Annotated in this window: 105 protein-coding genes, 9 tRNA genes, 1 riboswitch and 1 other annotated feature (1 of these 116 only partly in view); of the genes, 22 read left to right on the top strand and 92 right to left on the bottom strand. The window is 48.2% G+C overall.

All coding sequences use genetic code 11. The features are described 5' to 3' along the window. On the bottom strand, positions 1-233 hold the beginning of the coding sequence (citX, locus tag SPSPH_RS06625; protein ID WP_083945438.1) for a citrate lyase holo-[acyl-carrier protein] synthase. Its footprint begins 1171 nt before the window's first position; the window shows 233 of its 1404 coding nt (coding positions 1-233); the start codon lies at positions 231-233; the stop codon falls past the left edge of the window. Positions 234-381: 148 nt separating this feature from the next. Here citX and SPSPH_RS06620 point away from each other — a divergent pair, with 148 nt between their 5' ends. Next, positions 382-1437, top strand: a complete 1056-nt coding sequence (locus tag SPSPH_RS06620; RefSeq protein WP_075756000.1) for an AbrB family transcriptional regulator — start codon at positions 382-384, stop codon at positions 1435-1437. Here SPSPH_RS06620 and SPSPH_RS06615 read toward each other — a convergent pair. Continuing rightward, positions 1434-1649, bottom strand: coding sequence for a hypothetical protein (locus SPSPH_RS06615; protein ID WP_075754366.1), 216 nt, complete (start codon positions 1647-1649; stop codon positions 1434-1436). The genes SPSPH_RS06620 and SPSPH_RS06615 overlap by 4 nt on opposite strands. A gap of 161 nt (positions 1650-1810) precedes the next feature. On the opposite strand from SPSPH_RS06615, the gene SPSPH_RS06610 reads away from it, so the two are divergent. The 3 genes from SPSPH_RS06610 (at position 1811) to SPSPH_RS06600 (ending at position 3392) form a co-directional block, all read left to right on the top strand. Continuing rightward, positions 1811-2089 (top strand): hypothetical protein, encoded by a 279-nt coding sequence (locus tag SPSPH_RS06610; RefSeq protein ID WP_075755999.1) that lies wholly within the window; start codon positions 1811-1813, stop codon positions 2087-2089. 8 nt (positions 2090-2097) lie between these two features. Next, the gene (locus tag SPSPH_RS06605; RefSeq protein ID WP_075754364.1) at positions 2098-2553 is read left to right on the top strand and encodes a hypothetical protein; all 456 of its coding nucleotides are present in this window, start codon (positions 2098-2100) and stop codon (positions 2551-2553) included. 215 nt (positions 2554-2768) lie between these two features. Further along, complete coding sequence (locus SPSPH_RS06600) at positions 2769-3392, top strand: TetR/AcrR family transcriptional regulator (protein WP_075754362.1); 624 nt, start codon at positions 2769-2771, stop codon at positions 3390-3392. 138 nt (positions 3393-3530) lie between these two features. On the opposite strand, the gene SPSPH_RS06595 is transcribed toward SPSPH_RS06600, so the two are convergent. Next, positions 3531-4706 (bottom strand): IS110 family transposase, encoded by a 1176-nt coding sequence (locus SPSPH_RS06595; RefSeq protein ID WP_075754228.1) that lies wholly within the window; start codon positions 4704-4706, stop codon positions 3531-3533. A gap of 251 nt (positions 4707-4957) precedes the next feature. Between SPSPH_RS06595 and SPSPH_RS06590 the strand changes: the two genes are divergently transcribed. Together SPSPH_RS06590 and SPSPH_RS06585 are read left to right on the top strand one after the other, a co-directional pair. Beyond that, positions 4958-6091, top strand: a complete 1134-nt coding sequence (locus tag SPSPH_RS06590) for an efflux RND transporter periplasmic adaptor subunit (protein WP_233138701.1) — start codon at positions 4958-4960, stop codon at positions 6089-6091. Between the two features lie 12 nt (positions 6092-6103). After that, positions 6104-9238 carry an efflux RND transporter permease subunit gene (locus SPSPH_RS06585; RefSeq protein ID WP_075754360.1) on the top strand — a complete coding sequence of 1045 codons (3135 nt, stop codon included), beginning with the start codon at positions 6104-6106 and terminating at the stop codon, positions 9236-9238. A 68-nt stretch (positions 9239-9306) separates the two neighbouring features. Here the strand turns inward: SPSPH_RS06585 and SPSPH_RS06580 are convergent, their stop codons facing one another. The 13 genes from SPSPH_RS06580 to SPSPH_RS06520 form a co-directional block, all read right to left on the bottom strand. Then, entirely contained in the window at positions 9307-10368 is a 1062-nt protein-coding gene (locus SPSPH_RS06580) for a glycosyltransferase family 9 protein (protein ID WP_233138699.1), read from the bottom strand. A 15-nt stretch (positions 10369-10383) separates the two neighbouring features. Further along, the gene (locus tag SPSPH_RS06575; protein WP_075754356.1) at positions 10384-12570 is read right to left on the bottom strand and encodes a DNA topoisomerase III; all 2187 of its coding nucleotides are present in this window, start codon (positions 12568-12570) and stop codon (positions 10384-10386) included. Between the two features lie 124 nt (positions 12571-12694). Next, entirely contained in the window at positions 12695-13657 is a 963-nt protein-coding gene (rarD, locus tag SPSPH_RS06570) for an EamA family transporter RarD (RefSeq protein ID WP_075754355.1), read from the bottom strand. A gap of 30 nt (positions 13658-13687) precedes the next feature. Continuing rightward, a complete protein-coding gene (locus tag SPSPH_RS06565; protein ID WP_233138697.1) occupies positions 13688-14356 on the bottom strand; it encodes a YczE/YyaS/YitT family protein in 669 nt (222 codons plus the stop codon). Positions 14357-14514: 158 nt separating this feature from the next. Continuing rightward, positions 14515-15045, bottom strand: coding sequence for a 2-oxoacid:acceptor oxidoreductase family protein (locus tag SPSPH_RS06560; RefSeq protein WP_075754351.1), 531 nt, complete (start codon positions 15043-15045; stop codon positions 14515-14517). After that, positions 15042-15794, bottom strand: coding sequence for a thiamine pyrophosphate-dependent enzyme (locus SPSPH_RS06555; RefSeq protein WP_075754349.1), 753 nt, complete (start codon positions 15792-15794; stop codon positions 15042-15044). Before SPSPH_RS06555 ends, SPSPH_RS06560 begins: the two co-directional genes overlap by 4 nt. 2 nt (positions 15795-15796) lie before the next feature. Next, on the bottom strand, positions 15797-16867 hold the full coding sequence (gene vorB, locus SPSPH_RS06550; RefSeq protein ID WP_075754347.1) for a 3-methyl-2-oxobutanoate dehydrogenase subunit VorB: 1071 nt from the start codon (positions 16865-16867) through the stop codon (positions 15797-15799). A 65-nt stretch (positions 16868-16932) separates the two neighbouring features. Then, positions 16933-17145: a 4Fe-4S dicluster domain-containing protein gene (locus tag SPSPH_RS06545; RefSeq protein ID WP_223226021.1), complete on the bottom strand. Its 213-nt coding sequence runs from the start codon at positions 17143-17145 to the stop codon at positions 16933-16935. A 266-nt stretch (positions 17146-17411) separates the two neighbouring features. Then, a complete protein-coding gene (locus SPSPH_RS06540; protein WP_075754343.1) occupies positions 17412-18038 on the bottom strand; it encodes a cyclodeaminase/cyclohydrolase family protein in 627 nt (208 codons plus the stop codon). A gap of 14 nt (positions 18039-18052) precedes the next feature. Further along, positions 18053-18946 (bottom strand): glutamate formimidoyltransferase, encoded by an 894-nt coding sequence (gene ftcD / locus SPSPH_RS06535; RefSeq protein WP_075754341.1) that lies wholly within the window; start codon positions 18944-18946, stop codon positions 18053-18055. A gap of 24 nt (positions 18947-18970) precedes the next feature. Next, positions 18971-20197 (bottom strand): sodium/glutamate symporter, encoded by a 1227-nt coding sequence (gltS, locus tag SPSPH_RS06530; protein WP_198930895.1) that lies wholly within the window; start codon positions 20195-20197, stop codon positions 18971-18973. A 311-nt stretch (positions 20198-20508) separates the two neighbouring features. Then, on the bottom strand, positions 20509-21876 hold the full coding sequence (locus SPSPH_RS06525; protein ID WP_075754339.1) for a sigma-54-dependent transcriptional regulator: 1368 nt from the start codon (positions 21874-21876) through the stop codon (positions 20509-20511). Further along, complete coding sequence (locus SPSPH_RS06520) at positions 21869-23479, bottom strand: transporter substrate-binding domain-containing protein (protein WP_075754337.1); 1611 nt, start codon at positions 23477-23479, stop codon at positions 21869-21871. Before SPSPH_RS06520 ends, SPSPH_RS06525 begins: the two co-directional genes overlap by 8 nt. 197 nt (positions 23480-23676) lie before the next feature. On the opposite strand from SPSPH_RS06520, the gene SPSPH_RS06515 reads away from it, so the two are divergent. Next, the gene (locus SPSPH_RS06515; RefSeq protein ID WP_075754335.1) at positions 23677-24300 is read left to right on the top strand and encodes a HutD family protein; all 624 of its coding nucleotides are present in this window, start codon (positions 23677-23679) and stop codon (positions 24298-24300) included. A gap of 202 nt (positions 24301-24502) precedes the next feature. Here SPSPH_RS06515 and nifJ read toward each other — a convergent pair whose 3' ends face one another. Further along, entirely contained in the window at positions 24503-28045 is a 3543-nt protein-coding gene (nifJ, locus tag SPSPH_RS06510) for a pyruvate:ferredoxin (flavodoxin) oxidoreductase (RefSeq protein ID WP_075754333.1), read from the bottom strand. Between the two features lie 756 nt (positions 28046-28801). Beyond that, positions 28802-29848: an A/G-specific adenine glycosylase gene (mutY, locus tag SPSPH_RS06505; RefSeq protein ID WP_075754331.1), complete on the bottom strand. Its 1047-nt coding sequence runs from the start codon at positions 29846-29848 to the stop codon at positions 28802-28804. Positions 29849-30038: 190 nt separating this feature from the next. Here mutY and SPSPH_RS06500 point away from each other — a divergent pair, with 190 nt between their 5' ends. From SPSPH_RS06500 to SPSPH_RS06490, 3 genes are all read left to right on the top strand, one after another. Continuing rightward, the gene (locus SPSPH_RS06500; RefSeq protein ID WP_075755996.1) at positions 30039-30938 is read left to right on the top strand and encodes an RluA family pseudouridine synthase; all 900 of its coding nucleotides are present in this window, start codon (positions 30039-30041) and stop codon (positions 30936-30938) included. A gap of 20 nt (positions 30939-30958) precedes the next feature. Then, positions 30959-31585 carry a YigZ family protein gene (locus SPSPH_RS06495; protein WP_075754329.1) on the top strand — a complete coding sequence of 209 codons (627 nt, stop codon included), beginning with the start codon at positions 30959-30961 and terminating at the stop codon, positions 31583-31585. Positions 31586-31773: 188 nt separating this feature from the next. Then, on the top strand, positions 31774-32199 hold the full coding sequence (locus SPSPH_RS06490) for a metal-dependent transcriptional regulator (protein WP_075754327.1): 426 nt from the start codon (positions 31774-31776) through the stop codon (positions 32197-32199). 22 nt (positions 32200-32221) lie between these two features. Here SPSPH_RS06490 and SPSPH_RS06485 read toward each other — a convergent pair whose 3' ends face one another. The 12 genes from SPSPH_RS06485 to SPSPH_RS06430 all read right to left on the bottom strand — a co-directional run bounded on the left by SPSPH_RS06485 (position 32222) and on the right by SPSPH_RS06430 (position 42330). Further along, positions 32222-33628, bottom strand: coding sequence for a nucleoside recognition domain-containing protein (locus SPSPH_RS06485; RefSeq protein ID WP_075754325.1), 1407 nt, complete (start codon positions 33626-33628; stop codon positions 32222-32224). Continuing rightward, positions 33625-34398, bottom strand: a complete 774-nt coding sequence (locus SPSPH_RS06480; protein WP_233138695.1) for a FeoB small GTPase domain-containing protein — start codon at positions 34396-34398, stop codon at positions 33625-33627. The genes SPSPH_RS06485 and SPSPH_RS06480 overlap by 4 nt, the downstream gene beginning before the upstream one ends. A gap of 4 nt (positions 34399-34402) precedes the next feature. Continuing rightward, a complete protein-coding gene (locus tag SPSPH_RS06475; protein WP_075754321.1) occupies positions 34403-34675 on the bottom strand; it encodes a FeoA family protein in 273 nt (90 codons plus the stop codon). Positions 34676-34911: 236 nt separating this feature from the next. Beyond that, positions 34912-36294 carry an adenosylmethionine--8-amino-7-oxononanoate transaminase gene (gene bioA / locus SPSPH_RS06470; protein ID WP_075754319.1) on the bottom strand — a complete coding sequence of 461 codons (1383 nt, stop codon included), beginning with the start codon at positions 36292-36294 and terminating at the stop codon, positions 34912-34914. After that, positions 36276-37034, bottom strand: coding sequence for a dethiobiotin synthase (gene bioD / locus SPSPH_RS06465; protein WP_075754317.1), 759 nt, complete (start codon positions 37032-37034; stop codon positions 36276-36278). The genes bioA and bioD overlap by 19 nt, the downstream gene beginning before the upstream one ends. 3 nt (positions 37035-37037) lie before the next feature. After that, entirely contained in the window at positions 37038-38210 is a 1173-nt protein-coding gene (bioF, locus tag SPSPH_RS06460; RefSeq protein WP_075754315.1) for an 8-amino-7-oxononanoate synthase, read from the bottom strand. Then, positions 38194-38985, bottom strand: coding sequence for a 6-carboxyhexanoate--CoA ligase (locus SPSPH_RS06455; protein WP_075754313.1), 792 nt, complete (start codon positions 38983-38985; stop codon positions 38194-38196). The genes bioF and SPSPH_RS06455 overlap by 17 nt, the downstream gene beginning before the upstream one ends. 6 nt (positions 38986-38991) lie before the next feature. Beyond that, a complete protein-coding gene (locus tag SPSPH_RS06450; protein ID WP_075754311.1) occupies positions 38992-39465 on the bottom strand; it encodes a hypothetical protein in 474 nt (157 codons plus the stop codon). 4 nt (positions 39466-39469) lie between these two features. Continuing rightward, positions 39470-40477, bottom strand: coding sequence for a biotin synthase BioB (bioB, locus tag SPSPH_RS06445; protein WP_075754309.1), 1008 nt, complete (start codon positions 40475-40477; stop codon positions 39470-39472). Positions 40478-40680: 203 nt separating this feature from the next. Next, a complete protein-coding gene (locus SPSPH_RS06440; RefSeq protein WP_075754307.1) occupies positions 40681-41193 on the bottom strand; it encodes a YmaF family protein in 513 nt (170 codons plus the stop codon). A gap of 137 nt (positions 41194-41330) precedes the next feature. Next, on the bottom strand, positions 41331-41654 hold the full coding sequence (locus SPSPH_RS06435; protein ID WP_075754304.1) for an AzlD domain-containing protein: 324 nt from the start codon (positions 41652-41654) through the stop codon (positions 41331-41333). Further along, positions 41644-42330 (bottom strand): AzlC family ABC transporter permease, encoded by a 687-nt coding sequence (locus SPSPH_RS06430; RefSeq protein WP_233138690.1) that lies wholly within the window; start codon positions 42328-42330, stop codon positions 41644-41646. The genes SPSPH_RS06435 and SPSPH_RS06430 overlap by 11 nt, the downstream gene beginning before the upstream one ends. A 114-nt stretch (positions 42331-42444) precedes the next feature. On the opposite strand from SPSPH_RS06430, the gene SPSPH_RS06425 reads away from it, so the two are divergent. The 3 genes from SPSPH_RS06425 to SPSPH_RS06415 all read left to right on the top strand — a co-directional run bounded on the left by SPSPH_RS06425 (position 42445) and on the right by SPSPH_RS06415 (position 46161). Then, positions 42445-43962: a PLP-dependent aminotransferase family protein gene (locus SPSPH_RS06425; protein ID WP_075754302.1), complete on the top strand. Its 1518-nt coding sequence runs from the start codon at positions 42445-42447 to the stop codon at positions 43960-43962. Positions 43963-44097: 135 nt separating this feature from the next. Further along, positions 44098-44391: a binding site (T-box leader), on the top strand. Positions 44392-44438: 47 nt separating this feature from the next. Next, on the top strand, positions 44439-44540 hold the full coding sequence (locus SPSPH_RS06420; RefSeq protein ID WP_331250330.1) for a symporter small accessory protein: 102 nt from the start codon (positions 44439-44441) through the stop codon (positions 44538-44540). A 37-nt stretch (positions 44541-44577) separates the two neighbouring features. Further along, a complete protein-coding gene (locus SPSPH_RS06415) occupies positions 44578-46161 on the top strand; it encodes a sodium:solute symporter family protein (RefSeq protein ID WP_109298218.1) in 1584 nt (527 codons plus the stop codon). Between the two features lie 57 nt (positions 46162-46218). On the opposite strand, the gene SPSPH_RS06410 is transcribed toward SPSPH_RS06415, so the two are convergent. Next, positions 46219-47892, bottom strand: a complete 1674-nt coding sequence (locus tag SPSPH_RS06410; protein ID WP_075754300.1) for a WG repeat-containing protein — start codon at positions 47890-47892, stop codon at positions 46219-46221. A 345-nt stretch (positions 47893-48237) separates the two neighbouring features. Here SPSPH_RS06410 and SPSPH_RS06405 point away from each other — a divergent pair, with 345 nt between their 5' ends. After that, complete coding sequence (locus SPSPH_RS06405) at positions 48238-49980, top strand: choline/carnitine O-acyltransferase (RefSeq protein ID WP_075754298.1); 1743 nt, start codon at positions 48238-48240, stop codon at positions 49978-49980. Positions 49981-50188: 208 nt separating this feature from the next. Here SPSPH_RS06405 and SPSPH_RS06400 read toward each other — a convergent pair whose 3' ends face one another. After that, positions 50189-50788 carry a hypothetical protein gene (locus SPSPH_RS06400; RefSeq protein WP_143558964.1) on the bottom strand — a complete coding sequence of 200 codons (600 nt, stop codon included), beginning with the start codon at positions 50786-50788 and terminating at the stop codon, positions 50189-50191. 131 nt (positions 50789-50919) lie between these two features. Between SPSPH_RS06400 and SPSPH_RS06395 the strand changes: the two genes are divergently transcribed. Further along, a complete protein-coding gene (locus tag SPSPH_RS06395; protein ID WP_075754294.1) occupies positions 50920-51639 on the top strand; it encodes an SIMPL domain-containing protein in 720 nt (239 codons plus the stop codon). A gap of 78 nt (positions 51640-51717) precedes the next feature. On the opposite strand, the gene purH is transcribed toward SPSPH_RS06395, so the two are convergent. The 11 genes from purH to SPSPH_RS06340 all read right to left on the bottom strand — a co-directional run bounded on the left by purH (position 51718) and on the right by SPSPH_RS06340 (position 63777). Continuing rightward, positions 51718-53259 (bottom strand): bifunctional phosphoribosylaminoimidazolecarboxamide formyltransferase/IMP cyclohydrolase, encoded by a 1542-nt coding sequence (gene purH, locus SPSPH_RS06390; RefSeq protein ID WP_075754292.1) that lies wholly within the window; start codon positions 53257-53259, stop codon positions 51718-51720. Positions 53260-53277: 18 nt separating this feature from the next. Continuing rightward, on the bottom strand, positions 53278-53892 hold the full coding sequence (purN, locus tag SPSPH_RS06385) for a phosphoribosylglycinamide formyltransferase (RefSeq protein WP_075754290.1): 615 nt from the start codon (positions 53890-53892) through the stop codon (positions 53278-53280). Positions 53893-53905: 13 nt separating this feature from the next. Beyond that, a complete protein-coding gene (purM, locus tag SPSPH_RS06380; protein WP_075754288.1) occupies positions 53906-54979 on the bottom strand; it encodes a phosphoribosylformylglycinamidine cyclo-ligase in 1074 nt (357 codons plus the stop codon). A gap of 55 nt (positions 54980-55034) precedes the next feature. After that, a complete protein-coding gene (purF, locus tag SPSPH_RS06375; protein ID WP_075754286.1) occupies positions 55035-56468 on the bottom strand; it encodes an amidophosphoribosyltransferase in 1434 nt (477 codons plus the stop codon). A 57-nt stretch (positions 56469-56525) separates the two neighbouring features. Beyond that, positions 56526-57227 carry a phosphoribosylaminoimidazolesuccinocarboxamide synthase gene (purC, locus tag SPSPH_RS06370; RefSeq protein ID WP_075754284.1) on the bottom strand — a complete coding sequence of 234 codons (702 nt, stop codon included), beginning with the start codon at positions 57225-57227 and terminating at the stop codon, positions 56526-56528. Positions 57228-57243: 16 nt separating this feature from the next. Beyond that, on the bottom strand, positions 57244-57741 hold the full coding sequence (gene purE / locus SPSPH_RS06365) for a 5-(carboxyamino)imidazole ribonucleotide mutase (RefSeq protein WP_075754282.1): 498 nt from the start codon (positions 57739-57741) through the stop codon (positions 57244-57246). Positions 57742-57849: 108 nt separating this feature from the next. After that, the gene (locus SPSPH_RS06360) at positions 57850-59220 is read right to left on the bottom strand and encodes an NCS2 family permease (protein ID WP_075754280.1); all 1371 of its coding nucleotides are present in this window, start codon (positions 59218-59220) and stop codon (positions 57850-57852) included. 457 nt (positions 59221-59677) lie between these two features. Beyond that, positions 59678-59779, bottom strand: a riboswitch (purine riboswitch). Positions 59780-59861: 82 nt separating this feature from the next. Beyond that, the gene (locus tag SPSPH_RS06355; protein ID WP_075754278.1) at positions 59862-60329 is read right to left on the bottom strand and encodes a C40 family peptidase; all 468 of its coding nucleotides are present in this window, start codon (positions 60327-60329) and stop codon (positions 59862-59864) included. Positions 60330-60527: 198 nt separating this feature from the next. Next, entirely contained in the window at positions 60528-61343 is an 816-nt protein-coding gene (locus tag SPSPH_RS06350) for a GNAT family N-acetyltransferase (protein WP_075754276.1), read from the bottom strand. 37 nt (positions 61344-61380) lie between these two features. Beyond that, the gene (locus tag SPSPH_RS06345) at positions 61381-62856 is read right to left on the bottom strand and encodes a class I adenylate-forming enzyme family protein (protein WP_075754274.1); all 1476 of its coding nucleotides are present in this window, start codon (positions 62854-62856) and stop codon (positions 61381-61383) included. Positions 62857-63207: 351 nt separating this feature from the next. Next, positions 63208-63777 carry a DJ-1/PfpI family protein gene (locus SPSPH_RS06340; RefSeq protein WP_075754272.1) on the bottom strand — a complete coding sequence of 190 codons (570 nt, stop codon included), beginning with the start codon at positions 63775-63777 and terminating at the stop codon, positions 63208-63210. Between the two features lie 236 nt (positions 63778-64013). Here SPSPH_RS06340 and metA point away from each other — a divergent pair, with 236 nt between their 5' ends. Then, on the top strand, positions 64014-64931 hold the full coding sequence (gene metA, locus SPSPH_RS06335) for a homoserine O-acetyltransferase MetA (RefSeq protein WP_075754270.1): 918 nt from the start codon (positions 64014-64016) through the stop codon (positions 64929-64931). A 144-nt stretch (positions 64932-65075) separates the two neighbouring features. Here metA and SPSPH_RS06330 read toward each other — a convergent pair whose 3' ends face one another. The 3 genes from SPSPH_RS06330 to SPSPH_RS06320 form a co-directional block, all read right to left on the bottom strand. Further along, a complete protein-coding gene (locus SPSPH_RS06330; protein WP_075754268.1) occupies positions 65076-67247 on the bottom strand; it encodes a filamentous hemagglutinin N-terminal domain-containing protein in 2172 nt (723 codons plus the stop codon). Positions 67248-67264: 17 nt separating this feature from the next. Continuing rightward, the gene (locus tag SPSPH_RS06325; protein ID WP_075754266.1) at positions 67265-68650 is read right to left on the bottom strand and encodes a ShlB/FhaC/HecB family hemolysin secretion/activation protein; all 1386 of its coding nucleotides are present in this window, start codon (positions 68648-68650) and stop codon (positions 67265-67267) included. A 173-nt stretch (positions 68651-68823) separates the two neighbouring features. Continuing rightward, the gene (locus SPSPH_RS06320; RefSeq protein ID WP_075754264.1) at positions 68824-69006 is read right to left on the bottom strand and encodes a hypothetical protein; all 183 of its coding nucleotides are present in this window, start codon (positions 69004-69006) and stop codon (positions 68824-68826) included. Positions 69007-69155: 149 nt separating this feature from the next. Between SPSPH_RS06320 and SPSPH_RS06315 the strand changes: the two genes are divergently transcribed. After that, a complete protein-coding gene (locus SPSPH_RS06315) occupies positions 69156-69362 on the top strand; it encodes a ribbon-helix-helix domain-containing protein (RefSeq protein ID WP_075754262.1) in 207 nt (68 codons plus the stop codon). A 55-nt stretch (positions 69363-69417) separates the two neighbouring features. On the opposite strand, the gene SPSPH_RS06310 is transcribed toward SPSPH_RS06315, so the two are convergent. Both SPSPH_RS06310 and SPSPH_RS06305 read right to left on the bottom strand, forming a co-directional pair. Beyond that, the gene (locus SPSPH_RS06310; protein ID WP_075754260.1) at positions 69418-69723 is read right to left on the bottom strand and encodes a hypothetical protein; all 306 of its coding nucleotides are present in this window, start codon (positions 69721-69723) and stop codon (positions 69418-69420) included. Positions 69724-69800: 77 nt separating this feature from the next. Further along, positions 69801-69935, bottom strand: coding sequence for a hypothetical protein (locus SPSPH_RS06305; protein ID WP_269147924.1), 135 nt, complete (start codon positions 69933-69935; stop codon positions 69801-69803). 102 nt (positions 69936-70037) lie between these two features. Between SPSPH_RS06305 and SPSPH_RS06300 the strand changes: the two genes are divergently transcribed. After that, positions 70038-71084 (top strand): hypothetical protein, encoded by a 1047-nt coding sequence (locus SPSPH_RS06300; RefSeq protein WP_075754258.1) that lies wholly within the window; start codon positions 70038-70040, stop codon positions 71082-71084. Between the two features lie 184 nt (positions 71085-71268). On the opposite strand, the gene cobC is transcribed toward SPSPH_RS06300, so the two are convergent. The 18 genes from cobC to SPSPH_RS06210 form a co-directional block, all read right to left on the bottom strand. Further along, positions 71269-71883: an alpha-ribazole phosphatase gene (cobC, locus tag SPSPH_RS06295; protein WP_075754256.1), complete on the bottom strand. Its 615-nt coding sequence runs from the start codon at positions 71881-71883 to the stop codon at positions 71269-71271. Continuing rightward, the gene (locus SPSPH_RS06290) at positions 71873-73231 is read right to left on the bottom strand and encodes a DVU_1553 family AMP-dependent CoA ligase (protein ID WP_083945436.1); all 1359 of its coding nucleotides are present in this window, start codon (positions 73229-73231) and stop codon (positions 71873-71875) included. The genes cobC and SPSPH_RS06290 overlap by 11 nt, the downstream gene beginning before the upstream one ends. Next, positions 73228-74625: a radical SAM (seleno)protein TrsS gene (trsS, locus tag SPSPH_RS06285; protein WP_075754254.1), complete on the bottom strand. Its 1398-nt coding sequence runs from the start codon at positions 74623-74625 to the stop codon at positions 73228-73230. The genes SPSPH_RS06290 and trsS overlap by 4 nt, the downstream gene beginning before the upstream one ends. Positions 74626-74632: 7 nt before the next feature. Beyond that, entirely contained in the window at positions 74633-74947 is a 315-nt protein-coding gene (locus SPSPH_RS06280; RefSeq protein ID WP_075754252.1) for a hypothetical protein, read from the bottom strand. Continuing rightward, positions 74934-76067, bottom strand: a complete 1134-nt coding sequence (locus tag SPSPH_RS06275; protein WP_083945435.1) for an aminotransferase class V-fold PLP-dependent enzyme — start codon at positions 76065-76067, stop codon at positions 74934-74936. Before SPSPH_RS06275 ends, SPSPH_RS06280 begins: the two co-directional genes overlap by 14 nt. A 15-nt stretch (positions 76068-76082) precedes the next feature. Then, entirely contained in the window at positions 76083-77204 is a 1122-nt protein-coding gene (locus tag SPSPH_RS06270) for a DVU_1551 family NTP transferase (RefSeq protein WP_075754250.1), read from the bottom strand. Continuing rightward, positions 77186-78244 carry an XdhC family aldehyde oxidoreductase maturation factor gene (locus tag SPSPH_RS06265; protein ID WP_075754248.1) on the bottom strand — a complete coding sequence of 353 codons (1059 nt, stop codon included), beginning with the start codon at positions 78242-78244 and terminating at the stop codon, positions 77186-77188. The genes SPSPH_RS06270 and SPSPH_RS06265 overlap by 19 nt, the downstream gene beginning before the upstream one ends. Before the next feature lie 82 nt (positions 78245-78326). Beyond that, a complete protein-coding gene (locus tag SPSPH_RS06260) occupies positions 78327-78776 on the bottom strand; it encodes a DVU_1555 family C-GCAxxG-C-C protein (RefSeq protein WP_075754246.1) in 450 nt (149 codons plus the stop codon). Positions 78777-78813: 37 nt separating this feature from the next. After that, complete coding sequence (locus tag SPSPH_RS06255) at positions 78814-79125, bottom strand: XdhC family protein (RefSeq protein WP_075754244.1); 312 nt, start codon at positions 79123-79125, stop codon at positions 78814-78816. After that, the gene (locus SPSPH_RS06250; RefSeq protein ID WP_075754242.1) at positions 79125-79892 is read right to left on the bottom strand and encodes an XdhC family protein; all 768 of its coding nucleotides are present in this window, start codon (positions 79890-79892) and stop codon (positions 79125-79127) included. Before SPSPH_RS06250 ends, SPSPH_RS06255 begins: the two co-directional genes overlap by 1 nt. A gap of 14 nt (positions 79893-79906) precedes the next feature. After that, positions 79907-80155, bottom strand: coding sequence for a hypothetical protein (locus tag SPSPH_RS06245; protein WP_083945434.1), 249 nt, complete (start codon positions 80153-80155; stop codon positions 79907-79909). Positions 80156-80356: 201 nt separating this feature from the next. Beyond that, positions 80357-80965 carry a DVU_1556 family methyltransferase gene (gene trsM / locus SPSPH_RS06240; RefSeq protein WP_083945433.1) on the bottom strand — a complete coding sequence of 203 codons (609 nt, stop codon included), beginning with the start codon at positions 80963-80965 and terminating at the stop codon, positions 80357-80359. Beyond that, complete coding sequence (locus SPSPH_RS06235) at positions 80962-81171, bottom strand: DVU_1557 family redox protein (RefSeq protein ID WP_075754238.1); 210 nt, start codon at positions 81169-81171, stop codon at positions 80962-80964. Before SPSPH_RS06235 ends, trsM begins: the two co-directional genes overlap by 4 nt. Positions 81172-81181: 10 nt before the next feature. After that, positions 81182-83488: a pyridine nucleotide-disulfide oxidoreductase/dicluster-binding protein gene (locus SPSPH_RS06230; RefSeq protein ID WP_075754236.1), complete on the bottom strand. Its 2307-nt coding sequence runs from the start codon at positions 83486-83488 to the stop codon at positions 81182-81184. 144 nt (positions 83489-83632) lie between these two features. Next, on the bottom strand, positions 83633-86389 hold the full coding sequence (locus tag SPSPH_RS06225; protein ID WP_075754234.1) for a molybdopterin-dependent aldehyde oxidoreductase: 2757 nt from the start codon (positions 86387-86389) through the stop codon (positions 83633-83635). A gap of 80 nt (positions 86390-86469) precedes the next feature. Beyond that, the gene (locus tag SPSPH_RS06220; protein WP_075754232.1) at positions 86470-87495 is read right to left on the bottom strand and encodes a molybdopterin-binding protein; all 1026 of its coding nucleotides are present in this window, start codon (positions 87493-87495) and stop codon (positions 86470-86472) included. Between the two features lie 227 nt (positions 87496-87722). Further along, positions 87723-89777 (bottom strand): sigma-54-dependent Fis family transcriptional regulator, encoded by a 2055-nt coding sequence (locus tag SPSPH_RS06215; RefSeq protein WP_083945432.1) that lies wholly within the window; start codon positions 89775-89777, stop codon positions 87723-87725. A 458-nt stretch (positions 89778-90235) separates the two neighbouring features. Further along, on the bottom strand, positions 90236-91714 hold the full coding sequence (locus SPSPH_RS06210) for a flotillin family protein (RefSeq protein ID WP_109298220.1): 1479 nt from the start codon (positions 91712-91714) through the stop codon (positions 90236-90238). Positions 91715-91964: 250 nt separating this feature from the next. Here SPSPH_RS06210 and SPSPH_RS06205 point away from each other — a divergent pair, with 250 nt between their 5' ends. Beyond that, entirely contained in the window at positions 91965-93140 is a 1176-nt protein-coding gene (locus SPSPH_RS06205; RefSeq protein WP_075754228.1) for an IS110 family transposase, read from the top strand. A 131-nt stretch (positions 93141-93271) separates the two neighbouring features. Here the strand turns inward: SPSPH_RS06205 and SPSPH_RS06200 are convergent, their stop codons facing one another. Together SPSPH_RS06200 and thiW are read right to left on the bottom strand one after the other, a co-directional pair. Next, the gene (locus SPSPH_RS06200; RefSeq protein WP_075754226.1) at positions 93272-93811 is read right to left on the bottom strand and encodes a protease; all 540 of its coding nucleotides are present in this window, start codon (positions 93809-93811) and stop codon (positions 93272-93274) included. A 253-nt stretch (positions 93812-94064) separates the two neighbouring features. Then, positions 94065-94556: an energy coupling factor transporter S component ThiW gene (gene thiW, locus SPSPH_RS06195; RefSeq protein WP_075754224.1), complete on the bottom strand. Its 492-nt coding sequence runs from the start codon at positions 94554-94556 to the stop codon at positions 94065-94067. Between the two features lie 255 nt (positions 94557-94811). Between thiW and SPSPH_RS06190 the strand changes: the two genes are divergently transcribed. Then, positions 94812-98261: a pyruvate carboxylase gene (locus tag SPSPH_RS06190; protein WP_075754222.1), complete on the top strand. Its 3450-nt coding sequence runs from the start codon at positions 94812-94814 to the stop codon at positions 98259-98261. Positions 98262-98345: 84 nt separating this feature from the next. Here SPSPH_RS06190 and SPSPH_RS06185 read toward each other — a convergent pair whose 3' ends face one another. The 13 genes from SPSPH_RS06185 to SPSPH_RS06125 all read right to left on the bottom strand — a co-directional run bounded on the left by SPSPH_RS06185 (position 98346) and on the right by SPSPH_RS06125 (position 111427). Then, a complete protein-coding gene (locus SPSPH_RS06185; RefSeq protein WP_075754220.1) occupies positions 98346-98552 on the bottom strand; it encodes a CooT family nickel-binding protein in 207 nt (68 codons plus the stop codon). Positions 98553-98556: 4 nt separating this feature from the next. After that, positions 98557-98982 (bottom strand): DUF3842 family protein, encoded by a 426-nt coding sequence (locus SPSPH_RS06180; RefSeq protein WP_075754218.1) that lies wholly within the window; start codon positions 98980-98982, stop codon positions 98557-98559. A 155-nt stretch (positions 98983-99137) separates the two neighbouring features. Further along, positions 99138-100475: a chloride channel protein gene (locus SPSPH_RS06175; RefSeq protein WP_075754216.1), complete on the bottom strand. Its 1338-nt coding sequence runs from the start codon at positions 100473-100475 to the stop codon at positions 99138-99140. A 2-nt stretch (positions 100476-100477) separates the two neighbouring features. Next, positions 100478-101062 (bottom strand): HPP family protein, encoded by a 585-nt coding sequence (locus SPSPH_RS06170; RefSeq protein ID WP_075754214.1) that lies wholly within the window; start codon positions 101060-101062, stop codon positions 100478-100480. A 64-nt stretch (positions 101063-101126) separates the two neighbouring features. Next, positions 101127-101354, bottom strand: coding sequence for a hypothetical protein (locus SPSPH_RS06165; RefSeq protein WP_075754212.1), 228 nt, complete (start codon positions 101352-101354; stop codon positions 101127-101129). A 36-nt stretch (positions 101355-101390) separates the two neighbouring features. Next, positions 101391-102971 (bottom strand): L-lactate permease, encoded by a 1581-nt coding sequence (locus tag SPSPH_RS06160; RefSeq protein WP_075754210.1) that lies wholly within the window; start codon positions 102969-102971, stop codon positions 101391-101393. Positions 102972-103116: 145 nt separating this feature from the next. Further along, on the bottom strand, positions 103117-104079 hold the full coding sequence (locus SPSPH_RS06155) for an oxalate oxidoreductase subunit beta (protein ID WP_075754208.1): 963 nt from the start codon (positions 104077-104079) through the stop codon (positions 103117-103119). Between the two features lie 16 nt (positions 104080-104095). Next, positions 104096-105340 carry an oxalate oxidoreductase subunit alpha gene (locus tag SPSPH_RS06150; RefSeq protein ID WP_075754206.1) on the bottom strand — a complete coding sequence of 415 codons (1245 nt, stop codon included), beginning with the start codon at positions 105338-105340 and terminating at the stop codon, positions 104096-104098. A 12-nt stretch (positions 105341-105352) separates the two neighbouring features. After that, complete coding sequence (locus SPSPH_RS06145) at positions 105353-105643, bottom strand: 4Fe-4S binding protein (RefSeq protein ID WP_075754204.1); 291 nt, start codon at positions 105641-105643, stop codon at positions 105353-105355. 29 nt (positions 105644-105672) lie between these two features. Further along, a complete protein-coding gene (locus tag SPSPH_RS06140; RefSeq protein ID WP_075754202.1) occupies positions 105673-106308 on the bottom strand; it encodes an oxalate oxidoreductase subunit delta in 636 nt (211 codons plus the stop codon). A gap of 94 nt (positions 106309-106402) precedes the next feature. Further along, positions 106403-108517 carry a CDC48 family AAA ATPase gene (locus SPSPH_RS06135; protein WP_075754200.1) on the bottom strand — a complete coding sequence of 705 codons (2115 nt, stop codon included), beginning with the start codon at positions 108515-108517 and terminating at the stop codon, positions 106403-106405. A 268-nt stretch (positions 108518-108785) separates the two neighbouring features. After that, a complete protein-coding gene (locus SPSPH_RS06130; RefSeq protein WP_075754198.1) occupies positions 108786-109505 on the bottom strand; it encodes a response regulator in 720 nt (239 codons plus the stop codon). Between the two features lie 23 nt (positions 109506-109528). Then, entirely contained in the window at positions 109529-111427 is a 1899-nt protein-coding gene (locus tag SPSPH_RS06125) for an ATP-binding protein (protein WP_075754196.1), read from the bottom strand. A gap of 148 nt (positions 111428-111575) precedes the next feature. Here SPSPH_RS06125 and SPSPH_RS06120 point away from each other — a divergent pair, with 148 nt between their 5' ends. Together SPSPH_RS06120 and SPSPH_RS06115 are read left to right on the top strand one after the other, a co-directional pair. After that, positions 111576-111752 carry a hypothetical protein gene (locus SPSPH_RS06120; protein WP_158027051.1) on the top strand — a complete coding sequence of 59 codons (177 nt, stop codon included), beginning with the start codon at positions 111576-111578 and terminating at the stop codon, positions 111750-111752. A gap of 218 nt (positions 111753-111970) precedes the next feature. Then, positions 111971-112573 (top strand): carbonic anhydrase, encoded by a 603-nt coding sequence (locus SPSPH_RS06115; RefSeq protein WP_075754194.1) that lies wholly within the window; start codon positions 111971-111973, stop codon positions 112571-112573. 52 nt (positions 112574-112625) lie between these two features. Here SPSPH_RS06115 and SPSPH_RS06110 read toward each other — a convergent pair whose 3' ends face one another. From SPSPH_RS06110 to SPSPH_RS06060, 11 genes are all read right to left on the bottom strand, one after another. Continuing rightward, positions 112626-112934, bottom strand: coding sequence for a hypothetical protein (locus tag SPSPH_RS06110; protein ID WP_075754192.1), 309 nt, complete (start codon positions 112932-112934; stop codon positions 112626-112628). 96 nt (positions 112935-113030) lie between these two features. Then, the gene (locus SPSPH_RS06105; protein ID WP_083945430.1) at positions 113031-113999 is read right to left on the bottom strand and encodes a sulfite exporter TauE/SafE family protein; all 969 of its coding nucleotides are present in this window, start codon (positions 113997-113999) and stop codon (positions 113031-113033) included. A 192-nt stretch (positions 114000-114191) separates the two neighbouring features. Next, a tRNA-Leu gene (locus SPSPH_RS06100) sits at positions 114192-114280 on the bottom strand. A gap of 90 nt (positions 114281-114370) precedes the next feature. Further along, positions 114371-114445 (bottom strand) — tRNA-Cys (locus SPSPH_RS06095). Between the two features lie 109 nt (positions 114446-114554). Beyond that, positions 114555-114629: transfer RNA gene (locus tag SPSPH_RS06090), tRNA-Gly, on the bottom strand. A 5-nt stretch (positions 114630-114634) separates the two neighbouring features. Next, positions 114635-114710 (bottom strand) — tRNA-Phe (locus SPSPH_RS06085). A 4-nt stretch (positions 114711-114714) separates the two neighbouring features. Then, a tRNA-Asp gene (locus SPSPH_RS06080) sits at positions 114715-114791 on the bottom strand. Between the two features lie 8 nt (positions 114792-114799). Further along, positions 114800-114875, bottom strand: a tRNA-Val gene (locus SPSPH_RS06075). Between the two features lie 110 nt (positions 114876-114985). Then, a tRNA-Glu gene (locus SPSPH_RS06070) sits at positions 114986-115060 on the bottom strand. Positions 115061-115065: 5 nt separating this feature from the next. Next, a tRNA-Lys gene (locus SPSPH_RS06065) sits at positions 115066-115141 on the bottom strand. Positions 115142-115144: 3 nt separating this feature from the next. Beyond that, positions 115145-115220 (bottom strand) — tRNA-Gln (locus tag SPSPH_RS06060). Positions 115221-115343: the final 123 nt, after the last annotated feature.

The raw sequence follows: 115343 nt of genomic DNA, 5'->3' as shown, positions 1-115343 counted from the left end.
GGCCAATACATAAACCGTTCTTCCACAATATCAATGCTGCTCCCGGCAATAGTCCTGAATCTATTGACCGCAGTCTGCAGCAATTGCCGTACCACAGGACTATCTTTGACAGACCCGGGAATATTAGCAGTAAAACTGACTACCGGTAATTGATAACAACAGCGCAGTTCAGCCTGAAGGGAAGCAAGCCGTTCTTTGGCTGCTAATACGTCTTCCAGCGTTATTTGTTTCAACTGCCCACCCCTTCCTATTTCTCCCCCAATTCTACCATATTTTTTGCGAAATATAAATTCTATCTATTTTTCACTTTGGGGTTAAAGTGCTACTATATACAGGAGAGCTTACAGATGGTATATTCATTCCATGAATCAAGGTGAATACATGTATAAACAATTATTATCCATTTTTCTCCTGGCTATAACCGGCGGCTTGTTATTTAACCTGCTGCATTTGCCTTTGCCCTGGACGTTAGGCCCGCTGGTTATAACCATTGTCTGGAAATCAGCTTTAAAAAAAACCGTTTATTGGCCGAAGAAATTACGCAACATGGGCATGGTTGTCCTGGGATATATGATGGGCAGCCCTTTTACCCCGGCAGTCGGCCACCATGTGCTGCAGCAATTGCCGCACATGCTGCTAATGTCAACAACACTGATTGTCCTTTGTTTAGCCACAGGCTATGTATCCGGACGATATACCGGTGTTGGCCTGGCCAACAGCCTGATTGGCAGCCTGCCTGGCGGCTTGTCCCAAATGTCGGTTATCTGCGAAGAAACCAAAGGGACTGATGTGTCCGTAGTTACCTTGATGCAGACAGTGCGGGTGATTACCGTTGTCTTTGTCGTCCCCGTGCTGGCACTGCACGGCATTACCGGTCAAATGACTACAGCCGGCGCCCGGTTGGTTACACCTATGGGCAGCGATGAACTGCCGGTACTGCTCTTTTTTCTGCTGGCCATTCTTGGCTTAATAAAATTAGCCAAATGGGTCAGACTAGCTAATGTATATGTCCTTGTACCTGTTTTGGGAACAGCGCTGCTGGTATTAGCAGGCATACATGCGCCTGTTTTGCCTTCCCCGGTGATTGCCCTGGCACAGATTTTCGTTGGTATTCGCATGGGCAGTGATGTCGACTTTAACAGTCTGACCAACTGGAAAACCATTGCCTTAGTCAATCTGCTTACAGTATTAACAGTAATCGGCCTGTTGTTAGGCACTGCCTACGCCTTCTCCCTGATATACCCGATGTCATTTGTGACGGCATTTATCAGCATGGCTCCGGGAGGTATGTCGGAGATGGGGTTGACAGCCCTGGCAGCTAACGCCGATTTAGCCACCGTTGTTGCCTACCAGTTGTTCCGGCTGCTCTTTATTTTATTAGCCGGCGTACCTATTACCAAATGGCTAATACTAAAGACCCTGCCAAACCGGGGTTAATCCAGTTTGCGCTCTATATCTTTCAACCGGACAAAAAACTTTTCCACTTTACCGATCTCGCCGGTTACCTCATATTCATAAAGCCAGCCGGCCGCCTCACTGCGGCTTTCCACAAACCGCACATCCACCAGGCATTCGTCACCAACAATAACTGCCCGCCGCGGCTCCAGAGGCGTAATAATACTTTCAGTCGTTTTTATAAATTTACGCAATATAGTAACCTCACTTATTTTTGCTTTTTATTATACAAGACAGGCTGTCATCAGTCACCCTTTACCTATCTTTTCCTTGACTTTTTCTTAGTTTCATATTACATTGTTGGTGTCGAAACCTCAAAATGAGGGTAAACTATGACAAAGTGGTGATTGCATTCATGTCGGAAAGAATGAACTTACAGGATGTTCTGAGGGAATATGGCATTCCATTGGCAACCCTCAATGTAACAGCATCGCATCAAGATTGTTTGGATCTCCGCGAACGCCTGATGGCCATCCGCGAGCTAAGTCATGGCAAAGAACAGGGTTATCTTGAAGTCGCCTGTACCTTTTATATTGATGTCCATGATATTGATCGTTACTTAGCAGGAGAATTGCCTAGTTTAGCAGAAATATACACTTTCCCGGAAGATGTAAAGACCCACAAGGAGGAGTAACCTTACTAATGAGAAAATTATTATTATTGACTTTTGTTTTCATGTTCGCTTTTAATGCTGTAAGTTTTGCCGCAATTGGTGGTTCAAGGAGGGCTCCGTCTTTCAAAGCGCCGCCAACCCAATCTTCCCCTGTCAAAAATAACAATTCCAGCGATTATAAGCCTTCAGCCCCGGCACAAAGCTATAATGAAAAAGCACCGGCAGCAGCAGCTAAACCCAATCCCCAGGCCGCTGCTGCACAGCAAGCCACTACCGGTGGCGGCTTCCTTCGTACTGCCGGTCTCCTCGGCGGCGGCATGCTGTTAGGCAGTATGCTGGGCGGTATGTTCGGCTTTGGCGAAGCAGGCATGTTTGCCAGTATAATGGGCATAGTATTCAATGTCATCTTGCTTGCCGCCGTATTTATGGCCGGACGGTATCTATGGGATAAATTCAAAAACAGGGATAAACAAGCACGACGCTAAGTAAAAATTACCGGGCTGCAATGAATTGCAGCCCGGTTTTTATTTGTTTAACAGAAAATTCCCTGTTTTTCTATGGTTAAAAAAATATTTTCACATACTTTTTCAGCAACATTTTTAGTGGGATATGGTAGACACTAGGTGAATAATATACTATAATTAAATTCATGTTTTAAATCTTTATTTAAAAATCCAAGCAGGCTATCAAATGAAAGAGGGTGAATACAGCGAAAGCACCAGTAAGCACCGAAAAGCCCACCGTTAATAAAATTATTGAAGCAGCAATTCCTTTGTTCGCGACCAAAGGACTGGCTGCCGTCTCGGTAAAAGAGCTGGCTGATGCCGCGGGAGTAAACATTGCACTGATTTCTTATTATTTCGGCGGAAAAGAAAACCTGTATGCTTTTGTCCTGGAAAAACAGTTAGCCATACTTGAAAACATAATTGACAACCTTAGTAAGGAAGATATTTCTCCGGTGATGAAAATAAGACAGTTTGCAGCCATGGCGATCGTGACTCATAAAGAAAATCCTTACATAGACCGTCTTTTTTTCGTTGAAATTTTTAATCCCACAAAATATTTCGACAGCACTGTGAAAATTGCCGCCCATCGCCTGCACGCCTTTTTGCAGGACTGTATCAAGGATGCGATCAGCAAAGGGGACTTCCGGTCTGATATCCAGCCGGAATTTGCTGCCATATCGCTGATGAAAATATTGCATATGACCTTTAGCCCGCAGCATGTTTGCAGCAAATTGCTGCCAGACCCGGACAAGGAAGATAATGCCGAGCAATATGCAGCCCAGGCACTTGAAATCTACTTGCATGGAGTAACCAAATAATTTTATATTGTCAAATGAGAGACTAACTATTAAAAGTCAAGCCCGAATTTGAGGATGGAGGACAAAAAACAGATGGTTCAAAAAAGGGTATAGCAAAACAGACGTCCACAGGACGCCATGCGGGCTATCGAGAGAGAATCAGGCTGCCAGACGATAAGGCTCGCCGGATTTCTCCAGAGCATAAATGAGCCGGACCAGCTTCTTGGCAGCATGAGAGATGGCCACATTGTAATGCTTTCCCTCGGCGCGTTTCCTGGCGAGGTAAGCGGCAAAGACAGGGTCCCAAAGGCAAACAAATTTTGTGGCATTGAAGATGGCATAGCGTAGGTATCTGGAGCCGCGCTTCTCCATATGGGCATAGCAATTTTTAAGCTGCCCGGATTGGTAGGTAGAGGGCGACAGGCCGGCATAGGCCAAAATCTTGTCAGGGGAATCAAAGCGTGAAAAGTCACCCACCTCAGACAGAATCATAGCCCCCATCCTGTAGCCAATGCCGGGAATCGTGGTAATAGGCGAAAGCATCTTGTCCATGATGCGTTGGATGACCTGTTCAATTTCCGCAATCTCGGCATCGAGTTCACGGATGAGCCGGATGGTATGCCGCAGTTCCAGTGATTTCGCGGTCGTCACAGAGCCAATCGATTGCCTGGCGGCTTCACGTATCTCTATGGCTTTGTCCCGTCCGTAACGGCCTTTGGAGGATTCGGCAAGCAAATGGGTGAGCCGCGTCAGATGTGCCGCTGCAATCTGCTTAGCCCCCGGGAACTCATCGAGCAAGGCGTAAACAGAGGCCATATGGAGTGACGATACCAGCTTTTCCAGCTCCGGGAACAGGATGCATACCAGCCTGGCAATTGAGGACTTCAGCTTAGCGCGTACCTTCACCTTGTCGAACCGGTATCTGGTGAGTGACTTTAGCTCCTCATTGTGGTAAGCTGTGTCTGTGTAGGGCTTGAGGCCCACATCAGACATGAGCATAGCCGCAATTGTTCGCGCATCGACACGGTCAGTCTTCGTCTTTCGCAGGGTGAGGCTTTTCCGGTAAAGATTGGTGTGCAAGGGGTTAATGACATAGGTGTCCAGACCATTGTCAAGGAGAAACCCGAGAATGTTGTAGCTGTAGTGTCCGGTAGCCTCAAGCCCTACCTTTATTTTGTCCAGGGGCAAAGAACAGGCACGGATTTTTTCCAACAGGTAGCCAAATCCTTCCATGCTGTTTTGGATGGTGAACACATTTGCAAGGACTTTACCCTCCGAACTGATGATGAAGCAGTCGTGTTTATCCTTAGCGACATCAATCCCGACACAAATCATAGCAAGACCTCCAACGGTATTATTTGATGCTGTACCCACAGAACACTTTGCTCTTGTAACCTTGTTCTACATCAACCGTCTGGCGGTATCTAACTGATTAACAAACCTGCAAAGGGCTGCGGTTGGAGCCTCTCTTGAACCATCTGGTGGTAGGAGATAAAACCAATCCACAGCATCCTTTACAGTGTAGCATATAGCCCTTGGAGAGGGGCTCTAATAACTACTACTCTATAATACAAGGAGAAATACTAGTGAACCGAAAAAGCATTATATGGCTGACTGTGCTGTTCTTGGTGGTAACAGCAGGCTGCAGTAAACAGCAGACTGCCCGTCCGGCTCAGGAAGTTGTCGTCAAAGCCATGCAGGTTATTCAGCAGGATACACCTGTTACATACGAGTTTGTTGGTGAAATTATCGCCAAAGACGAAGTCCAGGTCAAATCAGAAGTCTCTGGCAATATCTCCCGTAAATTTGTCAACGGCGGCGATACAATTCGTGCCGGACAACCGCTGTTTGAAATTGACCGTCGCAAATATGCGGCGGCGGTAGCCGATGCCCAGGCGCAGGTGGCCCAGGCGCAGGCTTCGTTTAGCAATATCCAACGCGATGTTACCCGCTATCAAAACCTGGCAAGTCAAGGAGGCATAGCCATTCAGATTCTGGACACGGCTGTGTCGCAGGCCGAGCAGGCAGAAGCTTTGGTAAAAGCTTATCAGGCCAAACTGGAGCAAGCCCAGAATGATTTGTCAGACACCTTAATCGTATCGCCGGTAGATGGCCGGATTGGTGTAAACGAGTTAAGTGTCGGCGGCTATGTTCAGGCCGGCAGTACTGTACTGGCAACTGTCTCAACAGTCAACCCCGTACAAGTGCGCTTCAGTATGAGTGAAAATGAATATCTAAAATTTGCCAAAATGGGCACTTCCCCTGATGCCTGGGGACAAAACCTTAAACTGATTCTCAGCGATGGCAGCGAGTATCCGCTTCCCGGCCATCTGGAACAGATTGACCGGGGAATGGCCAACCAAACCGGTACTCTGGCCATGAAAGCCGCTTTCGATAATCCCAACCAGTTGCTGGTACCCGGCATGTTTGCCAGAATAGTGGCTGTCGGTGAAACCCGGCAGGGAGCATTACTGATTCCCCAGCGGGCTGTTCAGGAAATGCTGGGTAAAACCTTTGTCACTGTTGCCGGCGCCAATAATGAAGCAACGACCAAGCCGGTAAAATTAGGACCCAAAATTGGCAATCTGCAAGTTATCGAAGAAGGGCTTACTCCCCAGGATATCGTTGTTGTCGAAGGATTTGCGAAAACCCAGCCAGGTTCGCCGCTTAACATCACCATGATCGGACTAAATGATCTGACTATTCCGGGCACGAAGTAAGGAGGCGGGTTCATGGCAAAGTTTTTTATTAATCGACCTATCTTTGCGATTGTTATCGCGATTCTCATTACCCTGACAGGCGGTGTTGCCGCCTTTTTCCTGCCAATTGCCCAATATCCGCAGATTACGCCGCCACAGGTCAGTGTCAGTACCGCTTATACCGGCGCTAACGCTGATGTCGTGGAGCAAACGGTAGCCCAGGTCATCGAACAGCAGGCCAACGGCGTAGAAGGTGCAGTGTCTATGACCTCCACCAGTGCCGATACTGGCCGCTACTCACTCAATCTCAAATTCGAATTAGGACAAAATCCTGATATGGTGACAATGTACACCCAAAACCGGGTAGCTCAGGCGAATTCCGGTTTACCTCAGGATGTGCAGCTTATGGGCGTAACAACCCGCAAGGTTTCGCCTGACACGGCTTTGTATTTTTCTCTTATTTCCCCACAGGGCAACTATGACAGCGTGTTTCTCAAGACTTACGGCAGTATCAACATCATTGATGACATCCGGCGGGTTAAAGGTGTCGGTGATGTTGCCGAATATGGCACCGACTATAGTATGCGGGTTTGGCTCAAACCGGATAAATTGGCGCAGTTGGGAATTACGGCTACCGACATCGCCAGTGCCATAAAAGAGCAGAATGTGCAGGCACCGGCCGGTACCATTGGCCAGCTCCCCTCAATACCGGAGCAGGAGTTCCAATATACGGCCAGTGTTCAGGGTCGTCTGACCACCGAAGAAGATTTTAAGAAAGTCATCATTCGCATGCACTCGGACGGGTCGGCGATCTATTTAGGCGATATCGCCACCATTGAATTAAGTGCTAAGGATAATTCGTTTAAAAGTAATTTTGACGGCAAAGATGCCGTTGTTTTTGCAGTCCAGCTCACGACCGATGCCAACGCTCTGGAAACAATCAGCGGTGTACGGCAGGTCATTGACAATGCGGCCAAACGTTTCCCGCCAGATCTGGAATATCGCATCCTTAACGATAGCACCGAATATATTAAAGAGTCTCTGGAAAAGGTATTCCATACTTTCCTGGAAGCCCTTGCGCTGGTATTGGTTATTGTTTACCTATTCCTGCAAAATTGGCGCGCCACCTTGATTCCAATGCTCGCAGTTCCCGTCTCCCTGATCGGCACCTTTGGCGCCTTTGTAATATTAGGATTTTCCATCAATACACTGACCCTGTTTGCCATGGTACTGGCCATTGGTCTGGTAGTTGATGATGCCATTGTCGTTGTGGAAGCGGTTGAGCACCACATGCGGCATTCCGGCCTAAATCCCAAGGAAGCGACAATCCGGGCGATGGAAGAGGTATCCGGTCCGGTTATCGCCATTGCTTTCGTGCTTGCGTCTGTTTTCATTCCTGTTGCCTTTTTCACAGGAACGACCGGCGTTCTGTATAAGCAATTTGCCTTAACCATTGCTGTTTCCATGGCCTTGTCGGCCATTGTAGCCCTGACACTGACACCAGCCTTATGCGCCATGTTTTTAAAGCCATATACTGGTGAAGCTCGCACCGGCATGTTGGGCAGATTTTTTGATCGTTTCAACAAATGGTTTGAGCGGATAACCGAAAAATATTCCGATGGTGTCCGTCATTCAATTCGCCGGGCCAGTCTCTGGGGTGTAGGCTTAGCAGTAATCGTCATATTGTGTGTCGGTATGCTGCGGGTTATTCCGTCCACTTTTGTTCCTAATGAAGACCAGGGCTTCATGTTATCTGTCGTCAGCCTGCCGGAAGGGGCCAATATGAACCGCACCCGGGCAATTGCCAAACAGGTCGGCGAAATCTACCGCTCACTTCCCGGCGTGAAAACCACTGGGGAAATAGCCGGTTTTGATATGCTGGCCGGTGGTCAAAAGCCGAACGGCGCGATGGTAATTGCCGGCCTGGAACCATGGGCAGACCGCACAACACCCAATACACAGTTAAACGCCATTCTGGGGCAGGCCATGGCTAAGGTAAGCACTATACCGGAAGCTACTGTTTTTGCCTTTAACCCGCCTGCCCTGCCGGGCATTGGCAGCGTTGGGGGCTTAACCTTAATGATTCAGGACAGGGGCGGCGCGCCGCTGGACGAAATGAGCAACGTATCCCAGCAGTTTATCGCAGCCGCCAGAAAGCGTCCGGAACTGGCTATGGCGCAATCCAGCTTCCGGGCAGACACTCCTTCCTACCGCTACGAAGTAAACAGGGAAAAAGCCAAAGCGCTGGGTGTACCTGTCCAGGATGTATTTACCGCCCTGCAAACCTTCCTTGGCGGTGTTCAGGTAAATGACTTCAACCGCTTTGGCCGTACCTACAAGGTTATGCTCCAGGCAGAGCCGGAATTCCGCTCCGATGTGGACGCGACCCGCTTCTTCTATGTACGGAGCTCGGCCGGTACCATGGTACCGCTTAATACCCTGATCACACCGGTTGCCACCAGTGGTCAGACGCTGATAAAACGTTATAACGGTTATCCGGCTATGCAAATTAATGCTACCACGGCTGCAGGCTACAGTTCCGGTCAGGCTATGCAGGCACTGGAAGAAGTGGCAGCCGAGGTATTGCCCCAAACCTTTACCTACGAATGGGCGGATTTAAGCCGCGAAGAAAAGCTTTCCAGCGGGCAGACCCCCATTATCTTCGGCTTTGCACTCCTGTTCGTCTTCCTGTGCCTGGCAGCTTTGTATGAAAGCTGGAGCGTGCCCTTTGCCGTACTGTTATCGGTCCCCACCGGCATTTTAGGCTCAGTCCTCTTCATCTATGCCCGGGGAATGGAAAATAGCGTTTACATGCAGATTGGTTTGGTTATGCTTATCGGTCTGGCGGCCAAAAACGCTATCCTGATTGTAGAATATGCCAAAGTCAGGACAGACAATGGCATGGAACCGGTACAGGCAGCCATTGAAGCATCAAAACTCAGACTGCGGCCAATTTTGATGACCTCGTTTGCCTTCATTTTAGGCTGCATCCCGCTGGCATTATCAACAGGTGCCGGAGCTGCCGCCCGTTCGGCACTGGGAACAACAGTTGTCGGCGGCATGGTGGTAGCTACCGGTCTGGGTATCTTCCTGATTCCCGTATTATTTGTTGCTATTGAATACGGAGTTGCTAAATACAAGGCCTTCAAATTGAAACATAGCAGTTGATGCAAAGTTAGTAAAAAGTTTAAAAGAGAGAGCCAATGGCTCTCTCTTCTTGCTATTCTTTAGCTGATTTATGATTTTTTCCCTACCCGGTAAACCTGCTCGACAACGGCTGCCGGCTGCACGCTGCTTATACAATCCATACTTTTTAGCCGGCATTTTGTTTTATGACAAAATGAACAGGCCTGTTGGTTATAGACAAACGCATTATTCTTGCCTGGAGGTACATAGGTTGCCGGATTGGTCGGCCCGAAAATGGCTACCGTTGGCGTGCCTAAGGCAGCCGCCATGTAGAGCGGCCCGGTATCGCCGGCAATAACGACAGCTGCGCACCCAAGAATAGCCGCCATCTCTAAAAGACTGGTCTGCCCGATCGCATTGATTACCGGCACACCGGCCTTAGCCACTATTTCCCGTCCCAGAGCCAACTCGCTCTTGCCACCGCACAACAGTATTTTGAAATCTTGGGCAAGCCGCGCCGCCGTTGCCGCGAACCGTTCTGCCGGCCAGTTCTTAGTCGGCCAGGTGGTACCGGGAACCAATACGGCCAACCGGTCTTCAGCGGCAACTTGCGCTTGCTGCAAAAAATGCTGCGCAAATTCCCTGGCTTCCCCCGGAACCATCAGCAGCATTTCCCGGCAGGCGGGACGAATACCCAGGGCGGTTAACACCCCCAAATACCGGTCGATAATATGGGTCCCGAGCGGAGCCGCCTTCTCGGTCATAAATAGGGGATTAAGCTCTCTGGCACACTTAAGGCCGATACGCCGGTCAGTCCTTACCAGCCTGGCGATCATCCCGGTAAGAAACAGGCCGTGAATATCAAGTACCGCATAAAAAGACTTTACCGCCAGCTGTTGCCGCAAATCCCGCCATAAGGCAAGCGCCTGGCTGAACTCATATTCTCTGAGATGTTTATCAAACCGTTCCCGCGGCCATACCATGATTTCATCAATGTGCGGATTATCTTTGATAAGGTCAGCGCAAGTCTCACCGACAAGCCAGGTGATTCTACAGTCAGGCCAGGCGGCTTTCAGCGACCCGGCTACCGGTGTACAATGGATAACATCACCAATGGAACTTAATCTAATTATCAATATCTCCCTGGTCATAAAACTACCGCCTTCAGTCACTTCGGATTCATCCTGTTACTTTAATGTAAGCTTGGCAAGCGCTTCGGCAAGCGCAGTATTAAAAGGCTGACTATCAGGCTGCTGGTTTAAATAGCGTGATACATCCTTTTTAGAAATCTTCGTATCATTTTCCTGCTTTCTACGCTCGGTAAAGGCTGCCAGTTTCTCGCGATAACCGCAGGCGCACACGAAAGTCCGTGCCTCGCCTTCCCCTTTGAGGTCAAGTTTTTTGTGGCATTTAGGGCAGCGGGCATTGGTTGTCTGGGCCACATTCTTGCGGTAACCGCATTCACGGTCCTGACAAACTAAAGCTTTCCCTCTTTTCCCATTAACCTCAAGCAAGTACTTGCCGCATTCCGGACAGCGGGTGCGGCTGAGATTATCGTGCTTAAACTGTTCCTTACTGTTTTTTATACCAATAATAATGGCTTTCGTATAGTCTTTGATCTCGGTAATAAAAGCCTGCTTGGGCAGCTGTCCTTTAGCAATGGCGCTTAATTTCTGCTCCCATGCAGCCGTTAAAGCCGGTGATTTCAGTTCTTCCGGGGCTAAATCCAACAGCTGTCTGCCTTTGGAGGTAACAAAAATATCTTTGCCCTTTTTCTCAATAACAAAACTGCTAAATAGCTTTTCAATAATATCCGCCCTGGTGGCAACTGTGCCAAGTCCCCCTGTTTCACCAATAATTTGTTTAAGTGCCTGGCTCTCACCTGACATGTATTTTGCCGGATTCTCCATGGCTGATAACAAACTGGCTTCATTAAAGGGAGCAGGCGGTTTTGTCGCGCCTTTAGTCAGCGAAACTGAGGCTATCGGCAAAAGGTCGCCTTTAGTAAGACCGGGCAGCAATTGCTCGGCAATGCCGTCAGCCGAATCTTCCTCATCCGGGGTGTTGGTGTAGAGTTCTTTCCAGCCGGGTGCAAGTACGGTTTTGCCTTTGGCAAGAAACAGCTCACCGCCGATTTGCGCTTTAACTGTTGTCTGTTCATATTCAAACGGCGGCAGCAGCACTGCCAGAAAACGTTTGACAACTAAATCATAAATCTTCTTCTCCTTATCGGTTAAAGCAGCCAGCACCACCGGCTGCTCGGTCGGGATAATGGCATGATGGTCAGATACTTTGCTGTTATCAACAAAATGACTGCCGGCCTTGATGGACCCTTTCAGTATTTTGAGGATTTGCCGGGAATAAAGGCCGGTATCACACGCTTTTACTCTGTCCTTCAGGGTCTCAACAATATCTGTTGAAAGATAACGCGAGTCGGTGCGCGGATAGGTCAGGGCTTTATGGGTTTCGTATAATTTCTGCATAATTGACAGGGTTTCCTTAGCGGAAAATCCAAAAATCTTATTGGCATCCCGCTGCAGTTCTGTTAAGTCATATAAGGCCGATGCAAAGCTCTTCTTGTTAGTTTTATGTACATCAAGGATTTCGGCCTTTTTCCCGGTGATGGCTTTACTAATCCTGTCACAAACCTCTCGGTCAAAGGTCTTGCTGTCTTTGCTTTTGCTATCCTGCCAGGTTAATTTCAGGCGTTCGGCAACTGCCGTAATGCCATAATACATCCGTGGCTGAAAATTCTTTATTTCCGCTTCTCTGGCGGCAATAATGGCCAGCGTTGGGGACTGAACCCGCCCGCAGGATAGCTGGGCATTGTACTTGGTGGTTAAGGCCCGGGTGGCGTTAATACCTACCAGCCAATCAGCTTCGGCGCGGGCTACTGCTGAAGCGTACAGATTTTCATAGTTTTTCCCTGGTTTCAGGTTGTTGAAACCCTCAAGAATAGCTTTGTCAGTAACAGACGAAATCCACAGTCTTTTTACCGGCTTATTGACATGCGCTTTCTCCAGGATCCAGCGGGCGACAAGTTCGCCTTCCCGGCCGGCATCGGTGGCAATAACAATCTCACTGACATCTTTGCGCGTAAGCTGCTCTTTAACAGTGTTGTATTGTTTGCCGGTCTGCTTGATGATCACCAGCTTAAGCTCTTTGGGCAGCATCGGCAAGTCTTCCAGGCGCCATGCCTTGTATTTTTCGTCATAGCCTTCCGGATCTGCCAATGTCACCAGATGCCCAAGCGCCCAGGTAACGATGTATTTTGCTCCCTCAAAATAGCCATTGCCTTTGGTATTGCACTTCAATACCCTGGCTAAGTCCCGGCCTACAGAAGGTTTCTCTGCTAATACTACAATTTTGCTCATAATAGACCTCACATAAATATAGTATGAATATTAGTATACCCCTTTTATCAGGCCACCTTCTGCCAATCAGAAAGCGGCCTTATCTAATGCCTGCCTTACCTGTCAGAAAAAAAGATCCAATCGTTCAAGAGGATAGTTTTTCCTGACGGCCTTTAAACAAGCCGATAATCCGTTCTTCGGCTTTAATAAACAGCTTCGTCCTGGCTAACGAGAATATGCCGAGAGCCAGCCATATTAAGCTAAAGGAAACCAGATGGGTGCTTGTAAACGGCTCATGATACAAAAGTACACCCACGGTTAAAGAAATAGTCGGCGACAGGTATTGGATAAACCCCAGCAAGCTTAGCGGCAAGCGGTTAGCACCGCCGGCAAATAACAGCAAAGGTATGGCAGTGACCGCACCGGCCCCCATCAGCAACGCAGCGGTAGTTGGCATAGCAAGACTAAAGGCGGCTCCCCCCTGCCCGTATACATACAGCAAATAGGCTACGGCAAAGGGCGATACAATAAGCGTCTCCAGCGTAGTAGCCGTTACCGCCCCAATAGCAAGGATTTTCTTGCACATGCCATAAAAGGCAAACGTAAAGGCTAACCACAAAGATACCCAGGGAATAGCGCCAAAATTAATCGTCATTGTCAGTACACCGACAGCCGCCAGCATAAATGACACAGTTTGCCACAGCGACAATTTTTCCTTCAAAACAATAATCCCCAGCAAGACACTGACAAGCGGATTAATATAATAGCCGAGGCTGGTTTCCACAATCCGGCTTGCATTAACCGCCCAGATATAAACCCACCAGTTGATACTGATTAATGTGGAAACGATGAATAAGCCCCCAAGTTTTTTGCGATTACGGCAAATCTGCTTAGTCTCATCTAAAAATTGGCGCAGACTGCGTGTTGTCAGGATAACAGCAAACATAAAGAAAAAGGACCAAACAACACGATGTGCCAAAATCTCATAAGCCGAAACATTAGGTAATTGTTTCCAGTAAATCGGCAATATTCCCCATAAGCAATAGGCGCCGACAGCTAATATTATTCCTCTCAGCCGTTCATTCTGCTGACTTGTTTTTATCTGCAAGTGTGTTCCCACCTTTATGTAATTATACGGTCATGTAGTTTCTGAATGCTGTTCCGGCTTATCATTAACGGCTGATTTTCTCTCACGGAAAATCAGCGGATCATGATTAATATCCTGGGCCCGTTTTCCCATAATACTAAAAGCCCATTGAATGGATGGCCCCAGAGTAAACGCGATGATAATCGTACCAACACCGACAGGCCCGCCAAGAAAATAGCCGATAGCTGTCACACTGGTCTCAAGAATGGTTCGTATCTTCCATACCGGCCAGCCGATTTTCCGGACAACGGCAACCATCAGGCTATCGCGCGGTCCGGCGCCAAAAGCAGCCGATAAATAGAAGAAAGTGGCCCAGCCGATTAGCCAGATACCCATAAACAGCAGAGCCAGTTGCAGCAGCCAGTGGTGCATCATTGGGATCCAGCCAACAGCCATAATAATATCAATAAATAAACCAATAAAATACATATTGGCAAAACTGCCCCAACCGGGCTTTACGCCCAAAAACCAGCTAACGCCAATGACCAGGATTCCTGTCAGTTGGGACACTTGCCCCAGTGTAAGCGGCAAATAATTGGTTAAGCCCAGATGCAAAACATCCCAGGGCGCTGTTCCCAGATTACTTTGGACAGTAAGGACAATTCCCAGGGCAAACAAAAATAACCCCCAAAGCAAAGAGAGTATTCGCTTAATCATCATACTGTTCTCATTTCATTTTCTGTTATAAGTATATCATTTAATTATATCATAAATGAGGAAATAAAGTAAGACTAAGCTTCAGGCAGAGTGTTAACTCCGGCTGAAGCTTAGCCGTTCTTATCATCCGGGGATTAACCCGCTCTTTTATTCAGTTCTTTTTATTTTTGCAAGCCTTTGCGAATGGCAGCAACATTTAGTTCATACAGCTCCGGCTTTTTCTTGCCGATAACTTCGTCCATAGCCGTTTTAACACTGTCCAGGTCAACCAAGGATAAAGCAGGCAGCAAAGCTCCCAGGCAAACCATATTAGCGAGGCTGGCATTGCCAATCTCATTCGCCAGCTCGGTGGCCGGAACGGCAACAATGTTGATATCATCCCGTTTTTGCGTGGTATCAATAATGGAGCTGTTTACTACCAGTGTGCCGCCTGGCTTAACGCGTGCCAGGAATTTATCATAGGAAGGCTGGTTAAGCACAATACCTGCATCTGCCTGGTTAATGACCGGAGAATGAATTTCTTCGTCAGAAACCAATACCGAGCAGTTGGCTGTCCCGCCGCGCATTTCAGGGCCATAGGAGGGAATCCAGCAGACCTCACGCCCACCCAGCATACCGGAATAAGCCAATACTTTGCCGATAAACATAACTCCCTGACCGCCGAAGCCGGCTAAAAGAATTTTGTCCATCATAGCGCTTTCACCTCCTCAGGTACTTTAAGCTCGCCCATTTCGTAGATAGGCAGCATATTTTCCTGCAGCCATTTGAGGCTGTCGACAGGCGACAATCCCCAGTTGGTCGGACAAGACGATAATATGCTGACAAAGGCAAAGCCTAATCCCAGTTGCTGTACCTGAAAAGCCCGCTTAAGCGCTTTTTTGGCCTGAATAATATTTTTAGGCGAATCTACTGAAACGGCAGCAACATAGACCGCACCGCTCAAACTGGCAATGGTCTTGGGCAAATCAATAGGCGCACCGACAAGGCTGTCATCACGGCCATAAGGACTTGTTGTCGTTACCTGCCCGGTGATAGTGGTAGGGGCCATCTGGCCGCCGGTCATGCCAAATACAGCATTATTAACCATGATGGAGGTAATCTTTTCCCCTCTGGCCGCCACATGAATCGCATGGGCCGTACCAATGGCGGCAATGTCGCCGTCGCCCTGATAGGTGAACACCAGTCTGTCAGGCAGCGCCCGTTTAATCCCGGTGCCTACCGCCTGCGCCCGACCATGCGCCGCGCCTACAAAATCACAACTGAAAAAATCCAGGGAAAAACCGGCACAGCCTACCGGCGCTACCCCGATGGTTTTATCAATAATATCAAGTTCTTCCATAACTTCACCAATTAAGCGGTGAATAATTCCATGAGTACAGCCTGGACAATAGTGAAAGGGGATATCTGTCAAGCCTGCAGTTTTGCTAAATACTTTTTCCATTATTACACCTCCCGCACTACGGGGATTTCCAATTGTTTAATAAGGTCTCCCAGTATTTCATCTTCGTGTGGCAGCATGCCGCCCAAACGCCGGTGAAGTTTGACCGGCACGCTGCATTCCAGCGCCAGCTTGACATCTTCAATCATTTGTCCGGTATTTAACTCCACAGTCAGTACACCTTTAACCTTCCCCCGGTAGGGAGCAAAGGCCTTTTCCGGGAACGGCCACAGCGTAATGGGCCGGATTAATCCCAGCTTAATTCCCTGCTTGCGTGCATTCAGCACCACGGTCTTAGCAATTCTGGCACAGGTGCCGTAAGCGGCAATCAGGTATTCGGCATCTTCAGTCTGAAATTCTTCCCAGCGCTGCTCCAGCCCTTGTATATTCTTATATTTGGCTTCCCAATACAGGTTATTGACTTCACCAATTTCATTGGTAAGCGAAAAACTGGCAAGCTTGCGTTTCGGCCTGCCGGCACAGCCGTCAATCACCCAGTCTTTTGCCGGCAATTCCACTGCCTGACGTTCTTTAAGCTCCACCGGTTCCATCATCTGGCCTAAGAAGCCGTCGGCAAGAATAAGTACAGGGTTGCGATACTTATCGGCAAGATCAAAAGCTTCCAGCGTGTAGTCATACATTTCCTGCGCTTTGGAAGGAGCCAGCACGATCAGACGGTAATCGCCATGACCTCCCCCTTTGGTACATTGGAAATAGTCGGACTGAGTGGGTCCAAGGCCGCCAAGACCAGGTCCGGTCCGGTTAATATTGACGACAACCACCGGCAATTCGGCAGCCGCAATATAAGATAAGCCCTCCTGTTTTAGACTGTAGCCAGGACTGGAGGAGGCAGTCATAACCCGCGCACCGGTACAGGCTGCACCGTAACACATATTTATCGAGGCAACTTCGTCCTCACCCTGCAGCAGCGTTCCTCCGGCTTTGGGCAAATGCTTTGACAGGTATTCCACGATTTCTGTGGACGGTGTAATGGGATAACCAAAAAACAGTTTACAGCCTGCCTTGATTGCTGCTTCGGCAATGGCTTCATTGCCTTTGATTAGTTTCTTGTCCATAATGTTCTCTCCTTTCTAGTACCATGCGCCGCTTAACATTTGAGATTAAGAGGTGGTGTAAAGTACTAGGACTCTTTGTACACTTCCAGTGCAATATCCGGACACATCAGAGCGCATAAGGCGCAGCTCACGCATTTATCTTCCTCGGCGGCAATTATCGTGTAATAGCCCTTAGAGTTAGCCTTATCGCCAACAGCCAGCACCTTCTTCGGACATACTTCAATACAAAGACCACAGCTTTTGCACTTTTCGCCAAATACATGGATTTTAGGCATCATACTCACCCCCACACATCTTTGTTCTATTCAAAAAGCCATACGTTTTGTCCAGGTAACACTTTATTTACATAAACTTTAGTATAACTACATTTCTATACACTTCGACGTACAAACGTATTGTCCTGCCGTTATCATAAAGAAAACACGGCTTGTGCCGAGCCTTTAGCGACAGCGCAAACCGATGTTGCCCTTATCCTGCTTTTAAGAAAGTTATACTTTCTGTTAGGACAAAAAAGCCTCCGGCAATAGCCGGAGGCAAACATTCATTAGCCGATAACCCTGCCTGCAACTGTCAGCAGTTCAGTATGCAGCTTACTGTCTTGTTCAACAAATTCTTTAATTTTTGTTTGAGTGACAGTGACAAAGGCGCCGTCTTTAATACTTCCTAAATTAATTTTCACATTAAACAGCGCGCCATGCAAGCCGGCATGAGCCATCAGACCTGCCACCGCTGCGTCGCTGGCAGCATTGGCATTGCCAATGGCGAGCACCCGCCCTGCCAGAGCAAGCACTTTCAAGCAACACTCGGCAACAGCCAGCGGCAGATTAGCCGCCTGTTGCATGGCGTGTTGAATAGCAGCAGTTCGCGCCGCCTTTTCCTCTTCCGTGGTTTTGGGGAGCTTATAAGCCGCCATGACTTCATTGAACGCCTCGGTATCGGCATCAACATAACGGGCAAGTACGCTCCTTAAGCTGTCGGCTTCGGCAAGAATGGCTGCTACCTCGCCCTGCACTTCTGCATATTTGCTGTTGCCCACCGTCAGCCGGCAAACCATGGCTGTCAGGGACCCGGCAAGAGACCCGGCCAAGGCTGCAATGCTGCCGCCGCCCGGCGCCGGTGAGTTTGAACCCAGTTCTTCGAGGAAATCAGTAAGTTTCATTTGCATCAACATCTGCATGACCCCTTTTATCTAAGGTTTTCTTCCAATACCTGCTTGCGGTCAAAGCCTTCCAACCGTAAATAAAAATCTGCCGTGTCAACAAGCGCCTGCAAAGGAACCATACCGACAATTTCACTGCCAATAATCGAAACACCATACCGTGCCGCCTCTGATTTGACGGTTTCAAATACCCGGTGCAGCGGTGTACCGGTATAGTCTACCATATTAATAGTAACCTGCGCCATATTCCGTTCTTCAATCATTACCCCCATAGCCCGGCAATATTTGTAGCCGCCTTTGACCTCACGAATGCTATTGGCAATTTTTTTGGCAATAGCAACATCAGAAGTGCTGAGGTTAATGTTATAAGCAATCAGGAATTGACGCGCCCCGACTACCGTTGCGCCGGCAGTCGGATGCATCCGGGCCGGACCAAAGTCCGGAGTGCGTTCCGGAGTGCTGATAGCAGTCTTTAGCCCTTCATACTCACCCTTGCGCACATCAGGCAGCTTAACCCTGGCCGGAGTTTTGGCAGCCGCTTCGTACAAATACACAGGAATGTCCAGCTTTTCGGCAATTTCCCGGCCCAGTTCATTGGCAAGCTCCACACACTCTTCCATAGTAATATTACTGACAGGAATAAACGGAATGACATCAGTAGCGCCGATGCGGGGATGCTCGCCCTGATGCTGCTCCATATCAATCAGCTCAGCCGCTTTGGCGCAGGCATTAAAAGCTGCCAGTTTGGCTGCCTGAGGTTCGCCGACAAAAGTGACTACCGTACGGTTGTGGCTGGCATCGGAGTTAACATTTAAGAGTGTCACCCCTGTCACTTTCGTTACCTCCCCGGTAATAGCCGCAATAACTTCCGGTCGCCGTCCCTCACTAAAATTAGGTACACATTCGACAAGTCTGCTCATATACTACTCTCCTTCAAATTACTGTTATTTGGCAAAATAATTGATAAACCATACAATGTTAGGTATCGCAACAATATCGATTAATACCGCACCGCAGAGCGGGACAATCAGGAAAGCCTTGCGTGAAACTACCCCATAGCGTTCTGACACGGCGCCCATGTTGGCAATCGCGTTCGGGGTAGCGCCAAGACCATGCCCCAGCATGCCTGCACACATGACGGCAGCGTCGTAATTGCGTCCCAGTAACGGGAACAGGAAGTAAATGCAGTAAACCAGAATAAAAATGGTTTGGACAGCCAGAATGATTAAAAGCGGCCCTGCCAGGTTGGATATTTCCCAAATTTTCAAAGACATCATGGCCATTGTGAGGAATACTCCCAGACTGACATCGGCAATTAAGTCTGTTGCTTTCTCACTCATATTGAACACCGGTTTGACATCATTAAAGTTTCTGATGATCACAGCAACAAACATTGCGCCAACATAGCCTGGCAGTACAAAGCCGGTAATATCCTTGAGCTTGGCTGAACCCATAGCGCCAAGCACCATAGCTACAAGTATAATGGCCAGCATGTACATAACCTTGTCACTGGTAATAGCTTCTTCCTCTTTGACTTCATTCAGCTCTTCCAGATTTTCCTGACTGGTTTCAATGGGTAAATTATAGCGCTCAATCAGCCATTTAGCCAGAGGTCCGCCCATCAAGCCGCCACTGATTAAGCCATAAGTCGCCGATGCCACAGCAACAACAAAGGCTCCCTGAACCCCCAGCTGCTCTGCTGTCGGACCGAACGCCGAAGCCGCTCCCATACCGCCTTCCAGCGAAACTGCGCCAGCCATTACACCAAGCACCGGATGAATTCCTGTCAAAAATGCCGTGCCTGCGCCAACAACGTTCTGCATGATGGCTAAAACCCAGCAGCCCACCAAATAGATAATGAGCGATTTACCGCCCTTTTTAATAAGTCCAAAACTGCCGCCCAAACCTACGGTAGTAAAGAAGGCGAGCATAAAAGGCATTTGCAGCGTGGTATCCATCTTGAATGCCATCAGATTGGTTTCCTTAAGAATCCAGGCCAATAGGGAAAAGGTAAACCCGCCGATAACTGCCGATGGAATGCAGAACCGGGCTAATACCGGGAATACGCGGCGTATCCAGGCACCAAACATTAATAGTAAAATGGCAATAGCTACTGTAGCGACAATATCAAGTTTCATCACCATGACCTGATTCACTACTTCAAAACTCACATTGTTCCCTCCCACTGTTTTTTTTTGCCTGACTCAGGCGGTGCTACTACGCTGTGGCTCCCTCCTTCTCTGATACTTGCTGTTTCGTTTATAATTATTGCAATTATCATGCCAACTAAGCTTCAGGAAAAATATGATTATACTGTAAAAAACAGGGTTGATCATAAAAAATCCGGCTTTCACCAAACCTTAGGCGCAAGCCGGAGCAGCAGGTGTCTTTATCCTGTTTTAAAAAGGCATACTCTGGGTTGGAATAAAAACTCCTGCAAATTTTGCATGAAAAATTTGCAGGAGTTGAAAAATTTGCATTATTATTTCAATTCATATTCTTTAATCTTATACCATAATTTGCGTTCACTGATTTTTAAAGTCTGTGCGGTTTTAGCCTTATCTCCCCGATAATGCTGCAAGGTCTGGATAATGACCTTTCTTTCGATTTCACCCAAATCCTCGCCCACATAAACCGGTATCACCCTGGGGCCTTCAGCCGGCTTCTCTTCGGCTAGGATATGGTATTGCTGCACTTCTGCCGGTAAACTGGCGGCGCGCAGGACACCGTCATCAGCGAACACCATGGTGCGTTCAATAATATTCTCCAATTCCCTGACATTACCCTTAAACTCATATTGCGTGAGCCGCTCCAAAAAATCCGGTTCAATATATTTAATTTGTTTGGCCATCTTTCTATTGTATTTATTAACAAAATACTGGGCCAATAACGGAATGTCTTCCCGCCGCTGCCGCAGCGGCGGCAACTGAAAGCTTACAACATTAAGACGAAAAAATAAATCTTCCCGGAACTTTCCTTCCGCAACCATCTGCTTCAAATTCCGGTTGGTAGCGCAAATAATACGCACATTGATCTTTCGACGCTGACAGGAGCCAATTGGCGCTATTTCCTTTTCCTGTACTACCCGCAGCAGTTTGGCTTGCAACTTTATGTCCATCTCGCCGATTTCGTCCAGAAATAACGTACCTTGGTCGGCCAGTTCAAAAATTCCTTTTTTCCGTTGTACCGCGCCGGTAAAGGCGCCCTTTTCATAACCGAACAGCTCGCTTTCCAAGAGTTCTGCCGGGATAGCGGCACAGTTAATGACCTCAAAGGGTTCTTTTTTGCGCACACTTAAGTAATGCAGGGCTTTGGCGACAAGTTCCTTGCCTGTACCGCTTTCCCCACAGATGAGGACATTGGAATCAACGTTTTTAACCCGCTCGATATCATGCTGAATCTGCCGCATAGCCGCCGAAGTACCGACCATGCCTGCTATTTCATTTTGTTCTGTCAGCTTTTCGTTTAAATATTCAACTTTAGAACGCATCCCGATATATTCGGAAGCATTGGTCAGCAGCATATGGAGCTCATCCATATTAATAGGCTTAGTCAGATAGTAAAACGCGCCGGCTTTAATCGCTGCCACCGACGATTGTATGCTGCCATAGGCAGTCATAATAATCACAATAATACTGCCGTCAATTTGCTTTATTGCTTTTAATACTTCCATGCCGTCAGCACTGCCTAGTTTCAAATCCAATAAGACAATATTAAACTCCTGTTTAGCAACAGCGGCCAGCGCCTCCTCGGCCGAATTCGCCATTGTCACCAGATATTTATCCTCCAGGGCAAAATACAGGGAAGTACAGATAGCTGGTTCATCGTCAACAATCAGTAATTTATGCATCTTCATTCTCCTCAGAGTTAAATAGTAATGTTACCCTTGTGCCGCTGCCGGCCTGGCTGTCAATCCTGATATCCACCCGGTTTTGTTTAGCCAGCTGATAACTAACAAACAGGCCTAAGCCTGTCCCTCTGTCTTTCGTCGAAAAAAAAGGTTCAAAGAGAAATTTCCGGTTTTCCTCAGCAATACCCGCACCATTGTCGAAGATAGCCAAATACGGCAGGCCGTCCATTATACCGCCGCTGACTGTCAGTTTGGCATGCTCTGTGCCTTCTACTGCCTGGATAGCATTTAAAAAAATATTGATCATTACCTGTTTCATTTGCTGTCTATCCACCTGGACAAGCACTTCTTCGTTAATATCTATCTGCAAATCGATCCCTTGCCTGGCGATGGCATCGGCGAAAAATACCATAACATTATCAATCAGGCGTTTCAGCGGGGTAGTTTCCCGCTCAATCTTGCGCGGATTTGCATAGGACAGCAAATCATTCACAATCGTATTAAGCCGCTCCACTTCCTGCGGCACAAATTGACTTATCTTTTCTCTAAACAAGGGATTATCGTACTTAGCTGGCAATAACTCAACAAAAGTCTTGATCGACGTCAAGGGTGTGCGGATTTCATGGGCGATACAGGCAACAAGCTTACCCAGTGCCTCCATCTTATCTTTTCGCTGTAATTCTTCGTTAATCTTTTGAATTTCGAGAGTGCGCTTTTTTACCTCCCGTTGTAAGTACAGATTAATTTGAATGAATACGGCGGCAACAACAACCAGTACCACCACACCCCCTAAGGCAATGCTAAAATTGCGCTTATAGTACTGCACAGGGTAGTCCACCGGCTCACCAAACCATTTGGCATAGATTTTGTCATATGTGCCATTTTGCTTAATATCGGCTAACCCTCTGTTAAAAACAACAAGCAGCGGGTCGCCTTCCTGTACTGCCACGCAATACCCTTCCGGATCAATAGCCCCACCAACAATTTTAATATTTTCATGCTTATTGGTCCGCTGCAAAATATATTTGCCTGTCAAGTGATTGCCCACAGCAGCATCCACTTCGCCGTTGACTAATAAGGCCAGCGTTTCTTCCTGACTGGAGGTAAGCCATAAATGTACCGGGAGGTCTTTCAACCGGTAGTAACTCACAGCATCTTTCTGCACAGCAACCTTATATCCGGTTAAATCATCAATTGAAGCAATGGCCTGCATGTCTTTGCGAACAAAAATAGCCAACGAATTCGTCATATAGGCTTCGGAAAAATCATACCGTTTATCACGCTCGGAATTATATTTCATTCCGCCTACGGCATGAACTTCCCCGCGGTCCAGCGCCCGCATCGCCTCTGCCCAGGGCAAAGGGCGGAATTGAATTTCATAACCGGTACTAAGCGCAACGGCTTTTAAGAGATCAACATTAAACCCCCGGTAAACCTGAGACCCATCAATACTATCAACAAATTCATACGGGGGAAAATTTTCATCGCCAGCTACAATTAAAACCCGGTGGTCCGGGTTTTCTCCGATAGCTAAAGCTGCCACCGGCCAGAAGCAGAATGTTACTATAAATGCTAAAACTACCAAGTACAATCGATAAACCATATATCCTCCTGCAGAGTTTTCTCCCCTTTAATCCTCTTTTCGACAAATAAGCCCCAACTCCTGTACTATATACAATTTGCTCAAAATCCATGCCGGTGTACTGCGGCATGATAGCCGCATTGTCAAAACATTGGTATAATAATTGCATATATATTGTTTCGTTACAACAGACTACAGCGTTGAAGGGGAGAAAAAATATGTCTTATGAAGTTGAATTAGTACGCCGTCAGGAACAGACCACCAGCAACTGGTCTGGCGGCACTACGACACAAATTGCCATTTATCCCAAGGATGCCGTTTATAGTGAGCGCAATTTTCAATGGCGCCTTAGCTCAGCCAGAGTTGAAACCGAAGAATCTGTTTTTACGTCCCTGCCGGGAGTATGGCGGCTGATTATGGTACTGGAAGGCACAATGAAGCTGGAACATGCAGGTCATCACAGTGTAACGCTGACACCTTTTGAGCAAGACAGCTTCAGCGGTGACTGGACAACCACAAGTTTTGGCAAAGTCCGTGATTTTAATGTAATGCTGGCAGGCGCCTGCGCCGGAGAGCTGGCTGCCATTCACACTAAGGATAACAGACCGATTGCCCTGGAGACAAAACCGGCCGACCCTGCCCGGTTTGCTAAAGTGAGTTCAGCCTTCTATTGTGTGGAAGGCAGCATCACTCTCACCATTGACAACAGTGAAAGGTACGAACTGCTGGCAGGAGATTTCCTGCTGCTTACCCTCCAGGCCGGTACGGAAAAAATTCCTTTAACGCTGGCGGGTTCGTCTTCGCCAGCTCATATTGTCAGAGTAGATATCAAGTATTGTTAGCGGCGTGACGCGTTCCTTACAGCCGTCAACATTACTGAGGCGAGGGCGGCCGTTATGCAAGAGCGTAGGTTAAGCGCCAGCGGCGCAGCGTTGCTTGGCGTCTGCCCTCACCGGGTCTGGTTTTGTGTCAGGATAAAAGAAAGCGCTATTTGCCTTGTACCGGCAAATAGCGCTTTTTTATTCTTATAAGACTAGCTGATGCTTATTCTTTAGCAGCTGTTTCAGCTACAATTTCACCATGAAGTTTGACTAACCGTTTGTACATATCCCGTCTTTCGACGGCATCTTTGGCTGTTTTGTCAAATAATTCATCGGCTTGTTCAGGGAACAGCTTCTTAAGTGAGGAGTAACGTACTTCACCCATGAGGAATTCTTTGAAGTCAGCAGTCGGCTCTTTGGAGTCAAGGCTGAACGGATTTTTGCCTTGCTCTTTAAGCGCAGGATTGTAACGATACATTGACCAGTATCCGGCTTCAACAGCACGTTTGCATTCAAGCTGGCTGTTGCCCATGCCTACTTTCAAGCCATGGTTGATGCATGGCGAGTAAGCGATGATGAGGGACGGTCCCGGATAAGCCTCTGCTTCGGCAATAGCTTTAAGAGTTTGGTTCTTGTCAGAGCCCATGCAGACTTGGGCTACATAAACATAGCCATAGCTCATAGCCATCATGCCAAGATCTTTTTTCTTGGTTTGCTTGCCGCTGGCAGCAAACTGAGCAATAGCGGCAGTCGGAGTGGCTTTCGAGGATTGACCGCCAGTATTGGAGTACACTTCAGTATCAAATACGAACACATTGACATCTTCACCGGAAGCCAGAACATGGTCAAGGCCGCCGTAACCGATATCATATGCCCAGCCGTCGCCACCAAAGATCCACTGGGAACGTTTAACAAAGAAATCTTTATAGCTGTTTATTTCGTCAAGCAGTGCGTTGGTGCCTTTTACAGCGTCCAGAGCAGCGCTCAGCTTGTCAGCCCGTTCACGTGAACCGGCACCGATATCTTTTTTGGCCAACCATTCTTCAAGAGCTACCTTCACATCACCGGTTGCGGTAGTCAGCGCTTCAGCTACTTTGTCTGCCAGGCGTGCGCGAATTTGTTTCACGGCAACTTGCATGCCATAACCGAATTCGGCATTATCTTCAAACAGGGAGTTGGCCCAAGCCGGACCATGGCCGCATTTATCAGTGCAGTACGGAGTAGCAGGTGCCGATGCGCCCCAGATGGAAGAACAACCGGTTGCATTGGCAATCATCATTCTGTCACCGAACAGTTGAGTTACAAGCTTGGCATAAGCAGTTTCAAGACAACCTGCGCAGGCGCCGGAGAATTCAAGGTACGGAGTTTCGAACTGGCTGCCGCGGACAGTCTCTTTGCTAACCGGGTTAGGCTTTTTGGACAGCGACAACGCATAATCCCACAAATCAGCCTGAGCCATTTGGCTTTCCAGCGGCTGCATGGTAATAGCTTTTTCTTTAGCCGGGCACACTTGAACGCAGTTGCCACAGCCTGTGCAATCCAGCGGCGATACAGCAATCCGGAACTGGAGATCAGCGGCACCATTAGCTTTCTTGGTAACAAAGCCGGCAGGAGCATTTTTGACTTCCTCTTCGTTGGCCAGCACCGGTCTGATACAAGCGTGCGGACAAACGAAGGAGCATTGGTTACATTGGATACATTTTTCAACATCCCATTCAGGAACGTCTACCGCAATACCGCGTTTCTCATAAGCAGCAGTTCCCATCGGGAAAGTGCCGTCAGTAATACCCATTTCCTTGAGTACACTCAGCGGCAGACTGTCACCTTCGTTGCGGTTCATCGGAATAACAACCTTCTTGATGAACTCAGGCACTTCTTTGGTTTCTACAACTGTGTCGGTTGCATTCTTCCAGCTTTCCGGAACAGTAATTTTCACCATAGCATTGATGCCTTTGTCGATGGCGGCAAAGTTCATGTTAACAATCTTTTCGCCTTTTAAGCCATACTCATCAACAACCGCATCTTTAAGATATTTTACTGCATCTTCAATAGGAATAATGTTGGCTAATTTAAAGAATGCCGATTGCATGATCATGTTGATACGGCCGCCGAGACCAATTTCTCTGGCAATGCCTACTGCGTTGATGGTGTAGAAATTAATATTTTTATTGGCAATATATTGTTTAATGCTAGCCGGTAAATGCTCGTCCAGCTCTTTTTCATCCCAAATGCAGTTGAGCAGGAAGGTACCACCCTGTTTTAATCCGGCCAGAACATCATATTTGGTAACATAGGATTGGTTGTGACAGGCGATAAAGTCAGCTTTATTAATCAGATACGGGGATTTAATCTGTTTTTTACCAAAACGCAGGTGAGAAACAGTTATACCGCCTGATTTTTTGGAGTCATAGGCAAAATAACCCTGAGCAAACATGTCGGTTTTGTCGCCAATGATTTTGATCGCCATTTTGTTGGCGCCGACTGTGCCGTCAGAACCCAGACCCCAGAACTTACAGGCGCGGGTGCCTTCAGGTGTGGTGTCGATATCTGCGCCAAGCGGCAGGGAAGTATGGGTAACATCATCAACAATACCGATGGTGAAGCCGTCTTTCGGCTCATCGGCTTTGAGGTTTTCATAAACGGAAAGGATTTGGGCAGGCACAACATCTTTTGAGCCCAAGCCATAGCGGCCGCCAACAATAACCGGCTGCCAATCTTTGCGGTAAAATGCATTTTTAACATCAAGATAAAGTGGTTCGCCAGCACAGCCTGGTTCTTTGGTACGGTCAAGAACAGCAATCTTGGTAACTGTTTTAGGAATGTATTTCATGAAATGCTTAATGGAGAAAGGACGATAGAGGTGAACAGTTAAAAGACCTACTTTTTCACCATTAGCATTCAGATAGTCAATGGTTTCTTCAATAGTTTCGCAAGCAGAGCCCATAGCTACAATCATGCGATCAGCGTCAGGCGCACCGTAGTAGTTAAACAGGTGATATTCCCTGCCGGTAACTTCTTTAACTTTTTCCATATATTTTTCAACAATTTCCGGCAAAGCTTCATAATACTCATTGGAAACCTCGCGACCCTGGAAGTAGATATCAGGATTTTGCGCAGTTCCTCTGGTAACCGGATGGTTAGGATTCAGAGCCCGTTTCCGGAAGTCTGCCAGAGCCTCCTGGTTAACCATTTTGGCTAAAACATCATAATCCCATGTTTCGATTTTTTGAATCTCATGGGAATTTCTAAAACCGTCAAAGAAGTTTAGGAACGGAACACGGCCTTCGATAGCTGACAGATGGGCAACGGCTGCCAAGTCCATTACCTGTTGCACACTGCTCTCAGCAAGCAGGGCAAAACCAGTTTGGCGGGCTGCCATGACATCCTGATGATCACCAAAGATATTTAGAGCGGAAGCAGCAACGGCACGGGCACTTACATGCAATACGCCTGGCAGCAATTCGCCGGCAATCTTGTACATATTAGGAATCATTAACAATAAGCCCTGGGATGCCGTAAACGTAGAGGTAAGAGCACCTGCTTGCAGAGAGCCATGCACAGCACCGGCAGCGCCAGCTTCGGACTGCATTTCAACAACTCTCACTGTTTGTCCGAAGATATTTTTGCGACCTTCTGCTGCCCAGATATCAACGTTTTCTGCCATATTAGACGACGGGGTGATGGGATAAATTGCCGCAACTTCCGTAAATGCATAGGCTACATGTGCTGCTGCGGCGTTGCCATCCATAGTTTTCATTTTTGCCATAGGTATCCCTTCCTTTTCATCAATTTGGTTTAGCCATTACTAGCTAGAAAAATTGTGTTAACAAGAAATAATTGTGAAATTATATTGTATACATTCTTGTAAAAACCCTAGACTCCTGCTTATAGATGAAAAAATTGTGTGGAAATAGCATTTTTTTTCGTTTTTTAGCGCAAAAATATTGCCAATATTTCTTGAATTCATAATTTGTATATGTTATAATTAATTTTTATTTTTTTGAATTTTCACTCCCTTGTAAAGTTTTTTAACGGTATGCTGGTACAGTGGTCTGACCAGTAATTTGTTTTGTAATATTAGTTCGGAATCAATTGCAAAAAACCTTTTATTTTTTTTACAAAACACAAAATTTACTGAAAAAATTTTAAACTGCGTTTTGCAACGGCCCGTTTCTGATATTATGCAGGTATATGCCGCTCTTTTCATGGGTATACTATTAGCTAAACACAGTTGGAGGTGACGGGTGTGGGGGATAAAAAACCTGGCCGCGGCCCTAAGCAAAGTGGAAAGACTAAAAAAGAGCCGGTAACCCGAGCTCAGGAAGCAACTAAAAAAGAGTAAAAAAAGCGTACTCGCAGCCATCGCAGCTAGGAGTACGCTTTTTTATCCTGATAGAAAGTATAACTTTCGCCTGGATAAGGGCAACATCGGCTTTCGCCTTCGCTGGAGCTCGGCATAAGCCGTGTTTTCTTTATGCCACAGCCTCTAGTGCTGCATCCGGCAATATCACCGGATGCAGCACTAGCTTTCAGCCAATGCCAGGGCAACCTTATGATGGGGACCGGCCCAGGGCATATTGCTAAATTCAGTAAGACTCCGCCATTGGCCTTCCTTCATCACCCCATTGCCTGACAGCCATTGACATGAAAAAAAGGAAATATCCCATTTCCGGTGACTAAATATATGGATATAATGAAACTGCTCTTCCCCTACATCGACTTCCTGACCAAACTCATGCCACAGTACTGCTGTTAGACACCGGTCTGCTGCCTGCCCACCAGTAAGTTCCACAGTGGGAAATTCCCACATCCCGGCCAACAGACCTTTGGCCGGGCGCTGCCGCACCAGATATTTTCCGTCCTGCAATACCAGACCGGCAGCTAACTGCACCAACACAGGCTCTTTCTTGGCAGGCCGCACTGGTAACGTATCCTGAACCTCCCGTGCATAGCCTTCACACAAATTGCTTAGCGGACAAACCTGGCAGCGGGGACGTCGGGGAATACAGATCATGGATCCCAAATCCATCAGCGCCTGGTTAAAATCTCCCGGACTGCTGTCAGGCATATGCCGATGCAGCAAGCCGGCAATCTCCCGTTTGGTCGCCTGCTTGCTGATATCACTCTCCAGGCAAAACAGCCGGCTGAAAATTCTCAAGACATTGCCGTCAACAGCCGGCACCCGCCGGTTATAGGCAATGCTCGCGATAGCACCGGCAGTATAGTCTCCCACCCCAGGAAGCTGCCTGATCAACTGCTCGTCTTCCGGTACTTCCCCCCCATAGGCTGCACATACCTCCCGTACCCCGGCCAGCAAATTGCGGGCCCGACTGTAATATCCCAGCCCCTGCCAATACTGCAATACTTCCTGTTCAGAGGCCTCTGCCAAAACCGCGGGTGTGGGAAACCGGTCAATCCATCGCTGATAATAACCCTTTACAGCTTCTACCCGTGTTTGCTGCAGCATAATCTCCGAAACCCAAATTTTATATGCATCTTTATCCTGACGCCAAGGCAAATCCCTGGCGTTTTCGTAATACCAGTCCAATAACTGGGTTGCTAATGTCATAATTGGCTTTCCTTCCTAATTAATTATTCCTATCATAACACAACAGCGCTAGTGCTGCACTCAGAATAACATGAAGTATATCACCAGATGCAGCACTAGTCCTGGAATCTGGGGAAGGCATTTGCCAACTGCAGGATTTTATTTTATAGTAGAATTGTACATACCTTTTTTGAAAGAAGGCTATTTATTAATGAAATCATTCCAAAACCATAAAATCTCACCAGAGCATACCAGCCTCACGGTAGAAGACTATCTTAAGCAGGTACTGCACTGCTCCGGACGGCAAATCCAGAAGCTGACACGCCAAAAAGGAATATTCTTAAACGGCAAGCCTGCTTTTCTTCAGCGTCAGCTTAAGGCAAACGACAATTTACGCGTTTTACTGCTTGAAGATACATCCTATGGGGTTGAGCCTGAACCGGGAGACATCGATATTCTTTATGAGGATGAGCAGGTACTGGTTTTGAATAAACCTCCTTACCAGCTGGTTCATCCCACCGGACAAACAACCGGTGGTACTCTGGCCAACCATCTGGCTTATCACCTCCGTGAGCGCGGCATCCTGAGTACCGTTCGCGCAGTTCACAGGTTAGACCGGGAAACATCGGGCTGCATAATTTTCGCGAAAGATTCCCGCAGCCAGTTTTTATTAGAAGAGCAATTAAAGGCAAGGACCCTCAAGCGTACCTATTGGGCTCTAGTCCAAGGTGTGCCTCAGCCGCCGTCGGGAACAATTGCCGCCCCTATCGGCCCGCATCCAAACTCACCAAACCGGCGGGCCATCAGCACCAAAGGCGAGGAGGCTGTTACCCATTACCAAACTGTCCGCACCTTTGCTGCCACTTCACTGCTCGAACTGGTACTGGATACCGGCCGAACCCACCAGATACGGGTTCATTTAGCTCATCTTGGCTACCCCATCATCGGCGACCGCATGTACGGCAGCCGTTCTCCGCTTATGTCCAGACAAGCCTTGCACGCCGTATCGGTAAGCTTTGAGCAGCTGTCAACAAAAGAACCGATTACCGTCACAGCACCCCTGCCGGACGATTTTGCCCGAATACTGGCAACCCATACCACCACCCTATAGATAAAACCGGAGGTCTCCTTATGCTGCCTGCCTACCGCACCATAAAACAAGTGGCTGAAATCCAGCTTGAAATCAATAAATCCCTGTTTATTGCCTCTGCCTGTCCTGCCGTGACAGAAGAGGCCGCTGTGACGTTCATTAACGACATTAAAAAGCGTCACAAAGAAGCCAACCATAATTGCTCCGCCTATGTAATCGGCCAGCATGGACAATATCAAAAAGCCGATGATGACGGCGAACCTAGCGGCACGGCCGGCAAACCAATATTGGACGTCATCAACAAATCGGCGGTAAAAAACACCGTCATTGTCGTAACCCGCTATTTTGGCGGCATCAAACTGGGAGCCGGCGGACTGATCCGTGCCTATGCCAAAGCAGCTTCCGCCAGCCTGGAGGCTGCCGTAATTGTTGAAAAGCAGCTGCATACCAAGCTAGCCATCCAGCTTGACTACCATCTGCTGGGCACAGTAGAAAATCAGTTGCGGCTTAACAAATTTCCTATCCAAAGCAAAGATTTCGCCGAGACGGTCAGTATTGTTACCCTGGTCCGCAAAGGGGAAGAAGATCAATTAATCCAGCTGATAGCCGACGCCACTGCCGCCCAGGCCATTGTTAAAATAATCGGGGAAGAATATCTGGATATGTAGATAAAGTGCCTAAAAAAACTCCCTCTCCATAAGAAAAGGGAGTTTTTTGTGCGTTTTTTTTATTTTTCAGTTCAAAATTTTATAATTCATCATAACATATACTAAGCTGCCAACACAATTTTATTGATAAGCATTATTATTTATTAATTTCATGCTATTAACCCGGCAAGGTTTCAGGAGGAATATCTATGCTTTCACCAAGCCTGGAAGATTATTTGGAAGAAATCTATCGGTTTCATGCCAATCTCGGCGTTGTCCGGGTTACTGATATCAGCCACAAACTTAATGTGTCTATGCCTTCTGTTTCCAAAGCCATGCGCAAACTCAATCTTCTTGGTTATATCACCTACCAAAAATACGGTCATATCTGCCTGACTGCCAAAGGCATCGAAACCGGCAAATTCCTTGTCCGCCGCAACCAGATTCTGCAGGAGTTTTTAGTAATGCTTCGCACTAACTGCAACATTGCCGCCGAAGCCGAAGCCATTGAGCATTACTTATCCAATTCAACTATTGAAGCCATTCAGTCCTTCGTAGTATTTATGCGAAAAAATCCCGATACGTATCAGCAGTTATACACCTTTCTCGAAGAGCGTCAGCCGACTGATTTGTAGACGGCAGTCTGACATCCTCCGGCTATACCAAGCCTAACGCCCGAGCCGACTGGGCAACAATAAAGCATACGGCAAAGCCAACTATGGTCGGCAGTAAAAATGTCAGGAACGTCCATTTGGCACTGCCTGATTCTTTATATGCCGAGAGCAAAGCCGTCGTACAGGGCCAATGCAGCAAACAGAACAACATGGTATTTAGAGCCGTCAGCCAGGTCCAGCCGTGGCTGATGAGGACTTGCCGCAATTGAGACAACTCATCAAGCTCAATCATATGGCCTATAGACAAATAACTCATCAGCAAAATTGGAACAACAATCTCGTTGGCAGGCAACCCTAAGATAAACGCCAGCAAAATATAGCCATCAAGTCCGATTGCATAGGCGACAGGCTGCAGTCCTCCGGCCAGGTGCTGCAGAATACTGAGCTCACCTATGTACAAATTGGCAAAGAGCCAGGTAATTGCACCGGCCGGAGCCGCCATCAAAACCGCCCGTCTGAGCACGAAGAAAGTACGATCAATCATGGACCGGTAAATGACTGCACCAATATTCGGTTTGCGGTAAGGCGGAAGTTCCAGTACCATTGAAGAGGCTTCCCCTTTTAGAATGGTATGAGACAAAAGCCAGGACGTGACAAAAGTAATGGCAATTCCCAGCATAACCAGACTGGCCATAAAGACAGTGACAACAGCTGTTTCATATTGTGGCGTTAACGCCCCGCCAACAAAAATGGTGGCAATGGCAATCAGGGTGGGAAACCGGCCGTTACAGGGCACAAAGTTGTTGGTCAGAATGGCGATAAGCCGTTCCCGGGGAGAATCAATAATCCTGCAGGAGACTATGCCGGCGGCGTTACAGCCAAAACCCATGCACATAGTAAGAATCTGCTTGCCGCAAGCCTTGCACTTTTTAAATAAATTATCAAGGTTAAAGGCCACCCGGGGAAGATAACCCAAATCCTCCAATAGAGTAAATAGCGGGAAAAATATAGCCATTGGCGGCAGCATTACCGCAATCACCCAGGCCAGTGCCCGGTAGAGGCCAAGCACCAGAATACCATGCAGCCAGTCAGGCGCACCAGCAGCTTGAAACCAGACTGTCAACTGGTCCTGGAAACTAAAAAGCGCAGTGGCAAGCATTGCCGAGGGAACGTTAGCCCCCTCAATGGTAATCCAAAACACTAAGCTTAGCAGTATCAACATAATGGGATAGCCAAATATACGTGATGTCAATATGTCGTCAAGCTTGTTATCCCAATAAGATTTATCGGTTGCCGGTGATGTAACAACTTTGCGGGCAATACTCTCAGCATTGGCATATACATCGGCAACTATTCTGTCACTTAACTGGTTGCCATAGCGGAGGCGAATAGCCTCCGCCTCCGCGCATAAACCGGCAAAGGTATTTAGCGGCTTAACATTATCCTTCATTGTACGGCCTCCCTGACAACAGGATTGCCGCTCAACTGCAAGTGCAAGGCAATACTTTCAATAAAAGCCCTGTCTCCGTCTAACAGTCTAAGCGCTACCCACCGGGCATTCAGCCGTTTATCTATATGACGCTCAATATTGGGTAAAAGCTGCGCGATTGCTGCTTCCACCTCTGGCGAATACTGCAATTGTTTGTGATGAGTCTTACACTCACCTGTAGCTATACGGTACAAAGCAGCTAACAGGTGATTAAGACCTTCATTTTGGCGTGCTGCTGTTGCTACCACCGGCACGCCAAGTTCTTTTTCCAGTAGGCTTATATTTACCTGGATTTGCTTTTTTCTGGCTTCATCCATAAGATTAACACAGACGACAACCTTAGAAGTTATCTCCATAATTTGCAGCGCCAGATTCAGGTTTCGTTCCAGACAGGTCGCGTCCACTACCACTAAAGTCACATCAGGACGCCCAAAGCAGATGAAGTCCCGCGCGATCTGTTCTTCTGCCGTATGTGCCATGATGGAATAAGTACCTGGCAAATCGACCAGTAAGAAGGACCGGTTATTATAGCTAAACGTCCCTTGCGCATTATCCACCGTTTTGCCCGGCCAATTGCCGGTGTGCTGCCGCAAGCCGGTCAGAGCGTTGAAAACCGTGCTTTTGCCAACATTGGGATTACCTGCAAGAGCAACAATAAACTGTCCGGGATTGGCATGAATCCCGAACTGCTCCCGCAATACTTTGCGAGCCGGTACTATTACCTGCGCCACTTTGTCAGCCCTCCATTCCCTGAGCATCATTGCAAAGATGCGCCCGAATAAGCTGCGCATCTTCAGTGCGCAAAGCAATAGTACTTCCCCTGACAGCAAACGCTATCGGATTGCCGGCAGGACTTTTCCGCACACACCGGACTGTTGTGCCTGGAACCATTCCTAAATCAAATATTCGCCTTCTTAATAATCCGCCAAGTTCAACACTGGCCACATAACCGGATGCCCCTACTGCCAAATCGGAAAGTGCAATTGTTGATGCCTGTTCACTGCTCATTTTACCAACCTCCTCAACTTAACCAAAGCTAACAGATGGGCCAAAAATATAAGTTAGCTACAGCTAACTGTCAGGCCATCTGTTATATGCTATGAAACAGCCTTGTGGTCGGATACAAAAAATGCATATTTTCCAAGCAGCGTTAATATACTTTTAGCTTGCAGGTGCAGCTAAGTTACTTATCCGATGACTAAGATTCAGATGGGGTTAAAACCCCACTTGAATCAAGTCTTCATTTATAAGTCAGTCGGTTGCATACTGCTGCATTCCCTGCTGCCTGTTTCAGCAGTCTCTCTAATGGCGTATTCGATAATGTCCAGCATAGCTTCAATTTCACTAACCGTACTGGCAAGCGGCGGCATAAAAATAACCACATCACCAATCGGCCGAATGATCAGTCCCAGCCGGCGCGCCTGTTCGCAGACATTGGCGCCAACAGCCTGATCCCACCGATACGGAACTTTCCGGCTCCTGTCCTGCATCAATTCAATCCCCACAATAAGACCACACTGGCGAACATCACCCACATGCTCAAGCCTGGCTATGGCTTTGAGCTTGACTGCGGCGGCGTCTATCCGGCAATGGAGTCCCTCAATTACCTTTTCCTCGCTGAAGATTCGCAAATTAGCCAATGCGGCCGCACAAGCCAACGGATTACCTGTATAGGAGTGTCCATGGTAAAAAGTCTTTTTAGCAGCATAATCGCCCAAAAAGGCATTATATATTTCATCTGTAGTCAGCGTTGCTGCCAGCGGCATATAGCCGCCGGTTATGCCTTTGGACAGGGTCATCATATCAGGGGCTACCGCTTCATGCTCACAGGCAAACATCTTTCCTGTGCGGCCAAAACCCGTCGCCACCTCGTCGGCAATAAAGAGTATGTCATATTTCCGGGAAATATCCCGCACTTTGGCCAGATAACCGGGAGGTGACATAATCATGCCTGCTGCCGCCTGCACCAGGGGTTCAATAACCAGGCCGGCAATCTCTTGATGGTGCTCAGCCAATACCTGTTCCAGCCTGACAGCACACTGCATACCACAGGTGGCCGGATCAGAGGACAGTTTGCAGTGATAGCAAGACGGAGCCGGAATATGCACCGGCGTAAACAACAACGGTTTGAACACCCGGTGAAACAAATCAATGCCACCAACGCTGACTGTCCCTACGGTATCTCCATGATAGGCCTGCTCCAGCGCAATAAACTTCTGTTTGCCGGGCTTGCCTTTATGCTGCCAATATTGAAAAGCCATTTTCAGGGCCACTTCCACTGCCGTCGAGCCGTCATCAGAATAAAATACCTTATTTAGCCCGTGAGGGGCTATGGCCACAAGTTGTTCAGCCAGTTCGGCGGCCGGTATGTTGGCTAACCCCAGCAGAGTTGAATGCGCCACTTTACCAAGCTGATCAATAATGGCTTGGTCGATCTCAGCCTTGCGGTGGCCATGAAGGTTGACCCATAAAGACGATACGCCATCATAATACTCAATGCCCTCAGTGTCAATAAGTTTAATGCCTGACGCAGCGGCAATAACCTTTTGCGGTCTTGACACCCAGTCCTGCATCTGAGTAAAGGGATGCCAAACATACTGCTTGTCTCTCAGCTCTGCCGGAAACATGGACAATCCTCTCCTTTCATCATACCGATTATATGATCTATCGCCAAATGCTGTTCCGCTGCCTGGCCTAATGCGACCATTGAAGCTTGACCTGCTGGAATCCCGGCAAGTGAAGGAAACTTGCCCAACACCGGCAAACCGGTCAACAGCTTTATATAAGCTAAGTTGCTGCGTTCTAACACAGTTGCCGCAGCTTCATCCCAGCAATTAACAATAATGCCGGCCAGCGGTATGCTTCGCTGCCGGGCATATTCTGCAGCCAGCACAGTATGGTTAATTGTACCCAGATTAGGCTTCACAACAAGTATGACAGGCAGCTTAAGTTCCAGCATCATATCGGCCACAAGATAGTCTTTCCAGACAGGTGCAGCCATGCCGCCTACCCCTTCCACCACCGTTAGCTCCGATTGATTTAGCATAGCCCGGCAAGCGGTAATTAATTTTGTCACATCGATAGTCATACCGCACTCAGCAGCAGCCACCGCTGGGGTCAAGGCAGCAGCCAGGCAGACAGGGTTGACCTCCTGCCGCCGTTCTTCAGCCATGCCGGCAGCCGCCATTAAGAAGGTAGCGTCCTCAGACACTGGTTGGCCACTGGTATTAACCCTGCCGCCTGAAGCTACCGGCTTAACCACACCGACATTTATCCCGCGCCGCTTCAAAGCAGCGGCAATGGCTCCGCTAATAACAGTCTTGCCCACGCCGGTATCGGTTGCCGTAATAAACAAACCTTTTTGCATTTTCTATCCCACCACCATTCCAAACTGTCTGGCCTTTGCCGTAATTGCTTCTACGGCCTGGCGCAATTCATCCCGTTCATGTGCTGTAATCACCGTCAACCGCAGCCTGCTTGTGCCGCAAGGCACAGTCGGCGGCCTGATAGCTGTAATAATAATTCCCTGTTTATATAATTCATCAGCCAGGCGGACGGCAGCGCCGGCCTCACCCACCATAATGGGTATGATCGGCGTCACACCGCCAGGCACCGGCATACCGGCAGCCTGCAGCAAACTTCTTACATAATTGGCGTTTTCACTCAGCTTGTTGACCATGTCCGGTCCGGCTGACAGCTGCCTGAGAGCGGCCAGCGCCGCCGCAATCGTTGCCGGTGCCAGTGCGGTGGAAAAAATAAAGCTGCGCGCTTTATTCTTTATATACTCAATCAGCTCTTTTGACCCGGCAACAAAACCACCTTCTGCCCCAAGTGCCTTGCTTAGCGTGCCGATTTGCACCTGCACCTTATGCTTTATGCCAAAATGAGCAGCCGTTCCCTGTCCGCCTGGTCCAAGCACACCGGTAGCATGCGCATCATCAACTATAAGGAGAGCATGATACTTTTCAGCCAGGCCGGCAATGACAGGCAGCGGCGCTATATCCCCATCCATGCTGAACACACCGTCTGTTACGATCAGCCGTTTTCCCCGGCAGGCAGTGCCTTGCAGCAGGCCATGCAAATCCGCCATGTCTGCATGCCGGTATATCACAGTCTGCGCCCGGGATAAACGGCAACCGTCAATGATGCTGGCATGATTCAACTCATCACTGAAAATAACGTCATCCGGGCCGGCCAAAGCACTAATGACACCAAGATTAGCCATATAGCCGGTATTAAATACCAAGGCTGCTTCCGTCTCTTTGAATCTGGCCAATGCCGGTTCCAGCTCATCAAACAGCGGGTGCGTCCCGGTAGTAAGTCTGGACCCGCCCGAACCGGTGCCATATGTCAGTGTTGCCTTGACAGCAGCCTGCTGCAATTCAGGGTGATGGGTCAGGCCCAGGTAATTATTAGAAGCCAGCAGTAAGTAAGTCTGTCCGTTTATCCGGACATGACCGGGAGCAACAGGGTCGCAGGTTACCGTCCGCCGATACAAATCACAGGCTATTGCCTGCTCCAGAAACTCACTCAGAAACTGCATCAGCAGCACCTCCTGCCGCTGGAACTTTAACCAGTATCGGCTGATACTGCAGGTAATCTACCAGTTGTTTCAAATCAGTGTTTTCCTGTATAAAGAAAATCCTGCCGCCAATAGGACTGCCATAAGGTTTTAACTGGGTAAACCGGGTGTATGCCGCCGGGGTTGCCACATAACCGGCCGTATATTCCGGGTCATCTGACCAGCATAATTCCGCAACCATACCCGGTGCCGACATAACTTTAGCGGCTAACACCACCGCCTCACGGAGATGAATCTGGTTATTGCCGTACCCCAGACGGTTCAGCCAATGCAAATATTCTTGTTCATCGGCAATATCCATCCGTGATACGCGAACTCCCCGCTCAGCCTGCGTGTCAAGCCTCAAGCCTGTTTGCGCATTGACTACCATAGCGCCCCGCAGACTGACTGGCAATCCGACCAGTGCGCTTATGCCTGCCGCCGCAGCCACAGGCGCAACTCCGGCCCTGATCAGCATGGCTTGCGCCGACTCCCGCCCGGCAATCATATCAGGAGTATTCACCGTTATAATTGGCAGGCAGGTCACTTCCCTCACGGCCTCAGCAGGAACGGTCTCGACAGTAAGGTTGATAAAATCGGCCGTTCCCCGGCTATGAGACAGCGCACGCCTAAGCATGGCCGCTGCTACGGAGGTGAGCAATTCTCCGCTTACCAGCCGTTCGGCACCGGAAATATGTTTGCCGCCTTGCTCGTGCGAACTGCCCTGGGCTGCCCTCATTCTAACGCTGTACAGCATGCTCTGTCACCTTCCCTTATGTTCCTTTATCCGTTTTAACAAAACCGTAAGCGGCCAAGCCAACAAAGCCGTGTACATCATCCCCGGCAGAGCTGCCAGCAAAAGCGGGATTGCCGCTTTGCCAATAAACCCGCCCAGCGCCAGCCGGGCAGCAGCCGAACCTGCCGGACCTGCCAGCACAATAATTGGCCAGGAGTTTCCGAACAGGACTATTATCATACCGACAACTCCCCGGAATACCATGGCAATAAACACATTTAACAGTGACTGGGTACCAAGTATTAGGCCAATAACACTTGACAGCACACCTGCCGTAATATATTTGCCGAAACCAAACACTGCACAAATAGCCACAGCCAGCGGCGCTGACAGTTGAAATTCTGTTCCCGGCAGCAGTCCCGGCAGCTTAAAGGTGCCGGTTATGGTGATAAAGGCGGTCAGCAGCCCAACCTCGCTGATCCACCCCACTCTGCTCAGCATATCGTTATTCCTTGTTGACAGCTTTTGCCGACAAAGGACGCAGCCCTGCATCTTTTACCATGGCCACATCCATCTCACAGTTGCGTCCGCCTGTTGTAAGATAACCGCCAATCAGCATGCCATTAATTCCTCCCATCAGGCTGATGGATTGTAAATCCCGCAAGTTTACCTCCCGCCCGCCGGCAGTACGAATTCCTCTGGCAGGCAGAATAAACCGGAACAGGGCAAAGGTTTTCAATATTTCACGCGGCGGAACCGGTGGCTGTCCGGCCAGTTCTGTGCCTTTAATAGGATTTAATATATTAAGCGGCACAGAATGAACGGCCAGTGTCTTAAGCTCAAATGCCATATCCAATCTGTCTTCCATGCTTTCGCCTAAACCGATAATGCCGCCTGAGCACACCTCCAGCCCGGCTGCATGAGCAATGCTGATGGTGGCTGCCCTGTCATCATAGCTATGGGTTGTGCAAACATTTATGTAGTAATTGCGGCTGCTCTCAACATTATGGTGATAGCGGCTTACCCCGGCTGCCTTCAGCGCTATGGCCCGTTCCAGTGTCAAGGTGCCGAGTGAGGCACATACCATCAGGCTGGTTTCCTGCTTAATTCGCTCCAGTGCACTGACAATCTGCGGGAAGTCCCGGTCTCGTTCCCCCCCCCTGCCACTGGTAACTATGCTGAAACGAAGCGCCCCGCCAGCTTCGGCCTGTTTGGCTGCCGCTACCAGTTCAGCTCCACTAAGTAATGGATATATGGAAATATTGGCTTGGTGATGAGCTGATTGTGCACAAAAACGGCAGTTTTCCGTACACAATCCGGAGCGGCCGTTTACGATAGCGCACAAGTCAACGTCATCACCCACAAACTGCTGCCTGATCCTGTCAGCCATCGCTAATAAGAACGGCACCTCTTTATCATCAATTGCCGCCAGGACTGACGCCTCTTCCCGGGATATTTCCCCACCCTCCAGCACTTTGGTGCCAAGCTTAATAATCAATTCCGTACTCAGCATGTCGCCCTCCTCTTGTTAACCGATTTTATTTATCATAGTTGACCAATAAAACAAACGTTAACCATTATTTTTTTCATGGTTAACGTTAAAATTATACTATATTCTCACACATCCTGCAAATAGAGAAAATACGGTTTTCCCCGCCCCCTGGCGAATACAAATAAAAGATCCGCCAACACGTGCCGGCGGATCTGTAAGCAGGTTCATTTCTTCTCGTCAAGACGCTTACCGAATTTATATTTAGGCATTGGTTTTATTGGTATGTCACACTCGTCTTCAACTTCTTCACAGTCATCGGTACTATGATAGTCGTCACAAAAGTCATCTTCATCCTCTTCATCGTCCGGGCAGAAGGTTGACGGTCCGAGACCGGTAGCACCGGAAAAGCTATGGCAATGTCCACAGTCTTTGCTTGTCACACCTTCAAAGTAATGAACATGAGTGCCTTCCGGCATTTCAATAGCCGGTCCGGTCATAATATCCTCGGTATGCCAGTGCCCTTCCCCGTTTTCTTCACTGATAAATGAAGTCCGCCCATGAATCCGGTGAATATGGGTTCTTCCCCTTTCCCTTGCCGGACCGCTAACTCCCACAATTATATGCTGATGCTCGTCGGCCACATCAGCTTCAAGCAGATAAGTATGCACATGTGGCATTGCACAGTTTTGTTGATGATAATGATGCTTGGATTTGCGATCGTCTTCGTTAACAGGCATAGTCTATAACACCTCCAAATTGGTTTCGCACCATATACTATGCCTGAAAACAGCAAATTGCTACCTTTTTAGTTACCAGCGACCTTAGGGCATGAATCGGTTTGGGACAGGCTAACGGCTCCGGTTCAATAACACGCCTATATTCCAAGCCACCGCAGCGACAGCATGGCTGTCAAACCCAGTCCCATGGTCAGCATGGCGTTCCGGCAGGTATAAGCCACAATGGCCGCCAATATCCCCGCCAACAAATAGTGGTTGCTGAGAGACAAGTCAACCCGGCCCTGCGGCAGCAGCAGTGCCGGCACAATAAGGGCCGTCAGCACGGCAGTGGGAACATGCCTGAGCCAGCGCTCAAACCAACAGGGCAACCCGGTTTTTTTCAATAAAGCCAGCGCACCAAACCTCGTAAAAAAAGTAACCGCCGCCATTCCGGCGATAATCAGTAACATCTCAAACCGCATGGTTTTCCTCCTTTTCCAATAAGCCGCCTACAATACTAGCCGACACACAGGCAGCGATAATATACCATTTTCCCGGCAAATAAGCGGCTCCCACTACAGCCGTCACAGCAGCCACCAGGCAAACAGCCACACTGACAGGATTATTCAGCCGGGGCACCAACATGGCGAGGAAGACAGCCGGCATGGCAAAATCCAGACCCCAGGCCAGCGGGTCCGGAATATAGCTTCCCACCAGCACACCGGCGATGGTTGACAATGCCCAGGTAAAATATAACGCCCAGCTGCTTCCCATCTGGTAATTGGCGCTATAGCCGGCTTGGACTGTACGATTAGTGGTAATCGCATACGACTCATCTGTCAGTGCAAATGCCAGCAGGATCTGCCGGGCAAGCGGCAGTTTTAAAAGCTGCGGTGCCAGCGATGCTCCCATTAACAGATGACGAAGGTTAATCAGTAAGGTAGTAAATACAATAAGACCCCAGCCGGTAATGCCGGCTCCCAGCATAGTAATGCAGATAAATTGCGCTGCCCCGGCAAATACCAGGAGCGACATAAGTATGGTTTCTGCCGGAGTCAGTCCGGCCGCCAGTCCCATAACACCGCAGGTAATGCCAAAAGGCATTACTCCCAGCATAATAGGTAGGCTGTCACGCGCCCCTTGCATATAGTCTCTCAAGAGCTCCACCGCCTTTTATAATTTATTTTATATTACCTGGCAGGAAAACCATTGTAAATATCCAATTATGACAATTATTATAATAATTGGATACACAAGGAGTTTTTTATTCAAATGGATATATCCAAAATTCTTGACAAAGTATTGCTTGCCCCTAAATCAGCGATTCCCCTGTACATGCAAATTGCCACCATATTGACCGAAAATATCAATAATGGCACCCTGCCTGCCGGCAGTAAGCTGCCGCCTGAACGTGAGCTGGCCGCTCTCTTAGGCGTAAGCCGCACGACAGCCATTAACGCGTACCGCCGCTTGGAGGAACAAGGACTGGTCAGCACCAGGGTCGGCAGCGGCACCTATGTAGCTGAGTTGACACCACCTGTCCAGAGTGTTCCTGCTGTACCCTGGTCACAGTTATTTACTCCCACCCCCAATACGCAATTATCCTCTATTTTACGTGAAATAATTGCTTCGGTCTCAGTCACTGACAGTATCCCGTTAGCAGCCGGTATGCCTGACCCGGCATTATATCCCGTAAATGACTTTAACCGTTTGTTTAGCCTGCAATCTGCCCATACTGGCGGCTGCGACTTAGGCCATATCCCTACAGAAGGCTATTTGCCGCTCCGCCATGCCTTGGCAGCCAGACTGACAACCAAAGGCTATGGCACCACCCCGGAAAACACAATGATTGTCAGCGGCTCACAGCAGGGACTGTATTTAATTACCAAGGTTTTTCTGGAGCCGGGTGATTATGTTATTGTTGAGTCTCCCACTTATCTGGGAGCCATCCAGGTGTTTAGTACTGCCAATGCCCGGTTACTCAGTCTGCCGTCCTCAGGCCGTTTACCGTTGGACCTGCTTGAGGATTATCTGATCCGCTACCGCCCTAAGCTGTTCTATATCATGCCGACATTTCAGAATCCCAACGGCCGGGTCATGCCGCTGGAAGAACGCCGCAGACTTTTGCAATTGGCGGCAAAACACCGGTTAATCATCGTCGAAGACGATCCATATGGCGAATTATATTATGGTGAACAGCCGCCGCTTTCCCTCAAAGCCCTTGACCCTTATGGCGGCGTTATTGCTCTGGGGACTTTCTCCAAAATGCTCTTTCCCGGCCTGCGCACAGGCTGGGTTGTAGCGCCGGAAACAGTCATTAACCGGTTTGCCCTGGAGAAACAATATATTGATTTGCATAGCAGCAACCTGTCGCAACGATTGCTCTATGATTATTTAACGGCAGATTTACTTGATGATCACCTGGCGTTTGTCCGCACCGAATACAAAAAGCGCCGCGACTTTGTCGCCAGCGCCCTTAGACGGTACTGCAGCCCATACCTCACCTTTACCTTGCCGGCAGGCGGCTTTTATTTTTGGTGCACACTTAGCCATGGCATTTTTACCCGCCAACTGCTGCATGAAGCAGCAAAAACAGGAGTTTCATTTGTTCCCGGTGAAGCTTTCTATGCAGATGCCGCCGGTTCTCAGGAGCTTCGAATCTGCTTTGTCACCTATCCGGAGGACCAGCTGCTCGAAGGTATTAAACGGTTGGGCAAAGCGCTGCATACCGTGGCCAACAGCACCAATACCGGCATCCGGGCACACCCGGGAGTTACCCCGATCATTTAAAGCAACCATCATCCCCTCATCCTGCAATTTCTCCTTGACAAAATACATATGTTTTACTATAGTATTCCTCATAGTACACATTCATTGGAAATATTCCCTTGCGTTGCTTGCTATGTATAATTGAATCAGGACTATCGAAAAACGATGAAGAGGAAAAGTAGCCATTCAATTACAGCCCAGAGAGCTAGGAAACGGTGAGAACCTAGCCTGAAGTTGATGTGTGAAGTTCTCCTTGGAGTTGCCAGCTGAAGAACGGGGCAATTGCTGTCCCGATTGGTAGGTGCGGACGGGACTTCCGCCGTTAGCGGGAAGGAGGTATCGGTAACATTTGATGTTGCCCGTACTTTACAGAGCGGAGTCTGCCGGCCAGAACAGCCGAATGACTCTACTAGGGTGGTATCGCGGGAAGTGAAAACTCCCGTCCCTTATCAATAGGGACGGGAGTTTATTATTTTTACATAAGGAGGTGATTACTAGTGTTGGGACTGACCGACCCCTGGATTGCATTTGCATACCTGGCCTGTTTTGCGGCTACTGCGTTATGTATCTTTTATTCTGTCCGCAAAGGTGGTGAATAAACTCTAAATTTATTATATAAATAAGGGAGCGATTGTATTGAATACTGACTTACTTTATATTATGTTAGCCGTCTATCTGGGGATAACAGTTTTCCTCGGCTATCTTGGCTACCGGCACACAAAATCCTCAAAAGATTATATGATTGCCGGAGGTAATGTCCATCCTGTTCTTATGTCCCTGGCATACGGTTCAACCTTTATATCCACCTCGGCCATCGTCGGTTTTGGCGGAGCTGCCGGAGTGTACGGGATGAGCTTATTATGGCTGACAGTATTCAACATATTTGTCGGTATATTTGTTGCTTTTGTTTTCTTCGGTGTGAAAACCCGGCAACTTGCGCAAGAACTACAAGTCAAAACCTTTCCCGAGTTTCTGGGAGCGCGTTTTGCCTCTCCTTTTATTCGAAAATTCTCTGCTGCCATGATCTGCCTGACAATGCCGCTCTATGCGGCAGCCGTAATGATCGGCGGAGCGAGATATATGGAAGAAGCTTTGCAAATGGATTATGTGACTGCCTTGACGATTTTTGCAGTCATCGTGCTGGCCTATGTTTTTTTTGGTGGCTTACGCGGAGTTATTTATACTGATGCAATGCAAGGAATTATTATGTTCATTGGGATGGCTGCACTGGTCATATTGACCTATTCGCTGCTGGGCGGAGTCACCACGGCGCATTTGAAACTGGAAGCACTGCGCAATATGGTGCCACAGGCTATGGTAGCTAAGGGACATATGGGTTTTACAGCTATGCCTGCATTTAGTTCGGAATTATGGTGGTTTGTCATTTCTACCCTGGTTCTGGGCGTAGGTATCGGCGTTTTGGCCCAACCGCAGCTTGCTGTACGATTCATGACAGTATCAAGTGCCAAAGGAATCTATAATGGCTTAGGAGTTGGCGCAGTCTTCATTCTTTTCATGACCGGTGTTGCTTTTACTGTTGGCGCTTTATCTAACGTATATTTTGTGGAGCATGGCGGTAAACTTGCGCTGGCAGCAACGGCTGCAGGCGGCGCAGCCCCAAATATCGATAAAATTATCCCGCTTTTTATCACCCTAGCCATGCCGGAATGGCTGCGCTATGTTTTCTTATTTACACTGCTGTCGGCAGCCATGTCGACCTTAAGCGGCCAATTTCATATCATTTCTACTTCTATTTCTTATGATTTGAATCCCCAAAAAGGCGCCAGCGATGCACAAACCCTGATGCTGGCACGTATCGGTACACTATTGGGCTTTTTACTGACGTTGGCTTTAGCACTTTATCTCCCGGCAGGAATTATTGCCATTGCTACGGCGCTGTTCTTCGGAATGTGTACAGCAGTCTTCCTGCCAATATATGCAGCCGCCTTATACTGGCCGCGCATTACTGCGTCAGGCGCCATGTACAGTATGATTACGGCAACAGTAGTATACGCCGGACTGGTATTTTTTGTACACGAGAAAGAAGCCGGTATTTTTGGCCTCTGCGCCAGATTGTTCGGAGTTAACACCTTGGGCGTTACACCGTGGACATATATCGACCCTCTGGTTATCGCCCTGCCGGTCAGCGCGATTGTGCTCATTGCCGCCAGTTTGCTGACACAGCCTGCCGTCAAAGCAACAGTTGCCGAAGAGCTATAAAAAACACAAAGAACCCGCGAAAATTGCGGGTTCTTCTGCATTCAGGCAAAATAATCCTTAATTAAGATAATAGCTCTTTTCCCGTTCCAGCATCTCTTGATTCCAAAACAGCCCGACTTCGCTATACTTTGGCTCAATGACCATCTGGCCTGTTGTGTCCATAAATCCCCAAGTTTTCTTTTTAACCGGCAGCATACCAAAGGAACCGCCCATAAGCTCGGAAGCACTGTCAAATACCGCCGGGACTACCATGCGTCCCGTGGTATCAATTACTCCCCACTTATCAGCAATCTTTACTTTAGCAAACCCGCAAAAGAAGCCCAGTTTTTCTTCCAAAACCGTTTTATCGGGAAAACCAACATCATCATACCGAAACGCGATAACCGTTTTACCGCTGGTATCGATAAAGCCCCATCTTTCCCCCACTCTCACCGCCGCCAAACCATCATACCCGAAGCTTGATACCTCATCAAACTTTAGCGGTGTCAACAACTTACCGGTTTTATCAACGAAACCCCATTTCTGGTCGTCTTTTACCTGAGCAAATCCGTTACGGAAAGCAGATATTTTATCATACTGTACCGGGATAACAACAGCGCCGGTCTTATCTACCGCACCCCACTTATCTTTTATCCGTACCGCAGCCAGCCCCTCCCGGAAAACATCGGTAAAATGATTTTTGGTCGATATGATCTCTTTTCCCGTCCTATCAATAAAACCACGTTTCGTATTTTCGGGCAAAAGTTCATTAGTCCGAATTTCCACATACCCGGCAGAAGCTCCCACAGCTACCAAAGCGGCTTCCAAAAAGGAAAATGACCGTTTTACTACCCGAACTTCCGCCACATCCTTATTAAAAGGAAATGCGGTGTCATAGCCTGAAGCTAAAACCGTACCTTTCCTGTCTATATAGCCCCACTTTTTTTCTACCTTGACTATAGCGATCCCATCTTGAAAGCCGCCAGCTACCTCACCAAAAGCCTCCTTGATGACAACAGCACCACTCCGGTCAATAAACCCATATTTGCTGTCCAACTTGACAGCAGCCAGCCCCTCGCTAAACTGGCGGGCATTTTTAAATTGAAAAGGGAGCATTACCTTGCCTGCATTGTCAATATAACCCCATTTCCCGTCGTTTCTAACCGGCGCCAGGCCTTCAGCAAACAACCCGGCCTCCTTGTACTGAACGGGGATCACCAGTCCTTCACCAATCCGGTAATATCCCCATTTGCCGCCACTCTTAACCAACGCTAAATCTTCACTTATTCCCGCCACGGCATCAAATTCCACCGGCACCACAGCTTGCCCCTGGGTATCATAATAGCCCCACTTGTTTTTATGTCTGGCCGTCACAAATCCATCTTTGAAGGTCCCCACCTCATCAAACTGGGCAGGAATCACCAACTGGCCCTTTTTATCATAAAACCCCCAACCGGTTTCCTTTTTTACAGCAATAAGACCTTCCTCAAAAGCTCTAATCTCTTTGCATTCAGCAGGTATGATATATTCTCCCTGCTGGTCAATAAACCCCCATTTTCCCCCTGTCTTTACTCCGGCCAAAATAACATCCTGGATTTTTTTGTCATCCACGTTAATCTCCGGATTTACCGCCGGCACACTAACAGCCTGCTCCGTGTCCAAACTCGCCTCAGGTGCAGCAAACGCCCGAGTTCCCGGCACCATTAATAGCGCCAATACTGCAATTAACCCGATAAACCCTTTAAAATTCACCAAAAAACCTCCTATTGATCAAGCTTTACTATTCCATTAAAACCCTTAATGGTTACCAAAATCAAACAATATATTCTATATAATTTACTTTTTATCCTCCATTTTTATCCAGGACTTTAGTCCCGAAATGCATGAGCATGCTTAAGGACATACGAAGCAAAAAGAACGTCCCCACGCTTCTTCATACCTAGTGTCATTATCACAAGTTAAACACACGATTTGATGCTAATTATTGTCATTGTTAACATTTTCATATTATAATGAAAGAATAAAAATATTTATACTATGGACAGCAGACAATAGCTATACTCTGCACACCATACCACAGAAGGAGCTGAGAGTAAGGTGGACCAACACGAATTGCCGGCGCTCCCCGTCCCCGATCTTTGCCAGTCTATCGACTGGTATTTAAAAGGCTTACGGCCCTTGCTCGGCGAACACGAATTCGCCGAGGCCAAAACCGTGGCCGAACATTTTTGCCATAACGACGGTGCGGCGCTGCACGGCAAACTACTGGAATACAGCCGGTCAATCGCCCCTCGCAGTTGGCTCATGCCTTATTCACGCGACATTTATTTAACGATGCGGGACCCGGTCACACTTGTCGGCAATTATTTGCTGGAGCTTGCATTGCCCAGTTTTTCAGAAAAATACGACTATCTTGAGTTTACCGCTATTCTGGCACATTCTGCTGGCCAATTATATCTGGAAATTGCGCACAACACACTGCCGGCGATGGTGCACAAAGAGACGCCGCTGTGCATGAGCCAGTTTCAGGGAGCATTCAGAGCAACAAAAATCCCGCACAAGAATAAAGACATCTTCACGTTCTTTCAAGACTTTACCGAAGTTCATTCCTTCGGCGTATTTTGCAAAAACAAATTTTATACAATAAAACTAATTGACGACGACGGCCGGATATACAGCGCTGACTGTATCCGGCGCGCTTTGCAGCAAATTTATCACGACAAAGGCAGCCACGCCGAAGCATCCTGGAACGTCCTGTCTTTGGCCGGCAGCGACCGGGCGGCAGAACTGATTGCTGAAATCTGCCAAGTCCCGGCCAATGCCTGCAGCATGGATATTGTCAACCAAACGATGTTCATCGTTACACTGACCTCGTTGACAAGCATGCAGCAGCCTCTTGCCGACAAGCTTTATAACAGTACCGACGATATATGGGCCTATAAGCCGTGGAGCATAACGGTATATCAGAATAAAGTATGCACATTCAACAATGAGCACACCTATATGGACGGCGTCAACAATGTCTATCTAATCAATCGCTTGTTAAAAAAAATGGCCGACTTTGCCGGCAGCTTTGCCGACGACGGCCAGACCGCGCCTCTCACGCCGATCAATTTTGTCCTCTCGCCGCCAATCCAGGAGCAGCTGGCCGCCATAAAAGCGCAGTATCAAAAAACAGCGTCCCAGATCGACATAGTGCGCTATGTCCGCGACAAGCTGTGTATCGGCAAAATAAAGGCACGCAAGCTTAACGTGGACGCCTGTCTCCAGTTCGCCTTTCAGTATGCCCAGTTAAAAGTCTTTAAAGCCCTTAGGACAACGCACGAATCGGTCAGTGTAACGCAATATTATGAGGGCCGCACCGCCTGTATCCGCAGTGTCAGCGAAGAAAGCGCCCAATTTGTGGCCGCCTTGCTTAACGGCGCGCCGCAAAAGCAGCTGTCCGCCATGCTCGCCCAAGCCAGTTGCGAGCATGTACAAAAAATCGCCAAGGCCAAAGATTTCTGCTGCTTTATCAGACATGCCGCCGGTTTGGAAATTATGTACGAGCGTTTTGGCCGGGAGCTCGGCATACCAGAAAAACCGCCGTTATTCAGCGATGCTGCATTTGCCACATATTGTACGCAGTATTTGTCGACATCAACACTCGGCAACACGCCGATCGTCGACACATTTGCCTTCGCCCCCGTCGCACCGGGTGGACTGGGAATCGGCTATGTCACCCATAATGACAGGCTGATCACAGCCATCAGCTTTTACCGGCAGGATAACGCCAATATCGTCCTGTTTCAGCATGCACTGGACGAATTTTTTGTTAAGCTTGAGTTATTGCTTACTTAATCGGGGTGGTGTAACACAACCAGGAGGTTTTCTATCACCGTTCACTTCTTATCCCAAATTAAATCGGGGCTGGGGAGCAAAAAGAACGTCCCCATGCTTCGGTGCAAATTAAATCGGGGCTGGGGAGCAAGAAGAACGTCTTTGCTCCCTCATGAGTCAAGGAACCATCCCTCGACTCACTCGACTCAAAAGATGGCGCAGCCATAGGTTATTTACTGGCCAATTGTTTGACAAGCGCCTGTAGATTTCGTTTAGCGATGTTTTCGTACCGATCCCGAAAGTAATCAGTCTGATAAATTCTGTCTTTACTGCGAAACCCTTCGATAACCTGCAATCGTCCTTGCCGGTAGTCTAAATCAGGCACATGTCCATACTCAGCTCTTATCTGACGCTCATAATCCAAAAAGCCGTTCCAGTCTCGCCCAAATACCGACAAATCAATATCTGCCAAATATGTTCCGTCCTCACTGTCAGCCAGTTCCTGGTGACTTGTCAATAAAATCAGTTTGGCTGCCTGTCCGGCAAATGCCGTCGGTAACCCCATTTGTTCGGCAGCATATGCCGCAACAGCTGCGCTCATATATTCGTTACTCTGCGAATTTGGCACACATACGATATCATGAAACCATAATGCATACTCCGCCACCGCAGGCTGAGCCAGCCTGTGCCTGATTTCATCAAAATGGTTAAAACAATCGGCAAGATGGTTCAATCCGTGGTAACAGCGAAAAAATTGCTGATAGCCATCCCAAATAAGAGTATGCATTTTATTGGCTGCCGAAGTCTTACAGGCCAATAAAGTAGCCAAACTATACCAGCGGCCCCCCAGTATCATACTGACGCTTTGCAAAAATACCATCCCCAGCTTCTAATTTTTTTTTTATTTTTTCCGTTACTTTTTATTTATCAGGGCGTTTATATGAATAAGGAGTTGATAGTATGAAAAAACCAGTCAAAATCTTAGTCCTGATGCTGCTAATTATAACAGCGGCGTTGCCGGCCGCTCTGGCTGCCGAAAAAAATCCTAATGGTACCGTAGTCCAGGTAAGCGGCAATTACCAGATGGAAATTGCCCCAGATACTGCCTACATCAATTTGGGGACGGTGACAGAAGCCGAAACCGTGGCAGCGGCGCAGGCCAAAAATGCCGATATCTCAACTAAAATCCGCTCACAGCTGGAAAACCTGGGAATCAAGTCAGACTACATAAAAACCGCCCACTATGTGGTAAACCCAATCTATAAATACGACGACAGCGGCCGACGCCTGCCAAGCATTAAAGGGTACCAGATTACCAACAGCATTACCGTAACAACATCGGTCGAAAAAGCCGGAGAAGTTGTGGATACGGCTTTAAACGCAGGAGCCAATCAGGTAAACAGCATCCGGTTCAGTAAAAACGACGAAACCGATGTGAAAAATGCCGCACTGGCGCAGGCCGTCCGGGATGCTCTTAGCAAAGCCGACGCCATTGCTGCAGCCTTAGACAAACGAGTGGTCAGAGTTACGACGGTAAACGAAAATGGTGTTCATCTGCAATCACCGGAAACCGGCAGCCGGTTGTATGCCAAAGCCATGGCTGATAGCGCGTCAACCCCGATTTCCGCCGGATTAATACAAATATCTGCCAATGTGCAAATTGCCGTGGAATTGGAGTAACAGCAAAATTAGAAAAGTTACAAGTGTTAAGATAGTTAAAGGGTCAGGCTGCAGCCTGGCCCTTTAACTATCTTATGTTTAATGTTTAAAATGCCTCATACCGGTGAATACCATAGCAATTCCATGGGCATCTGCCGCTTTAATCGAGTCCTCATCATGAACCGAACCGCCTGGTTGAATGATGGCGGTAACACCTGCCGCAATGGCAGCTCCGACAGTATCGGCAAACGGAAAGAAGGCATCTGATGCCAAAACTGCGCCTTTAGCCTGTTCACCAGCCTGTGCCAAAGCAATCCCGGCTGCACCGACACGGTTCATCTGGCCTGCCCCCACTCCCAGGGTTTTGTTGTCCTTGGCAATGACAATGGCATTAGACTTGACATGTTTAACTACCTTCCAGGCAAACAGCAGTTGCTCCCATTCTTCAGTTGTCGGCTGACGCTTGGTGACAATTTTCATGTCATTTTGGGCGGCAGTGGTCATGTCGGTCTGCTGCAGCAGCACACCGCCAGCCACTGATTTCACGTCAAGCCGGCTGCCATCAGGCTGCGGTACAGCGGCTGCCAACAGCCTGATATTTTTCTTTTGCGCCAGAAGCTCCAGGGCGGCCTGGCTGAAGGACGGCGCAATGACGGCTTCAACAAATATCTCGCTGATAAGCTGCGCGGTGGCCTCATCAACTTCCCGGTTTACGGCAACAATACCGCCAAAAGCCGAAACCGGATCAGCCTGATGCGCTTTTTGATAAGCTTCGGCCAAAGTGGCGCCAATGCCTGTGCCGCAGGGATTAGTATGCTTGATGATGGCGGCTGCCGGCTGATGAAACTCAGCTGCCAGCGCATAGGCGGCTTCTACATCCACAATATTATTAAACGACAGTTCCTTGCCATGAAACTGCCTGGCATTAGCCACACCCGGACCTGAATAGTATTGCTCACGGTAGAAAGCAGCCGCCTGATGCGGATTTTCTCCATACCGCAGGTCCTGGATTTTTTCATAAACCTGATGCAGCGTGTCCGGGAAAATTCCTTGCCCCAGCTGGGCGCTCAGGTATTGAGAAATATATGCATCATAGCCGGCGGTGTGGCTGAAAGCTTCCTGCGCCAATGCCATCCGCTTGATTAACGCCACTTCGCCCCCGGCCTGCAACTCTGCAATAATGTCCTGGTACCGCAGGGGATTGACAACAACCGTCACATAGTGAAAATTCTTGGCCGACGCCCGGATCATTGCCGGTCCGCCAATATCAATATTTTCCACAGCCTCATTCAGCGTCACGTCCGGTTTGGCCACCGTCTGGCGGAAAGGGTACAGGTTGACTGCCACCAAGTCGATACCCTGAATGTTATGTTCAACCATGGCCGCCTGATGAGCCGGATTATCACGAATGGCCAGTATGCCGCCATGAATATAGGGGTTGAGCGTTTTAACGCGCCCATCCATAATTTCCGGAAATCCGGTGATTTCGCTCACATAGGTAACAGGTATCCCTGCCTCTTTAATGGCTTTCATGGTGCCGCCGGTTGAGATAATTTGCACCCCTAAATTATGCAGTTGCTGAGCAAACTCAATAATTCCGGTTTTGTCCGACACGCTTAACAGCGCGCGTTTAATTTTCATCAGTCTCCTCGCCTCACTCTATTCTTTTTTTATGTATACACGCCGCCCATCCATACATAGCCGCCCCTCACAATATAAAGCCAAGGCGCGCGGATACAAAATATGCTCGGCATGCAAAATTCGTTCTGATAAGGTTTCTTCAGTATCATCTTCCATAACAGGCACTGCTTCCTGCAGGATAATCGGCCCGGTGTCCATGCCTTCATCAACAAAATGAACGGTGCAGCCTGACACCTTGACACCATATTGCAAAGCCTGAAGCTGCGCGTTTTCCCCCGGAAAAGCAGGCAGCAGGGATGGATGGATGTTCATGATTTTTCCGGCAAACCGGTCAATAAAATACCGGCCTAAAATCCGCATAAAACCAGCCAGTACTACCAGTTCGACATGGCGGACATTAAGTTCTTCGGCAACAGCAGCCTCAAAATCCTGACGGCAGGCAAACTGCCGCCTGTCAATACACACAGCCGGGATGTCTGAGCCGGCCAGGCGCTTTAAGACATTGGCTTCCGGGTTATCGCTGATAACTACGCCAACCGTGACAGCCAGCCGTCCGGCCTCTATGGCATCGATAATAGCCTGCAGATTACTGCCGCGGCCTGAGGCCAGAACACCGATGACGGTTTTGTTCATCAGGCACCCCTCCTTACTTCAGTTCTACCCGTTGTTCACCTGCCGTAATTGTACCGATTATGTAAGATTTTTCGTTGCGGGCCGCTAATTCAGCCTGTACGGCTGACGCGTCTTCGGCCGACACAATGAGAATCATGCCAATACCCATATTAAAGGTCCGGTACATTTCGGCCTTGGCTACGCCGCCCCATTGCTGCAGCAAACCGAAAATAGGCGGCTCCGTCCAGGCTGAAGTATCTACCTCGGCGCCACAGCCTTCAGGCAGCACCCGCGGAATATTATCATAAAAACCGCCGCCGGTGATATGAACCATGCCATGAATATCAAATTTTTCAATAAGCGGCAGGCAGGTTTTCGGGTACAGCCGGGTAGGTTCTAACAGTTCTTCCCCAAGCGTACGGCCTAATTCGGGAATATGGGCATCCACCTGCAGTTGTTTTACCTCAAAGCAGATTTTACGGACAAGGGAGAAGCCGTTGGAATGGAGGCCGCTGGATGGCAAGCCAATTAATACATCACCTGGCTTAATTTTTTCGCCTGTGATAATTTTATCCCGGTCAACAACTCCCACGGCAAAACCGGCAATATCATACTCGCCGTCAGGGTAGAAGCCAGCCATCTCGGCTGTCTCACCGCCCAGCAGAGCACAGCCTGATTCCCGGCAAGCCATGGCCACCCCGCTGACTATAGCGGCAACCTTTTCCGGCTCCAGCTTGCCTACCGCCAGATAATCCAGGAAAAACAGCGGTTCGGCCCCTTGCACCAGAATATCGTTAACACACATGGCAACACCGTCTTGCCCAATGGTGTCATGCTTGTCAGTCAAAAAGGCAATTTTGAGTTTAGTACCGACACCGTCAGTACCGCTCACCAATACCGGTTGCCGGTATTTACCGGAGTTTAATGCAAATAATCCGCCAAAGCCGCCAATATCACCAAGCACTTCCGGACGATAGGTGGAACGCACATGGCGTTTCATCAGTTCAACAGCTTTATTGCCGGCGTCAATATCAACACCGGCGTCGCGATATGTCAGTTCGATGCCCGGAGTTTGCGTCCCGGGGTTTGATTTTTGGTTGTCGGCCATTTTTGCCCTCCTAATATATTCTTTTGATATATTCTTTTGCAGTTGAATCAGGGATCTACTTCCTGCCCGCAGGCTCAAATAAAAATTTATTATTGGCACAGCTGCCTTCGCCCGGCGTGTGGGCCGGGTAGTCACAGTTAAAGCAAGCATTGCACAGCGTTTTCGCAGAAATGTGACCGATAGATGCATGCAGTCCTTCGAGTGAAAGATAATGGAGCGAATCAGCACCAATAAACTGCCGGATTTCCTCTACTTGTTTGGACGCAGCAATCAGCTCCTTGCGTGCCGAGGTATCAATGCCGTAATAACAGGGAAAACCGATGGGCGGCGAGCTTACACACATGTGAACAGCAGTTGCACCGGCCTCTTTTAACATGCGGACAATTTTACCGCTGGTAGTGCCTCTCACAATGGAATCATCCACCATGACAATGGATTTGCCTTTCACTACCGAAGCAACGGCATTAAGTTTAATTCGCACACCCATATCCCGTTTTTTCTGTTCCGGTTGGATAAAGGTCCGGCCAATGTAACGATTTTTCATTAATCCTTCGGCAAAAGGTATGCCTGATTCATGACTGTATCCGAGCGCCGCCGTGGTACCTGAGTCAGGTACTGAAATAACAATATCGGCTTTAAACCGGCTTTCCCGCGCCAGCGTCCGGCCCATGTTAAACCTGGCCTGATACACGCTCTGTCCGTCAATGACACTATCAGGCCGGGCAAAGTAGATGTATTCAAACACACAGCCTGCCCTGCGGTCGGTTTCACCAAACCGGCGGGATACCACGCCGCTATCATCAATACTGATCATTTCCCCGGGTTCAATATCACGCACAAATTCCGCGCCCACAGTATCCAGGGCACAGGACTCGGAAGACAATACCCAGCCATCGCCCAGCTTGCCCAGGCACAAGGGTCGGAAACCATGCGGGTCACGCACACCGATAAGCTTGTTCTCGGTCATGATAACAAGACAATAAGCACCGTGAATATTAATCAGACTGTCAACAATCTTCTCCTCAACCGTTTGCTTCGTAGACCGGGCAATGAGGTTAACAATGACTTCACTGTCGATAGAGGTCTGAAACACACTGCCCTTTTCTTCAAGTTCTTTGCGGACTTCGCGAGCGTTAGTCAGATTGCCGTTGTGAGCCATACTAATTTGCCCGCCGGAATAGTTGACCATTAAGGGCTGCGTATTTTGCAGCAGGCTAGAGCCGGTTGTCGAATACCGGACATGACCGATGGCAATATGGCCCGGCCTTTCAGGCAAACCATGACGAAATACTTCGTTGACCAGTCCCATACCCCGTTGCACATCCATAACCGTCCCGTCGGTTACCGCTATTCCGGCACTCTCCTGACCCCGGTGCTGCAGCGCATACAAACCCCAGTAAGTAGACAGCACTACATTCTCTTGCCTGCCAAAAATGCCAAATATACCGCATTCTTCCCGCAATTTATCACTTTGTATATCGTAAAGCACTTGGTTTCTCCTTTGCCTCTTACATTCTTTATTCTGATAACACTCTTCGCAGCCAATTTACTGTCCGGTAATTCGGCGCAGTACCTCCTGGTACGCTTCCTCTACATCGCCCAAATCGCGGCGGAAACGGTCTTTGTCAAGCTTTTGGCCTGTTTCGCTGTCCCAGAAGCGACAGGTATCTGGCGAAATTTCATCCCCAAGCAGCACTTCGCCTTTATGCACACCAAATTCAAGTTTGAAATCAATTAACTCCAGTTTTTTGTCTTTGAGGAAGGCTGATAGAATTTCATTGATTTTCAGCGCATAGGCCTCCAGGGTTTCCACTTGTTCGGGAGTAGCCAGCCCCAGCGCTTTGATGTGATAATTATTAATCAGCGGATCGCCCAGCTTATCGTCTTTGTAATAGAGTTCAATAACGGTGGACGGCAGCTTGCGGCCTTCCTCCCAGCCGATGCGTTTGGCTAAGCTGCCGGCGGCAATATTGCGGACAACAACCTCGACCGGCAGAATGTCCAATTTTTTGACCAGCATTTCGCGTTCACTAAGCATTTTGATAAAATGATGCGGTATACCCTTTTCACTTAACAGATTAAAGAAAAACGTGGATATCTTATTATTGAGCACACCTTTGTTGCCGATAGTGCCGCGTTTTTCACCATTAAAAGCGGTAGCGTCATCTTTGAAATACACCAGTAATTCATCGGGATTTTCAGTAGCAAATACTTGTTTTGCTTTACCTTCGTACATTGGCTTTGTCATAATGCATCCTCCCCTACTAGATCTGTCCTGTTAGTTTTTTAGCCAGACGCTCATCTTTTTTCTCAACCTCTTCCGCCATAGTCCGGCGGTGGGCTGCCAGCTTATCAGCCAGCCCGGCATCATGAACAGCAAGTATCTGAGCTGCAAACAATGCCGCATTTTTTGCACCGTTAATCGCCATAGTCGCTACCGGAATGCCTGCAGGCATCTGCACAATACTAAGCAGCGCATCCATACCACCCAGCGGTGTGGCATTAACCGGAATGCCAATGACCGGCAGTGTGGTAAAGCTGGCAATTACTCCAGGCAGATGGGCGGCCGCCCCGGCGGCAGCAATAAATACCTGAACACCGCGTTCCTTGGCCCCGGCCACAAAATGATGCACCTTATCCGGTGTGCGGTGTGCTGATGCTACCAGAACTTCTGTTTCAATACCAAACTCATTCAGCTGGCTGACTGCCGGTTCAAGCACCGGCCAGTCGGAATCACTACCCATAATAATTGCTACTTTCATATCATCACCCTTTCATTTGCAGCTATATTCCGCATTAAAAATCCGCAAAGTTAGATTTGCAATAAAACCCAGATATTTTACCAAAATATCTGGGTTTATTTTTTTCCGTTATTCAGCCAGGAATAGGAACCGGGATACAACAAGCACTGCCAGAATGTATACAATCCAGTGTACTTCGCGGCCACGGCCGGTAACCAGTTTCAGCAAAGGATACATGACCAGACCGGCCGAGATGCCATTAGCAATACTGTAGGTAAAGGGCATCATAACAATGGTCAAAAAGGCGGGTATGCCTTCGGTAAGATCGCCAAAGTCAATATGACGGACAGATTCAATCATCAATGCGCCTACAATGATCAGCGCCGGCGCAGTAGCGGCATCCGGAATCAAACCGGCAAGCGGCGTGAAAAAGAGAGCCAGGAAAAAGAGTATGCCACAGACAACAGCAGTCAGACCGGTGCGTCCGCCTGCACCAACCCCGGCAGCACTTTCCACATAGGCAGTAATTGTGCTTGTACCCAGCATAGCGCCTAAGCTTACACCGGTGGCATCCACCAGCATGGCTTTGCCTATGCCCGGGAACTTGCCGTTTTTGTCCATCAAACCGGCTTTAGAGGCAGTGCCGACAAGTGTGCCCATGGTATCAAACAGTTCCACAAAGGTAAATGTGAAAACAATAGCCACCAGTCCCATATTCAACGCGCCCATAATATCAAGCTGCAGGAAAGCATTGTTGCTAAAGTCAGGAATAGCCATCGGGCTAAAACCGGCAGGAATCTTAACAATTCCCATCATGATGCCCAAAACAGTGGTGACGAAAATGCCTATCAAGATAGACCCTTTTATTTGGCGGGCCATCAATACACCAATGAATATCAGGCCAAATACGGCCAGCAATACTTCGGGATGGGTAAATTTACCCATTTCAATAATGGTTTCAAAACTAAGCGGCGTACCGTTGCCTTTGGCGGCAACAATCTTTTCTAAAGTAGGCGGAATCAAAGACAAGCGGATACTCATAATGCCGGACAGTTTCAAACCAATAATAGTAATAAACAAACCAATACCTACGGTAATAGCATGTTTTAAAGAATTCGGCATGCCCTCAACCAGCAGCTGCCGCACATGAGTTACAGTAAGCAAAATAAAAATAAGACCGGAAATAAACACTGCTCCCAGGGCAACCTGCCAGGGAACGCCCATCCCAATAACAACTGTAAAAGCGTAAAAAGCATTTAGCCCCATGCCTGGCGCCAAGGCAATCGGATAATTGACAAAAACCCCCATCATAATCGACACGATGCCGGCACCCAGTGCAGTAGCCAAGAGCACTGCATTCTTGTCCATACCGGCAGCGCCCAGAATACTTGGGTTGACAAACAAAATGTACGCCATGGTCATGAAGGTGGTTAAACCGGCAATTACCTCTGTTTTCACATCGGTTTTACGAGAGCTGAGTTCAAAAAATTTCTCCAACATTTCCTTTTCTCCCCTTTTTCTACTACTAGTTAAGGTGTCTCCTCAACACTAGTACCCTGCGTCACCCAAAGGCATGGATTCGTTTACAGACTTTGGCCGCATTGCGAGTTGCCGTCGCCTCACGGGTCCGCTATGAGCGGCTTCTCCGTCCTATATGGCGCAAAAAACCCTGCAAGCTAACCTCTGTAGGCGATGCCTAGTGCTAGCTTACCCCGAAAAAGCTAAAGAAAACACGGCTTGTGCCAATCCTTGGCGAAAGCACAAGCCGCTGTTCTCCCTATACTGCTTTTAAGAAAGTTATGCTCTCTGTTAGAATAAAAAACTGGCGGGGAAATTTCGCATGAATCTAATAGAGCGAAACTTTCCCGCCAGGGTTTTTATCCCATCGGTGTAGTGTTAGAGTCAACACCTGCGCCACTTGGTCACAGTCTGCAACATCATCGGTGCTGCACGGAACCCTAGGCGCACTTTCACTCGTAGTCGGGCGATTTACGGTCGCCTGGTAGAAACGTTTGAGCCGTATTCTCAAATATATACGAGCATTATGGATTTGTTTTTATTGTACCAGCAGTGGACAAAATCTGTCAATGAAAAAATCGAACTTTAATCACAGTTTTAGAATCATCGTTCGGAAACTCAATTTAATTCATTATTCTTCTGGCTCCAAGATACCGTGGCTTCCAGTACGACTCCTCAAGTTTCGTGATTATTACGCCCCGGCTGGAAGAGGCATGAATGAAATTACCGCCGCCATAATAAATACCGACATGAGAAACACCCTTTCCATAGGTGTTAAAGAAGACCAGGTCTCCCGGCTTTAGTTTGCTGCGTGCCACCTTTTTGCCTGTCTTATACTGAACATCGGCTGTCCGAGGCAGCTTTTTTCCATGCTTGTCATATACAAATTTAACAAAACCGGAGCAATCGAACCCCCGGGGAGATTCGCCGCCAAACCGGTAAGGTGTTTTTAAATATTTTTCCGCAGTTTTGATAACAGATTCCGGCTGTGGGTTAACTTTTTTCTTTGTTGCAGCCAGTACCGGACTATTTACCAGAACAAGCATAAGAATTACCAGGCATATGGCAGGTAACTTTACAGGCAACCGCATGGAGGATCCCCCCCTGAATATTTGTGCTTACCTGCAAATACCTTCGGCAAACTTCCGACAAATCCTTCTGTTTTTCTGCAATATTTTTCCGATTTTTGTAGCTATATACAACACGTTAAAGCTTTGCCAATACACTACCCGCCTGCGCCTGCCATATTCTTTAATGCGGAATATATAAGTGCAATCCGGCGGCAGACACTAGAATTTTGCAATTAAGTAATCGGTAACATAAGTAAAGCCAATGGACTCATAGGCCCGAACGGCCGGAATGTTATCCCGTTGCACCATCAATACCGGAATTTTGCCATAGGACTTGCTCCTTTGGCACAGCGTGGAAACCAACGCCTGACAATAGCCCCTCCCACGGCTGCCTTCCCTGGTATATACACCGCCGATCTGATGAACCTGGCCGGTAACTGCCTGAACCATTGCCAGCGCTTGCGGCACACCGCCTGCTAAAAGAAAGACAATCGCTTCCTCAGGACTGCGGTCATGAATAAGCTTGACTGCCAATTCCTGATTAAAGCGGCGTTGAAAACCCAGCCGGTAGGCTTCGACAATAAACCTAAGAGCCAGCATGCGGTCTACTGTTTCCACTTCGGCAATAGCAAGCGATTCTGGCAGCGTCCTGGACTTTATGGCATAATTAGCCAGATAGTGGCTGTCTTCATAAGCTAGCACCGGTTTAGCCTGGGCTTGACATAAAGGTTCTGCCACCCTTTTCACGCCAGCCATCACCTTCCACCGGCGCAGGCGCATTAGGGAGGCAAACTCACCGACCGCCTCCGGCACTTCAAAATGAGGAATAACACTGCCTAAGTTAAAAAAGGCCAGTATTCCCCGTAACTGACCGGCGGCAAAATATCCATAATAGTCGCCCGAACGCCGGCTCATATGATCATTCTCAATACCACAACGTTCTAGATTGCCGCCCAGCGAAACCGTTTCCAGGTAATTCCGTTCCAAATATATGCTGACTTCGTGCATGTCGCCGGCGGTTAACAGCCTAATCACAACTGCCGGCCTGCCAGTACATGAAATTGATACACTCTCACCCTGCCTGCTCGCGGAGTACGCGTTTTAATATCTTGCCTGTCTGATTCTTCGGCAAAGCACTCACAACAATGAAATCCCGCGGGATTTTATAGGCGGCAATATTGCTTTGCAAATACTCTCTGACCGCTTTTTTATCAAAATGCTGGCCTTCTGCCAGCACAATATAAGCGCGCGCCACCTGACCGCGCAGTTGATCAGGCACACCAATTACGCTGGCCTCAATAATACCCGGATAGGCATACAGCAATTCCTCAATCTCACGCGGATAAATATTTTCTCCATTGGCTATAATTAAGTCCTTCAAGCGGTCGACAACAAAGAAATAGCCTTCAGCATCCTGGTAAGCCAAATCTCCGGTATGAAGCCAACCGTCTTTCATTGCCTTGGCCGTCTCGTCCGGCAAATTGAAATAGCCTAACATCACCGTGGGCCCGCGGACAACAATTTCGCCTACCACCCCTGGCGGCAAAGACTGGCCTTGCTCATCAACCACTGTAACTTCCAGGCCGGGGAGAGCTTTGCCGATAGAACAGTATTTAGGCTTTTCTACCGGATTTAGGGCCACAACCGGCGAGGCTTCGGAAAGGCCGTAACCTTCGAGAATTTTTATACCATACTTATCGGCAAATTGTATCGCCACCTTTTCCGGCAGCGACGCCCCGCCGGATATGAGGAGTTTTACTCCTGCCAGGTCATCCCTCTGCCCGACACGGGTAAGGAGGTTATACATGGGCGGTACCCCATAAATGACAGTTACGCCATGCTCTTTAATGGCGGCAATGGTTTCTTTGGGCGCAAAAGCCTCCAAAACGGTAATCGACGCTCCGCAAAGCAGGGCGTTCAGTATGGCGCAGGTCCAGGCAAAGCAATGATACATCGGGAGCACACATAGTACATTATCGCCGGCAGTAACAGGCAGCACTTCACCAAAAGCTTTCGCATTACTTACCAGATTTTTATGGGATAACACCGCACCTTTCGGGCTGCCGGTAGTACCGGAAGTATAAATGATGACACAGGGGCGGTTCTCGTCAAACTCATCAGATATAGCCGGAGCGGCAAACAGCCGCTGGTGTTCTACATCCTGCCTGACATCCGGCAGGACAAGCTGTTTGACCTCCTGGGCGTATCCCAGCTGCGCAAGTTCGTCATCAAGGTCCAGACGCTCCATCGTAACCAGCTGCTTCATTTTGGCATCTTTAATGATGAAAGCCGTCTCCCGTGCTGTCAGTTGGAAGTTAATAGGCACTACTACGGCCCCGAGACTGACAATGGCCATATACGAGTAAACAAAGTCAACCGAATTCCGCGAAAACAATCCTACATTTTCACCGGTCCGGATACCTGACATATAAAAATAATTGCGGTATTTTTCTACCTGTTGGCTAAACTCAGCATATGTTACATAATCTTTTCCATGAAAAGCTATGCTGCTTGGCGTACCCTGCTGAATAAGCTCATGAACAAACAATAGCTGCACCCCTTTTTTTCGTAGTACTGGCAAATAGTTCTAAGCGTCATTTTATCGCGAATACCAGGATTTGTCCATATATAGTATTACCACCCAAAGGCTTGCTGATTATAAAGCTTGCTGCAAGCCAATTTCAACATCACTGAGGCGCGGGGTGTTGTTGTGCGTTAACAGAGGTTAAGTACCAGCGGCGCAGCGTTGTATGACGGTCGTCCCGCCAGGCCTTGTTTTGGTGGTTGTGCAGACTAACAAAAACTGAGTACTGAAAGCATAGCTTTCGGTACTCAGTTCTATTGCTGCCACCCTGTTTCAGCCTGAAGGCCTGCAAACAGGATGTTATGTAATTACTGTCTAAATACTGATTTTAGCCCCTAACAAGTCAACAAAAGCCCGTAACCACGCCGGATGATCCGGCCAGGCTTGCGCCGTCACCAGATTACCGCTGACAACGACCTGCTCATTTTTCCACTCCGCGCCGGCCAACTGGCATTCTGCCGCACACGCCGGATAGGAAGTTACGGTTTTGCCTGTCAATACGTCAGCCGGGGCCAAAAGCTGCGTTCCGTGGCAGATGGCGGCCACAGGCTTGCCGGCAGCAAAGAAAGCTTTTACCAACGTAATAACTTCGGGATACATGCGAATATATTCAGGAGCACGACCGCCGGGGACTACCAGCCCGACATATTCTTCCGGCTTAACATCCTTAGCAGCAATATCGACCTGAATTCGATGTCCGGTAAGTTCCACATAGGTATCCAGCCCGGTAAAATCGTGCACAACCAGCTGCGCCGTGTCACCGGCCTTCTTATTAGGTACGGCTACGTCAACTTGGTAACCAAGCATCATCAGTGCCTGCTGGGGTACTTTAACCTCATAATCTTCAGCACAATCACCAGTCAGTATAAGAATTTTTTTCGCCATTACTTGTAACCCTCCTTACGTTTGATATAATATTTATTCTATAGTAGTAATATTTTTCCTGCTGTCCATCCTGGCAGCTATTTACAGTTTTTCTACAAAATAAAGAACACATTTTTCTCCCATTATTGACTATTTTTCACAGATAGGTTATATTAAATTAACTTAGCAAATTTTTTTGCAATGTAAAAGCATCTGTTTTACTGGCAGATGCTTTTTCTGTATTGGAGGATGAAAATATGCCGATAGCAATTCCCAACAACTTACCTGCCGCCAATATTCTTGAAAGCGAAAATGTATTTATCATGTATGAAGACCGGGCCTATAGTCAAGATATCCGCCCGCTTAAGGTTCTGCTGCTCAACCTGATGCCAACCAAGATTGTCACCGAAACACAATTGCTGCGCTTATTAGGCAACTCACCCCTTCAGGTAGAAGTTGATTTTATGTATACGGCAACCCATACACCCAAACACACCCCGCAAGAACATCTCATCAAATTTTATGAGACTTTTGATACCATCAAATCGCGCAATTATGACGGTATGATCATCACCGGCGCGCCTGTGGAACAAATGCCTTTTGAGCAAGTGGCTTACTGGGATGAGCTTTGCGAAATAATGGAATGGAGCAAGAAGCACGTCTATTCCACGCTGCACATTTGCTGGGGAGCCCAAGCCGGTTTATATTATCACTATGGCATTCCGAAGTACAGCCTGCCGGAAAAAATGTTCGGAGTTTTTCCGCATAACATTATTTCTCCTAACCAGGACAAGCTGTTCCGGGGGTTTGACGATATATTCTATGTTCCCCATTCCCGGCATACCGAAGTCAGGCGGGAAGATATTGAAAAAAACTCTGCCCTCCGCATCCTCTCAGAATCCGCAGCCGCCGGTGTTCACACGGTAGCTGACAGCGACGGCCGGCAAATCTTTATAACCGGACACTCCGAATATGACCCGCTGACGCTCAAGTCAGAATATGACCGTGATATTTCGCAAAAATTACCCATTAATATCCCCTGTAACTATTATCCCGGCAACGACCCGAGTAAACCGCCGGTCGTGCTTTGGCGGAGTGCAGCCAATCTCTTATTCTCTAACTGGTTGAATTACTATGTTTATCAGGAAACCCCGTTCGATTTGTCGCGTTTGTAAGGTGAATATGTGAAACAAAAAATAGCAACCGGCATATCACATACTGCCGGTTGCTATTTTTTGTGCTTCACAGACCTTGTAGAGCGATAGTCTCATAGGTACTGACAATACTCACTCTTTATAGATGTTACTTATTCTGTTGGATTATTGAAATACTACATTGCTGCCTTCACTCTCACCATCAGTGAAAGCAGGCGCAGGGTTATTCGTATCCCCGGCAGTGCTGGCTTGGTTGATAGTGGTTTGGTTATTGGCTTCTGTCCTGCCGGCGGCTGTGCCTTCATAGCTATTAACAACACTGCTGAGAAGGGATTCCTTTTCACTCTGTGACAAAGAGCCTTGGCCTAAGATGGAGTGGAGGGCACCTACTACAGCGGCAGGTTGCTCGTCGGCCGGTAAGCCGTTAATGGTATGTACCACGGCAATAATCTGCTGTTGCTTATCTGCCAAGCTGCCGCTGCCGTTTAGGATGTCATCAATGGCTGGGTTGGTTGCACCGCCATTTAATGACAGCGTTTCCACGATGCCAGGTGCTTCCATATCCCCTTCCCCTTGCCAAACAAGCTTATACCTGTAATTATCCAAATCACGGTTCAGCTCAGCCACTTTTATTGATTCGTCAGTACGGTCAACACCTGTGACTGTGCCTACCGCCAAAAGTTCGGCAGCTCCTGTGGTCTTATCAGTCCAAGGCGCATCCTGATGCCTGCGAGCCTCAATCGTGCCGGTATTATCAATGATGCTCGCAGCAATCCCGATTATGCCATACTCCGGGTCCGCACCGGAATCAAAATTGGCCTGATCGGCAAAGATTGTTCCGGTATTAATGACCTTATTGTTTTTGGAAGAGATTTGATAACCTATGTTACCTTCCTCATTAAAATTTCGTTCATCAACCGCTCGGATATTAATTCCATAATGACCATGAGCGTTAATCGTTCCGGCATTGGTAACAGCATTGGCGTAAATGGCTGCTTCGCCATTAGCGACCAGTGTCGTACCTTGCCCTAAGTTCACCGTATTTCCCAGACCGCTTTTGAAATAATCGGTGAAGTAATATTCGTCCCAATACTGCCCGGTGTCATCATCACTATCCGCTTCCACACCCAGCTTGCTGCCGGCACCGATTAATACTTCACCGCCTTTGATAGCAGAAGTACCTGTTGTATCGACCTTGCCGCCCAGAATGAATACCGGCCCATCCTGAACACTAGTAATCGATACCTCATTCAAGGTAATGGTATTGGTCGAATCGGCTGTAATATCGGCCCCCCTGAAGTAAGGTGGTGGCTCACCCATACTCTCACTTGCATAATTTGACTGTATCTGGTTCGCCGCAATAATACCCACATGATGACCTTCATCAATACTGATATCACTACCAGTCATAACAATCTGACCGCCAATCAGCATAGCCAATTCATTCTCATCTCCATCGATGGTTATCTGACTATTTATAACACTAAGCTTATTGTCTGAAGTGGCGGATATACGGTCAGTAGTATCACCTACCGTATATTGCTTGGCGGCAATTAGATCGGTCCATTCTCCCGCTATTTCCGCATTGTCCAAGCTGACAGTTCCACCCTGTACCCAAACGCCTTCACCTTTTAAGTTACCCTGAACAGTCACCCGATTGTCAATCTGACTAGTTACTGAAAGAACCTGATCGGAAGCTCTGTCAACCTTGTCACCGGCCAGCAAGTAGACTTCACCATCTATTGCTATAGAAACTCCCGGCGCAATGCTGACACTGCCGCCAATTAAGTCGAGATTTTTCTCGATACTGAAAGCACCGCCTTCAACTGTAACCGATTTGGCTATGGCATCCTGTTCTCTTTTGGCAAAGCTTACTGTATCAACTTCTCCGTTAGCCCATTTCATAAACTTATCATTGCTGACATCCAGTGTCGACAGCACTAAGTTGCTGGCATTGATGGTCGCCCCTGCTCCCACCAGCACTCCGTTAGGGTTGACCAGGAAAACACTGCCGCCGGTACCGTTAAGAGTGCCAAGGAGTTGGGACATTTCAGTACCGGTTACCCGATTTAAAACCGTCAGTTGGTTAGCAAAGTTAAAGTTCACCGTTTCCCCACTGGCAATGCTGAAACTGTTCCAGTCAATCACGCTGTTGGCATTGACGCCGATATTGAGAATGCCGCCCGCGCCATCGCCAATGGTAATCTGACCGTTGCCTACTATGACATTAGGGGTTTGCGGCAATGCAAAGGCCGGAGCTGTTATCAGCATGGCCGCCAACGCTGCTCCCGTCAGAGCACGTTTGATGTTACGCTTAATTTTTCGTTGTAGCTTCATGGATATTCACTCCTTCACTAGAATTTTTTACTGAGACTGACATGCCATTTGCCGCTGTCCTGGTCGTTTCTGTTTTCAATGTCATCGACGACATGCGCATAATCGAGCGAACCGCTCCAGCCGTTTACACTGTCGGTATAGCGATAACCTACGCCTACGGAAGCGATAGTGTCGTTTTTAAGTTCCCCGATATTGGCTTGATTGTTATACAGATGGCCCATGTCACTGAAAATGACAAACCGCTGGCCTTTGGCAACTTCCGGGCTGTAGAATTCGATACTGGCAATATAGCCGTTATCGGCGCTGATGGCCCGTTCATCAAAGCCGCGGATACTATACATGCCGCCGGCTCCCAATTGCTCGGTAGTGACAAGGTTGTCGCGGGTATATTGCCCATTCAGACGGAAACTACCCAGCCAGTCGCGGCCCATTTTGTATTGGTGGCTGATGCCGGCTTTGACAATACCAAAGCTTTTGTCGCTGCCTGTCCGGTAGTTATTGTATTTGTCCTCGTCGCCGTTGACATTAGTAACATAGCCCAGGCTATAGCTGGTCACTTTGGCTGTATCGCGGACACTGCCACCATAGGTCAGTCCCAGCGTAGTGACGGTGAAGTCTGTCCCTTGCTTAAAAATAGGGGTTCCATTGATGGCAAAGTTTTGGGCATTGTTGTAATCTTTATAGTCAACGCCAAAATCCAGCCAGTTTCTTTTGTTAACGCCATAATTTAAATTATGTTGATAATGCAGGCCGTAGGCATGGCCTTTACCGGTCGCGTTCATACTCAGAGCACCGAAGCTGGCGATTTGTCCCATGTCCACATCAGAATAGCTATAGGAAAAATACAGGCTATCGCCCGCCTTAGGCAGGATTTGCCGGTAAAATAAAGCCGCCTGGGTAACATCGCTCATATGATTGGGTGAAGTAACATAGGCGATGCCAAGCATATCGGCACGATTGCTGGTATTGGTATTGACATAGGTCAACGATGTCCGGTAATCACCGGTATAATCATTGCCGGTATTGTCAGTACGAAATAAGAAGTGCTCGGTCTTTACTTCCTTGACCGTAATCACTGCGGTTGTTTGACCGGATTTGTCGGCAACAAACTTTACTGCCAGATTGGCTGCCCCGCTGTCATTGACCAGTTGAATCTGCCGTGACAAAGCGGCAACATTGACACTGCCTGTTTTGAGTTCCGGCAGCAGCCAGTCGATTTGCGTCTTCGACAGCTTGCCATTGCCTGAATAGGTAATGGCATTGACCATGACGGTTTGGATGGCCGGTGTTTCACTCGCCTCAGCCGGTGTCATACCGGCTAAGGAAGCAGCCCATAGACTACAGACCAGCCCTACGGACACAACGAGTTTTTTGAGTAACCTTTTGCGAATCTTTTTTTGCAAGTTACAGCATCCTTTCTTTATGAAAAATAAATTCCTGCGTAAGTATGTATTGTATACTTCCTATACAATGCACGTCCCCTATATATTTAGGGTATCTGTATCACCGGATTGAAAAATATTTTTGGAGACTGCCTGTACTCTTTTTAAAAATCAGTTTATAGAAGGGAAACTATCTATACGCTTTTGTTACGATTGCTATCTTTCGCTTCTTTCAAAGAAGCGAGGCCGCGATTGATTAAGTCCCTGAGCATTTCACTCTGGGTTTCTTTGTAATACGTCTCTTTTTTGGCTTTATTTAAATCCACTTCCATATCCTGATTAATGGAAACTGTAAAACGTTTCAAATTCGCAACCATGTTCTCACTCCTTATCGGTGCAGTGATTCACTGAACCTTATTGTTTTATTTTATTGGTTCACTGATTCATTGTCAACGTTTTTTTAAAAAAAGAACTAATCTTTACACCGTTGGTTCACTGGTGTATAATCACAAGTGAGGTGATAAATATGGCTACTGACAAGCCACGTTATACCGTATCTGTAGATACTGATATGTTCAAACAAATAGAAGACTTTCGCTTTGAACGCCGCTTTCAAACACGCTCAGAAGCAACAGCAGAGCTTATCCGTTTAGGACTTGAAGCGTTAAAAAAAGAGCAGGAAGAGCAGAAAAAGGCACAAAAAAATAAGTCCTCGCAAAAGGATATTGAATGAGCTTTGCAAATTAGGCCTGGCAATTCGTAAAAAGCCTAAGCGGAAAAGAGCGGGATTATAATACCCCGCCTTCCTTTAATTCTTTTTTTACATATTTTTGAATTTCGGTGAGTTCTTTCTTTCCCTTTTTTTGCGCTTTTTTAATCAATTTTTTTAGTTCTCCGTATTTTAATAATATGTTGAATTTGCACTCTAGCTCCTTCAACATTTGTTTAGCGCGCTTGTATTTTTTTTGTGAGACCTTGTAGTGTTCATTGGCTTTATCGCCATCCGGCTGTTCGGCCTGGTATCGTGCGTAAGCTTTATCGGCCTGGCACGTAAAAAATATAGAGTAACTGACGAAGTATGATGCGTTCTGCATAGAAACCCACTTCCTTTCGGTTAATGACTAATTAATTGGCATTTTAACGCTTCCGGTTCCGTTGCACCACGGGCACTTTATCTCCCCTTCTCCTCCGCATTGGGGGCATTCACCATCACACAGTGTGAGGCCATCCGGTGCCAGAGGACATCGGACAACGCGATCGCCGTTGCATTTCGGGCAATCCAATTTTTTGAATTTTTTTTTGCCACCAGTTTCCCTCCCTTACGAATCAATTTATTGATATTATACGACAATGGAATATGACTTGCAGTTGCTTTCAAATTGCTTTATTTCTGAAGAGGAGAAAGATAATGAGATTGTGTTTTGGCACGTTTGGGACAGTTCTTAAATGTTGTTCCGCGTTGACCGAGAAGGAATTGGTCGGAAAGCTGGTGCGGATAGTCGATCCCCTAAGTAGATATATAGATAATGGACCGGCTATACATAGGCTTATGAATTGTGACATAGATTTTGTTGTTTCAAGCTACTACGAGCAGGATAAAGCAACTAAAGCTAATGTGATTAAAGGTTTTGAAAACGAAGTGCTACCTTATCTTCATGCAGATAAATTGGAGAGGATAGTTCTTGCTTTGTGTGATATTATCCACAAAGACAAAGCCATTGATATTAATCACAAGACCCCTTTTAGGAATTTTTTTAGTGTTGACAAACAAGCTCTATTAAAACAGTACGAATACATCTTGTCTGATTTCTTAGCGAGCGCGTTACTATTTACCGTTAGAGAAGTAAAGAATAAGGTAGGCAAATCCTGTGTTAAAATAATAACACAGGATTATATTGACAAGGTGAACGAACGCTACCAAGATGAAGTCGGAAAGAATCCGATTGCGAGGATAATTGTTTTCCCGTCAAGTCAAATACTCAATGTATTTAAGCAAGCTATTCGGGAGTGCCATATCGATGAATTTATAGAAAATGACCCGACAGTCTCCCTTAAAGAAAGCTTTTTGGAAGAATCCGAACGTTTTGTAAAGATCCTCACTAATGTAGTAACTCAACTGGACGGCAAAAGTGAGCTACATCAAAAAATCTGTAATTTCACCCAAATACTAAACGAGTATCTTAGTTACTTAGGGCTTAATATGCGTCCGTTGCAAGGGGTTAAGGATACATCGATCCCAATAAATGAAGATGATATAGACATTACTCTTCCGGTGAATAAGATTCTTTCGGATGTAATTCGACCGATACAACCGACATACTATGTTAAGGATATCTTTGTCCCATTGCATCGAGATGAAAATGTAAAATGGGCGATGGCGTTTCACAATTCAACTATTGAATACCGCCGAAAAATTATTTGCTCATACCAAGAAATCTGTGGGGTGAATAATTAACCTAACCGCTAACTTCAGCATTTTCGATTATATATTATATTATTAAGAACAATAAGTTTGACCGCAGACGGGTTTCCCTAAACAGCAAGGTGTCAACAACCCCGTCCCTATGGACACTAATGTGTATAAAACAGGAACGGTTCCAGCGTATCCAAAGATACGCTGGAACCGTTCCTGTTTTATCTTAGCTTAGGCCGTTCAGCAGCTTGACACGATATTGGCCGGAGTTGCCTGCCAGAATATTGACACAGCCATAGTCCTGCGAGATACGGAAAAGATTTTCCAGCGGCATACCAAGGATATGGCATAATAGCAGCCGGTTGGTGCCGGCATGGCCGACAATCAGCAGGTTTCCGGCAGTGGCCTTCACAATGTCCGTGAAGGCGGCAAGAATTCTGGACTTGCATTCAGCGAAGCTTTCGGCGCCGGGGATGCGGTAGTTAATGATGTTATTTCCCCGCCTGGCATATTCTTCCGGATAGGCTTGGGCAATTTCCCGGAAGGATTTCCCCTCCCATTCCCCCATGCTAATCTCCCGCAGTTCACGTCTGCTTTGCACCTGCAGCTCCAGCTTCGCCGCAATAATTCGGGCAGTATGGACAGAACGCGTCAGATCACTGCAAAAAACGGCCGCAATGTCTTTGCCGGCAAGTTTTTCTTGCAGCCGGTAAGCCTGACACACGCCTTCGTCTGACAGGGGAATGTCGATTTGTCCTATGTATCGCCGTTCATTTTGTTCTATGGCGATTTTTCCGTGGCGCAGCAAATAAATAAGCCTTTCCCGCTTGTCACCCGGCACTTTGAGCCTCCTTTCCCGTCTGGTCAACTATACGGATACTTCTTTTACCCGGAGCCAGCGATAGCCGGCAGTGAGCCTCTGCTGTCAGGGCCAGCCTGCCCTCCTGCTCTGCCAGGCGAATGGCCGGCAGTTGCCGGACAGCAAATAAAATTGCCGACTTGTCCAAGGGTAATGCCTCCGGCAGTACCTCGACAACAAGCGTTAACTCAGCAGCCTGACCGGCGTCAACGATGCTTACCGTAAAATCTACAAGTCCGGGCAAGGGGAACAGCACTTCATCAAGCTCAGCCATGGTAACCGGCGGCCAGCCTGGCCCGAAATATACCTGCCCCTCCTGCCGGCTGTAAACCCGTTCCAAACGCCGCAGCCTGCTGCCGCAGGGACAGGGTTCAACGATAAACCGGGAAATATCCCCTGTCCGGTAACGGATAAGCGGCATTCCCTGCCGTGTCAGGGTGGTAAAAACCACTTCGCCATATTCACCGTCAGGGCAGGGGCGGGCTGAAGCCGGATTAATAATTTCAAAATACAGATCGGCTTCCCGCAAATGATATCCCTGATGGGCGGCGCATTCCAGCCCACCGCCCAGCCCCATTTCTGTCATGCCGTAGTGTTCATATACTTCACAATCCCAGATTCGCCTGAGCTCGCTCACAATGGCGGCAGAAACATAGTCGGTACTGAGCAGCGCGCACTTTGGCGCCCAACGGTTTTCTTTCCAGTTTTCCCAATAGCGGGCCATAGCCAAAATTTGTACCGGAACACCAACAAGGCAGACTGCCTCTTCCCGGCACATTGTCCGGACAGCATCGTCCAGATTTTGCACAAGACCATAGGCAACAGGCCGGGCGCCAATACCAAGCAATCCCTGGAACAACAGCTCGCCTACACTGCCCGGGCGTTCGCCTGGCAGCAAAATCATTGTCTTGTCCCCCGGCCCCACTAAGGTGGACATGCCGCATCCAAAAAAATCAATGGTGAGCTTTTGGTCAGAGCTCGTAAAATAAAGCCTTTTGGGCTTCCCGGTAGTACCTGAGGTCGTCAGCGTCACCACCCGGCTGATATCGCCCTGGGAACCGCAGATCATCGCACCGGCGTGTTCCATAACGTCAGCAGGCGTAGTCAAAGGATAGTCTGCAAGCTCTTCCAGGCAGGTAAGGCCATTAGCCCCCATTGCCGCAAAATGCCGGCGGTAAAAAGAGCTCATATGCCGCACCTGTGCGATTGTTGCATTTAACCGTGCCAGTTGGTAAACCTCCAGTTCCGCCCTGGTCATGCGTCCGCCTGCGGCTCCTGTCCTGCCCGCTATCCAGCCGTCTAACGGCGTTACCATCAAGCCGGCAGTCATAAATTTCTCCGGTACAGAGCCTGGCCCTGCCGGTTAGTGAGATTATAGGCGCAAAAAGGAATCAGCCGGTTATCAGGGCCAACCACATGAATAAAGCATTGTTTTAACCGGTCTAAATCCAAGGTCCAGGCATCCTGAAACGCCATACCTGACACAGCCAGCGTATAAGTATTCACCTGTTCCAAAAACTCGTCAAGGCTGGCCACATCGCCAACAGCGGACTGAGCTTCTACCTGTTGTTTATGATGAATTCCCGTTTTTCGGGGAGCAGACCATTGTCTGGCAACAAACTGCCTGGCACGTTTCGCCCCTTCGGTTACAGGCTTGGCCTGACAACAACAGCCGCCCGGCGCTGCTTGCACCAACGGCTTTACATACCCGTCAGGCATTAAAACAAAGTTTCCATGAAAAGAGCAATGGGCATGCTCACCACCCGGCGGACGAAAATGGGCTATTTTCATTTGTCCGTCTGTCTGGTTCTCAATCTCGCGAATCACCCGGGGAAGAGTTATCCGGTCAACATCCTGCGGTTCTTGTGGGTATCTGCCAAAGTAGCTTACCGGCTGAAAATGAACGCCCCGGACAACCGGCATTTTGCTGATGGCAAACCGCAGGATATCGCCGATCTGACCATCATTTACCCCCGGTACCAGAGTGGGAACAAGCACAACCCCAATATCATGAGCAGCACAAACCTCAATGGCTTTTTTCTTGACCTCCAATAGCGGTTTCCCCCGCAGCTTGCGGTAAACACTGTCATCCATTCCGTCAAATTGCAGAAAAACACAGTTAAGACCTGCCGCTTTCAGTCTGCCGACATATTGTTCATCAGCTGCCAGCCGCAGGCCATTGGTATTGACCTGAAAAAAAACCAAGCCTAATTTTTTCCCCAGGGAAATAATCTCTGGCAAATCGTCCCGTACGGTGGGCTCACCGCCTGACAACTGAATATTATACGGGCCGCCGCTGTCCATGAGCATCCGGTACCACTCCTCAATAATCGCCAGCTCAGGCTCTGCTTTATCTGCCGGCGAAGCTGCAGCAAAACAAACCGGACAGTGCAGATTGCATTGATTGGTGACTTCCAGCAGCACGCAGCAAGTCTGCTGACGATGCTCCGGACATAAACCGCAGTCAAAGGGACACCCGTTGACTGCCTCGGTTGCACATACGGCTGGTGCAGAGGGGATTTGGGCCTGCACCCAGTCCTGATAGCCCGGTTCCCCCTCCCACACACAGACCTGGTATTCGCCATGTTCCGGACAGTGTTTTTGCAAAAATACCTGCTTCCCTTTTGCTACCCGCTTGGCCGGAATCCGCTTAAGGCATTCGGGACACACACTTTGGGTTGTCGAAAGCAGGATTTCTTCTTCCTTGCTATTGCTATGCTCCATAACTGCGCTATCTCTCCCTACCATCCGCCTGCTGCTTAAGCAGATTCTCCAACAAGGTCTCAAAATTGTCTTTGCTGCTGTGCGGCTGATTGTCAGGAAAACTCACTCTGATCACCGAATCAGCAATTACGCCTTTGAGCGTTGTACCATCCGACAGGGTGGCTTGAAAACAGGGCCGCGGAAAATTCTTGTAATATTTGAGGGAAGCAACACTGGTAAAGCTTTCAAGAAACCCTTCATCTGCTTTAATCCTCAGGCAATATTCATAAATATTGGCACCACTGAAACAATTTTCTACCTTCCTGCATTCATACTGTTTCATGCATCAATTCACCTATAGCCGTAAGGCAGTATTCAATTTCCCGGTCTGTAGTAAAACGGGATAAGCTGAATCGCACCGTTCCCGCCGGGGCAGTACCCAAATAGGCATGAATTTTGGGCGCACAGTGAAGTCCGGTGCGGCAGACGATTCTAAATCCCTGATATAACAATTCGCCGACATCCTCTACCGGCCAATCCTTCAAAGTAAAAGAAATAACAGGAGTTCTCGGCGGCTCCACCAAAATAACATCGGCTCCCAGTTCAGCAAGTCCGGCAGCCAACCGTTCTGTCTTGTGTAAAATATTATTGTCCTCAAGCACATGCTCAAGGCCCCAGGTCAGAGCTGTGGACAGTCCGGCAAATGCCGGGTCATTCGGGGTGCCGGCTTCGAAACGGATAGGCATGCTTACCGGCATTTCCTCAAGATCGCTCTGAATTCCCGTTCCGCCCACCCACACAGGCTCAAGTTCTACATCCGGAGCTATATATAATCCTCCCGTACCGGTCGGGCCTAATAAATACTTATGTCCGGTAAAAGCTACCAGATCAATACCCCAGGCTTCGGGCAGGACAGGTACAATCCCCAGACTTTGCGAGGCGTCCATAAGTGTAACCGCCCCCGCCTGTTTGGCCATCCGAGTAAGCAGAGCCGCATCATTTACCGCACCGGTAACATTGGAAGCATGGGTAAAGACAACTGCCTGCGGTTTGTACTTATGTAAGGCGGCTTCCCACTCCTCCGGGTTCACCCGCCCCATCTTATCTACCGGCACCAGTTTGACGGTTATTCCCCTGGACTTAGACAGATAATACAGCGGACGCAATACCGAATTATGTTCCGCCACCGTGGTCACCACCACGGCACCTGTCCGCCAGCGTATGCCATGCAGAGCAATATTTAAAGCATGAGTGGCATTAGGGCTGAATACAATCCGGTTTGAATCTTTCACTTGGAGCAAACCGGCCAGCAAATTGCGGCATGCTCCGGGAACATCTGGCCCGGCAAAGCCGGAACGTCCTGCATGGTGGGGCAAACCGCTGATATAGGCTGCCACCGTTCCCCCTACTTGTGGTGCCTTAGGCCAGGAAGTCGCAGCATTATTTAAGTATACTGGCATCATAAACTTCGCCCCCCATTATAATACCATTAGCTCCTCCAGGCTGCCTGTTCCCACCAGACTGGCAGCCCGGTCCCAGATAGCTTCCGCCGTTCGCCTTCTGCGCAACACGGAATCGACTATTTCCGGACTGGCGGCAAACTTGTCTAGTGCCAGCCTAAACCGCTCGGTCAGAGATACCAGTTTGTCGCCCTGGACTAACTTGTCAGCAAGAAACACTACTGCCGCCTCATCAATGACATAATCTGCCGCCAGTTCCAAATCCATGTGAGATGCGATAATGCCGCCAACACGGGAAAAACCCATACTCCTGACAACCCGCTCTCCCCGTTTGGAGTGATTGGGTTTACTTTTAGCCAGATCATGCAGCAAGCCTCCGGCAACCACCAGTTCAATATTAAGGTTCAGTCCGGCCCCGTTCAGCAGTTCGGCCAGCCGGCGGGCAACAGCAGCAACGGCACGCCCATGACACGCCACTTTATCACTAACCTGATATTTATATAATATGCTGAGACATTCACTATATGTCGGTATATGCCGGCGAACATAAAACCGAGTCAGCTCTTTATAGTCCTCCAGGGTATCAATATCAAGCAATATACCCTGATCCGCCAGTTCAACTTCCACGCTGTCAGCATCAAACTGTGCTAAAATATGGCGAAGCCCGCCAGTCCCTTCCCCACTAAGGATACTGGCAAAACATCTGGAACTGATAAGCGGCGGATGACCTCTCTCGCCGTTAAAAACCGGATATACCACGGCTGCCCCTGTCTTATGGTACAGCCGCACCATGTCTTTAATGCTGCGTCTTCGTATCAGCGGCGTATCGCCAGGCAGCAGAAAGCAGGCCTCCGCTTCCCCGGCAATAGCGCCGATTCCTGTGACAACGGAAGAAAACATGCCTTCCGCATAACGTGAATTTTCGATAATACCAACCTGCAAACCTGCCAATACGGGATACAATTCCTCCGCCCGGTGCCCGACAATCACCCGGATATCGGCAACTCCACCCTGCCGCAGGCTGTCTACGGCCGCTGCAATTACCGTTTTGTCCCCTAAAGGCAGCAATGGCTTGAAGGTCCCCATCCGCGAGGAATAACCGGCTGCTACGATTAAGCCCACTAACCCTGGGCGGCACATTTTTCCCGCTCCGCTCTGACCTTAATTAATTCGGCCACAATGCTTACAGCTATCTCTGCCGGCGTTTCGGCATAAATATCAATGCCAATCGGCGAATGGACCTGCGCCAGCTTTGCCGGGCTGAAACCTTTCGTTTGCAGCAAAGCGAACAAATCCGCCCGCTTCTTTTTGCTGCCAATCATGCCAATGTATGCAGCCTCAGTCTGCAGCGCCTGTTCCAGCACAACACTGTCATGCAGATGGCCTCTGGTTACAATAACCAGATAGCTGTCCTGGTTTATGGGAAAGTCTGACACACAGGCAAAGTTATCAACAACAACAATCTCACACAGGGGGAACCGTTCCCGGTTGGCAAAATCCGGCCGGTCATCAATGACTACGGTAGCAAAGCCCACCATATCGGTTAACCTGGCAATCTGCTGTGAAACATGACCTGCCCCGAAAAGGTACACTACTCCGGTAGTCCGGATAGGCTCGACGATAAAACTCCGCCCATCTCTGGCATCGGCATGAATGGAAATTTTGGCCGGTCCGCCAGAAAGCTTTTCCATAAATTCCGGCTCGCATTGGAAATTGCCGACAACACTGCCATCCTGTCTCACAAGACATTGCTGCCGCTCAGGTCCGTTTGCCGGCTGACCGGTTAATTCGGTTATCAGCCACGCTTTTTGCGCTTTGTCCATGGTGGAAAGGACAGCTTCATAAATCTGCTGATTGTCGCTATTCGCCGCCGCAATATACTCAAGCAGAATTTCCCCTGACCCACCGCAGATCATCCCCGCTCCGGCAGCATCTGAGCCTGTTAAATCAAAGGGCTGGATCAGCGAGCGCCGGTTGTCCCGAACTTGTTTTGCCAGCTCAATGGTCTCGGCTTCCAGCCGTCCGCCGCCAACCGTACCGATAATGGAACCATCTGCGCGGATAATCATCTTAGCTCCTGCCGAACGCGGAGCCGACCCGGCGCTATGGAAAATCGTAGCCAAAACAACATTTTCACCGGACGAAAGCAATTGAATTAAATTCTTGTAGAGTTTTTTCATGCCACCCTCCTCCTAACGCTGCACCTGGTTACATAGTAGTCCACCAAGCCCTAAATCCTACGGCTTTAAACTTGGCAGACTACTAATACTCCAAACGGCCTGAAAGGCTATAGCCATTGGCGGCCAGAATCTCTTCGACTTTGGCGAGAGCATCTAAAACAAGCTGCGGACATCGCGTCATCCGGTTCATGGGATCATTCTCCAGGATGGTATGGCAGTCGATTCCGCCATACTGGGAGTATACCTTTTCTTCAAACCACCCGGCAAACTCTCTGATCATATCATTGAGACGGCTGTCTTCCATTTCTTCGGCTACTCCCTTGCCGGCATAAAGACCGATCAGACAGGCCCCGCCAGTCAAAACGCCGCAGGTTTTCCCACAAAAGCCAATGCCGCCGTTTAATCCTGACATAGCCCGCACAATATCAGGATTTTCCTTGCCCTGCGCTTCCAGCCCGATAATCAGCAAGATCTGGCTGCAGTAAAAACCCGCCTGTGACAACTCAACCAACTTTATGAAAGCATCTGTCATATTCTCCACCTTCCTCCCGTCCGTGCTTGCCGCACAGCTATAAAACCTGAATAAACACCTCCATAATTCCCCCGCAAACCATCCCCTCATCGGCTGCTGCATCATTTAACATCCGCACCGTATGCAATTGAGACCGGCTGTCGTCAAGTGCGGTTAGCGCCTGACGCCTAACCTCCGCTTCCCCGCAGCCACCGCCAATTGTGCCCAAAGACCTGCCATCAGGAAACACCAGCATGCTACTGCCTGCTTTACGCGGAGTCGAGCCACGCGTTTCCACAATGGTTACCAGGGCGGCTTTCTCCCCCCGCTGCCGGCATTCACAAATATACTTGAGCAATGACCGATCCATTAGAACGCCTCCTTATACTCACTCAGCGGGCGACCAGACCCATTGCGAAAAACGGACACCACTTCGGCCGCAATACTCAGTGCTATTTCCGCAGGAGTTTCGGCTTTAAGGTCAAGACCAATGGGCGCGCGCAGCCGTGTTTCCAGATCTGCCGGCGCTCCTTCCTCCTTTATGAGCGTAATAATTTCCCTTATGCGTTTCCGACTGCCAATCATGCCCAAATACCGGGCATCGCTGCCCATAACAGCGCGCAGGCAGTCCATATCATAGCGGTGGCCGCGAGTTACAATGATAACAGCCGTTTCATTGTCCACTGTCAATTCTTTCACGACAAGTTGAAACTGCTGACAAATTACCCGGTACGCTCCGGGAAATCTGGCGGTATTGGCAAATTCCGGACGGTCATCAATAACTGTTACTTCAAAACCCATTAGTGAAAGAATTTGAACCAATGGTTGGCTGATATGCCCGCCGCCAAATACGATGGCGCTAAACTTCTTTACCATTCTATCCCAAAACAGCCGGTAAGTATTGCCAAGCCCATCCTCAACTGAAATGGTTACCGGCTTAGTCCACACCGTTGTTTGCACTATATGTAATATATTTTCCATAACCAATGTCTCTAGCTGCCCTGACACCGTTCCGTCGGCCTGAATAATGATCATTTGCCCAATTGGGCTGGGGGAGCCTGAGGTACTGTCAATAACTGTAAGGATATCTGCTGCATTCCCGTTATCCATCGCCGCCTGCAGCTCATGAAAGCTCATCCCAACTCCTCCTTTTAGTCACATCGGGCACAGTCAGGTCCTTTACCGGTCAAATCATTAATTTTGGCAAGGGCGGCCTCCGACAAAAAATGTATTTGCGCCGGCTTGCCTTCCAGTGTTTCGCCAAATAAAGCAACGCCATTATCGGTTTCCAGATATTTCACCGGCAAATTGCGTCGAAATGTTTTCCCTGTGGTTTTATCAATCACTTCGATAGTAATCCAGTCGGCTTCAATTTTATCCAGCAAAATCTCTCTTTCCATTCCCGAGCCTCCAAAAGCTTCTTATTTTACTGCTGAAAGTATCAAACGGGATCCCATTCTGCATTGCGGACAGCTCCGCCCCTCATTGGTATCCTCACAGTTCTTGCAATAAACGCTAAAACACCGGCAGCACTGGTACAGGGGATCATTGTCAGTTATTTCTTTACTACAGCGTGGACAGATTTTGTTCTCCAAAGCAATTCATCCTTTCGCTTTCCATTTTTCAGCCACCAGTAAAAAATATCCTACTTTCGTTTTTGGGGCTATCGTGCACGGCCAAAGCTCTGCCGCCGAGCCATGTTCCATAATGTAGCCGGCAACAAACTCCCGCAAAAAGGCAGAACAGTCCTCCCAGATAATAATACGGAATCCGTTTTCCGCCAGCATCTTTTTTAATTGTTTATCATTCATATACCCGGCTGCCAAAGTGGAAGCCGGTAAGTACACATCGGTTATCGCCAGTTTTCCTCCAGGCACCAAAATCCGGCTAATTTCAACCAGCACTGCAGCGGCGTCCTGCATAACTGACAAACTGCACTCGGCGATCACTCCCGCAAAGGAAGCGTCGGCAAAAGGCAAACTTTCACCTGCGGCCTGGATGAGCGGCAAATCCGGCGCCCGCTTTCTCCCCTGCCTCAGCCGGACTGGTGATACATCCACCCCGACGGCTGCCAACCGGCAGGCAGTATGTAAATATTCCACAGTCATACCGGTGCCGCAGCCAACATCAAGCACCTTGGCGCCGGGAGCAAAGGCACAATAGCCAACAACCTGTTTTGTTAACGTAATCCCGCCCGGATGCAGCATCATTTATCCTCCAGTGCCGCTTCCACCTGCTGCATCTTGCCATTGGCCAGATCCTCCGGAATGTACACCAGGCCACATTGAGAACATTTGTATAATTCAACCGGAAAACTGCTGCCAAGATATGACAGGGTTACTTTCCCCAGAGTCAGGCTGATGCCGCAGGTAACACAAATAATATTGACCGGCTGCTGTTCTGTCGGTTTACTCATAGTTCCTCCACTATCCAGTAATTTCCAATCGATGGCAATAAGCATTATGGACAACAAAGCCGTCCCCTTGTGGCGAGTATTCTACCCAATAGGTCACACTGGCCGGTTGAAAATACGCTATATAATGGCCGTTTTCACCATGCCGGAGTTTACTGCCGGTACCTTCCGCATGCTCAATCACCTTAGCCACATCCTCGACAAGAATCTGCCGCTCTTCCATAACTGCAAGCACAGCTTGCGGAACAGTAACCTTAACCGTTGCCGGCATGGCCTCCACCTCTTCCCCCCAAACCTCCCGCAGCAGGGTTTGTTTTAATTTGGCCCGGTTGTCCTGACGCTCTGAATAGCCTGGACCCGTTTGTGCGGCCAGTTCTTCCTGCCCATTTCCCCAAATAAGGTCCAGAAGATGGTAGGTACGTTTTCCCTGACCGGCAAAATTATCCCGGCACATGGCACAGTAGGCGAGATAATCCAATTCGCTTTCCTTAATCCGCCTGTCTATCACCTTATGCGCAACCTCCTTATTGGCATAAAGCATCAGACCCCCATAGCCGCAGCAGTTAGTCTGTTCACGGTTAAAAGGCAATTCTTCCCATGAATATCCTAACTGGCCCAAAAGTGTTCGCACACTGCCCTGAAGTGCTGTATCATATCTGGTGGTACAGCTGTCATGGATGGCCAAGGTTTGCGGAGTATCCTGCAGCCGGGCTGGCTCAGGCAAACCAATGCGCTCTAATAAAGTCCACAGACTTTCTGCCGGCCTATCCGGCAAATGCTGGTTAAATAAGCTATAACAGGTCGGACAACCGGCTATGATCCTGGGACTTCCCAAGACACGCCAGTTATTTTCCAGGCTTTGCATAGTTTCCTCAAATAGCCCTTCTTGCCCGGCCCAACTGGCCGGTGCCCCGCAACAACCCAACATTAACCCGACGCCGCCGTCCAGCCTTTCACATAAAAACTTATACATCTGCTGTACATACTGCGGTGATGAGGCCGCTAACTGGCAGCCGGGATAAAACACCAGTTCACTTGCCGCATACCCTGGCTGATGCCTGGTAAGCGCAAATTTTTCACTACTACTAAACCGCATATCCCGTAAGGCAAAATCATGAGCTGACGGGGGCATCTTCCCTTTCTCCACCATCATTTGCCGCGCTTGCTGGCAAACTTCACCCATGTTCAAATTACCTGGGCAAATTTCTTCACAAAGACCGCACAGACTGCAGGAGTTAATCATTTTATTGGCATGATGGATTCCCATAACAATGGATAAATTATTGTATACTTCACGCACATACCGTTTGGGATACCCCCGGTAGTGAGCCAGATACTCGCACGCCTTTACACATTCCAGACATTCGCATAACAAACAGCGATTGGCTTCCCGACCGGCTTCCTCCCGGGTATAACCGCCAGAGTGGGCTGGCAGCACCATCGGTTCAGGCTCTATTCCTTTAATATTGGTATAAAGCAAAGTATCAAAGGGTCCCTCATTCTCCCGGTTAGCCGTAAGGGATGCCTTTTGGAACAGTCTGTCAATTGAAATGGCGGCAATTTTACCATCGGCAACCGAGGCAATGGGTGATGAATCTCCGTATGCACGGCGCAGACTGCCACCGGCAAAAACCTTGCTGTCACTTGTTGCCAAAGAGACCGCATCCACTTCAATTCTGCCGTCTTCGTCCAAAGCAAGACCGAAGTCTGCAGCAGGTATTTGCCCTGCCCCTGTCCCCAAATAGATGGCATCAAAATCGTCATAGATACTATGTAAGGCTACAATACGCGTAGTATAGTGAAGCGTAAAGGGAAATTTCCCGAGGATGAAAAAATCAGCATGAATCACTTCCCGGGGCAACTGTTCGGCGGGGATCCCCCAGATACTTCCTCCCAGGCGATCTGTCGCTTCAAAAATGACCAGCTGGTAACCCTTGCGTCCAAGCTCAACAGCCACCGTCAAACCGCTCAGACCGGCACCCACAATGGCCACTTTCTGTTTTTTGGCCGGTGGCAATAAAACATTGGGTATTGTGCTGTTATTGTCCACACAAGCCTGCTCTAACGCTCTGATAAAAATTGGCTCATCAATTTCGTTACGTTTGCACCCCTGTCGACAGGGCTGGTCGCAAATCCTGCTGATAATTCCCGGAAAAGGAATCATTCTGTGAAACAAAGCAAAGCCTGCCGTGTAATCTTCCTTGCGTACAGCCTTAGCCATACCCCGGACATCGACATGAACAGGACATCTGGCAGTACAGCCGGGCGGACTTTCCTGTACACACTTCGCTTCCCGTTGACGCAATACTTTTTGATCCATGTGAACCATCCTCTCCCAGGTATGGAGAAATTCTAAAACGAACGGAAAGCCTAGTACCTTGTGTCACCTAATCTCAAATTTTAAGTGACACAAGATACTCGCGGCTTTCCAGTCCGTTTTAGAAAAGCACTATTGCTTAGTTGTTTATTTGCTGCCGGCCGCTTGTTCTTTGGCAGCCAGTGCTTCCAGACCTGCTTTAATTTTTTCGGGCAGTGCCGGTACTGCATAAACCCGTACGCCACAAGCATTATAAATGGCGTTAAGAACAGCAGGATGCGGAGCAGTAAGCGGGCCTTCGCCTACACCGGCGGCACCATACGGGCCATGCTCACGCGGTGAGATATTATAAATGATGTCTATGTCATCCGGAATATCCTGGATGAATGGGAAGCCACAAGCCACTAAATTAGTATGCTTTTGCAGATCTTCGAAGTCCTCGGTCAAAGCCAGGCCGATGCCTTGTGCCAAACCGCCATAAATTTGGCCATCAGTAGTCGCCTTATTGGTAAGTGTGCCAATATCGGCAACCGTTGTAAATTTGACCACTCTGGCTTTACCTGTCTTCATGTCCACTTCAACTTCTGGCATAAATACTTCATACATGTACACTGCAAACGGATCACCTTTGGCAGTATCAGGATTGCAGTCAGTACACATTGAGGCCGCCCATTTGCCGTCATAGCGAAGCGGAATATTTTCGGCAACCATTTCGTCATAAGTGCGATAGGTGCCGTCAGGCTTACGCATGGCATTGACCAGCATTTCGCAGCCAACACGAATGGCATTGCCTGTCATTACATTTTGCCGGCTGCCGCCAGACGGGCCGCTGGCCGGAGTAAAGGCCATATCATTCATCACAAGTTTGATTTGTTCCGGGGTGATACCCATTTGCCGCAGGGTTTCATGAGCATGGGTTAAAGCGGCAAGGTCTGCGCCCTGGCCATGGTCTTGCCAGGAGGAACCGACACTAATGGTGCCATCTTTGTTCAGTTCTATCCAGGCCACCGAACCGTCAGGACCGTCAAGCCCGCAGCCGTAGATACCCAGTGACAGGCCTACACCGCGTTTTTTCTCAGGTGTGGAGAGCTCCTGGCAACGCTTTTTGGCTTCTTCCCAAAGCGGCCGGAGGGTGTTGAACATACTCTCAAAGCAGAACACTTCCGGTACTTGCTGCGTCGGTGTAGTGGCACCCGGACGATAAATATTTTTAAAGCGCAATTCCAGCGGATCCATGCCGAGTTTCTCTGCCAATTCGTCCATGGCAATTTCCGAAGCCAGGAAGGCTTGCGGCGAACCGTAAGCGCGGAAAGCAGAACCCCATGCATGATTGGTGCATACGGTGCGTCCTTTGCCGCGAATATTGGGAATCTCGTAGCCGGCACCGGTAAACTGGGCTTGACGCAGAGTTGCCAAATCACCGAACTCGCTGTAGGGACCATGATCCATTGCCCAGTCTGTTTCCATAGCCAGCAGTTTGCCTGTTTTGTCGGCAGCCAGCTTGCATTTCATAAAGACAGGTGAGCGTTTACCGGTATAAGTAATCATTTGGTACATATTGAAGTTCAGGGATACCGGTTTGCCTGTAGCCATACAAGCAACAGCCAGCAGCGCTTCATTTGTCGGGCTGAACTTATAGCCGAAAGTCGCGCCTGTGGGGTTGGCGACAAGACGAAGTTTTTCCGGCTCAATACCAATACCGGGGCAAATCATAGCATGGTGCAAATGCAACGCGATACTCTTGGAATGAACGGTCAGACGTCCTTCTTCATCATAATAGGCGCAACCGCAGTCAGGTTCCAGCACCAGATGAGGCTGACGGCTGCAGTAGGTATTAACTTCTACTGTCACAACATTAGGGTCCTGCATGATGGGTTTGGTGTCCTCACCCTTGACGACCCCTTGCTCAAAGTAAGTATTAGGCACGCCGGGATGAATATCGATAGCATCAGGTGCCATGGCTGCCGGCGCGCTCATATAGGCAGGCAATACTTCCAGATCAACCTTGACTTTTTGGGCGGCTTCTCTGGCATGTTCTTCAGTATCGGCACAAACTATGGCAATTGCATCACCATATTGGAATACTTTCTCGTCGCACAAAATGGGGCGATCCCAGCCGTCACCTTTATTGGTCGGGAAGGTAATCAGGCCGGTGATACGGTTTTTGCCTTTGACATCCTTGTGGGTAACAACTTTGTAAACACCAGGCATTTTTTCGGCTTCCGTGGTGTCAATGCCTTTAATATTTGCATGAGATACTTCTGCCTGAACAAGCGCTAAGCGCAGCGTTCCGGCAGGCATCTGCAGGGCAACATCGGCGCCGAAATCCCAGGTGCCGGTGACTTTCTGCAAGGCGGACGGACGATGATAGGTAGTGCCGTAAATCTTATTGCCTACAGGCTGGTACAACAGGTCTTCTTTCCTCATTTCACCGCGAATAACCTTAGCGGCTGCCATAACGGCATCGACCAGCGGCTTATAACCGGTGCAGCGGCAAGCGTTGCGGTGCTTCTGGAACCAGTCGCGAATCTCTTCTCTTGATGGATTCGGGTTTTCGTCAAGTAAGACCTTGGCCGACAAAATAAAGCCAGGGCTGCAGAACCCGCATTGGGCGCACCCGTAAGCCATCCAGGCAACCTGCAGCGGATGAAGATTGGTAGGTGTAGCCAAACCTTCAATTGTGGTGATATTGGCTTCGTCAGGAACTCTCTTCATTTTCATAACACAGGACCGTACCACTCTGCCATCCATGATGATCGAGCAAGTTCCGCATTGACCTTGATTACAGCCGACTTTACAACCTGTCAGCAGTAGTTGTTCCCTGAGCACACTGGCCAGACTGGCTTCAAGGTCAACAATCAGGGTTCTTGGCAAACCATTGATATTCAGCACTTTTTTTTGCATCTGCTTTTCTCGTCTCCTTCTTATTGAATAATCTATATTTCAGGGGATTTGCTCCTCCCCGAAATACGCCCAAAATGAAATCAGCTTCCCTTGCCAAAGCCGCATTCAGGATAACGGCATTCTTCACACACCAGGCACAACCCGCCATGCCCGAGCCTTATGATATCCTTCCTGGACAGTACTTCACCCGCTAACAGGCGGGGAACCACCAAGTCAAATATTGTGCTTTTGTGATACATCACACAGCCAGGCAAGCCTAAAACCGGAACGGTTCCGAAATAAGCCAGCATAAACATGGCACCAGGTAAAGTAGGTGCACCGTAGGCAACAATCTGGCCTCCTGCCGCCCGGATACCGGATGGGGTTACATCATCAGGGTCAACAGACATGCCGCCTGTAGTGACAATCATCTCCGCCCCCTCTGCCAGCAAACGGTGAATGGCCTTGGATATCATCGAAATATCATCAGGTACAAACACTTGACGCAAAACAGAACTTCCCAACCGTTCAAACTTATCTGTCAGCACCGGACCAAAACAATCTGTAATCCGGCCATGATAAACTTCACTGCCGGTAGTCACCACCCCCACCTTGCAAGCCTGTAAGGGTTTGACTTCCACTACCGGATAACAGTCAATACCGATCTGCTCAATTTGCTTAAGCTTCTCATTGCCAATCACCAAAGGAATAATTTTGCAGCCTGCCACCTTTTTCCCGGCATCTACTATTTGATTTGAATGCAAGGTAGCTGCTGCCACTTGCTCAATATCATTAATCCGTTCCAGTGCTTCGCCATTTATTTTTAGCAAGCCGCGAATACTGGCTGTTATTTCAACTTTCCCCTCAGAAGCCTCGGCCAGCGACAAACCCGGACCGGCTATTGCCTGCGCAAATCTGAGCGCGGCATCATTTTCGTGCAGGGTTTGCTCATTTACTTCCCAGACATAAATATTTTCTTTGCCAATAGTCAGCAATCTGGGTATATCGTCCCGTCGAATTACATGTCCTTTCCTGAAGGCCTTTCCCTTGCGTTTTCCCGGAATAATTTCAGTAACATCATGGCAAAGGACCATGCCTTCTGCCTGGTATACGGGAACTACTTTCATCGTCCATCCTCCTTAGCTAATACAATCTGAGTAAGTAGCCGCCTTTGCTGCCTGACTATGTATGTACTATTATTCATTGCAAGATTTATACCAATGGTAAAATGTCCCATAAAAGTAAAGAACCAGCTGCTTTTCGGGCAGTTGGTTCTTTACGATTTTGTTACATGTACCTAAATATGTTCACAAGTGTCACATAAAAGTGTCACGCACAAGTGACACTTTTCTATTTAATTGTATATCGCATATTGTTTCATTTTCCTGTACAGGGTATTGCGCGAAACTCCCATCGTACGCGCTGTCAAACTCACATTCCCTCTATGGGCGGACAGCAGGGAAAGAATTTCCTGCCTTTCATTCTCCTCCAGCAGGAAACGCCGCCCCTCCCGGCCGCGGCATACTTCCACCACATGCCGGGCAGGATAAAACCCATTGCCATTATCCGGATTTGGGCTAGTCGGGTTTGTCGGCTGCCAGGTACAGATTTCTTTAGGCAAATTTATTAAATTTACCATTTCTCCTTCTGTCAGACTGACGATCCGCTCCACCACATTCTGAAGCTCGCGCACATTTCCCGGCCAATCGTATTGCACAATCCGCTCAATTACCGCCGGACTCACCCGGAAGTTCCGCCCATGCTTATCCAGCCTGTCGAGGAAATAATTAAAGAGCGGCACAATATCCTCCGAGCGTTCTCTGAGCGGCGGTATTGTGATGGCGATTACATTCAATCGATAATACAGGTCTTTGCGGAAAGTGCCTTTCTCCACTTCTTTTAATAGGCTTTTGTTGGTGGCACAAATCACCCTGACATCAACAGGTATTACCTTATCCGAACCAATCCGGTTTACTTTGCGTTCCTGCAATACCCGCAAGAGCGCTACCTGCTGCTCTAACGGCATGTCACCAATTTCATCCAAAAACAGCGTTCCGCCGCAGGCCAGTTCAAATTTGCCCGGTTTCCCCCCGCGTTTAGCCCCGGTAAAGGCTCCGTCTTCATAGCCGAATAGTTCACTGCCAATCAGTTCCCGTGGGATTGCCCCGCAATTTACCGCAATGAAGGGTCCGGCAGAACGGTCACTGCGATTATGGATAGCCTGTGCAAATATTTCTTTACCGGTGCCGCTTTCACCCTGGAGCAACACACTGGATATACAGGTCGCGGCAAGAGAAGCTATCCGGACAGCTTCCAGAATGGCTTTGCTCTCACCGATAATATCACTAAATTTTAAGGTTCCATAGTGTCCGCTAAACCGGTTTACTAAATTCTGAATTTGTTTCATCGGCCGCAAAATAATAACCCCGCCTGTCACCACTCCCTGCTCATCAGCAACAGGTTCACCGGTCGCCAGATAATGACTCAGCCCACAGTTGGTATCCAACATGATTTCAATGTCTGCACAGGATTCCTTGCAGGTTATTATTCTTCTGATAATTGTGCTTTGGGCGCCAAAGATACTTTCTACTTGCAGCGGCTGCTTGGTCTCAAACTTGGTTGGCCCAAAACCGAGTATTTTTTTGGCAACAGGATTCAGTTCGCTGATAACGCCATTATTATCAATCATAATTACGCCGTCAGACATTGTATTAAAAATATTTGTCAGGCGACTGTTCATTACACGTAATTCGTTATTTTTTCTCCTGATGGCAAGCTGGGCCATAATAGCCTCAGTTGCCGCCACCACCATCCCCAAGGTATGGAGATGAGCCGCTGTTGATTTCCCGGAAACGTCCAGGATTCCTAATACTTTCCCCTTTTCGTCAAGAATAGGGGCTGCCGAGCAGGTCAGACAATGATGCTTCCGGCAGTAATGCTCCGAACCGGATACCTGAATCGGCTTTCTGGTAACCAGGGCCGTACCGATGGCATTCGTGCCTGCTTCCTTTTCACTCCAGTTTGCCCCTTGAAAAAAACTCACCGTCATGGGGTTCTTTAATGTATCTTTATCGCCAAGTATTTCCATAATGTAGCCGCGTATGTCTGTCAGAACAACTACAAAGCCGGAACCGGCAACAATCTGGTATAAGTTATCCATAAACGGTTTAGCAATGGTAATAAGTTCCTGGTTTTCCCGCAATACGGCCCTAAGGCTGTATTGATCCAGCTGGTGATGAACGCCATCATCGTTAGGATTAACCCTGGCTTGGCGACACCGCACCCACGAGTCGAGAATCTCCGGTCTGATAGAGTGCTTGTAGCTTTTGTCGATACTCTTTAACGTTGCGGTAAAGCTTAGCCACCCGGCCAAAGTACCATCACAAGTGTTTTCGGCATACACAACCATAAGTCACCTACCTATTCTCGATTTTGGCTCAACACAAGAAAGTTGATCATCAGTTGCATTAAACCGTCAGATTTGGAGGTACTAATTTTTCTCTTTATTTCCACTATTCGGTAACTAACGAAAAATTCCTGCTTGTTAAATTACATTTCCAAAAACTAGAAACAAGATGCAGTGCCGCAAACTTCCCGCTACCATAGAGATGACCATGACTCTGCTCCTGATAGAACAAAGCAGTTCCGGCGGTGTTTCTGCAAGAACTGCTTTAACAATGGTCGCAACCAGTTCTCTCAGGGCACCGGCAAAACTGCCAACATGCCTGCACCGCTTTGATGCATTACGTCGGAACCCATATGTATGGAATAATCGCCCAAACTACCTTTAATAATGACATGGGCAGTTTGACATGAATGATTTTACAGCCACAAAACGGCCGGTTTCTCTGCGTGCTAATAATTTGTTCATTTTTCCGGCGTTGTTTCTTCAGCAGCTTGCTCCTTCTGCTCTACCAGGCCCTTAACCATGCGCTCAAGATCCACGCCCGAAACATTCTTCAGCATTTCTGGAGCTGTTGCCATTAAGGATGTCACATATTTGCTGACCTTTACGGCTCCATCCCCGTTTCCGGCATCCACAACCGTCAATTTATCAATGGTTTTGAGAGGTTCAGCGATTTTTCCGGCCAATTCAGGCAGCATCCTGATAACAATATCTAAGACGGCGGCCTCGCCGAATTTTTCGAAGGCTTCTGCCAGCTTTTCTTTGGCTTCTGCTTCTGCCAGGCCTTTTAACCGCACAACATCGGCTTCGGCAGTGCCTTGGGCCCGTTCGGCGTCGGCGATAGCAAAGCCTTCCAGGCGCTTTTGCTCGGCGTTAGCCTTGGCTTCAGCCTCAATGCGATATTGGACGGCATCGGCCTCGCGCATTTGTCTGGCCTTGGCAGCTTCAGCGGCCTGCTCCACCGCGTAGCGGTCGGCATCAGCTTTCTTTTTCACCTCGGCATCAAATTGCTTTTCCCGGCGCAGAATTTCCTTGTCCTGCACATCAATCTCCCGCTCTTTGCGCACAATTTCAATCTTCATCTGTTCCTGGGTGACCATTTGCTCGGAACGGGCTTTTTGGATGCTATAGGCTTGGTCGGCTTCGGCCTTGGCTGTATCCTGCTCACGCTTGAAGGCGGCAACCTTTAGCTCCTTTTCCTTAGTAGCCTCGGCAACATTGGTATCTCGCAAGAGCTCGGCCTTTTGCCCTTCTTCATCGGCCAAGGCTTTTTTGATGCGGGCATCGCGCATGGCCTCAGCCTCGGCGATTTCTGCATCCCGTTTGACAGCGGCAATGCGGGGTTTGCCAAGAGCATCCAGATAGCCCTGCTTATCGCGCACATCCTTGATGGTGAAGGATACGATGGAGAGTCCCATCTTTTTCAAATCGCGGGCAGCCACACTCTGCACTTCCTGAGCAAAGCGATCCCGGTTTCGATATACTTCCTCTACTGTCATGGTTCCCAAAATGGCCCTTAAATGGCCTTCCAGCACTTCCTGTGCCTCGATCTTCAAAGCTTCTGTGGGTTTTCCCATGAACTGCTCGGCAGCTGTCGCCACATCCTCAACAGCGCTGCCGACCTTGATAATGGCTACGCCGTCGGCCATTACCGGCACCCCCTGTTCGGTATAAACCTCAGGGGTGGTAACATCCAGCTTGTGTGACAGCAGGGACAACTTGTCCGCCTGCTGGAAAATCGGGAGAATGAATGCGCCGCCGCCTCTGACAATTTTAATCTTCCTCCCAGTTTCATCGGTCAGCACATCCGCCCCTGCCAAAAAGGAACCAGTTACCAGCATTGCCTCATCTGGTCCGACTGTCTTGTACCGTGCCCAAAAAGCTAACCCCAGCACAACAAGCACAATCACTACCACTGCAATAATTATAAAAACGCTCATATCCATACTCCTTGTATTATAGAGTAGTAGTTATTAGAGCCCCTCTCCAAGGGCTATATGCTACACTGTAAAGGATGCTGTGGATTGGTTTTATCTCCTACCACCAGATGGTTCAAGAGAGGCTCCAACCGCAGCCCTTTGCAGGTTTGTTAATCAGTTAGATACCGCCAGACGGTTGATGTAGAACAAGGTTACAAGAGCAAAGTGTTCTGTGGGTACAGCATCAAATAATACCGTTGGAGGTCTTGCTATGATTTGTGTCGGGATTGATGTCGCTAAGGATAAACACGACTGCTTCATCATCAGTTCGGAGGGTAAAGTCCTTGCAAATGTGTTCACCATCCAAAACAGCATGGAAGGATTTGGCTACCTGTTGGAAAAAATCCGTGCCTGTTCTTTGCCCCTGGACAAAATAAAGGTAGGGCTTGAGGCTACCGGACACTACAGCTACAACATTCTCGGGTTTCTCCTTGACAATGGTCTGGACACCTATGTCATTAACCCCTTGCACACCAATCTTTACCGGAAAAGCCTCACCCTGCGAAAGACGAAGACTGACCGTGTCGATGCGCGAACAATTGCGGCTATGCTCATGTCTGATGTGGGCCTCAAGCCCTACACAGACACAGCTTACCACAATGAGGAGCTAAAGTCACTCACCAGATACCGGTTCGACAAGGTGAAGGTACGCGCTAAGCTGAAGTCCTCAATTGCCAGGCTGGTATGCATCCTGTTCCCGGAGCTGGAAAAGCTGGTATCGTCACTCCATATGGCCTCTGTTTACGCCTTGCTCGATGAGTTCCCGGGGGCTAAGCAGATTGCAGCGGCACATCTGACGCGGCTCACCCATTTGCTTGCCGAATCCTCCAAAGGCCGTTACGGACGGGACAAAGCCATAGAGATACGTGAAGCCGCCAGGCAATCGATTGGCTCTGTGACGACCGCGAAATCACTGGAACTGCGGCATACCATCCGGCTCATCCGTGAACTCGATGCCGAGATTGCGGAAATTGAACAGGTCATCCAACGCATCATGGACAAGATGCTTTCGCCTATTACCACGATTCCCGGCATTGGCTACAGGATGGGGGCTATGATTCTGTCTGAGGTGGGTGACTTTTCACGCTTTGATTCCCCTGACAAGATTTTGGCCTATGCCGGCCTGTCGCCCTCTACCTACCAATCCGGGCAGCTTAAAAATTGCTATGCCCATATGGAGAAGCGCGGCTCCAGATACCTACGCTATGCCATCTTCAATGCCACAAAATTTGTTTGCCTTTGGGACCCTGTCTTTGCCGCTTACCTCGCCAGGAAACGCGCCGAGGGAAAGCATTACAATGTGGCCATCTCTCATGCTGCCAAGAAGCTGGTCCGGCTCATTTATGCTCTGGAGAAATCCGGCGAGCCTTATCGTCTGGCAGCCTGATTCTCTCTCGATAGCCCGCATGGCGTCCTGTGGACGTCTGTTTTGCTATACCCTTTTTTGAACCATCTGTTTTTTGTCCTCCATCCTCAAATTCGGGCTTGACTTTTAATAGTTAGTCTCTCTTTTGCTGCCTACACCAGTTCTTCAACATTCTCCGCCTTGCGTGATACATACAAAACCCCGTCTCTGACAACCCGCACTACGACCTGTGCACCGGCAGGAATATCCAGACTTTCGTTGCATGCTGCTATCTGGCTGGTATTACCGCCCACCGTTTTAATCAGAACCTCGCCATAACCGGCAGCCGGAATGGGGATTATTACCTCTCCCTGTTTGCCAATCAGCTCTTTGATAAAAAAAGCGGCAGAATTCTCGGCCCCTTTCATTGGCCTGACATAAACAAAATATGCCACTCCAGACAAGCTGACTGCGGCAAACAGCGATAAAATGACAATGATATTAGCATGATAATCAGTATAACTCTCCAGGATTACTCCTGTACCGCCGAAGCTGGTCACCCCCCCGACGAGGATTACCGGTTCTGACCACGGCTCGGGGAAAAGTGAGTCAAAAATGCCATCAAACATGCTGCCAATAATATCGCCGAAAAAAATAGTAATTATGGCAAAAATCACACCAAAGGACAGCGCGCCCCAATACACTTCCAGCATAAGACACTTCCTTTTTAGCTTCCTGTTGCTTTTATCGTTTTCCATATCAAGCAGCAGAATGACTGACCCCTTGCTGCTTTCAGCCAAACATCATCGCTTTCTATTCTTCCAGAGTTCTGGCTTTGCGAAATTCGGCAAACTTATCTCGCTTGGCTCGCCTAATATCTGCTCCCTTGCTTCTTCGTGCGGCAAATCTCCCGCTACTGCCGGCAGTATTAGTCCTGACATGCGTGGCAGAATGCCGGATAATCGTTCAGCCTTTCAGTTTCTCAGTCAGTACGGCGGGAATAGCCGTTTTGTACAATAGATAAGCAATAATACTGCCGCCGGTTGTGCTGACCATAAAAGGAACGACAAAGAAAAACGCGCCGGCCGCCGAACCGATAAAATATTTGGCAACAGGATAAGCCAGTAATGCACCCAAAATACCTGTTCCGATTATTTCCCCGGCAATAGCTCCCCAAATGCTATTGGTTCGCTTATATAAAAAACCGGACAGCGCTGCGCCAACCATGCTTCCCGGAAAGGCTAACAGCGAGCCTGTGCCTAATATATTGCGCAACAACGAAATCCCAAACGCGGCACTCACCGAATAACGTGTTCCTAAAAGGACTGCCAGCAATATATTGATAACATGCTGCAAGGGAAAACATTTGGCGATGCCGATCGGGATATATACCAAATGGGATGTAAGTATACCCACTGCCATAAAAATAGCGGTATAAGCGAGTTTACGAATTTGCATAAATATTTATCTTCCTTTCTCCGTAATTCTGTGTTTATGAAAGTTATACTTGCTGTTAGGATAAAAAATTCGTCACAGCAAACCTGCCTCCTGCCAAACAGGAAGGTAAAACTTTTATTGTCAAACAATTGTCTGCCCCCCAAATTATAATACTGTATATTTTCGGCGCATGCCTTGTATTTTTGGTAATTCAGTGTTAAATTAGCAATTATAACTTTACATCCATCTACTTCGTTGGTTTTGGAGGGAATTTACATGAAAAAAATTCAAACCGTTTTGGTTGCCAATCGTGGCGAAATTGCCATCCGGGTCATGCGTGCTTGTAATGAATTGGCAATACGCACTATTGCCATTTATTCTAAAGAAGATATCTTTTCCTTGCACCGCTATAGAGCCGATGAGGCCTATCTAATCGGCGAAAACAAAGGCCCTGTCGATGCTTATCTGGACATTGAAGATATCCTGCGCATCGCCAAAAATCGCGGTGTGGACGCTATCCATCCCGGCTATGGCTTTTTAGCAGAAAACATTAATTTTGCTAAACGCTGCCAAGAAGAAGGTATCCTGTTTATCGGACCGGAGATCCGGCATCTGGCTATGTTTGGCGACAAAATCAACGCCCGCGCCCAGGCAGTGGCGGCAGGATTACCGGTTATCCCCGGCAGCGACGGTCCTGTGAGCTGTCTGGAAGAGGTCAAAGCGTTTGGCGAACGCTACGGGTATCCGCTGATCATCAAAGCCATCTTAGGCGGCGGCGGCCGCGGTATGCGGGTCGTGCGGACAGCGGCCGAGGTTGAACAAGCCTACCTGCTCACTAAATCAGAAGCCAAGGCTTCTTTTGGTGATGACCAAATCTATCTTGAGCGTCTCCTGGAAAACCCTAAACATATTGAAGTTCAAATCCTGGGCGACCAGCATGGCAATATCATTCATTTATATGAAAGAGACTGTTCTGTCCAGCGTCGCCACCAAAAGGTTATTGAAATCGCTCCCAGCATCTCCATCACGCAGGAATTGCGCCACGCAATCTGCAACGCTGCCGTAAAACTCATGAAAAAGGTCGGTTATGTCAATGCCGGCACTGTGGAATTTTTAGTGACCCCCGACCAGCAGTTTTATTTTATTGAAGTAAACCCGCGCATCCAGGTAGAACATACTATCACCGAAATGATTACAGGTATTGATATTGTGCAAGCCCAGCTGCACATTGCCGACGGCACAAGTCTGCGCGACGAAAGTATCGGCATTACAGATCAAAACAGCATTACGTGCAATGGCCATGCCATCCAATGCCGGATTACCACCGAAGACCCGGCTAATCAATTCCTGCCTGACACCGGAAAAATAACGGCCTACCGCAGCGGCGGCGGTTTCGGCGTACGCCTGGACGCTGGCAATGCCTATACAGGCTCGGTTATCACGCCCTATTATGACTCGCTGCTGGTGAAACTCTCTACCTGGGGCCTGACACACAAGAGCGCTATTGCCAAAATGAAACGCTGCCTCAATGAATTCCGGATTCGCGGCATAAAATCCAATATCCCGTTTCTGCACAATGTTGTTGAGCATCCGGATTTTTTAAGCGGCAATTACTATACCTCCTTTATCGACACCTCGCCGGAACTATTCATATTCTCGCCGCCACAGGACAGAGGCACAAAACTGTTAAACTACCTGGCCGAGATTACCGTCAATGGCGCTGAAGGGGTGACTAAGCGGCCTAAACCCGGTTTTCCGCCGCTCCGCCTCCCGCAAACGCCACAAACGCCACTGCCCAGCGGCACCAAACAAATTCTCGATAGCCGCGGCCCTGAGGGTTTGGTAACGTGGATTAAAGAACAAAAAGAAGTATTACTGACCGACACTACCCTGCGTGACGCCCACCAATCCCTGCTGGCCACCCGGATGCGGTCATACGATATGCTTAATGCCATTACACCTATGGCTCACGGGATGCCTAACTTATTTTCCCTGGAGATGTGGGGCGGCGCTACCTTCGATGTTGCTTACCGTTTCTTAAAGGAAGATCCCTGGAAGCGTCTTGAAGCGCTTCGGGCACAGGCCCCGAACGTTTTGTTCCAGATGCTGCTGCGCGCTTCTAACGCGGTTGGGTACACCAATTATCCGGACAATGTCATTCGTGCCTTTGTTGACCAGGCCGCCGAAGCCGGCATCGATGTTTTCCGCATTTTTGACAGCTTAAACTGGCTGGAAGGCATGACGGTTGCCATTGACGCGGTACGCAAGTCCGGCAAGGTTGCCGAGGTTGCCTTATGCTATACCGGCGATATACTGGACCCTGCCCGCAGCAAGTATGATTTAAGCTATTATATTAAGCTGGCCAAAGAGGTCGAACAGGCCGGCGCTCATATTCTGGCCATTAAGGACATGGCCGGCCTGCTCAAGCCGGAAGCCGCCTATCAACTGGTTTCCGCCCTCAAGGAGGCAGTCGAGCTCCCCATTCACCTGCATATGCATGACACCAGCGGCAATGGCATCTATGCCTACGCCCGGGCTATTGATGCCGGTGTGGATATTGTTGACACAGCCCTCTCTTCCCTGTCCGGTATGTCCTCACAGCCGAGCGGCAACAGCTTATATTATGCCCTGCAGGGTCATCCCCGCCAGCCTAAGGCGGATATCCGCAAGTTGCATGAGTTATCCCATTACTGGGAAGATGTCCGGGCCTATTACCGGGATTTTGAAAGCAGCCTCTTTTTCCCTAATCCGGAGGTATATCTCCACGAAATGCCTGGCGGACAATACAGCAATCTCCGCCAGCAGGCCAAAGCCCTGGGACTGGAAAGCCAGTGGGACAAAGTCAAAGAAGTATACCGCCAGGTCAATGACATGTTTGGCGATATTACCAAAGTAACCCCTTCCTCCAAAATCGTCGGCGACATGGCCTTGTTTATGGTGGAAAACAACCTTACAGAAGAAGATATTTATGCTTCCGGCAGCAGCTTGGACTTTCCTAACTCTGTCGTAGAATTCTTCTCCGGCCAAATTGGCCAGCCTTACCAAGGGTTCCCGCAGAAGCTGCAGCGCATTGTTCTCAAGGGGAAAGAACCGTTAACCAAACGTCCCGGCGAACTGCTGCCTGACGCCAATTTTACGCAGATCCAGGAAACGCTGGCTAACACAATGCAGCGTCCGGTGACAATGAAGGATGCATTGGCCTATGCCCTGTATCCCCAGGTGTTTTCCGCCTGGAACAGCTTTGTCAATTCCTATGGTGACGTATCGGTGCTAGACACTCCTACCTTCTTCCATGGCTTACAGCTCAGAGAAGAAATCAGAGTGGATATTGAGGAAGGAAAAATGCTGGTCATTAAACTTATCTCAATCGAAGATCCACGTCCTGACGGCACACGGATTGTTCAGTTCGAGCTTAACGGCATGCCCCGTGAGGTTGTTGTTAAAGATAAGAGCATCAAAGCGGTAACTATTGCCAGAGCAAAAGCCGAAAAAGACAATCCCGCCCATCTTGGCGCTTCCATGACCGGCAAGGTTGTAAAAGTTATGGTGGAAAGAGGCGCTCGCGTTAAGAAGGGAGAACCGTTAATCGTTACTGAAGCCATGAAGATGGAAACCACCATCCAGGCTCCTTTTGACGGCGTAGTTGATGAACTCTATGTGAAACCCCAGGATTCCATCGATACAGGCGATTTACTCTTAGAACTCCTGAAAGTATCAGAGGCATAACGCTACGAAATATAAACCGGGTTAACCAGCTAATAGAGCAACACGGCATGCACCAGAACAAAAGTGCATGCCGTGTTGTTTACTTTAGTCGGCCGTTTCGGTCTGAATCGGCTCTAAAATGATACGATGGTCAACCAGATTCAGTTCTTTAATCCTAGCGGCAAGAGTCTTTCTCTGTCCGAAGATGCTTTCCAGATACACTTCACCATTCTGCGGCACAACCTTGTCGACGCGTTCCATCAGCAGCTCTTCTTTATCACCCTTAAAAAGATAAGCATTAGCCTCGCACATGTGACTATTCCCTCCCTCCATCGTCTATGTATTGCTTCATTTGCATAACCAAAGCCTCAACCATGTGTGGCAGCGGCTCTGAATGAATACCCACCAGGTCAATGTTGTTTTGATGAATGGGTAAAAGAATCTTTCTTGCCTTGCTGGCAACCACTCGTTTGGCCATTTTAGGCGTTAATTCACCCTTCATGGAGTTAGGCAGAATGATACTGAGCGGTCCTAAGATCAAAGCCACTTCATTAATATTGCAAATAAGCGCATTTTCGCCTGTGGCGCCTTCATTGGCCCCGGCCCGCAGCATCACAGCGGTAGCCTGGGAATTGGTCCCAATAGCCAGAATATCCACAGCATTGCCAAATTCGCTGCGAACCCGGTTAATTATGACCCGGCCAATTCCGCCTCCCTGCCCATCGACAACGGCAATGTACACAAAATCCCTCCAGTAAACCAATCCAATAATACCACATTTGCTATAAGTATTATTGTACATTACTATGCTATCACTTTCCATAGAAACAGGCAAATTCCTGCTTCCGGCAGAAGTCTCCCAATTCCGGCTGCCGCTCCGGCAAGTCACAGCACAGGTTAGTCCCTGGATACCTGCAGTGGATTTTTGCTGGCACCGGCTTGTGTTTTGCCTGCACACCTGACAGTATTGCCGGTATCTGTTAAAAAGGCCGGACATTTACCGGTAGCTATCATTTGACTGGGATATATACTGCGATGACCGGAAATGATGTAGCTAATCAGGCAGCTTATGGCGGCATAGGGAATGACGTCACTCCCATATAATTCTGCGGCCATAATAACTGCCGCGATCGGTGTATTGACGGCACCTGCCAGCAAGGCCGCCATACCGATTACAGCATAGGCCTGGATATCCACACTGCCGATGAGCTGGCCAAATAAGTTTCCTGCAGCGGTTCCCACCACAATAACCGGCATAATAATCCCGCCTGTCCCGCCACACCCCAGGGTAACAGCCGTGGCAACAGTTTTCCAAAAAAAGGCCGCCGCCGGAATACTGCCGCCGTGCACCCCGGTTTCCAGTAATTCGGTACTGAGTCCCAGATACAGCGGGCTGATAAAGTGAGCAATAAAGGTAAGCATAATACCGCCAATAAGCGCTTTGACCGGTTTAGTCAGCTGCAGCCTGTCAAAATGCCGGCCACACTGCTGAATTGTCTTAATGAAGAATACCGAGACTGCCCCGCAAAGCAGTCCCAGTACGATTGCCCCCATGGCCAGATAGCAGCTGGATTCTATTATAATATCCCGGTACACATAAGATATCCCGGTAAAATAAGCAACATAATAACCGGCCGCACCGGCAATACAGGCAGGATAGAGGGTATCATAAAGAATTTTACCAACAAATAATACTTCTACGGCAAATATGGCACCGGCAACAGGCGTACCGAAAACAACGGCAAAACCTGCACTTATACCGCACACAACAATTTGCCGGCAATCTGCGTCTGTCGTTTGCAAAAACCGTCCCCAGGCCGAGGCAAGGGTGGCGCCGAGCTGCGCCGCCGGACCCTCTTTGCCCGCCGAGCCACCGGCAGCGATTGTTATGACGGTGGCTATTATCTTTACCGGCACTTCGGCCAGGGGCAGATAACCAGCCTTTTGGTGAATGGCTTCAACCATTTTATCGCTCCCGCCCGAAATTCCCGGTGCCAGCCACTGCACCAGCAAACTGTTTAAAAATAAAACCGGCGGAATAAAAAAATAGTAATAGGGCACCTGGGTCCAAACAGCAATAGCCCAGGCTAATAGCTGCAAAAATAAAGTTACCCCCAGGCCGGCAATCACGCCTGTGGTAACGCCAAAATATGTCCATTTAATAATATGCCTCAGTAATGGCAGTTGCTTATAGTACTGAGTAAGAAACCGGCAGCCAAACAATACCGGTTCCATACCTACCACCAATAATTCGGATACTGCCGTTTGGCGGCCAAATTATTCACCAGTAGCCCGACAACTACTAAAATACCGATACCTACACCTACAGGCATTAGTGGAAATAGCCAATCCTGCCGGGTAACTACAGCAATTAAGGCCGTAGCGCCGGCCGGCGGGTGGACGGTCCTTGTCCCTACCATTGCCGCTACCGCAATGCCGACACTAAGAGCTGCCGTATACCAGTAACAACCTGCCACCTGGTAAACGGTAACCCCGATAATGGCTGAAAGTATATGTCCGGCAATGGCATTGCGCGGCTGCGCAAACGGAGCCGCCGGCGCACCGTAAATGAGACAGGCTGATGCACCTAAAGATGCTACTAAAACAGGAATTTCCTGGATAAAAGCAAGGTAGGTAACAATACCGATACCGGCAAATGAACCAACCAACGCCCAAAAACACTCTGATACAGCGGGGATTGGTACCCCGCATCTTCCGCCTGAGTTCATTTTGCGCCAATAGGCTTCACAGGACGAAACCAGATGTTCACAGGAGGCTGTTGTTTTTTCACAACTTTCTTTTTCCGGCAAACTGTTTGGCATATACGCTCCTCCTTGTTTAGGATTAAAATGGGAAAATGCCGCAAAAACGGCATTTTCCTGCTATCTACTTTTTAGTAACCAGGGGAACCAGACAGGCCAAAGTGAATATCACATACGACAAACCAACCAGTGCACTGTTACTGCTGATGCCGCCTTCGTAGGATAGATAAAAGCCCAGCCAAAATCCCCAGAAGGCTGCATTCATCAGCGGAGCACGATATTTTTTCCGCCATGATACCGGCGGAATCGCGATATTAGGGTTGGTATTCGGCGCAGGATTTGTTGTATTCATTACAATACCTCCTTTGTATTTCGCAAATTTATTGACCTAGGGAAGATCTTTAAATAGCATGTAGGCAAATATCCAGGCATTGATGCCCACAAGCAGCGAAATGAGTATGCAATAAGGTATTGTCCGGTTCATTACTTCGCTTTCGCGACCGTCCAGACCAACAGTTGCTGAACCGATCAGTACTTTTGAAGGAGCAATAGAGCAGCCTACCGAACCGCCGACAGACTGCACGGCGCAGGTGATGACCGAACTGATCCCCAGCACTTTGGCGGTCTCATATTGCAAGGCGCCAAACATAACATTAGAGTTGGTGTTGCTGCCGGTAAGAAATGCTCCCAGCACCCCGATAAACGGCGAGAATATGGGGAACAGAGCGCCTGTCGAGTTAGCTATCCCTTGTGCCAGCAGGCTGGTCATTCCGGTGTCGTTCATGATTAAAGCCATCATAACCATGGTAGTTATGCCAATACTGGTGGGAACACATTGGGAAATAGTAGCCTGAAGAGCTCCGCCAAAGGCACCCGGTTTCCACTTGCCTGCCGCCTTGAAAATAAGGAAGGCACAAAAGGCGGCAAATAGCAAGAGCGGTGCCGGATGAGAAAAAATGTTAATTTTTGAATACATTTTTTCGGCTTTTATAGCGTAACCGGCAGCAGTCGTCATTGCCGGATAGTTGAGACCCCAGGTAAAGGAAGAGAAAATTTGCGCAATCGATTTAATCTGCGTCATGATACATAAGGCAATTAAAATATAATAGGGGGAGAACGCCAGGTTAAATCCCATATACGGTACTGCGTCCTCCTGCTGAGTACCGTCAGCTTCGTGACGATAGATGGTTTTGGCCAGTATAGCCATCGTACCACAGCCCAACAGTGCCGGAATTAAAGTAGCCAGCTGGGCTGCCCCCAGCTTGTTCATGACCCAGCACATAAAAGCCATTACCGTACCTGTTATCAGCACCGCCGGCATGCCTCTTTTCACAGCGGGGAAACCGCCGTAAATATGGCAAACAGCAAGGCCTGTGGCATAAATAGGCACAGCAAACAAAATGGCCATCCAGGGACCGATAACCTCCCCGGGAATCTTAGTTGCCAGCTGGATGGTATAATAGGACGAACCCATGGAGCCGAAGCTAATCGACCACGAGTGTCCGACCAGACAGGTAGCAGCCGCAACAGCCGGCTTAAAACCCATAACCAGCATAATGGGAGCAACAACTGCAACTGGTACGCCAAAGCCGGCAATACCCTGCATAAAGCTGGCAAAACACCATGACATCAGTAAACATTGCAATAATTTTTCTTCCGTTACTTTGATCATAGTGTCGCCAATTACTTTGATGGCACCATTCTTCTCCACAAAGTTATAGAGAAAAACGGCCCCCCAGATAATTAAGAGCACATACAGCGACATCGCCATCCCTTTACTATTGGCCAAAGCCAGCAGACGCAGGTCGCCGCCAAAGGCTAAGAGGCCAATGGCAACTGCCGTGAACCAGGAGACGGCTCCTGATTTTGGCGCACCCCAGTTAAATAGTAAAATGGTGGAAAGCAAGACTAAAATCGGTAGGAAAGCTAGTATCCAGTTCGTAAAGGTTAAGGCAACCCCCTTATCCATACAACCGAGCCTCCTTCCAGAATCCTTCGCCCAATTATGTGAGCCACGGCAACATACATTACTAAGTCCCTGGTTCCTTTTGTTCATGAAGGAACCAGGGACTAGCATGTTCATGCCATTGCTATCATATATTTATTAAGCTAGCTTACTTAGCAGGTGGAAGCGGAACTTCCATGCCAAGCATTTTTGCACGGTTATTGACGAAGTTTTGAATTTCGGCCACATGCTCAGGCTGCAGATGGGCGAAACGTTTCTGGGTTTGGAGATACTCGTCAACCGGCCGGAGTTTTTTCGGCATAGCACCAAATTTCTTATTTGCCCAATCGCCATTTTCAACTTCATACAGGTTCCACATGCCAGTCTCAATAGCCAATTTGGCAATTTCAATAGTGCGCTCAGCCGGGAAGCTCCAGCCTTTAGGACAGGGAACATGCAAATGAATAAACGCCGGACCATCTTGAGCAAGACCTTTGCGCACCTTGTTCATGAGGTCAATCGGATGGGCAATGGAAGCCGTTGCACCATACTTAAGGTATGGATGGCCACCGGCGCAGAATATCGGCATCGGGTCTTTCATGTGATGCTTTTTCGCTTCAGGTATTGCCGGGCCAGCCGGAGTGAACATGGTGGTAGCACCATAAGGAGTGGACGGCGAAACCTGAATGCCAGTGTTGGCATAAGACTCATTATCATACATTACGCAGAGAACTTTATGCCCGCGATAGAACATAGCAGACATGGCCTGAAGACCAATGTCGGAACAACCGCCGTCACCGGCCATGACGATGATGTTAGGATATTCGTCCTGAATCTTCCCCTTTTTAATCATCATCCGGAAAGCTTCGGCAATACCGGAGGCAACCGCGCCACCGTTAGTGATTTGCGCATGAGTCCAGGGCACAGCCCAGGGACCACAGGCATAACTGGTATTTGCCACATACATGCAACCAGTTGGGCCAATGAAGATTGTATTTTTTCCGGCAGCTTTGGCTACCAGACGATAACCAAGAGCCGGACCGCAACCAGCACAGGTACGGTGACCAGGAACATACGTGTCCACTAGGTCAGTAGTACGTGCAATTGATTTTACTAATTCAGCAACTGCCATCGTTTACTCCTCCTTATTATTTACTGGGGGCAGCTTCAGTTTTAGCAGCATTAATCTGGGAAGCGCCTTCATGATAATCATTGAAGTTAACCCAAGTACCGCCCTGAATAATTTTGCCGGCTGCCAGCGTCTGCTTCATCATTTCAGCCATAGCAAAGAATTCTTCATGGGTAATGGTCTCGCCGCCCAAACCGGAGGTAAAGCTTTGAATAAGCGGTTTGCCCGGAACTTCGGACATAGCTGCTTTTACTTCTGTTGAGAGAACACCACCGGCGCAAGGTGCACCATAGGAAGTACCGGTATCAACAACACCAGCCACCTTGAATTTAGGAAGAATTTGCGCAAGAGCCTCATCCGGGAACGGACGGAACCAGCGAAGTCTGCACAAACCAACTTTATAGCCGGCTTCACGGAGATATTTGATGGCACTGCGACAGGTTATGGCATGAGCACCTTGCAGCACAAATACCATATCAGCATCGTCTGTCATATATTCTTCAACAAACGGAGCATAGGTACGGCCAAATACTTTAGCGAACTCTTCGGTTACTTCCACGATTTTCTCTTTTACTTTGGTCATGACAATATGGCGGTCCCATTCAAGGGGAGGTCCCATTTCCGGCTCAATTTGCGGCCCCATAATTACAGGATTCTTAACATCAAGACGGAATTTGGGATTAAATTTAGGCAGGAATTTATCCACTTGCGCTTGATCAGGCATTTCATAATCCTGAGCAATGTGAGTTACGAAGTAGCCATCCATAGCTACGATTTGCGGCAGCATAACATCAGGATCTTCACCAATCCGGAAATACATTAAGCTATTGTCTAAGGATTCCTGAGCGTCCTCAGCCCAGCCATAAATCCAGCCGTTGTCACGGAGGGTTAAGCAGTCTGTATGCTCGGAACCGAAGTCGCCGGGAGGATCCAGGGTGCGGTCGCCGACCAGCGCCTGAATCGGACAGCGGCTGCCGGCGATGGGGGAATAGGTTTCAAAAGCATAGGTAACACCTACACCGGAGCTTCCGGTAGTGGCACGAGCACCGGCCATGGATGCGCCGTGAGCAATACTGAACTGAGCGTGTTCACCTTCGCCGTGGACCATTTCACACTGCATAGTGCCGGCGGCAATCCGTTTTGCCAATTCGGCCATAACGGCTGTATACGGACGGATAGGATAGGATGCTGAAACATCAATATCAGCAAGCTGCCAAGCATCTGCAACCGCAGTTAAACCTGTACCTCTTTTCTTAATCGGCATCTTATTCACTCCTTATTCGTCAAAATCAAGTTCAGGCACCCGGCTAATAGCCCCTACCGGGCAAACATTGCTGCAAATACCGCAGCCCTTGCAATACTTGAGATTAAAGCTGACCCCGTCGTCTTCGGCAAAATTAACACAGGCATCAGGACAGTAAATATAACAGGTTTTGCATTCGGTACATTGACTTTTATCAACTACCGGGCGGAGAAACCGCCAGTTACCGGTGATCATACCCTCGTTTTCTGTCTGAGGGGAAGGAACAATAGCCGCAAAGGGCACTTGTTTATAAACTTTTGCCATGTTTACACCTCCTTAAAAATTTACCAGTCTTACAAGGCAACTACTTGAACAGCGTCCCAGCCTTGCTGTACCGCCTTTTTGTTTTCAGCAATTTTAAGCAGGGTTTCTAATTTAACGATACCGCTGGCTTTAGCAACAGCAGCTGCCATAGCAGCACCAACGCCGGCGCCAATCTTGGTATCATCAATACAGCCTTCGGTACCATCGAAGGTATGGAATACGCCAGCGCCCAGAGCGTCAGCGTCAATGGCGGCAACAGCTTTCACCCTGTTGACATTTTCTTTTGGCGACAACCATTTAATTAAATTGTTAATGTCGCGTTTGGTATTAATTACAACAACACAGCCCTCTTTACAGCCTTTTAATACATCGTTGCCTTTAACCAAAGTTTCTTCGGCCAGCACAACAATATCGGGACGGTAATTCTCATACTCATAAAAGGTCTCAATAGGCTCAGGACTAAGGCGGGCATAACTCTTAACCGGAACACCAATCCGGTCAGGCAGGTCGACATAATTGTCAAAGAACTGGTGATACTTACCTTCCAGGCTACCTGCTTTAGCAAGCAAAGTAGCAGTGTCACGGGCTTCCTTGGCCAAGGTTACACCCCTCGTCCACACAGTAACTTCCTGCATCTTGGCGTCAACAGCAACTGCCAGTGTCATTGTCTCTCCCCCTTTTACTCTTTGAACTTAATAGGTGACCGTCAGGACCGGGATACCGTTCTTTGATCATCACCCCCATAAGCAATCCATGCCATTATTTAATTATTTGTCGCAGACCATTGCCAAAATCCTGACCTGTTACCAGGTAATTGCCAGATAGCTTGGCTTGGTTCTGCATGCTACTAACTGCTCTTTTTAAAGCCAGCATCGAAGCGTGTTTGCAAACAGCCTCAATATCGGAGCCTGTGGCTCCCTCGGTCGCTGCCGCTAAAACGGCTATATCAACATCGCCGGCTAAGGGCAGCTTGCTTGCATGAATTTTGAATATATCACAGCGCTCCTGTTTTTCCGGCAGCGGCAGTTCCAAAATAAAATCAAATCTGCCTGGCCGCATAAGCGCGGGATCTACCATATCAGGCCGGTTGGTAGCCGCTAGCACGATAACATTGGCATTATCCATCAGACTGTCCATTTCCAATAATAATTGGCTTACCAAGCGATCGGCACCGCTTCTGTCCGAAACGGCCCGCACAGGTGCTAAGGCATCAATTTCATCAAAGAAAAGTATGCAGGGAGCAATTTGCTTTGCCCGTTTAAAGATCAGTCTGAGTCCCTTTTCCGCTTCCCCGAACCACCGTGAATTAAGGGTAGCGGCATCCACCGCTATGAAATGTGCCTCACTTGAGCCGGCCAGTGCTCTGACTAAGAGCGTCTTGCCTGTTCCCGGTTTGCCGGTAAGCAATATGCCTCTTGCCATAGCATACCGCGCTTCTTTGAATAATTCCGGATTTTGCATAGGCAGTTCTACCAGTGACCGTAATTTATCTTTGATATCTGCCAAACCACCGACCTGTTCCCACTTGGTATTAGGCCGGTCGGAAAAAAATTCTCTGGTGGCCGTTGGCTCAACTTCCCGAAATGCGTTATAGAAATCATCCATGCTAACCTTTAAACCAGCCAAGTCCTCTTCAGATATACCGGACATAAAGTTGATTTGCGGCAGCAGGCGCCTTACGGCATTCATCCCGGCTTCTTTACACAAAATAGCTAAATCGGCGCCGACAAAACCATGCGTTATCTGAGCAAGTTTTTCCAGGTCAATATTTGAATCGGTTGTCATATCCCGTGTATGAATTTTCAATATTCGTAATCTTCCAGGCCTATCTGGCGGATTGATTGACAGTTCACGATCAAAGCGTCCTGGCCGCCTGAGCGCCGGATCTACCATGTCGGGAACATTAGTGGCTCCGATTACGATGACCTGGCCCCGGTTTTTTAAACCATCCATTAGCGCCAGAAGCTGAGCTACCACCCGCTTTTCAACATCGCCGATCACATCGGTACGTTTGGGAGCAATGGCATCAATCTCATCGATAAAAATGATGGCCGGTGCCCGGCGCTGTGCTGTTTCAAACATTTCCCGCAGGCGGGCTTCACTTTCCCCGTAAAACTTATTAATAATTTCCGGGCCGTTAACATGCAGGAATGCGGCATTGGTTTCGCTGGCTACCGCCCGGGCCATCAGTGTCTTACCCGTGCCCGGCGGACCATAAAGCAACACTCCTTTAGGAGCATCAACACCAAGGTGGCGAAAGATTTCCGGGTATTTAAGCGGCAGTTCGATCATTTCCCGCACACGCTGCAGTTCTTTGTCCAAACCGCCTACATCTTCGTATGACGCCCGGAACTTCCGGTCTTCGGTTGCATCCTCCCGGGTAACTTTAAGCTTTGTACCGGTATTAATGATTACCGGGCCTTGGGGGTTTGTTCCGAGAACGGTAAAAAACTGATTCTGAGCCCCCGCCAAACGCACTTTCACTTTGTCGCCGATAAGCACCGGCAACCCGTTTAACATGCGCTCCAAATGCTGAATATCCTGAGCATCGCTAAAATCTACGCTGACATCAAGCGGACTTAAGACTACTATTTGGGCCGGTTGCCGCACTGCCTTTTTCAGGGTAACCCGCTCATCAATGCCGACTCCGGCATTTTCACGAATGATGGATTCCAGCTGTGCCAGGTTTTTATTCCGAAACTGTGTGAAGCAGGGGACTACTTTTGCTGCCGTTGTTTTTCTGCCCTGAATTTCTACTATGTCACCAATAATAACTTCAAGTTTATCCATTTCGTCATTGTCGATACGGACATATCCCTGACCAACATCTTCCGGCATAGCATCTGCTACTCTAAAGGATAGGGTAATGGCCATGTCTGCTTATCCTCCTCTAGATAGTTGTCAGTGGAAGCTTCTTACAGTTCTAATTATAATGACCTGTTTGTCTTTTTACCACTATATGGTAAATAATGATACTTTTGTAACTAAAATTCATCACACAAGCGGCTCAGCGTTGTGTGATGGGCATCCGCGCCGGGCCTTGTGCCGGCACCTTTCTGTTAAATATATAAAAGAGTCAGTGCAGCAAGCTTTTACCTGTTGCTGCACTGACTCTTTTATATAAACTCTGATATAGGTTCAGTTAATCGTTAGCAGAAAATGCATCATCTTTCATGTACTTATGCAGCGGTCTGCCTACAGGCCCATAAGATAAAATTCCCTTTAAACATCGACTTTCACACAGATAGTTTAAATAACGCCGTACTGTGACTCTGGAAATGCCGGCAAGTTTGGAAATATCGGCAACACTGAAATATCCGGTCTTCTTTTCAATAATTGCTAAAACTAAATCTAACGTAGCTTTGTCCAACCCTTTGGGAATATTCTCTTTTACATCTTCTAAATCGTTTACACCTCTTTCTTTAGAAGTATTGCCTTTTAAGATATCAACATCTCTTTGTGACATGTTCTGGATATTATTTATTTTGCGAATATATTCCTGATAGTTTTTTAACGCTTTTTTAAAACGCTGGAAAGTAAAGGGCTTGATGATATAATCAATAGCCCCATACTGTATCCCTTGCTGAATGGTTTCTGAGTTATGGGCAGCTGTTACCAGAATAACATCGGTATTGATACCGGTTGCTCTAACCCGCCGCAGTAAATCCAGCCCATTCAAACCGGGCATGTAGACATCAAGAATGACTATTTGCGGTTTTACCTGGGCAATAAGATCAAATCCGGTTTTCCCGTCACAGGCCTGGCCTACTAACTTGAACCCCTTTATCTGATTGATATACTGTCGGTGAAGTTCCAGTACCATTGGGTCGTCTTCCAAAATAACAACATCAATGGCCATCATTCTACCTCCTTTAACTTCAAGGTTCATCTTTCTCGAATTGGTATTTTTACACTGAAGATGCTCCCCTGGTTTTCTTGAGATTGAATAGCTATTTTGCCTCCACTCATAGCTACTTCCTTCTTGACAAGGTATAAACCGACACCACGGCTTCCCCGTTTAGTCGAAAAGCCCCGCTGATATATCTTTCTTTTATACAGTTCAGGAATGCCACAGCCACGATCACTTACTTTTATGTTTAAATGCCGCTTTCCCTGGTAAACATATACATCAATTACTTTACGTTCACTCGGCACTCCACCCACCGCATCAATGGCATTACTAATCAGATTGCCTAATACAGTTACCATCGCCAGACTGCTGAAGGTTGGCGGCAAAGCTTCAAGCTTACTGCGTGCATGCAGTCGCAGGGAAATTCCCTGTTCGGTAGATTGACTGATTTTTCCGATAATTAAACCGGCAGTAGCCTGATCCTTAATGCGTTTGACAATAAAGCTAACAAACTCTTGCTGGTTTTTATACATTAAAGTAATAAGCTCTGACACTTTCTCATATTGTTTCATTTGGACAAGCCCGGAGATTGCATGCAATTTATTGGCAAACTCATGAGATTGGGCCCGCATCGAATCAAGCAGGCTTTTCAGTCCGATGATTTCTTCCGCTAATACCTTAACCTCTTCTTTATCACGAAAGGTGGCCAAAGCCCCTATTACTTCACCTGCGACAATTATCGGAATCCTGTTGGTGATGATAACCTTATCCCCAACCTCCTGCTCCTGATCATACTCTGCCTGCATGGTTTTAATCACAGTCGGCAGCCTTGAATTAGGCAGAACATCGATAATGTGTTTGCCAATAAGATCGGTGTTTATGTTTAGCAGCCGTTCGGCTTCATTATTTACGATATTGATGTAGCCGTCAGTATTTATTGCAATAACGCCTTCCCGCATACACTGCATGATGGCACGTTTCTGTTCTAAGAGCACAGTTACTTCATGGACTTGCTGCTTTAATTTTGTGTCAGCATCGCCATACAACCGGGCATTATACACAGCAATAGAGGCATGATTGGCAAAAGTCGCAAACAAAGTATGCTCAATCGGAGTAAATTTATGATCTGTACGAAAGCCGATTACCACTATGCCGATTAAAGAATCCTGAAAATACAACCTGACGGCTTTTACGCTGCAAAGCTGCTCATTTTGCAGCACAGTAATCAGGCGTTCCGACAACGCTTCACCTGGTTTTATTTCTATAACTTTCGGGGTTTCCGTGTCCAATACAGTCTCAGAAATAAGAATTGGTGAATTAGGCTGATACCAGGCGGTAGCAATAGGTGCGTTCCATTTGCTTCCTTTTCCTGTCAGGAGAATACTGCCGCAATCGGCTTTAAATAAACGCATGGCACTGGAGACAATAAAATCCAGTACATCATTAAGATGCATTGAGGATGTCATACAGGCAGTGATTTCGTTAATCGTCCTAAGTTGCTCAAATTGCCTAAAAACAGTATCTTCATAAAGAACAAAAAAGTATTCGGTTAAGTACACCCTAACCCTGTCCAGCAAAGAGTCAAACTCACGCCGGAATATATTGAGTCTGGGTAAATCGTTCTTTAAACATAATGACATGGTGTCTTTAACCGTTTTCTCATAGTGCTCAAGGAAAGCCATTAGCTCGGGCAAGCGAAAACCTTGCTCCAGCCTAATTTTGCTTATCCAACTGACATGAACCTTAAGCGGCGCAAATGTGTCATCCTGCAACGACTGAATCATAGCGGCCGTTAGTTTGGCAATATCCTGTGCCAGTCGCTTTGTCGGAAGCTTGAGATAGGAAAGCGGCTGTCCTTCGCTTTCCAGCTCACTTAAAGTGCCTATATTAATTTCATATTTAAGACTTTCAAGTACAAGTGCCAGTGAGTTCATAACAAATCACCCTGCATTTACTTTACTTTACTTATTAATCTTTCTTATTGTTTGATTGACTGATAACCTACCATTACTTATTATATAATCAAAATACAGTATTTACCATATGGTTTTGTAAATAAAAGCCGTAGGAGGATAAAATTTTATGTTAAAAGACAAGCCTACTATACCGAATTCTCCTGCCAATACCCCATTGCCCGGTGTCGATCCTACTCATGCGGCCGCCAATCGCTCCAGCCTGTCAGTAAAACAGAGAATTATTAAAGAGTTAAGAGCTTTGGTGCAGAGTTTTATTGAATACGCGAAGAAAGTGGAACTCTAGTCAGGCTAAGGGCCAACTCCATATAAGCCATTGTCTAAACAACAAGCTCCAGTCCGCTATCAGTATTTTGCTTCACTGCTAAAAATACTGATAGCGTTATTTTTAAGTATTCCGGAATCCTCCTAAATTCCCACTTGCAGAAACTGGGGTCTCAACGCGGGTTAGTCTCAGAAATAAATGGTCAACAAAGAGAAACGCAGAGAGAGGAGAAGATGTTTATGGATGCCTTTCAGGCTCTGGAAAAGCTCCATCACGGGAACAAGAGATATGTTACAGAGCGTTATGCCAAAACCGATGTAGGCTTGCAGCGCCGCTCCCAACTGGTAACCTATCAGGACCCTTTCGCTGTCATCCTCGGTTGCTCTGATTCCCGTATTCCCCCGGAAATAATTTTTGACCAAGGACTCGGAGATTTGTTTGTGGTGCGAACCGCAGGTCAGGTAGTAGCCGATGTTGTATTAGGCAGTATTGAGTACGCCGTAGAACATCTCAACGTCCGGCTGGTAGTAGTTTTAGGACACGGAGACTGCGGAGCAGTTAAAGCTGCAATAAACAATAGTCTTTGCCTAAACCATATTGAAACCATCAAACAAGCTATCCAGCCTGCCGTACAAAAAGCCAGTACACAATCTGGCGAACTATTGACAAACACGATTAAAGCAAATGTTGACTTTGGCGTGTGGAAATTGAAAACATCCAGCCCGATACTGCAAAGAGCCCTTACTAAAAAGGGGCTGCACATCGTTGGTGCCATCAAAGATCTGCATACAGGCAGCGTTGATTTCGATATAGTCGGCAGTAATGATTTCAACGGGTCCTAATTACCATTATAAAAGACTTCACAAAAATTCTGCGAAGTCTTTTATATTTATTTTATGATCCTGAATCATAAAACTCATTAACATCCATATTCATCCACTGATAATAAACAGCATATTCAGCTAAACTTTCCTGCTCATCCGCCTGCCTGGGTGAACTCAACTTAGTCTGTGCTTCCTCGAGGGTTGTAATATTGCCACGCATAGCAAAAGTACCATAGGACATGCCATCCAGAAATACATGAAACAGAGTTGTTCCGTATTGAGTTCCTTGCCCTTGGCCCTCATAAATAATTTTTGCCAGGGAGCCTGTTGGAGCTTTAACCGATTCTAGAACCATCATACCCTTTTCTAGCTTTGTCATCGCCTGTATCCCCCTTTATCTTCGTTACCCCTATTATATAATGATAGGCAATTATTTTCTATTTTTGTAAATAAAGTAAACAAGCTGAATCTAAAATCAGCCATTAAGCTTCCTGACTACATCGTAGACAATTAATAAAAGACCACCTATTAATACTCCGGCAAAATATTTCCTTGTATCGCGCGCATTAACCCGTTTAGCAAGTCTAACTCCGGCATTCACCCCGGCTAATGAGCCAAAAAACATAAAAATTACCAACAATACATTGACATGACCAGCCTGGTGGTGCCGAAACATTCCATAGGCGCTCGCTAACAATACCTGTAACGTACTTGTCCCTACAGCAATGCGGGTGGGCACTCCCAAAAGATAAATCATCAGCGGCAGACTGACAAAACCGCCGCCGATACCCAACAGTCCTGTTAGACAGCCAACAATAAAACTTAAGCCGGTAGGTACCCAAAAACTTAGACGTGGTATCGCTGCTTGTTCAAAACACATAAACGGTGGAAGTGAGCATTGATGAAGCAGCTTACAACAACCGGTATCCGGTTCATCAATTCCGGTTTTATTGCTTTGGTAAACCTCCCTGAGTATAAAACCAGCAACACAAGCCATAAGTAGAAAAAAACAGGTATTAATTAACAGATCCATAAACTCTGTCGAGTATCCGGCAAACTCAATGGTTCCTTTCATACTGATGGCGTGCAATAAACGAACACCACACTCAGTTCCGGCTAAGCTGCCTATTATTGTAACCGAGCCTAGTTTCAAGTCAAGATTTTGCTGCCGCCAATGGTTATAAACCGAAAGCATTGATGTCGCCGTTATTTGCAGCAAGCTGCTGCCGATGGCAACCGGATAAGAAATATCAAAAAAAATCCGTAACGCAGGTGTCAGCAAAAATCCGCCACCGATACCAAACAAGCCGGTTATAATCCCAATCCCAAAGCCAAGCACGATTAAACCAAACCACCACATAATATCATCTATAACCATACACTCACCTACCATCCCTATAGTCTGGCAAATAAGATATAGACTGGTTTGCCAAAAACTTGTCATTCGCTTACACCTGGGGGATATAGCTCCTCTTATAAAAGATTGGAGTCGCAGAGCGGGTTAGTCATTGTAGAAACAACTCTATGGTCATTGTAGCACTTCTTCTCCCATATGTCGTTATTTTCCAGGCAGAATCAAAAACAAAAAAAAGACTCCGCAAAAATGCGAAGTCTCATAAGACAATTTGCTTAGAATTGGTGCCGAGGACCGGAATCGAACCGGTACGGAAATCTCTTTCCGACGGATTTTAAGTCCGTTGCGTCTGCCAGTTCCGCCACCCCGGCATAAATAACCCTTGGTTTGATGAATTTCCATAAAACCATCTAAACCAAGTTAGCTTGAATTTGCAATATTACAAACAATGATTAAGAAATTGGAGGCGACACCCAGATTTGAACTGGGGAATAGAGGTTTTGCAGACCTCTGCCTTACCACTTGGCTATGTCGCCATAAGCAGCGAACCCTATTTTTGCAAGCCAGCAGGCGAAGCAAGAACATGTGTGAGTCGCTTAGTTCCAAGCGTAGCGCGGAACTACCTTGTACGTATGGAACAGGAATTGGAGCGGAAAACGAGATTCGAACTCGCGACCCTCGCCTTGGCAAGGCGATGCTCTACCGCTGAGCTACTTCCGCTTAAATGGTGCCTCAGGGCAGAATCGAACTGCCGACACGAGGATTTTCAGTCCTCTGCTCTACCGACTGAGCTACCGAGGCGAAATGGCGACCCTGAACGGATTTGAACCGTCGATCTCCGCCGTGACAGGGCGGCATGTTAGACCGCTACACCACAGGGCCGTTTTTGATGGTGGGCGATGACAGGATCGAACTGCCGACATCCTGCTTGTAAGGCAGGCGCTCTCCCGGCTGAGCTAATCGCCCAAATGAACAATTTAACAAGGAATACTCTTCCTCACTACCGCTCGGAAGTAAGCGACTCACTCAGGTTCTCATTTCGCCTATCGGCTCGTGAGAACCTGGTTCGCTGCTTATGGTGACCCGTAAGGGAATCGAACCCTTGATACCGCCGTGAAAGGGCGGTGTCTTAACCGCTTGACCAACGGGCCATAAATGGTGACCCACCCGCGACTCGAACGCGGGACACCCTGATTAAAAGTCAGGTGCTCTACCGACTGAGCTAGTGGGTCAAATGGCAGGGGCGGCTGGACTCGAACCAACGCATGACGGAGTCAAAGTCCGTTGCCTTACCGACTTGGCTACGCCCCTATTAATAGGTGAACATCTCGTGAGAGTATGTTCCCTAAAAACTTCACAGAAGATAAGCAATCGCGCATTAGGTTTATTGATGTTTGCGAACTTGTCGCCAGTTCAAAGCTACAAGATACATTA

Origin of the sequence: Sporomusa sphaeroides DSM 2875 (assembly GCF_001941975.2) — a bacterium.
GTDB classification, from domain to species: Bacteria; Bacillota; Negativicutes; order Sporomusales; family Sporomusaceae; genus Sporomusa; species Sporomusa sphaeroides.
Note: the sequence above shows the minus strand (reverse complement) of the source record. Positions and strands in the feature narration are given on the sequence as shown.

Bases quoted from the DNA above. Each gene is read 5' to 3' on its own strand.
- nifJ (WP_075754333.1), bottom strand. From the start codon at position 28,045: ATGGCAAAAATGAAAACTATGGATGGCAACGCCGCAGCAGCACATGTA.
- SPSPH_RS06170 (WP_075754214.1), bottom strand. From the start codon at position 101,062: ATGCCAAACAGTTTGCCGGAAAAAGAAAGTTGTGAAAAAACAACAGCC.
- SPSPH_RS06210 (WP_109298220.1), bottom strand. From the start codon at position 91,714: ATGAGCGTTTTTATAATTATTGCAGTGGTAGTGATTGTGCTTGTTGTG.
- SPSPH_RS06145 (WP_075754204.1), bottom strand. From the start codon at position 105,643: ATGGCAAAAGTTTATAAACAAGTGCCCTTTGCGGCTATTGTTCCTTCC.
- SPSPH_RS06585 (WP_075754360.1), top strand. From the start codon at position 6,104: ATGGCAAAGTTTTTTATTAATCGACCTATCTTTGCGATTGTTATCGCG.
- SPSPH_RS06575 (WP_075754356.1), bottom strand. From the start codon at position 12,570: ATGAGCAAAATTGTAGTATTAGCAGAGAAACCTTCTGTAGGCCGGGAC.
- SPSPH_RS06225 (WP_075754234.1), bottom strand. From the start codon at position 86,389: ATGCAAAAAAAAGTGCTGAATATCAATGGTTTGCCAAGAACCCTGATT.
- SPSPH_RS06260 (WP_075754246.1), bottom strand. From the start codon at position 78,776: ATGACAGATGCTTTCATAAAGTTGGTTGAGTTGTCACAGGCGGGTTTT.
- SPSPH_RS06595 (WP_075754228.1), bottom strand. From the start codon at position 4,706: ATGATTTGTGTCGGGATTGATGTCGCTAAGGATAAACACGACTGCTTC.
- SPSPH_RS06565 (WP_233138697.1), bottom strand. From the start codon at position 14,356: ATGATGATTAAGCGAATACTCTCTTTGCTTTGGGGGTTATTTTTGTTT.
- SPSPH_RS06315 (WP_075754262.1), top strand. From the start codon at position 69,156: ATGGCTACTGACAAGCCACGTTATACCGTATCTGTAGATACTGATATG.
- SPSPH_RS06200 (WP_075754226.1), bottom strand. From the start codon at position 93,811: ATGCTGGAAGTGTATTGGGGCGCGCTGTCCTTTGGTGTGATTTTTGCC.
- SPSPH_RS06215 (WP_083945432.1), bottom strand. From the start codon at position 89,777: ATGGTTGTGTATGCCGAAAACACTTGTGATGGTACTTTGGCCGGGTGG.
- SPSPH_RS06135 (WP_075754200.1), bottom strand. From the start codon at position 108,517: ATGGCCATTACCCTATCCTTTAGAGTAGCAGATGCTATGCCGGAAGAT.
- SPSPH_RS06540 (WP_075754343.1), bottom strand. From the start codon at position 18,038: ATGTTGATGCAAATGAAACTTACTGATTTCCTCGAAGAACTGGGTTCA.
- trsS (WP_075754254.1), bottom strand. From the start codon at position 74,625: ATGGAGCATAGCAATAGCAAGGAAGAAGAAATCCTGCTTTCGACAACC.
- SPSPH_RS06125 (WP_075754196.1), bottom strand. From the start codon at position 111,427: ATGAACTCACTGGCACTTGTACTTGAAAGTCTTAAATATGAAATTAAT.
- SPSPH_RS06150 (WP_075754206.1), bottom strand. From the start codon at position 105,340: ATGCCGATTAAGAAAAGAGGTACAGGTTTAACTGCGGTTGCAGATGCT.
- thiW (WP_075754224.1), bottom strand. From the start codon at position 94,556: ATGCAAATTCGTAAACTCGCTTATACCGCTATTTTTATGGCAGTGGGT.
- purE (WP_075754282.1), bottom strand. From the start codon at position 57,741: ATGAAAGTAGCAATTATTATGGGTAGTGATTCCGACTGGCCGGTGCTT.
- mutY (WP_075754331.1), bottom strand. From the start codon at position 29,848: ATGACATTAGCAACCCAGTTATTGGACTGGTATTACGAAAACGCCAGG.
- SPSPH_RS06235 (WP_075754238.1), bottom strand. From the start codon at position 81,171: ATGAGTAAACCGACAGAACAGCAGCCGGTCAATATTATTTGTGTTACC.
- SPSPH_RS06110 (WP_075754192.1), bottom strand. From the start codon at position 112,934: ATGACAAAGCTAGAAAAGGGTATGATGGTTCTAGAATCGGTTAAAGCT.
- SPSPH_RS06330 (WP_075754268.1), bottom strand. From the start codon at position 67,247: ATGAAGCTACAACGAAAAATTAAGCGTAACATCAAACGTGCTCTGACG.
- SPSPH_RS06435 (WP_075754304.1), bottom strand. From the start codon at position 41,654: ATGCGGTTTGAGATGTTACTGATTATCGCCGGAATGGCGGCGGTTACT.
- SPSPH_RS06220 (WP_075754232.1), bottom strand. From the start codon at position 87,495: ATGAAAGTAGTTCCCGTATACCAGGCAGAAGGCATGGTCCTTTGCCAT.
- SPSPH_RS06560 (WP_075754351.1), bottom strand. From the start codon at position 15,045: ATGATGGACAAAATTCTTTTAGCCGGCTTCGGCGGTCAGGGAGTTATG.
- SPSPH_RS06525 (WP_075754339.1), bottom strand. From the start codon at position 21,876: ATGCATAAATTACTGATTGTTGACGATGAACCAGCTATCTGTACTTCC.
- SPSPH_RS06105 (WP_083945430.1), bottom strand. From the start codon at position 113,999: ATGACAAGTTTTTGGCAAACCAGTCTATATCTTATTTGCCAGACTATA.
- SPSPH_RS06485 (WP_075754325.1), bottom strand. From the start codon at position 33,628: ATGAAGGATAATGTTAAGCCGCTAAATACCTTTGCCGGTTTATGCGCG.
- SPSPH_RS06120 (WP_158027051.1), top strand. From the start codon at position 111,576: ATGTTAAAAGACAAGCCTACTATACCGAATTCTCCTGCCAATACCCCA.
- SPSPH_RS06255 (WP_075754244.1), bottom strand. From the start codon at position 79,125: ATGGATCGGTCATTGCTCAAGTATATTTGTGAATGCCGGCAGCGGGGG.
- SPSPH_RS06130 (WP_075754198.1), bottom strand. From the start codon at position 109,505: ATGATGGCCATTGATGTTGTTATTTTGGAAGACGACCCAATGGTACTG.
- SPSPH_RS06555 (WP_075754349.1), bottom strand. From the start codon at position 15,794: ATGGAAAAAGTATTTAGCAAAACTGCAGGCTTGACAGATATCCCCTTT.
- purH (WP_075754292.1), bottom strand. From the start codon at position 53,259: ATGAAAATTAAACGCGCGCTGTTAAGCGTGTCGGACAAAACCGGAATT.
- SPSPH_RS06340 (WP_075754272.1), bottom strand. From the start codon at position 63,777: ATGGCGAAAAAAATTCTTATACTGACTGGTGATTGTGCTGAAGATTAT.
- bioA (WP_075754319.1), bottom strand. From the start codon at position 36,294: ATGTTTCCGGCAGAGCTGAGAGACAAGCAGTATGTTTGGCATCCCTTT.
- purM (WP_075754288.1), bottom strand. From the start codon at position 54,979: ATGGCCGACAACCAAAAATCAAACCCCGGGACGCAAACTCCGGGCATC.
- SPSPH_RS06115 (WP_075754194.1), top strand. From the start codon at position 111,971: ATGGATGCCTTTCAGGCTCTGGAAAAGCTCCATCACGGGAACAAGAGA.
- SPSPH_RS06450 (WP_075754311.1), bottom strand. From the start codon at position 39,465: ATGCTGAGCAGAGTGGGGTGGATCAGCGAGGTTGGGCTGCTGACCGCC.
- bioD (WP_075754317.1), bottom strand. From the start codon at position 37,034: ATGCAAAAAGGTTTGTTTATTACGGCAACCGATACCGGCGTGGGCAAG.
- SPSPH_RS06605 (WP_075754364.1), top strand. From the start codon at position 2,098: ATGAGAAAATTATTATTATTGACTTTTGTTTTCATGTTCGCTTTTAAT.
- SPSPH_RS06320 (WP_075754264.1), bottom strand. From the start codon at position 69,006: ATGGTTGCGAATTTGAAACGTTTTACAGTTTCCATTAATCAGGATATG.
- SPSPH_RS06490 (WP_075754327.1), top strand. From the start codon at position 31,774: ATGCTTTCACCAAGCCTGGAAGATTATTTGGAAGAAATCTATCGGTTT.
- SPSPH_RS06185 (WP_075754220.1), bottom strand. From the start codon at position 98,552: ATGTGCGAGGCTAATGCTTATCTTTTTAAGGGTGATAAAGAAGAGCTG.
- SPSPH_RS06355 (WP_075754278.1), bottom strand. From the start codon at position 60,329: ATGCGGTTGCCTGTAAAGTTACCTGCCATATGCCTGGTAATTCTTATG.
- SPSPH_RS06175 (WP_075754216.1), bottom strand. From the start codon at position 100,475: ATGGAACCGGTATTGTTTGGCTGCCGGTTTCTTACTCAGTACTATAAG.
- vorB (WP_075754347.1), bottom strand. From the start codon at position 16,867: ATGGACAAGAAACTAATCAAAGGCAATGAAGCCATTGCCGAAGCAGCA.
- SPSPH_RS06300 (WP_075754258.1), top strand. From the start codon at position 70,038: ATGAGATTGTGTTTTGGCACGTTTGGGACAGTTCTTAAATGTTGTTCC.
- SPSPH_RS06245 (WP_083945434.1), bottom strand. From the start codon at position 80,155: ATGGAAAGAGAGATTTTGCTGGATAAAATTGAAGCCGACTGGATTACT.
- SPSPH_RS06230 (WP_075754236.1), bottom strand. From the start codon at position 83,488: ATGGATCAAAAAGTATTGCGTCAACGGGAAGCGAAGTGTGTACAGGAA.
- SPSPH_RS06265 (WP_075754248.1), bottom strand. From the start codon at position 78,244: ATGAAAAAACTCTACAAGAATTTAATTCAATTGCTTTCGTCCGGTGAA.
- SPSPH_RS06360 (WP_075754280.1), bottom strand. From the start codon at position 59,220: ATGTTGGAGAAATTTTTTGAACTCAGCTCTCGTAAAACCGATGTGAAA.
- SPSPH_RS06475 (WP_075754321.1), bottom strand. From the start codon at position 34,675: ATGAGCAGTGAACAGGCATCAACAATTGCACTTTCCGATTTGGCAGTA.
- SPSPH_RS06205 (WP_075754228.1), top strand. From the start codon at position 91,965: ATGATTTGTGTCGGGATTGATGTCGCTAAGGATAAACACGACTGCTTC.
- purN (WP_075754290.1), bottom strand. From the start codon at position 53,892: ATGAACAAAACCGTCATCGGTGTTCTGGCCTCAGGCCGCGGCAGTAAT.
- SPSPH_RS06155 (WP_075754208.1), bottom strand. From the start codon at position 104,079: ATGGCAGTTGCTGAATTAGTAAAATCAATTGCACGTACTACTGACCTA.
- SPSPH_RS06165 (WP_075754212.1), bottom strand. From the start codon at position 101,354: ATGAATACAACAAATCCTGCGCCGAATACCAACCCTAATATCGCGATT.
- SPSPH_RS06500 (WP_075755996.1), top strand. From the start codon at position 30,039: ATGAAATCATTCCAAAACCATAAAATCTCACCAGAGCATACCAGCCTC.
- SPSPH_RS06160 (WP_075754210.1), bottom strand. From the start codon at position 102,971: ATGGATAAGGGGGTTGCCTTAACCTTTACGAACTGGATACTAGCTTTC.
- SPSPH_RS06455 (WP_075754313.1), bottom strand. From the start codon at position 38,985: ATGCTGTACAGCGTTAGAATGAGGGCAGCCCAGGGCAGTTCGCACGAG.
- SPSPH_RS06610 (WP_075755999.1), top strand. From the start codon at position 1,811: ATGTCGGAAAGAATGAACTTACAGGATGTTCTGAGGGAATATGGCATT.
- SPSPH_RS06290 (WP_083945436.1), bottom strand. From the start codon at position 73,231: ATGACTGCCGGCTTGATGGTAACGCCGTTAGACGGCTGGATAGCGGGC.
- SPSPH_RS06310 (WP_075754260.1), bottom strand. From the start codon at position 69,723: ATGCAGAACGCATCATACTTCGTCAGTTACTCTATATTTTTTACGTGC.
- SPSPH_RS06270 (WP_075754250.1), bottom strand. From the start codon at position 77,204: ATGTGCCGCCCAGGGTTAGTGGGCTTAATCGTAGCAGCCGGTTATTCC.
- SPSPH_RS06275 (WP_083945435.1), bottom strand. From the start codon at position 76,067: ATGATGCCAGTATACTTAAATAATGCTGCGACTTCCTGGCCTAAGGCA.
- SPSPH_RS06515 (WP_075754335.1), top strand. From the start codon at position 23,677: ATGTCTTATGAAGTTGAATTAGTACGCCGTCAGGAACAGACCACCAGC.
- SPSPH_RS06425 (WP_075754302.1), top strand. From the start codon at position 42,445: ATGGATATATCCAAAATTCTTGACAAAGTATTGCTTGCCCCTAAATCA.
- SPSPH_RS06620 (WP_075756000.1), top strand. From the start codon at position 382: ATGTATAAACAATTATTATCCATTTTTCTCCTGGCTATAACCGGCGGC.
- bioF (WP_075754315.1), bottom strand. From the start codon at position 38,210: ATGCAGTTTCTGAGTGAGTTTCTGGAGCAGGCAATAGCCTGTGATTTG.
- SPSPH_RS06440 (WP_075754307.1), bottom strand. From the start codon at position 41,193: ATGCCTGTTAACGAAGACGATCGCAAATCCAAGCATCATTATCATCAA.
- ftcD (WP_075754341.1), bottom strand. From the start codon at position 18,946: ATGAGCAGACTTGTCGAATGTGTACCTAATTTTAGTGAGGGACGGCGA.
- metA (WP_075754270.1), top strand. From the start codon at position 64,014: ATGCCGATAGCAATTCCCAACAACTTACCTGCCGCCAATATTCTTGAA.
- trsM (WP_083945433.1), bottom strand. From the start codon at position 80,965: ATGATGCTGCATCCGGGCGGGATTACGTTAACAAAACAGGTTGTTGGC.
- SPSPH_RS06520 (WP_075754337.1), bottom strand. From the start codon at position 23,479: ATGGTTTATCGATTGTACTTGGTAGTTTTAGCATTTATAGTAACATTC.
- purC (WP_075754284.1), bottom strand. From the start codon at position 57,227: ATGACAAAGCCAATGTACGAAGGTAAAGCAAAACAAGTATTTGCTACT.
- SPSPH_RS06140 (WP_075754202.1), bottom strand. From the start codon at position 106,308: ATGACACTGGCAGTTGCTGTTGACGCCAAGATGCAGGAAGTTACTGTG.
- SPSPH_RS06395 (WP_075754294.1), top strand. From the start codon at position 50,920: ATGAAAAAACCAGTCAAAATCTTAGTCCTGATGCTGCTAATTATAACA.
- SPSPH_RS06190 (WP_075754222.1), top strand. From the start codon at position 94,812: ATGAAAAAAATTCAAACCGTTTTGGTTGCCAATCGTGGCGAAATTGCC.
- SPSPH_RS06545 (WP_223226021.1), bottom strand. From the start codon at position 17,145: ATGATGCCTAAAATCCATGTATTTGGCGAAAAGTGCAAAAGCTGTGGT.
- SPSPH_RS06250 (WP_075754242.1), bottom strand. From the start codon at position 79,892: ATGAGCTTTCATGAGCTGCAGGCGGCGATGGATAACGGGAATGCAGCA.
- bioB (WP_075754309.1), bottom strand. From the start codon at position 40,477: ATGCTGAGTACGGAATTGATTATTAAGCTTGGCACCAAAGTGCTGGAG.
- SPSPH_RS06280 (WP_075754252.1), bottom strand. From the start codon at position 74,947: ATGAAACAGTATGAATGCAGGAAGGTAGAAAATTGTTTCAGTGGTGCC.
- SPSPH_RS06495 (WP_075754329.1), top strand. From the start codon at position 30,959: ATGCTGCCTGCCTACCGCACCATAAAACAAGTGGCTGAAATCCAGCTT.